We start from the raw sequence: 115,343 nt of genomic DNA, 5'->3' as shown, positions 1-115,343 counted from the left end.
GGTAGCCGACCAGCCCGAGGCCGGCGAAGACCAGCCCCACCGCCTGTGCGAACCGCGGCGGCTGCGGCGCCTCGAACTCGGTCGGCGGTCCGATCCGGGGACGTACGGCCTTGCGGAACAGCCAGCCGTACGGCGAACGGGACACCCCGCCCGCCGCGCCCAGTGCGAAAGCCAGCGTCTGCCAGGCCAGCAGCCACGCACTTCCGGTGACCAGCACGACCGCGAGCACCACGGTCGTCACGGCCGCCCCGAAGCGCGGCCCCCTCACATCGATGTCCATGAATCAAGCATTCCGCAATGGAAAGGCTTCCGGGGAGTCGGGAATCTTTGCAGTCGTGTGAACGCTTGAGGAGGGTGATGACCGGACTGGTGGTGTGCGTGGCGGTGCTCGCGGTGGCGAGCGCCTATGGAGTGCTGCATCGGCGGCGGAGCGGGAGAGTGCGGGTGCGCGGGCGCGACGACGGAAAGCGGCTCGGGGCGGCCGAGTTGGGGGAGGAACTGGGGGAGCGTGCCACCCTCGTGCAGTTCTCCAGCGCGTTCTGCGCGCCCTGCCGGGCCACCCGGCGCGTGCTCGTCGAGGTCGCCGGCATGGTCCCGGGCGTGACCCACGTCGAGATCGATGCCGAGGACAATCTGGACCTCGTGCGCCGGCTCGACATCCTCAAGACGCCGACCGTGCTCGTGCTCGACGCGGGCGGCAACGTCGTACGGCGGGCCACGGGTCAGCCACGCAAGGCCGACGTGATAGCGGCGCTGGGCGAAGCGGTCTGAGAGCCCGTGATGCAGAGGGTGAGTCATCTCCCACATCGCGGGACCTACTTGACTGTGTGCACCACCTATCGTCAGCCTGACTGTATGCCAGAGGAACTCCTTCTCTTCGGACGGGCCCATGTGGACCTGGCCCGCACCGCGAGCGCGCGCTGTCCGGGCTGTTGAGCAGTCACCGGTCCGCACGTCTCCCCTCGCAGAAGGACAACTCCATGACGGCCACGTCCGACCTCGGCACAGCCGAGCTCGCCTCTCCCGATCTGCTCCGCTCCGTCTTCCGCCGCCATGCCGCCGGAGTGGCGGTGATCACGGCCCGCGGTGACGCGGGCCCGGTCGGCTTCACCGCCACCTCCCTCACCTCCGTCTCCGCCGAGCCCCCGATGCTCTCCTTCGGCATCGGCACCGGTGCCTCCAGCTGGCCGGCGATGGCCGGGACCGACCATGTCGGCGTCCACATACTCGGCGAGCACCAGCAGGAGCTGGCCGCCACCTTCGCCCGCAGCGGCGCCGACCGCTTCGGCCCGCCCACAGCATGGCGCGAGGGCCCCGAAGGCGTCCCCCTCCTGGACGACGTCCTCGCCTGGATGGTGTGCCGCATCACGGCGCGCGTACCCGCTGGCGATCACCGCATCGTGCTGGCCGAGGTCCTCCTCGGCTACCCCACCGGCCCCGGTCGCCCCCTCCTGTACCACCAGGGCCGGTTCGGCGGCCTGCGTGACTGACCTCACCGGACCGATGTGACCGATCAGCCCCTCCGCCGTTCTGCGAAGCCGTCCAACTCCGATTACGCTGCGTTGCAAAGGTCACAGTTCAAAGCGCTTGCTTAGCGGGAACGAACTGGGTGTACTGACGAGTAATATTTCGCTCGGAGCGCGGGTCGCCCCGAGCGGGAACGGCCACTTGGGGCGCCTATGCTGCCTGCAAGTAGGCAGCAGAGAAATGTCGACGCAGTAGGAGAGCCGGCGTGAGCTTGAGGATCGTTGTCACTGTGAAGTACGTGCCCGACGCCACTGGCGACCGGCACTTCGCCGATGACCTGACCGTCGACCGGGACGACGTGGACGGTCTGCTCTCCGAGCTCGACGAGTACGCGGTCGAGCAGGCGCTGCAGATCTCCGAGAACTCCGACGACGACGTGGAGATCACCGTCCTGACGGTGGGCCCCGAGGACGCCAAGGACGCCCTGCGCAAGGCGCTGTCCATGGGCGCCGACAAGGCGATCCACGTCGAGGACGACGACCTGCACGGCACCGACGCCCTCGGCACCTCGCTGGTGCTGGCCAAGGCGATCGAGAAGGCCGGCTACGACCTGGTGATCTCCGGCATGGCCTCCACCGACGGCACCATGGGCGTCGTACCGGCCCTGCTGGCCGAGCGCCTGGGCGTCCCGCAGGTGACCCTGCTGTCCGAGGTCTCCGTCGAGGACGGCACGGTCAAGGGCCGCCGGGACGGCGACGCCGCCTCCGAGCAGCTCGAGGCCTCCCTGCCGGCCGTCGTGTCGGTCACCGACCAGTCGGGCGAGGCGCGCTACCCGTCCTTCAAGGGCATCATGGCCGCCAAGAAGAAGCCGGTGGAGTCCTGGGACCTCTCCGACCTCGACATCGAGGCCGAGGAGGTCGGTCTCGAGGGTGCCTACACCGTCGTGGACGCCGCGGCCGAGCGTCCGGCCCGCACCGCCGGCACGATCGTCAAGGACGAGGGCGAGGGCGGCAAGCAGCTCGCCGAGTTCCTCGCGAGCCAGAAGTTCATCTAAGGGTCGCTGGCCCGCTTGAGGCTCAACTCCCCTTCCGCCCCTCAGACTTCGCAATCCGCAGGAGAGCAATCCCATGGCTGAAGTTCTCGTCTACGTCGACCACGTGGACGGCGCCGTCCGCAAGCCCACCCTGGAGCTGCTGACCCTGGCCCGCCGCGTCGGCGAGCCGGTCGCGGTCGCGCTGGGCAACGGCGCCGCCGACACCGCCGCCGCCCTCGCCGAGCACGGCGCGGTCAAGGTCCTCACCCACGAGGCCGCCGAGTACGCCGACTACCTGGTCGTCCCGAAGGTCGACGCCCTCCAGGCCGCCGTCGAGGCCGTCTCCCCGGCCGCCGTGCTGGTGCCGTCCTCCGCCGAGGGCAAGGAGATCGCCGCCCGTCTGGCGCTGCGCATCGGCTCCGGCATCATCACCGACGCCGTCGACCTCGAGGCCGGCGACGAGGGCCCTGTGGCCACCCAGTCGGTGTTCGCCGCGTCCTTCACCACCAAGTCCCGTGTCTCCAAGGGCACCCCGGTCATCACGGTCAAGCCGAACTCGGCCGCCGTGGAGGCCGCCCCGGCCGCCGGTGCGGTCGAGGCCCTGTCCGTCACCTTCTCGGCCCAGGCCACCGGCACCAAGGTGACCGCGCGCACGCCGCGTGAGTCGACCGGGCGTCCGGAGCTGACCGAGGCCGCGATCGTGGTCTCCGGTGGCCGTGGCGTCAACGGCGCGGAGAACTTCGCGATCATCGAGGCCCTCGCCGACTCCCTCGGCGCGGCCGTCGGTGCCTCGCGTGCCGCGGTGGACGCCGGCTGGTACCCGCACACCAACCAGGTCGGCCAGACCGGCAAGAGCGTCTCGCCGCAGCTGTACATCGCCTCCGGCATCTCCGGCGCGATCCAGCACCGCGCCGGTATGCAGACCTCGAAGACGATCGTGGCGATCAACAAGGACGCCGAGGCCCCGATCTTCGAGCTGGTCGACTACGGCGTGGTCGGTGACCTCTTCGACGTCGTCCCGGCCCTGACCGAGGAGATCAAGGCCCGCAAGGGCTGATCCCGAACGGGCACTACGAGGCCCCCGTGACCGTGCCGACGGTCACGGGGGCCTCGGTCTGTCCCAGGGTCAGGGACGCCTGTACGGGCAGATGGTCGCTGGGGAACTGGCCGTCGGAGGAGAACGTGTTGATCGTCGCCCGGTGCGTCGTGACGCCGGGCGTACTCAGGATCCAGTCGATGCGGTCGCCGTTCGGCGTCAGCGGCTTGTAGCCGTGGAAGGTCGCGTACAGCGCGCTGCGCTCGGCCGCGGTGTCCCAGGTGTCGACGAGGCCGGCGGCGAGCAGGGTGTCGTACACCATGTTCTTGTGGGCGGCGACATTGAAGTCCCCGGTCACCAGGACCGGCAGGGAGCGGTCGAAGCCGGCGATGCGCTCGGCGATGAGCTTGGCGCTGCGCTCGCGCGCGTACTGGCCGACATGGTCGAAGTGCGTGTTGAGGACGTAGAACTCCCGTGCCCCGTCGGCCAGATCGCGGAACCGGACCCAGGTGACCATGCGGGGGAAGGCGGCGCCCCAGGTGTTGGAGCCGATCACGTCCGGGGTGTCGGAGAGCCAGAAGTGGTCGTACTCGGTCGGCCGCAGTCGGCGGGAGTCGTAGAAGACGGCCATGGACTCGTCGCGGCTGCCGTGCAGCCGGCCGGTGCCCACCCAGTCGTAGTGCCGGCCGAGGTCGGAGTCGATGTCGAGCAGCTGGGAGAAGATTCCCTCCTGGGTGCCGATGACGTGCGGGGCCTCACGGCGCAGCAGCTCGCGCATCACCGGTCTGCGCACGGTCCAGCTGTGGGGTTCGGTGGTGCTCGCGAAGCGTAGGTTGAAGGACATGACCTGCAGCCGGCGGCGGGCCGTGCGCTCGCCCGCCGAGGCGGCGGACGTGGACAGTGCTGTACTGGAGAGGGGCGCGGTGACCGCCGCGGCCAACGCGGCCTTGAGGCCCAGACGGCGCGTGACTCGGCTGTGGTTCGGCACTGAGGCTCCTTCGGTGGGAACTGCCGGACGAGTCGTGCGGGGCGTGCGTATGGAAGTGTGATACCGCGTCCTGAGTTGGGCGTGAACATGGCGAGATGGGGGAGTGACTTCCCGTGGACATGGTGTTGACCAGCCGGAAGGTCCCCGGATAACTTCGTTCTACGGATTGTTGATTCCGTATCGCGGAAATCAGGAGGATGTGGGATGGGCCAGGGCCAGCAGGAGAAGGTGGCGACGAGCCTCGCGGGCGCCGTCAGCGAGGAGATCAGCGCCTCCCTCGCGCCGGTCGACGCCGAGCTGGAGCGCCGCTACCCCGGAGACCCCGGCACCCGCCAGCCCGTCCACACGGTCTACGTCCCCGGAGACGTCTTCGCCGCCGACACCGTCCGCTCCTGGGGGGACCAGGCACTCGCGCTCCTCGACGAACATGCCCCGGACGCCGCCTCCTTCGCGGCCGTCCTCGGCCTGTCCGACGAGCTCGCCGAGCCCGTCCACGCGCGCGTGCGCGCCAAGCTGGAACGCGAGCCCATCGAGGACCTGCGCGTGGACTTCGAGGACGGCTACGGCCCCCGCCCGGACGCCGAGGAGGACGAGGCGGCCGCCCGCGCGGCACGGCTGATCGCCCGGGCGTACGAGGACGGCACGGCGGCGCCGTACATGGGCATCCGCATGAAGTGCATGGAGGCGCCCGTACGCGACCGCGGCATCCGCACCCTCGACATCTTCCTCACCGGCCTGATGGAGGCCGGCGGCCTGCCCGACGGGCTGGTGCTCACCCTGCCCAAGGTGACCTACCCCGAGCAGGTCACCGCCATGGTGCGGCTCCTGGAGGAGTTCGAGAAGGCGCGCGGGCTGGAGCCCGGCCGGATCGGCTTCGAGATCCAGATCGAGACCAGCCAGTCCATCCTCGCCACCGATGGCACCGCGACCGTGGCCCGCATGATCCAGGCCGCCGAGGGCCGCGCCACGGGCCTGCACTACGGCACCTTCGACTACAGCGCCTGCCTCGGCGTCTCCGCCGCCTACCAGGCCAGCGACCATCCGGCCGCCGACCACGCCAAGGCGATCATGCAGGTCGCGGCCGCCGGCACGGGCGTACGGGTCTCGGACGGCTCGACGAACGTGCTGCCGGTCGGTACGACCGAGAAGGTCCACGACGCCTGGCGGCTGCACTACGGCCTGACGCGGCGGGCGCTGGCCCGCGCCTACTACCAGGGCTGGGACATGCACCCCGGCCACATCCCCACCCGGTATGCGGCGGTCTTCGCCTTCTACCGTGAAGGTTTCGAGCAGGCCGCGGCCCGTCTCGCCCGGTACGCCAACCGGGCCGGCGGTGACGTGATGGACGAGCCCGCCACCGCGAAGGCGCTCAGCGGCTATCTGCTGCGCGGCCTGGACTGCGGCGCCCTCGACATCGCCGAGGTCGCCCGGCTGACCGGACTGACCCGCGCCGATCTGGAGGGCTTCGCGTCGCCCCGGCGCGGCGACCTTACGGTCTCCGCCCAGTAGCGGGCCCTTCACATCCGCCACCACCGGCTGGAGTTGTCACCGCCGCCCCTTACTCTGTACGGACGCATTGACGTGTCACAGGAACGGGGCAGCGGTGTCATCGGGGGAGAACGGACAGCCGGATGCGGCCGGTCGGCTGCTGGCCGGGCGCTACCGCGTCGTGTCGCAGCTCGGGCGCGGCGGCATGGGCGTGGTCTGGAAGGCCGTCGACGAGGTCCTCGGCCGCGAGGTCGCCGTCAAGGAACTGCGCACCTACAGCGACGCCGACGGTCCCGAACTCGCCGATCTGCGGCTGCGGATGCAGCGCGAGGCCCGCGCTGCGGCCAGAGTGCGCCACCCCGGCGTCGTGGCGATCCACGACGTCACCGAGGTCGACGGACGCCCTCTGATCGTCATGGAGCTGGTCGACGGCCCCTCCCTGGAGCGAGTGCTGCGCCAGAGCGGCCCGCTCGACCCGCGCGAGGCGGCCGGGATCGGCGCCAAGGTCATGGACGCGCTGGCGGCCGCCCACCGCGCCGGCGTCCTGCACCGTGACGTCAAGCCCGGCAACATCCTGCTCGACGGCTCGGGCCGCGTCGTGCTCACCGACTTCGGCATCGCGACGATGGACGACCCGGGCGACGGCTCGGCCACCCATCTGACCCGCACCGGCCATCTCGTCGGCTCCCTGGACTACATGGCCCCCGAGCGCGCCCAGGGCGGCGATCCGGGCCCCTCCTCGGACGTCTGGGCGCTGGGCGCCACGCTGTACGCGGCGGTGGAGGGCTCCGCGCCCTTCCGCCGTACGTCGACCTTCTCCACGCTCACCGCGATCGTCACCGAGCCCCTGCCGGAGCCCCGTAACGCCGGGCCCCTCGGCCCCGTCCTGCAGCGGCTCATGGACAAGCGGCCCGAGTCCCGTCCCGAGGCCCACGAGGCGCGGGAGCTCCTCCAGGCAGTCGCGGACACGGGCGGCACGGACTCGCCGACCACGGCGCTGCGGGGGACTGCGGGCATCGGGCCTGTGGAGGAGGAGACGGAGCGCGGAGTTCCCTCGGCGCCACAGGGGCTCGGGCCCACGGCGGCGGACAGGCAGGGACTCGCGTCAGGCGCGCCGGCGTACGGCGGCGAGGGCGTCGGCGCGCCGGGGGCTCAAGGCCTCGGCACGCCGGGGCAGGGCGCTCCACCCTCAGGCGCGCCCGGCGTGCCCGGGGCGCCGCACTTCGGTCATCAGGGACAGGCCGCTCCGGGGCCGCAAGGGCCCGCGGGACAGGGCGCGGCGGGAGTGCAGGGCCCCCCGCCCCCCGGACAGGACACGCCACCGGCCCAGAGCTTCGGCGTCGCCGGCCAGGCCGGCCACGGCCACCCCGGGCCAGCCGCACACGGCCACCCCGCCCCACCCGGAGCCGCACACGGCATCCTCGGACATGCGGCTCCCGCACCGTACGGCGGTGCGCCAGTGCCGTCCGGCCAGCCCCCGCACGGCTTCGCCGGTCCCGCCCCGGCGTCGCACGACTCGGCCCCCACCGGCCCGATGAGCGCGTCCTCCGACACGCCCACCCGGCGCAAGGGCCGCGCCCTGCTCGCCGCCGTGGCCGTCACCGTCGTGCTCGCGGCGGCCGGGACCACGGTGGCGCTGGTGAACAACACGGGCGACAGCAAGGACGAGGCAAAGGCGACCTCGTCGTCCGCCACCTCCCCGGACGCCGACGCCCCGCAGACCGGCAGCCCCGACGCCGAGCGCTCGGGCGAATCGGGTCTCACCGAGAAGGACGACGAGAAGAAACCCGGCGCGACCAGGACACCGAGCCGCTCGACGGAGACCGGGCCGAGCGACCGGCCCACCGCGTCCCCGACCAGTACATCGGGCGGTGGCGGCACCAACGGCGGCACGAGCGGCGGCGGTTCCGGCGACGGGGGCACGACCGGCGGGGGAGGAACCTCCGGCGGCGGCACGACGGGCGGGGGCGGCACCACCACCCAGGCCCCGGTCTGTCACTCCATCGGCGGCGGCAAGTACAACTGCCAGGTCTGGAAACAGGCCAAGTCGTACACCGCCTCCGGCGCCGAGGTCGGCGTCCTCAACGCGGGCACCAACTATTTCTACTGCCAGCAGAACCTGGGCCGCCGCGAGACCTACGGCGAGTGGACCAACGTCTGGTGGGCCAGGACGGATGACGACAGCGGCAACACCGGCGTCTTCGTCAGCGACGTCTACATCGAGGGCGGCAACAACGACGAACCGGTGCCCGGGCTTCCGGTCTGCTGACCTCAGGGGTGCCGGGCCGGGCGCTGAACTCGGCCCCGCCGCACCCGGAGGTGCCTCTCCAGCCCGGAGGCGGTCACCAGTTTCTCGTCCCTGAACAGCCGCGTGCCCGCGGCGCACAGCCCCGCGTCGGCACGCGCCCGCGCGCAGAACTCCTCGGCGGTGACACCGAACAGCTCCCGCAACCGGGCCGAGCCCAGCAGGAGTTCGGTGAGCAGCGGCCGCTGGCCGGGGTGGGTGCGCGGCGCGTCGGAGCCGTTGTGCAGGACGCCATGGCGGTTGACGTACGCGAAGGCGCCCGGGAGGGTGCTGCCGTCCGCCAGCTCGATCCGCACGTCGGATGCCGGCAGCCACGGGCGGCCGTAGTTGCCGTTCGGCGCCGGCACGCCCTCGCTCGCGTCGATCACCGCGAGCTGCTCGGCGTCGAGCCAGAGGACGAACAACTCCCGTAAGCGGCCGGGCGCGTGGAACGGTGACGCGGACACGTACCCCATGCGGCTGACATGCGCGGAGACACCCACCTCGATGCCGGTGACCCGTGCCTTCACCATCGGGACGGGGGAGACGATCCCGAACTCGGCCATCTTGTGCCGCAGCTGGCCCGGACAGGCGTTGGAACCGACCGCGAGAACGGGGACTCGGTCGTCGTACACCAGGCGGTCGAGCGGCAGCAGCCGGTCCCCGTCGAGGAGCCCGGAGCCCTGCGGCCAGGCGCCCGGATAGCGCAACGGATGCTCGCGCGGCGCCTCGGCCAGGCCGAGCGCCTCCAAGGTGCGCCCGCGCCGGGGCAGCCACGACCCGCCTGTGCGGTCCTCCACAGGCCGCTCAGTCCGCCGGCGGCAGCTCGCCCGAGCCGCGGGTGATGAGCCGCGTCGGCAGCTCGATGCGTTCCGGGGTGATCAGGGTGCCGTCCAGCTGGCGGAACAGCCGCTCGGTGGCGGTACGGCCGATCGCCGCCGCGTCCTGCGCGACGACCGTGACGCCCGGCTCCAGCAGGTCGGCCAGTTCGATGTCGTCGAAACCGATGAGGGCGACACGCCGGGTCTGTTCGGCGAGGACACGGATCACGGTGACCGTCACCCGGTTGTTGCCCGCGAAGATCGCGGTGACCGGGGAGGGGCCGGAGAGCATCCCCTCGGCCGCGTCACGCACCCGCTGCGGGTCTGTGACGCCCAGGGACATCCAGGAGTCCTCCACCGGTATGCCCGCGTCCTCCATCGCGGCCCGGTACCCGCGCAGGCGCTCCGCGGCCGTGTGGATACGGGGCATGTCGCCGATGAAGCCGATCCTGCGGTGGCCATGGGCGATGAGGTGGGCGACGCCGTCCCGGGCGCCGCCGTAGTTGTCGGACAGGACGCAGTCGGCGTCGATCTTCCCGGCCGGGCGGTCCACGAACACCGTGGCGACGCCCGCCTTCAGCTCGGGCTCCAGATACCGGTGATCGTCACCGGCCGGAATGATCAGCAGCCCGTCCACCCGCCGTGCGCACAGCGCGAGCGCCAGCTCCTGCTCGCGGTCGGGGTCCTCGGCGCTGGAGCCGTTGATCAGCAGGGCACCGTGCGCCCGGGCGACCTCCTCGACGGCCCGGCTGAGCGGACCGTAGAAAGGGTCCGCGAGATCCTCCAGGACCAGGCCGATGCTCGCCGTACGGCCCTTGCGCAGCACCCGCGCGCTGTCGTTGCGGCGAAAGCCCAGCGCGTCGATGGCCTCCTGGACGCGGCGCTCCGTCTCCGGGGTGACTCCGGGCTCCCCGTTGACCACGCGCGAGACGGTCTTCAGACCGACTCCGGCACGCGCCGCGACGTCCTTCATGGTCGGACGGTTGCCGTAGCGAGTCCCGACGAGGCGGTCGGCGGGGTGGTCGGATCGGCGGATGGCCTCGGGCACGATGCGGTGTCCTGTCCTGTCGTCGTCCACGCGAATGCGTCGGTCCATGGCCTACGGCGATCCGCGAAGATGCGTCCGGCCACGGGCCTACGGCGATTCGCGCAGATGCGTCGGTCCATGGGGATGCGTCGGTCCATGGGTTTGTATGAGGATGTGGCGTCGAGCATAGAGCCTGGACAACGTTGTCAGATCCGGGGGACACTGTCCACCGCAATCTCCGGCCTGCGCCCCCACCGCGAGACCGGCTCGCCCAATTCCCGTGGTTGATGGGGAGTTCCGAATGGTTGACGGGGAGAACTGACACCAATGCACACCGACCTCGTGGCTGCGCTCGACATCGGCGGCACCAAGATCGCCGGAGCGCTGGTGGACGGCCACGGCACGATCGTGGTCCGGGCTCAGCGCGCGACGCCTGCGCGGGAGGACGGCGAGACGGTGATGCGGGCCGTCGAGGAGGTCGTCGGCGAACTCGCCGCGTCGCCCCTGTGGGGGCGCGCCACAGCCCTCGGCATCGGCAGCGCGGGACCGGTGGACGCCTCGGCGGGCACCGTCAGTCCCGTGAACGTGCCCGGCTGGCGTGACTATCCGCTGGTCCGGCGGGTTCGGGAGGCGGCCGGCGGGCTGCCTGTCGAGCTGATCGGCGACGGCGTGGCCATCACGGCGGCCGAGCACTGGCAGGGAGCGGCACGGGGTCATGACAACGCCCTCTGCATGGTCGTCTCCACGGGCGTCGGCGGGGGCCTGGTCCTGAACGGCCGCCTGCACCCCGGGCCCACCGGGAACGCCGGCCACATCGGACACATCAGCGTGGACCTGGACGGCGCCGAGTGCCCGTGTGGTTCGCGCGGTTGCGTGGAGCGCATCGCCAGCGGCCCCAACATCGCCCGGCGCGCGCTGGACAACGGCTGGCAGCCGGGACCGGACGGCGACACGTCCGCGGCCGCGGTGGCCGCCGCCGCACGCGAGGGCGACCCGGTCGCCGTCGCCTCCTTCGAGCGTGCCGCGCAGGCCCTCGCCGCCGGGATCGCGGCCACCGCGACGCTGGTCGAGATCGACATCGCCGTGATCGGCGGAGGCGTCGGCAAGGCGGGCGACGTCCTCTTCACGCCCCTGCGCAAGGCCCTGACCGACTACGCCACCCTGTCCTTCGTCCAGCGACTGTCCATCACGCCGGCCCAGATGGGAACGGACGCGGGGCTGGTGGGAGCCGCGGCGGCGGCGCTGGCGGGGAGAACGGACGCGGCGACGGTCTGAGGGGGCCGGGCAGGAACGTTCCGCTGTTCCGCTGCTCCGCTGTTCCGCTGCTCCGCCGTTCCCCGGTTGCGGGTGAGGGCGGGGCTGCCCGGATCCTTGTCCGCGCACTTCGCGGGAGATGGTCAACAACCCCTGGGCGGGGTGAGGGTGAGACCGTCGTTTTTTCGGGCTGGCGCCGCGGGTGTGCCGAACCGGTTTTCTGCGGGCTGCGCGGGCTGTGCATGCTGTGCATGCTGTGCGGTTGTGAACGTCACCCATCGCTACGTTCCCTCGATCCTGCGCGGGCGAGATGACCGCATGCGCGGGTCATGGCCGCCTCACGCACGGGGTGATGGGTGCCCATGGAGGCCAAGTAGCGGTGCGTGGGGCACTGGTGGCGCCGACGGTCTGCCCGGCAGCCTTTTTGAACATGTTCAAGAGGTGCGGTACGCTCGTGCTCACACGAGATGGGGAAGCCGATGAAGATAGTGATCCCCGGGGGAACCGGGCAGGTGGGCGCCATCCTGAACCGCGCACTGACAGCCGCGGGCCATGATGTCGTGGTGCTGACCAGGCGGCCCGCGCGGGGCCGCGAAGTCCGCTGGGACGGTGAGACCCTGGGGCCGTGGGCCGAGGTGATCGACGGCAGCGACATCGTGATCAATCTGGCCGGGCGCAGCGTCAGCTGCCGCTACACCGCACCCAATTTGCAGGCCATGATGGATTCGCGGGTGCACTCGACCCAGGTCGTGGGCGAGGCGATCGCGCGTGCCGCCCGGCCGCCCCGGGTCTGGCTGCAGATGAGCACGGCGACCGTCTACGCCCACCGCTTCGACGCGCCCAACGACGAGGCGACGGGCGTCATCGGCGGCAGCGAGCCCGGTGTGCCGGACTACTGGGCGTACAGCGTCGAGATCGCCAAGGCCTGGGAGCAGGCCCAGCAGGAGGCCGACACCCCGCGGACCCGCAAGGTCGCCCTGCGCTCCGCCATGGTGATGAGCCACGATCGCGGCGGCGTCTTCGACGTCCTGCTGGGGCTGGCCCGGCTGGGCCTCGGCGGCCCCGTCGCGGGCGGGGCGCAGTACGTCTCCTGGATCCACGAGCGAGACTTCGTCCGTGCGGTCGACTTCCTGGTCGACCGCGACGATCTCACCGGACCGGTGAACCTCGCCGCCCCCGAACCGCTGCCGCAGCGCGCGTTCATGCGGGCGCTGCGCTCCGCGTGGGGCATCCCCATGGGCCTGCCCGCGACCAAGTGGATGGCGGAGATCGGCGCGTTCGCGCTGCGCTCCGACACCGAACTGCTGCTCAAGAGCCGACGGGTCGTCCCCGGCCGGCTGCTCGACGCGGGGTTCACCTTCGAGCACGGCGAATGGCAGGAGGCGGCCCAGGACCTCGCACAGCGGGTGCGGCTGCGCCGGGGCGGCCGGCGGCGGCCCGGCGCCGCGGTTCCGGCGGTGTCCCGATTGTCCTGAGCCGAGGCGTGACTCACGCTCCCGTTTCGCAGTTGAACCGGTCATGAAGAAGCGCAGCATGCTCGCCATCGCCTCCCTGGCCACCGGATTCGTCGTCGCGGCGGTCACTCCGTCCCACGGCGCCGAGGCCCCTGTCACCGGGACCCCTTCCACGGAGACTCCGGGCATCGGCGGGGGCCTGAGGCTCCCCGGCGGAGAGGCCGGAGGGATGAAGCTCGCCGGCGGCGAGACCAAGCTCGCCGGCGTCAACGTGGACCAGGCCCTGAACACCTTCGGCAAGGCCATCAACCGCGAAACGGACCGGGCCGTGAACAACGCCCCGCACGGCAAGAAGCGCTGACGAGCCCACCGCCCCGACCACACGGCGCCGGAGCCCCCGCACCCGCGGGGACTCCGGCGCCGTGGTCATGCGCCCTCTACGGGAGGTGGTTTCCGTGGCACTGTGGAGCGGGCAAGCCACAGGGGGCCAACAGAAGAGGGGGAAACGTGATCGTCTGGATCAACGGTGCGTTCGGTGCGGGGAAGACCACCACCGCACGGGACCTGATCGAGCTGATCCCGAACAGCACGCTCTTCGACCCCGAGGTCATCGGCGGAGCGCTCACCCATCTGCTCCCGCCCAAACACCTCACCGAGGTCGGTGACTTCCAGGACCTGCCGATCTGGCGACGTCTGGTGATCGACACGGCGGCCGCGCTCCACGCCGAGCTGGGCGGGACGCTCGTGGTCCCGATGACGCTGCTGCGCCAGGAGTACCGCGACGAGATCTTCGGCGGCCTCGCCGCCCGCCGCATCACCGTCCAGCACATCCTCCTCGCCCCGGCGGAAACGATCCTGCGGGAGCGGATAGCAGGGCGGGAGATCCCGCCAGAGCTGCCCGACGGCGAGATACGGATCCGGCAGTGGTCGTACGACCACATAGAGCCGTACCGCGCCGCCCTCGCCGCCTGGCTGGCCGCGGACGCCTATCCGGTGGACAACAGCGGCCTCACGCCGTACGAGACCGCCGTCCGGATCGCCGAGGCGGTCGGCGGCGGCGCCGTCCCCGTCTGCGACATCGTGCAGACGCCGGAGCCCACCTCCGAGACCCTCGCCTCGGGGGTCCTCCTCTTCGACGAGCAGGACCGCGTGCTGCTCGTCGACCCGACCTACAAGGCCGGCTGGGAGTTCCCCGGCGGAGTCGTCGAACCCGGCGAGGCGCCCGCGCGCGCGGGCATGCGCGAGGTCGCGGAGGAGACGGGGATACGGCTGGAGGACGTGCCGCGCCTCCTGGTCGTCGACTGGGAGCGGCCCAAGCCTCCCGGCTACGGAGGTCTGCGTCTCCTCTTCGACGGCGGCCGCCTCGACTCCACGGAGGCCGAACGCCTTCTGCTGCCCGGACCCGAGCTGCGCGAGTGGCGCTTCGTGACCGAGGAGGAGGCCGCCGAGCTGCTGCCCCCGGTGCGCTTCGAGCGGCTGCGCTGGGCGCTGCGGGCGCGGGAGCGTGGGGCGGCGCTCTATCTGGAGGCCGGGATTCCGACGTCCTGAAGCGCGGCACGCACTGCCTCGTACAGGTAGGGCGTCAGCCTGCTCTCCTGCTGCAGCCGCTGCACGAACTCGCCCATGAGGACGGCGCCTCGGGCATACCGGGTGATGATCCCGGCGGCGGACTCCGGGATCCCGCCGCCGGGCCGTGCGCCGTCGGCACACGCCCGGACGAAGGCGTGGCGTTCCTGCCCGCGATGCCCGTACAACTCGGTGACCAGCCAGATCACCCGGTACCAGCCGGTGTAGGCGCGGTCGTAGTGACGATGACGGTCGAAGAAGGCGCGCTCCCGCGGGGTGAGCCGGAAGCGTGGGGAGAGCGCCAGGCCGAAGTCGGTGAGGTAGAGCTGCCGGCCGTCGGTGAGGATGTTGTGGAAGTGGTGCGTCGAAGTGCAGGAGTCGGTGCGTGTGCAGGAAGGTGTTGGTGGCTTCGAGTCCCTGTTCCAGCAGGGTGCACGCCGCCTCCGCGAAACCCGTCGAGAGCTGGGAGCCGAGCCAGTCGTGCAGGGTGCGGAACGTACTCGAGGAACAGCGCCAGGGCGGAGGAGGCTGTGCATAGGGCCTCGATCCGTTCGCGCACCTGCGGGCCGCCACCCCAGTGGGCGACGACCGTCTCCACGTCGGCCAGTTCGTCGGGAAGGGGCTGCGGAGGCTCGGGCAGGACCCGCCAGTGTGCCGTAGTGGAAGCCGGGCGGCACACCGAAGAGGTTCGCCGTGCAGCGGACGTTCTCCGGCCGTGATTCGAGGTCGGTGAGCGGTACTCGCTTCACGAACACCCGTGTGCCGTCCACTCGATCAGCGTCGACCGCCCGCCGATCCTGTGGCCGAGCGGTCTGCCCGACTCCACGAGGCTCGCCAGGTCATGGTCGGAGAGAAGCGCGAGCGACGTGGCGATGTCGGTGTGGGCGGTGAGGCGCGAGGCGCGGATCATGGACCCATCCTCACCGCCCGATCCCTCAACTCGCCGCGTAGTTGCGCAGGAACAGCGCCTCGGCGACCGAAAGGCGCTCCAGCTCCTGCGGGGACACGCTCTCGTTCACCGCGTGGATCTGGGCCTCCGGCTCGCTCAGGCCGATGAGGAGGATCTCCGCGTGCGGGTACAGGGCGGCGAGGGTGTTGCACAGCGGGATCGAGCCGCCCTGGCCGGCGTACTGCATCTCCTGGCCGGGGTACGCCACCGCCATCGCGTCCGCCATCGCCTGGTACGCCGGGCTGCTGGTGTCGGCGCGGAACGCCTGGCCCTGGCCCGTCTGCTCGGTGCGTACCCGGGCGCCCCAGGGCGTGTGCGTCTCCAGGTGGGCCTGGAGCAGCTTGGTCGCCTCGGCGGCGTCCACGCCCGGCGGCACCCGGAGGCTGATCAGTGCGCGGGCACTGGCCTGCACGGACGGGGTGGCGCCGACGACCGGCGGGCAGTCGATGCCGAGGACCGTGACGGCCGGACGGGCCCAGATACGGTCGGCGACCGTGCCGGAGCCGATCAGCTCGACGCCGTCGAGGACCCTGGCGTCCTGGCGGAACTGCTCCTCGTCGTACTTCAGCCCCTCCCACGACGAACCGTCGGTCAGCCCGTCGACCGTCGTCGAACCGTCCTCCGCGCGCAGCGAGTCCAGTACGCGGATCAGCGCGCCCAGCGCGTCGGGCGCGGCCCCGCCGAACTGGCCGGAGTGCAGGTTGCCCTCGAGCGTGTCGATCTGCACGCGGACCATGGTCATGCCGCGCAGGGTCGAGGTGACCGTGGGCAGGCCGACGCGGAAGTTGCCCGCGTCGCCGATCACGATGGTGTCGGCCTCCAGCAGGTCCGGGTGCTCCTCGGCGTACCGCTCAAGACCGCCCGTGCCCATCTCCTCCGAGCCCTCGGCGATCACCTTGATATGGACGGGTATGCCGCCGTTCGCCTTCAGAGCGCGCAGTGCGAGCAGGTGCATGATCACGCCGCCCTTGCAGTCGGCGGCGCCGCGTCCGTACCAGCGGCCGTCGCGCTCGGTCAGCTCGAACGGCGGGGTGTGCCAGGCGGCCTCGTCCAGCGGGGGCTGCACGTCGTAGTGGGCGTACAGCAGGACCGTCTTCGCGCCCTCGGGGCCGGGCAGGTAGCCGTACACCGACTGCGTGCCGTCGGGGGTGTCCAGCAGCGCCACGTCCTCGAAGCCCTCGGCGCGCAGCGCGTCGGCGACCCAGCGGGCGGCGCCCTCGCTCTCGCTCTTCGGGAACTGGTCGAAGTCCGCCACCGATGTGAAGGCCACCAGCTCGGTGAGCTCCGCCTTCGCCCTGGGCATGAGCGAGGCGACGGTCTCGGCGACCGGATTCGACGACATGGGCACGCTCCTTGTGGGTGCGACGTTGTACGTATGAGTGCTGTGATCCTCCCACAGCGGCCTGCGACGACGCCCGCCGTAGGATGCGGGGGACAGATGGGGGTGCCCCCGCTCGAGCGAAGTCGAGAGTGGGGGAGGACGGCGGCTTGATCGGGAGCAGTAGACCATCGTGAGCAGCGAGAACTCTTCGGCGGACGACGTGCGGCGGGTGTGGGACGTCGTCGTGGTGGGCGCGGGACCCGCGGGGGCCTCGGCCGCTTACGCGGCCGCGGTCGCGGGACGGCGTGTGCTGTTGCTGGAGAAGGCGGAGCTGCCGCGCTACAAGACCTGCGGCGGCGGCATCATCGGCCCCTCGCGCGACTCGCTCCCGCCCGGCTTCGAACTGCCCTTCCGGGACCGCGTGCACGCGGTCACGTTCTCGAACAACGGCCGCTTCACCCGGACCCGCCGCTCCAAGCAGATGCTGTTCGGGCTGATCAACCGGCCCGAGTTCGACCAGCAGCTCGTCGAGCACGCGCAGAAGGCGGGCGCCGAACTGCGCACGGGCGTCACCGTGCAGCGCGTCGAGCAGCACGGCTCGGCGGTGCCGGACCGCCGCAGCGTCGCCGTCGTCCTGCAGGGCGGCGAGACCCTGCTCGCGCGGGCCGTGGTCGGCGCGGACGGCAGCGCGAGCCGCATAGGAGCACACGTCGGGGTGAAGCTCGACCAGGTGGATCTCGGCCTGGAATCGGAGATCCCGGTGCCGGAGACGGTCGCCGAGGACTGGAAGGGGCGGGTCCTCATCGACTGGGGGCCGATCCCCGGCAGTTACGGCTGGGTGTTCCCCAAGGGCGACACGCTCACGGTCGGGGTGATCTCCGCGCGCGGTGAAGGAGCGGCCACCAAGCGGTACTTGGAGGAGTTCATCGGTCGGCTCGGGCTCGCCGGGTTCGAACCGAGCGTCTCCTCCGGCCACTTGACCCGCTGCCGCGCCGACGACTCGCCGCTGTCGCGCGGACGGGTGCTGGTGTGCGGTGACGCGGCGGGGCTGCTGGAGCCGTGGACGCGCGAGGGGATCTCGTTCGCGCTGCGGTCGGGGCGGCTCGCGGGGGAGTGGGCGGTGCGGATCGCCGAGGCGCACGACGCGGTGGACACCCGGCGCCAGGCCCTGAACTACGCCTTCGCGATCAAGGCGGGCCTCGGCGTGGAGATGAGCGTCGGCAAGCGTCTGCTGACGGTGTTCGAGCGCCGTCCCGGTCTCTTCCACGCGACGCTGACCGGTTTCCGGCCGGCCTGGAAGGCGTTCATGGACATCACCCGTGGCTCCACATCGCTGGCCGAGATCGTCCGCACCCACCCGATGGCCCACCGCGCCCTGACGGCGCTGGACCGCCGTCCGGCGGTGGCGGGCGACGAGGCCGCTTCCTGACGGTGGACAGGTTCGTTTCCGGACGGTGACCCGGGGCGTGCTCTGACGGCGGCCTGGGTCATTTCCTGACGGTGATCCGGAAGACGGGGTGGTCGGGGGCGCAGGCGATGATCTCCTCGTCGGAGGACTTCGCGGTGACACCCTGGAAGTACTGGTTGACCTCCCAGCCCCACTTCTCCAGATAGGTCCGCAGGATCGGGAGCTTCTCCTCGTCGGGAAGCTCCACCGCGGTGAACTCGCGCACCTTGCGCCCGACCCGCAGCTCCCCGCCGCCCGCGGCCCGCATGTTGCGCACCCACTGGGAGTGGCCGCGCGCCGAGACGAGGTACTGCGTGCCGTCGTAGGTGTGCGGATTGACCGGTACGCGCTGCATCTTGCCGCTCTTGCGTCCGCGCACGGACATCTCCGCCGAGCCCGCGAGGCTGAGCCCGTGCCGGGCCAGCCAGCCGACGACGCTGTTGAAGCGGACGTTCAGCGGGCTGCCCTTGAGGTAGTACGGCGACGTCATGGTGACCCCCACAGTTTGAGAGAGCGGTGCTCTCGCTTGAGAGCAGTGTGCACGAGATCGCTGATCCAAAGCAAGAGCACTGCTCTCGAATGTGTGCACTGCTCCGCCTTACGTGGGAGACTGCCTCACATGAGCAGCAGCACCGCACAGGGCGCACGGGCCCGCGCCAGGATGGAAGTCACCGCGGCCATCAAGGACGAGGCGCGCAGACAGCTCGCCGCCGAGGGTGCCGCCAAGCTGTCGCTGCGCGCCGTGGCCCGCGAGCTCGGCATGGTCTCCTCCGCGCTCTACCGGTACTTCCCCAGCCGCGACGACCTGCTGACCGCCCTCATCATCGACGCCTACAACGCCATCGGTGAGAGTGCCGAAGCGGCCCACGCCAAGGCCGCGGGCGCCGGTCCCGTACAGCGCTGGACGGCGGTCGCCGAGGCCGTACGCGACTGGGCGCTGCGGCATCCGCACGAGTACGCGCTGATCTACGGATCGCCCGTGCCGGGCTACACCGCCCCCGACACGACCGTTCCGCCCGCCTCCCGCGTCGGCCTCGTCTTCATCGACATCGTCCGCGACGCCCATCGTGACGCCGTCCTCACCGAGCCCTCACCCCTGCCCGCCCAGCTGCGCCCCGAGGCCGAGCGCATGGCCGCCGACCTGGCCCCCGACCTCCCTCCGGCGGCGGTCGCGGCCCTCGTCGCCGCCTGGGCCGAGCTCTTCGGCCTTGTCGGGTTCGAGCTGTTCGGGCAGTTCAACCGGGTCGTGGAGGACAGGGAGAGGTTCTTCCGGCATGCGGTGGCACGGCTCGCCCAGGGTGTCGGCCTGGCGTGAACCGCTGAGGGGCACGTACTTCGCGGGGAGTACGTGTGATCACCACGCGGGGGTGACGCCGCCCGGCGGCCGTCGCGTCTAGCGTGGCGGACATGGACGAGCAGCAGGCACGCCGGGGTGGCGGTCCGCCGATGTGGTGGCGGCACGGGCCGCCGTGGTGGACCCGGTCGGACGCGGAGGAGCACGTTCCCCATTGGCCCTGGCGCTCCACCCTGCTGATCACCGTCTTCGTGATGGCCGGCTCGAACTTCGCGGCCCAGGGTCAGCAGGACGACCGGGCCGCACTCGACCCCTTCGCGCGCGTGCTTCTGTTCGTGGCGGCGGCGCTGCTGCTGTGGCGCAAGCGGTATCCGGTGGCCGTCGTGTTCGGGACGGCGGTCGCGGCCACGGTCTACCTGGGCGCCGGGTACCCGTACGGGCCGGTCTTCGTGGCCGTCGCCGTGGCCTGCTTCAACGCGATCGTCCTGGGACACCGCAAGGCCGCCTGGGCGGCGATCGGGGTGTTCTGGCTCGGGCACGCGCTTGTGGCCCACTGGCTGTATCGGTGGCTGCCGCCGTCCGGTGACGCGGCCGCCCCCTGGGGAACGGAGGGTGTGATCGCCGCCTGGGTCGCGGCGATCCTGGCCGTGTCCGAGCTGGCCAGGACCCGGCGTGAGCAGTGGGTGAAGGAGCGGGCGGAACGGGCGCAGGCGGCGCGGCGCCGGGCCGACGAGGAGCGGCTGCGGATCGCCCGCGAGCTGCACGACGTTCTCGCGCACAGCATCAGCGTGATCAATGTGCAGGCGGGCGTCGGCCTCGCCCTCCTCGACAGCGACCCCGAGCAGGCGCGCACGGCGCTCACCACCATCAAGGCCAAGAGCAAGGAGGCGCTCGGCGAGGTCCGCCAGGTCCTCGACACCCTGCGCACGCCGGGCGACGTGCCGCGCACCCCGGCACCCGGCCTGGAGCGGCTGCCCGAACTGGTCCGGCAGGCGGCGAGCGCGGGCCTCACCGTCGAGGTCGAGGGCGAACCGCCACGCCTCGCGCCCGGCACCGACCTCGCCGCCTTCCGGATCGTCCAGGAGGCCCTCACCAATGTCGTACGCCACTCGGGGTCCAGGCACGCGCGCGTGCACCTCGATCACGACGACGGCGCGACGCTACGGTTGCGTATCGACGACGACGGTCCGGCGACCGGCGCCGAGGCGGGCGGCAGCGGCAACGGGCTGGCCGGAATGCGGGAGCGGGCGGCGGCGCTGGGTGGCACGATCGAGGCGGGCCCGCGTGCCGACGGAGGGTTCCGGGTGCTCGCCGTACTGCCGTTGAGGGCCACCGCCGACGCGGCGGGCAACGACGTCAAGGAGGACCGGTGATCCGCGTACTGCTCGCCGACGACCAGTCACTGGTGCGGGCCGGCTTCCGGGCGCTGCTCGACGCGCAGCCCGACATCGAGGTGGCGGGGGAGGCGGCCGACGGCGAGGAGGCGCTGCGCAAGGTGCGCGAACTGCGGCCCGACGTCGTCCTGATGGACATCCGCATGCCGGTCCTGGACGGCCTTGCCGCGACCCGCCGGATCACCGGGGACGGCGCGCTGGAGGGCGTCAAGGTGGTCATGCTGACCACCTTCGAACTCGACGAGTACGTCTTCGAGGCCATCCGCTCGGGCGCCTCCGGCTTCCTGGTCAAGGACACCGAGCCGGAGGAACTCCTGCGCGCCGTAAGGGCGGTCGTGGACGGGGACGCCCTGCTGTCACCGGGGGTGACGCGGCGCCTGATCGCCGAGTTCGCCGCCCGCTCCAAGGAGCCCGCCGCCGCCGACGCCCTCGCCGAACTCACCGAGCGCGAGCGGGAGGTGATGGCGCTGGTCGGGATCGGCCTGTCCAACGAGGAGATCGCCCGTCGCCTGGTGGTCAGCCCTCTCACCGCGAAGACCCATGTCAGCCGCACGATGGTGAAGCTCGGTGCCCGGGACCGGGCGCAACTCGTCGTGCTCGCCTACGAGTCGGGGTTGGTACGGCCGGGCTGGCTGGGCTGAGCCGCCTCGTCCCCGGTGTCCCGTCGCTGCCCGAAGCGGATCAGCACGCCGGCGACCCGGGCCACGAACAACACGGCGGCCGCCGTCGCGCCGGCTGCGACGAGCGTGCCGCGCGCCCCGGCCGACAGATCGAACGCGTACGCCGGTCCCGCCACGGCCCCGAACACCACGGCCGCCGCGAACGCCGCGCTGAACAGGGCGTATCCGATCTCGACGGTCATCGCGTCCCGCTCGGCCTGACTGCGCCGTCCCCCATACATGCTCATGGACGGAGTTTCACAGGAGTGCGCCCGGCGGAGCAAGCGAGCGGCTCCGCCGGGCGCACAGGGTCGGAGGCAGCCCCCTAGTCGCGTACGGTGACGCGCTCCGCCTCCTGGGACATGGACTTGGCGACCACGACGGTCCGCCGCGCGCGGCGGGTGCGCAGGCCGGTCAGTGAGATCAGCAGGCCCGCGACCGCGATCGCCGTGATCACGACCAGGCCGGGCAGGTAGCTGTCGAGGACGGCCTGCGGGGACGCGGGCTCGTCGGGCGCGTTCGCGGTCAGTACCGCCGTCACCACGGCCAGGAAGAGCGCGCCGCCCACCTGGACGGAGGTGTTGAGCAGCCCAGAGACCATGCCCTGCTCGTGCTCGTCGACGCCGTTCGTGGCCTGGACGTTGAGCGAGGGGAAGGTGAGGGCGAAGGCCGAGCCGACCAGGAGCATCGTGGGCAGGATCACCGCCGCGTAGACCGGGTCGAGGTCGATGCGCAGGAACAGGATGTAGCCGGCGACCATCAGGGCGAACCCGAGCGCGATCAGCCGGGCCGTACCGAACCGGTCGATGACCGCCCCGACCTTCGTCGCCGACAACGCCACGAGCGCACCCGCCGGCAGGAAGGCAAGCGCCGTGTGCAGCGCCGACCAGCCGAGCAACTGCTGCATGTACAGCGTGACCAGGAACTGGAAGCCGATGTAGCTGCCGACGAACGTCAACGCGCCCAACTGGGCCCGTACCTGGGCACCCGACCGGAGAACGCCCAGCCGGATCAGCGGGCTCGGACTGCGCCGCTCGACGGCGACGAAGGCGGCCAGCAGTACGGCGACGGTGAGGAAGGACAGGACCGTGCGGGCGGAGCCCCAGCCGGCCTCGGGGGCTTCGACGACCGTGAAGACGAGCAGCAGCATCGAGGCGGTGCCGAGGACGGCGCCGGGAACGTCGTAGCCGCCGTCCGTGCGTTCGCGCTCGGTGCGCGGCAGCAGCTTGAGGCCGAAGAACAGGGCGATCAGTGCCACGGGCGCGGGCAGCAGCATGGTGAAGCGCCAACTGGCCTCGGTGAGCAGGCCCGAGAAGACCAGCCCCATCGAGTAACCGGTGGCGCCGCAGGTGGTGTAGATCGAGAGCGCGCGGTTGCGTACCGGTCCCTCGGCGAAGGTCGTGGTGATGATGGACAGTCCGGCGGGGGCGGTGAACGCGGCGGCCAGGCCCTTGATGAAGCGGCTGGCGATCAGCAGCGGGCCGGAGTCGACGAGCCCGCCGAGCAGCGAGGCGAGCGCGAAGACGGCGAGGGCCACCAGGAAGACCTGGCGCCGGCCCAGCAGGTCGGCGGCCCGTCCGCCGAGGAGGAGCAGGCCGCCGTAGCCAAGGATGTAGCCGCTGACGATCCACTGCAGGGTCGAGGTGGACAGGCCCAGGTCGGCACCGATGGACGGCAGGGCGACACCGACCATCGACACATCCAGCGCGTCCAGGAACATCGCGGCGCACAGCACCAGGAGGGTGCCCCACAGGCGGGGCGTCCAACGGCCCTCGGACGTGGGGTGGGTGAGCGGAGAGGTCATGACGAAGACAGTACATGCGCATGCATCGAATGCAAATGCATTTAATGTTGATGCAACGAACTCGGAACTCTGCTACGGTGCGCCCATGGCGGCGAAGAAGGCCGAACAGGCGCTCGTGGACCAGTGGCGGGACATGCTGGCCCTGCACGCGCGCACACAGTGCGAACTGGACCGCGCCCTCGGCCAACACGGGCTGTGCGCCAGCGACTTCGAGGTCCTGGACGTGCTGGCGGACGGTGCCTGCGCCTACCGCGTCCAGGAGATCTCCGAGCGCGTCCACCTGAGCCAGAGCGCGCTGTCGCGGCTGATCGCACGGCTGGAGAAGGACGGGCTCGTCGAGCGCGGGCTGTGCCCCGAGGACCGGCGGGGCGTGAAGGTGGCGCTCACGGGGAAGGGACGCACGCTGCACGGCGAGGTGCTGCCGGTGCAGCGTGCGGTGCTGACGAGGATGCTGGCGAACTGACCGGCGTACGGGCCGGGTTCAGCGCTAGACGACGGCGGAGTTCTCCCGCCACAGCGTGGCGAGCGAGGCGTCCCCGGTCACCTGGGGAAGGGGCAGCCGGTTCCACAGCGACAGATACAGCTGCGAGGCCGGCCCGCTGATCTCGCAGTCGGCCGCTCCCGAGTCGTCCCGCTCGGTCACGGGCGGCTCCTGAGACAGCCGTACGGTCCATACGGCGCCGTCCGTGTCCGTCGCCCGCACCCGCAGCACCCGCGGTTCGGCGCTGCGGACCCGGCTCTTGGGGCGGGCGTGGAAGCCCCTGAGCAACTCGTCGATGCCGTCGGCCGCGAAGCCGGGGTCGAGGTCGCTCGGTGTGCCGCCGCGTGCCGCCTCCGCGTCGAAGCGGTGCACGGTCGTCTCGTGAGCCTGCCTGCGCGCCCAGAAGGCGAGTGGTGACGGGGCGGGCAGGAAGTGCCAGCACTCCACGTCCGCGGGGGCGTCGGTGAGTGTGCCGACCAGGTGACGGTGCCCCTCCCGGAACCAGGCGAGCAACTCGGCGCCGTCGAGGTCGGGCAGGCCGCCGTCGGGGTGGTAGGACATGTGCCCCTCGGTGACGAACGCCGCCGCCCAGCGGTGCACCATCCCGGTGTGCCGCAGCAGATCCCGCACCTGCCAGTCGGGACAGGTCGGCACCTTCGCGTCGGGCCCGGCCTTCTCGGCGGCCGCGGCCAGCAGGACGCCCTCGCGGTCGAGGGTCTGAATGAAGTCGGCTGTCTCCATGGGGCCGAGTGTGCCGGATGGAGTGCGCTCGATGGGCGCTGCCGGTCCGCCCGCGCCTCCTGGGAGGGGAGTCCGGGCAGCGGGACGCAGGGATGTGACGTAAGGATTTCGTCATCACGCTCGAGGTGTTCGACGGCCCCCGCGCGCCGTTGAATGGGGATGCGAACAGGCAACTCTCAGGAAGCGGGACGGATATGGGGCGTGTGCGGAGGGTGCTGGGCCGGCCGCTGGGCATCGGGGTGCTGGTGCTGGTCGTGGTCGCGGGTGGCTTCGGGCTCTACTGGTTCCAGCCGTGGAAGCTGTGGCAGGACCAGACCGTGGAGGAGGCCCTGCCCGGCGCGGTGCGGCAGACCGAGGGCGCGGTGCGGCAGACCGACGAGCCGTCCTCGGCGCCCGCACCGAAGACGGTGGCCGGCGGCGAGCTGATCAGCCACGAGCACACGACGTCCGGCACGGTGAAACTCGTACGGCTGGCCGACGGCTCCCATGTGCTGCGCCTGGAGAAGCTCGACACCAGCAACGGGCCGGACCTGCGCGTGTGGCTGACGGACGCGCCCGTCAAGGAGGGCCGGGACGGGTGGGGGGTCTTCGACGACGGCGAGTACCTCAGCCTGGGCAAGCTCAAGGGCAACAAGGGCAGCCAGAACTACGTCGTGCCGAATGACGTCGACCTCTCCCGCTACAGCAGCGTCAGCATCTGGTGCGACCGCTTCGACGTGTCGTTCGGGGCGGCGGAACTCGCGCGGGTCTGAGGTTGTTCGGACCGACGCGGGCGGCAGGCAGGACCCGTTTCGGGCGGAGGGGCGGAGCCGACGACACGGCGGTGCGGCGGCTCCGGCGGAGCATCGTGCCGGGGCGCCTGGGCGGGCCGTCATGATCCTGTTGGCGGCGCCGGTCGGCCCGGCGTCGCGCGGCGGGTCGCGACGCCGATCAGCGTGGCGATCGCGGCCAGTACGGCGACGCTCGTGAGCGCCACCGGCAGGGAGAACCAGTCGGCCATGAAGCCGATGGCGGGCGGGCCGAGGAGCATGCCGCCGTAGCCGAGCGTGGAGGCGGTGGCGACGCCGCTCGGGCCGGCGAGGGCCCCCGCGCGCTCGACGGCCACCGGGAAGAGGTTGGCGAGTCCGAGCCCCGTGATCGCGAACCCGAGCAACGCCGCCCACAGAGAGGGCGCGAGCGAGCCGAGCAGCATCCCGGCGGCGGCGGTGGCGCCGCCCGCGACGACGGTACGGCCGTGACCGAGCCGTTCCAGGAGGGCCGTACCGCTGAGGCGGCCGACGGTCATGGCGAGCGCGAAGCAGGAGTAACCGGCGGCGGCGACGCCGGGTGAGGCGTCCAGGTCCTGTTCGAGGTGCAGGGCGCCCCAGTCGGCCATGGCGCCCTCGCCGTAGGCCGTGCACAGGGCGATCAGGCCGAAGACGATCACCAGTCCCCGTGTCCTGGCGTCCGGGCGGCGCGGGGTGCCGCTCTCGGTTTGTACTGGGTCCGCGGCCCTCGGCGGTTCGTGGCGCAGCAGGGTACGGCCCGCCACGGCCGTCACCAGCAGCCCGATCCCGGCGAGGCACAGCAGGTGCCGGGTGGGGGAGAGGCCCCCGGCGACCAGCCCACCGAGTGCGGCGCCGACCATGCCGCCCAGGCTGAACGCCGCGTGGAAACTGGGCATGACCGGCCGGCGCAGGGCGGCCACCAGGTCCACGGCGGCGCTGTTGAAGGCCACGTTGATGCTGCCGTACGCCGCGCCGAACAGCAGGAGCACGGCGCCCAGGGCGAGTACGGAGTGGGTCAGCGGGGGCAGGGCGACGCTCAGGGAGAGGAGCACCGCACAGACGACGGTGACCTGGTGGGTGCCGTAGCGACGGCAGAGCCGGCCGGTGAGCGTCATGGTGAGGACGGCACCCGCGGAGACGCCGAGGAGGGCGAGACCGAGGGCGCTGGCGGAGGCGCCGGTCTGCTCCTTGATGGCGGGGATGCGGACGACCCAGCCGGCGAAGAGGAAGCCGTCGAGGGCGAAGAAGGCGGTGAGGGCGATGCGGAGGCGGGTCAGGGTGCTGCGGTTGCCCGGCACGGCGTTGTGCGTTCGGGGTTTGTTTATTAGCGGCACAAAGTCAGGCTAGATGCACGCCGTATCCGGGGCAAGGGAACCGTGGCCGTCGGGCACCGTCGACGCGAACCCCCGCACTCCCGCCAAACGGCGTGAGCGGGACGTCACCCTCCCCCGAAGGTGGCGTCCCGCTCACTTCCCCCGGCGCCGGACAGTGGACTGCGCAGTCCGTGCGCGGCAGCGGATCCGTGCCCTCACCAGCACATGACCGCTGTCTCCCCCGAACCCCAGCTGGAGTACAGACGCACCCGGACGAAATAGCGGCGGCCCTTGACGAGGCGGGCCTTGATCGTGGCGTTGTGCGGGGTGCCGCCGTCGTCCTGGGCGGTGAGGTAGCGGGGTTCGCCGTCCCGCTCCTCGAAGACCACGACGACCGCGTCACCGTCGCCGAAGGTGCCCACGGTGTACTCGCGGGTCTCCGGCGGCTCGACCACGAAGTCGGCCTGCTCGGCAGGCCGGAGCCGCAGGGGCACCGAACGGAACGGCACCAGCTCCCGCTGCCCCGGAGTCTCGGCCGGCGGGTACCAGCGGCGGACGAACTCCTTGTCGGCCTCGCTCAGCGCGCCCGGCGGGTTGAGACCCGCGCGGAACTGCTCGGGCTCCAGGATCAGCCCGGCCGAGAAGGGGTACTCCATGATCGAGTGCGGATCCCAGACGGAACCGTTGACCTCGTTCGGGTCCAGCTTGCGCAGGATGTTGAAGAACGTCTTGTCCCGGCTCCAGAAGTTCGGCGGGCCCGCCAGATCGGCGTACACCGCCTCGTCGTCCCAGTGGATCCCGGCGAACGGGCTCTGGTGCTCGTGCAGCATGCCGAGCGCGTGCCCGATCTCGTGCAGGGCCGTACCGCGCTCCCCGGGCACGGTCAGGTCCCAGCCGAAGTTCATGGTGCGTTCGTTCAGGCCGACCTGCAACGCGTCCTTGCCCACGGTCGACCAGGATCCGTCGCCGAGCTGGAACCCGATGCGCAGTTCGGCCTCCGACCGGTCGGCCACCTCCACGAAGGACAGGCCGATGCCCAGGCCCTGCCACTCCTGGAAGCACTCGCGCACGACGTCCCGCTGCTCCTTGCCGCCGACCCACGACACATGACGGGCCTTGCCGGTCAACGGGTCCGGGATCACGGATCCGTCGGAGTCCCGGTCGAAGAAGTGGTAGTGCAGCACGGTGCCGTTGACCCACATCCGGCTTCCGCCGACGAGCGCACTGAGCCGCTCGGCGGCCAGCCCCGCCGCGAAGGCGGGGGCCGACGCCTGCGCGAGGGAGCAGTAGCGTGCGGTCATGCGAACAGGGTGCCGTCGGCCCGCGGCGGGCGCCTGAGTCGGGGGCTACTCAAGTACGGGTGTATCAAGTGTGAGTCACCGTGCTCCTATTGCCGTGACGACTTGGGAACGTGACGCGAAGACCCTTCAGATGCCCTGGCCGTTCACCGGCCGGGAGGACGAACTCGAACTGGTCCGAGGGGCCCTGACCGCCGGTCGGCACGGCATCGTGATCACCGGACCGGCGGGCTGCGGCAAGACCCGGCTCGTCACCGAGGCCGTCCGCGGCTCCGACTGCGCCAGGGTGGCCGGCACCCCCGAGACCCGCCGTATTCGCTTCGCCGCGTTCGCGCACCTGGTGCCCGAGACCGCCTCCCTGCACGGCGCCTTCCAGCACCTGACCGGCGTACGGCTGCTGTTCGTGGACGACGCGCACCTCCTCGACGACGCCTCGGCCGCCCTCGTCCACCAACTGGCCGTGCACGGCCGCACCCGGCTCCTGGTCGTCACCACCGACGGCACTCCGGCCCCCGGCGCCATCTCCCGCCTGTGGACCGGCGAACTCCTGCCCCGCCTCACGCTGGAGCTGCTGCCCCGCGAGGAGACCGCCCATCTGCTGGCCGGCGGGGCGGCGGGCGCGGCCCTCGAACCGCTCACCGTCAACCGGCTGTACCGCCTGTGCCAGGGGGACCTGCGGCTGCTGCGCGACCTGGTGGACGCGGTGCGCGAGCGCGGGCTGCTGACCCGGGTTCCGGACACGGACTCCGGCTCGGACTCCGACTCGCACGAGTGGGCGTGGCGTGGTCCCGTGCCGGTCACCACGACCGTCCGCGAGCGCACCGCACAGGTCCTCGACCGCACCGGCCTCGGCGAGCGCGAGACCCTCGAACGCCTCGCCTTCGCCGAGCCGTTGCCCGTGGACCTGGAGGAGCTCGACCTCCGTGCCCTGGAGCACCTGGAAGCCGACTGCCTGGTCCGCGTCGACGACCAGGGCGCCGTCCGCCTCGCCCACCCCCTGCACGGCCCGGTGCTGCGGGCCGCGGCCGGCAGGCTGCGGGCGAGGCGGCTGTCCCGCACCGCGGACCTGTGCGGGCCCGCCCTCGACGCCGAGCGCGCCGCGCTGACCCGCCGTATCGAGCGGGCGGACGTACGGGCGACGCCTGCCCCCGTGGGGGAGTGGCTGGTGGCGGAGGGCGTGCCGGTGCCGGCCCGGTACGCGGCCGTACGGGCCCGGTTCGCGCGCCTGCGTGGCGAACTGCGGGAGGCGGCGGCATGGGCGCGCGAGGGGCTGCGGGCCGGCGGCGGCGATCCGTCCTGCCGTCTGGAACTCGCCCTCGCCACGGCGCAGTCGGGCGACACGACGACTGCCCATCAGATCCTGGGTGGCCGCCCCTACGGGGGTGGGGCGGTCACCCGGCCCGCAGCGGCCGGGAGCGACGCCGACGGGGCTGTCGGGGAGCCGGCCGGTGACGGCTGCAGGGCCGTCGAGGCGCTCACCGGCGACGCCTACGACGCCGTCCGCCTCGGCACCCCCGAGCTCGCCGAGGGCCGCCTGACCGGCGTCTTCGCCGCGCACGCCGACGCGCTCGCCCAGGGCGACGGTGCCGCGCTCGACCGGGTGGCCGAACAGTTGGAGAAGCGCGGCTTCCTGCTGTTCGCGGCCGAGGCGCACGCCCAGGCCGTACGGGCCCATCGCGACCCGCGCGCCGCCCGCACCGCACGCACGCGTGCCGTCGCCCTGGCCCGCCGCTGCCAGGGCGCCCGCACCCCGGCGCTGTCCGGGCTGGTCCTGGGCGAACTGACCGCGCGGCAACGGCAGATCGTCACGCTGGCCGCCACCGGACTGAGCAACCGGCAGATCGCCGAGAAGCTCACCCTGTCCGTCCGCACGGTCGGCAACCACCTCTACAGCGCCTACGCCCGCCTCGGCGCCGGCGACCGCAGGGCACTGCCGTGGCTGGTGGAGCTGCCGGACGCGCAGTCGGCGTAGCCACGCCGGGGTGGCCGATGCGAGCTGCGCCGGGGTGGCCGACGTAAGCCGTGCCGAGTGCGCGGTGCGACCCGTGTCGGAATCGCCGACCGGAGCCGCGCCGTAGCGGCCAGAGTGCTCCGCGTGTCGCTCGGCCGTGGTCGGGGCGGCCGCCGAGCCGACGGGCGAGGCAGCTCGCGCGTCTCGCCCGCCAGGGCACCGGAGGCCGGCGCAGTGCCCGCGCGGACTGCGGCCGGGCACACGTCCTGGCTCACCTCCACGAGAGGCCGGTTGCAGCCCAGCGCAGCGTCACGCGGCGCCGAACGCCGAGAACGCCCACCCCGTCGCCTGGTGCAGTGCGTCGCCCGGCAGTGCCGCCCGGGCGTCGCGCAGTGCCTCCGCCAGGGAGAGTCCGTCGCTCAGGCCCTTGTGCAGCGCCAGCATCAGCGGCACCACCGCGGCGTCGTTGACGGGTGCGGTGCACGCCACCACCCCCGCCGTGCCCAGCGGCAGCAGGGCGGTGACCAGGCCCAGCAGCTCGTCGGCGCCGACCGAGGCGAACCGGGCGGTGTCGCAGCAGGACAGGATGATCCGGTACGGGCTGCGGTCCAGGCGCTCGAAGTCGTGCACGATCAGCGGCCCGTCGGCCATCCGCAGCGACGAGAACAGCGGGCTGTCCGCGCGGAACGTGCCGTGGGCCGCGATGTGGGCCAGCGCGGCACCGTCGAGTTCCTCGAGTACGCGGGGCACGCGCGCGTCGGCGTGCTCCAGGACGACCGCACCGTCGTACCGGCAGGCGAGGTGGGGCACCTCCGCGCCGCCGGTCGCCAGACCCGGGCCGCGCACCAGCACCTGGCGCCCGCCGGGCGGCGGCTCGGTCTCCCGCGCACGCAGCCAACTGCTCGCCGACGGCGACACGCTCAGCACCCGTTCCCGCAGCGACGGCAGCAAGGCCCACGGCACCCGGTGCAGCCGGGCCGGCGGTACGACCACCACGGGGCCGTCGCCCAGCTGCGCGGCGGCCGGACCGAGCAGCAGCTCCTCCAGGCGCCGCCCCGCCGCCTCCACCACCGGCAGCCGAGCCTCCGCGCCGGGGTGGGCCAGCCGGCGCAGCCCGGCCTGGACGTGCTCGGCCTCGGTCTCCGCCTCGGCCAGCAGCCCGGCCGCGTACCGGCGTACCCGCCCCTGCCCGCACAGCAGCACCTGAACCCGCCCGTCCAGCACGGCGAGTTCGGCCAGCCGTACGTCGTCGCCGAGCCGCTCCAGGAGACGGCCCGGGTCGAAGCGGTGGCCGTCGCCCGGTGTGTCGCCGCGCAGGTGCAGGGTCCGGGAGCGTATCTCCCGCTCCAGGCGCCGCTGTTCGCGCTCCAGCGCCGGCAGCGGCCGGGCCTCCATGCGGGCTTCCTCCGCGCGGGCCGCGATCACCCGGAACGCGGTCAGGTCGCCCTGCAGCTCCGGGTCGGCCGGCGGCCGGGTCGGCGGTGTGGACAGGGCGGTGGCCCGCCAGCGCTCGCTCCACACCAGCAGCCGCCGCGGGCTGCCGGAGTCGAGGCTGGCCTGCTGGGCCAGTGCGGCGAGTTCGGCGCCCTGCTCGGTGGCGCGGGCCCGCAGTTCCGACGCGCCGAGCGTCATCCGGTGGGCGTCGAGGACGTCCAGGCCGCGCCGGCAGGCCTCCAGGACGCCCCGGCCCGACCCGGCCGCCCGGGCCCGCAGCGCCTGGGCCGCCCAGCCCGTCATCCGGGCCAGCGGCGGACCGCTGCGTCTGCTGCGGGCGGCGACCGCCAGATGCCGCTCGGCGTCGGTCCGCCAGCCCAGCGTGAGGGCGATGCGGCCCGCGAGCAGCGAGGCCTCCGGCGCGGCCGGCGCGCCGAAGGAGGCCAGCCGCTCGGCGACCGCCGCCGTGTCGGCCACCAGCCGCCCCGAACTGCGCCCGGCGGCGACCCTGGACTCGATCAGCACCAGCCGGGCATGCGTCTCCCACCAGCTGCGCCGCTGCCCGGCGAACAGCCGTACGGCCATGTCGGCGCGGGCGATCGCGGTGTGCGCCTCGCCGGCCAGCCGGGCGGCACGCGCGGCGGCCAGCAGCAGTTCGGCCTTGCGGGTGGACTGGCCGCCGATGCCGTCGAGCACGGCGATCGCCGCGTCGGCCTCGGCCAGCGCCTCCGGCGCCAGCCCCGCGGCCATCAGCACCTCGCAGCGGCGGATGTTGAGCATGAAGGTCGGCGTGCCGAGCTTGGCGTACCGCTCCTCGGCCTCGTCGAGCAGCCGCAGCGCCGCCGGGATGTCGCCCGACCGGAACGCCGCGAGACCCCGGCTCTCCACCGCGTCGGCCTTGTCGTGCTCCTGGCCCGTGGTGTCCCACAGCGCCTCGGCCGCGGTGAAGTCGGCGTCCGCCCGGTCCACCGCGCCCAGCGCCAGGTGCACCGTCGCGCGCAGCGTCAGCGCCCGCGCCGTCCAGATGACGTCCTCCGCCTGCCGCAGTACGGGGATCGCCTTGCGCACGTCCTCCAGCGCCTCGCGATGGTGGCCCAGGACCCAGCGGGCGTAGGCGCGGCGGAACAGCACCCGCGCGCGGGTGTGTCCGCTCCCGCGCTCGACTCCGCGCTCCAGCGCGGCCAGCCCTTGCTGAGTGCGCCCCGCGTGCACCAACGCGACCCCGAGCGCCGCCAGGGCGTCCGCCTCCCGGTCGGCCGACTCCGCGCGTGCCGCGAGATCCCGGGCACGCCGCAGGTGATGGAGGGCGATGCGCATGTCGCCCCAGTCCCGCTGCCAGATGCCGATCACCTGGTGGGCGACGGAGGCGTGCAACGGCGACGGATCGGCGTCGAGCACCCCTTCCGCCCTCGCCAGCGCGTCGTTGGGGGCGGCGAACACCATCGGCAGCAATTCGAGAACCGAGTCGCTTCCCGCTGTCACTCAACGGATGGTAGTTGCCACGGAACCGTGCCACACCGGTTTGGCGCTGTATCAATCAGCGACCGCACGGCTCTGACTGACGAACGTCGCCTCAGGGGGAGGACCCGCCATGGCACCACAGCGATTCCACGAGCAGTTCGAGCAGATCCAGCGCTCCATGCCCGACGTCCCCCTCGCGATGGGACCGGACGACTCCGCCGAGTTCATCTACGAGAAGGGCTATGTGCTGGTCCGTGACGGCGAGGACGCCCGCCTCGTCGAGGACACCGTGCGGGCGCACTTCACCGCCGAACCGGACCTGGTGCAGGACAACGTGCGCCGCGCGAGCCCGCGGACCAACCGCTCCGGCATCACCCGTATCCAGGTCGGCGACCCCGGTGAGGGAGACCGCAGCGGCGACCGCACCGTCGCGCACGCCCTGCGCGCCCTGCGCGAGACGGAGGGCCGGGTCGGACGGCGGCTCGTCAGCCGCAACCACCTCGTGGGGATCACGGGGAACGTCAACTCCTGTCCTGGTGACGAGCCCGCGCCCGCCCCCCTCGCCGACGGGACCAACCCCACGGCGGCCGAGGGCGTTCACGACCCGGACAGTGCCGTCGCCGTCCTCGTCGTCGACACCGGCCTCATGCACGACTACCGCTCCTTCGCGCTGCTGGCCCACACCGACGGCGACGCGCAGATCAAGGAGTGCGACGACGAGGGCATCCTCCAGCAGTACGTCGGCCACGGCACGTTCATCGCCGGCCTCGTCGCCGCCGTCGCGCCCAACACGGACATCACGGTCCGCAACACCCTCCACGACGCGGGCGCCATCCTGGAGTCCGAGTTCGGCGAGAAGCTCTTCGAAGCCGTCGACGCGGGCGGCTGGCCCGACATCCTCAGCCTCTCGGCCGGCACCGCCAACGGCCGCACCGACGGCCTGCTCGGCGTCGAGGCCTTCATGCGGGAGCTGCGCGACCAGCGCACCCTGCTCGTCGCGGCGGCGGGCAACAACGGCAGCGCCACGCCGTTCTGGCCCGCCGCCTACGCCGACCTGCCCGACTACCAGGACGCCGTGCTGTCGGTCGGCGCGCTGCGCGCGGACGGCGAGTTCGGGGCCTGCTTCAGCAACCACGGGGGCTGGGTCAAGGCGTACGCGCCCGGCGAGCGGCTCACCAGCGTCCTCACCGGCTTCGACGCGCCCGTGCCGTACATCTACCAGCACTCCACCTACGACGCCTGCCGGTACGGCTTCGGCTACTCCTGCACCTGCGTGTCCCCGCGCCACACCGGCGTGTTGAGCGAGCAGGGCGGCACCGCCAAGAAGCCCGACCAGGTGATGTTCGAGGGGTTCGCGCACTGGAGCGGCACGTCGTTCGCCACGCCCCTCGTCGCCGGCATGATCGCCTCCCACATGACCGCACAGCAGGAGAGCGACCCGCGGGTCGCCCGGTACAAGATGCTCGCGGCGAACTCCGGGTTCGCGGAGGTGCGGGGGGCGCACGTCCCGGCACTTCGCCCCCCGACCTGGCGCCCTGTGCCCGTCGTGCCACCGGCTCCTCGGTCATGAGGGTCGGAACCGTCCCCTCCGCGGCGTACGATGACTTGCCGTACACGAGGGGTGGGGCTGTGGACCGAGCAGATGTCGGTGCGTTGGTCCAGTCCGCCGTCGACGGCGACGCGGCGGCCTGGAAGGCGCTCGTGGAAGGGCTGAGCCCACTGGTGTGGTCGGTGGTGCGCGCCCACAGGCTGGGCGACGCCGACGCCCATGAGGTGTACCAGACCGTCTGGTTCCGCTTCGCCCAGAACCTGGGGCGCATCCGCGAACCCGAGAAGGCCGGGTCGTGGCTCGCGAGCACCGCACGGCACGAGTGCCTGAAGGTCCTCAAGAGCTTAAGGCGGCTGACCGTGACGAGCGATCCGCAGCTGCTCGACCGGGTCAGCGAGGACCGTACGCCCGAACAGTCGCTCCTGGACTCGGAGGAGGCGGCCGCCGAGACCGAACGCATCCGCTGGATGTGGCAGGAGTTCGAGGAACTCGGCGAACGTTGCCGCCAGTTGCTGCGCGTGCTGATCGCCTCGCCGCCGCCCAGCTACCAGGAGGTGTCCGCCGCACTGGGCATCGCCGTGGGCAGCATCGGGCCGCTGCGCCAGCGCTGTCTGCGCCGGCTTCGGGCCCGACTCGACGCGCGGGGGGCGCTGTGAACGACGACATGCATGACGAAGTGACGGGCGAGGGAGCCCCCGGCGACGACGGTGTCGAGGTCGAGCTGCTGGAGGAGGAACTCCGTCAGGCCGCCGCCATCCTCGACCCGGTGCCGGCCCAGCTGCGCCAGCTCGCCGTGGAGGCGTTCGCGCTGCACGATCTGGACGCCCGTATCGCCGAGTTGACGTTCGACTCGGTGGTGGACGCCATTCCGGTCAGGGGAGCCACGGACGTCCCGCGGATGCTGACCTTCCGTGCGGGCGAGGTGACCGTGGACGTGGAGGTGACCGCGCAGGGCTTGATGGGGCAGGTGCTGCCACCCCAACAGGCGCGTATCGAGGTGCTCGGCGGCCCTCAGACGGCGTCGCCGGTCGTCGCCGACGACATGGGTCGCTTCACCAGTGCCGCACCGCCGAGCGGTCCCTTCGCCCTGCGGCTGCGCACCGGCGGGGAGGTCGTGGTCACGGAGTGGCTGCGGGCCTGACCCACCGGGTCAGGGTGCGACGCAGTCCACCAGCGCCGCCAACGCCCGCGCGAGCCGGGTGAGTCCGGGACCGGCCGGACCGCCCGGCTCTGCCATGTAGGTGTCCCGGCGGATCTCGATCATCAGGGCACCGACCCGGGGCTCGCGGCCGTAGAACTCCAGCGGGACGTACGTGCCGCTGAACGGACTGTCCAGTCCCGTCTCACCGCACGGGCCGAACGCCTCCCGGGCCGCGGCGAGCAGGTCGGGCGACGTGTGGAAGGAGTCGGTTCCCAGACAGACCGGCGGGCGCGGACCCTCGCCATGCAGCTCGTAGGGGAGCCGGGCGGTCGGGTACGAGTGGACGTCGATGATCACGGCCCGGCCCGTGGCGGCGAGACGGCCGGCCACGGCGTCCGTCATGGCCTTCGCGTACGGCCTGAAGTACCGCTCGACGAGGGGTCGAGGGTCGGCGTCGGCGGGGCGCAGGTCTTCGAGATGCGTGGTCCGCGTGTAGACGGCGCCCATGCCCACGGCCAGCATCTCCTCCCGCTCGTCCGGGAACCGCTCCGGGTCGACGACCAGCCGGGCGAGCCGGTTGACGAATCGCCAGGGCGTCACTGTGGCCAACGCGGCGGCCGCCTCGGCGAGTTCCGCGGTGTGCGCGTCGACGATGTGGTCCAGCTCCCGCTCCAGCGCGCGGTCGTCCAGCACGATTCCCGCGCGCACCTCGGGCGGTATCTCCCGTGCCGAGTGCGGGACATGCAGGATCACGGACGATCGGTCGGCCCCGGGGAGCAGGTCGAACGACGGCTCGGCGGTGGTCATGACGGCTGCTCCCGCGGCGTTGTCAGTGGTGTGGTGGACCATCACAGCATGAACATCGGCAACCAGCGGGTGACGACGCATCCGTTCCTCGACCGGGGATGTCGGCCCGGACCGGTTCGGCGGTGCCGGCGCGGAGGGCTGCGGGGTGTTTGCGGGCGATCTGGCGGCCGCCGCGGTGGCCGGGAGCCTGGTGTTGACGATCAGGCAATTTCCCGCGATCACGATTCCCCATGGGGACGGCGAATCGGTCGGTGTCACTCGGCAGGCCATGACCGGCCTTTACGACGATCCGATGCCCGGCCGCCGCAGAGCCGTACTGGAACACCAACATCGCTCGTCACCCGGGCACCCTCCCGGCTGTTCCCGAGGGGTGCGGCGATGCCCTGGACGTCGGCTGCGGGGACGGGCTGCTGGCACGGAAGCTTGCCGGGCGGGCGAAACACGTCACCGGGATCGACATGTCGCCGGACATGATCGCCTGCACGCGAGTCCGCTGCCGGACACCCGCAACTCACCTTCATCGAGGGGGACTTCCTCACCGCGGAACTTCCCGACGCACAGTACGACTTCGTCTGCTCGGTGACCACGATCCATCACATGGACTTCGAAGCGGCCCTCGTCCGCATGCGCGAGCTGCTGCGGCCTGGCGGCACGCTGGTGGTGGTCGGTCTGGCCCGCGAGGCGAGCGTGACGGAGTGGGCGGCGTTGATCGCGGCTGCCCCGATCGTGCGGCTCACGAAGGTGCTGCGTCGCGCGCGTGGCCCGCATGGCATGCCGGTCGCCGACCCGCAGATGAGCTATGGGCAGGTGCGGGCTGCTGCCCGGCGGCTGCTTCCTGGCGTGCGCTACCGCCGCCATGTGCTGCGCCGGTACTCGCTGACCTGGGACAAACCCGCCCGCTGATCCGGCATCGAATCGACGTCGACAGGCACGGTGCCGTAGGTGCAGCCCTGGCGGAAGGCGAACTCGTCCCACCCCCAGCGACCGCCTCGGCGAAGCTCCGAGCGAGGGAGAGGGCGTCCCAGCGGCGTACGGCCCAGCCGACCGACAGCGGCGGCAGCGCCGGAATGGGGATGAGACACCGTGGGCTGCCGTCACCAGGAGCGGGGAGACCCGGTGCGGCGGGGACGATGGCGTGGCCCAGGCCGAGCTCGGCACGGAACAGGACTGTGGACCAGTCGGCGACGTTTGTGTCCGAGCCGGTCCGGATCCCAAGTCCGGGTAAGACGGTGTCATGCGTGCTGTGCAGCGCGGCCCTGGTGCTGCCCGGTCTCGCCCGGGACCCGTGGACGCTGGCAGGCGCATGACCTTCGGCTTCTGCAACGGCTGCCTGGACGTGAGCATGAACGCCCACGCCGTGCACCTGGAGAAGGCGTACGGCCGTCCCGTCATGTCGGCCTTCCATGCCACGTTCTCGGCCGGTGGTGTCCTCGCCGCACTGGCCGGAGCGGCCACGGCGAGCGCCGGCCTGAGCCCGGCCGCAGGCATGGCCGCCATGGGAGCCCTGGGCGTCGTGACCGCCCTGGCATCGGCAGGCGCCCTACTGCCGACCGCACCCACCGCCGCCGGCACCGACTTGTCGGAGAAGGCGGAGCAAGCGCCGGCCGCCCAGCACGGCAGCACCAACGGGCGTATCTGGACCCTCGCCGCCCTCGCGCTGATGGTCATGCTGTGCGAGGGAGCCGCCAACGATTGGAGCGCGCTCCACCTGAAGGACGTCCTCGGTGCACCCGCGAGCACTGCCGCTTTCGCGTATGGCACCTTCGCGGCGACGATGACCGTCGGCCGGCTGGTCGCCGACCACCTCGCCGCCCGGTTCGGGCCGATGGCGATCCTGCGCCACGGCGCGGCCATGGCCGCCGTCGGCATCACGATCGTGGGCCTCTCCCCGTGGATGTGGGCCGCGTTCGCAGGCTGGGCACTGTTCGGTCTCGGTCTGTCCGGCTGTGTCCCTCAGTTGTTCAGCGCAGCCGGACACACCGACCCCTCCGCTGCTGGGGCGAACGTCTCCCGTGTCGCCGGACTCGGGTACGTCGGCATGCTCGCCGGCCCCGCTGTCATCGGCTGGCTGACCCACCTCGTCGCCCTCAATCACGCTTTCGTACTGCTCACCCTGCTGTGTGCGATCACCGCTGCGGCCGCCGGCATCCTGCGCACCGGATCCGGTCGCACGCGCGAGATGGCAGCAAGCAGCCACTGACCGCCGCTCGGGATCCGGAGGAACCCCACCATGTCCACCGACCGGAACATCGTGCTGTTCGACCTCTTCGGCGTCATCGCCCGCCATCAACGCCCGGGAGCCCTGGAAAAGATGGCCGCCCGATGTCATGCAGCCACCGATGCCTTCACCGCGGCCTACTGGGCCTGCCGCCCGCCCTACGACGCCGGCCGGCAGTCCGCGCCCGAGTACTGGACCGCCGTACTGCGAAGGCTGTCCCTGTCCGTCGACGCGGACACGATCGAGGAACTGCGTCTCACCGACATCGACAGTTGGTCTCGCGTCGACAACCGGATGGTCGCCTATGTCCAGTCCCTGCGCAGCGTCGCCGAGGTCGCCTTGCTGTCAAACATTCCCTCGGACCACGCAGACGCTTTCCTCACCGCTCAGCCCGGGCTGCACAGTCTCGACCACGTTGCGTTCTCCGGGAAGATCAAAATGGCGAAGCCCGCCCCGGCAGCCTTCCATCACTGCGTCGTCGCCATGCGCGCCGCCCCGGCCGACTTCTTCTTCGTCGACGACCGCGAACGGAACGTACGCGCCGGGCGGGCCACCGGCATGAACGGACACGTGTTCACCGACCGCGACGAGTTGGCAGCCGCCATCGACACCTGGTTGCCGACCCGACGATCCACGAAGACATGACACGACATCAGGGAAGAACACCGTCATCGTGATCTTCCCCGGCGATCCTGAAGTGCCTGATGAAACAGAGTTGGTCACGCGCGGTCGCCCGGTGCGCACTGGCCACTGGGACCGACGATGATGACGAGGTGAACATGAGCATTGCCATTGAGATCGTGAACGAGGCGACCGACGAAGTGGTGGTCGCGCTGGGGCGGTTGATGCCACAGCTGTCGAGCTCGGTCAAGCCGATCGACCGCGAAGCGCTGGCCCGGGTGATCGCGTGCGACGCCAACACCCTGCTGGTGGCCCGCGTCGAGGGTGAAGTGGTGGGCACCTTGACCTTGGTGACATTCCCCCTCGCCTCGGGCCTGCGGGCCCGCATCGAAGATGTGGTGGTGGACGAACGGACCCGTGGCATGGGCATCGGGGCGCTGCTCACCCAGCAGGCACTGCGCCTCGCCGAGAACGCGGGCGCCCGTACCCTCGACTTGACGTCACGACCCACGAGGCCCGCTGCGAACCGCCTCTATGAACGCCTCGGCTTCCAGCCCAGGGAATCCACGATCTACCGGTACGCTCTCGAACGTCCGAGCACGCAGCAGGAGCGCGGCCAGGCCATCTCGTCCGGATCACTCTCACGGTCGCGCGACAGGTCGCCCGCCGTGACCGGACTCGAACCCGTCGCCTGGCCACCGGCCCCGATCAGGACCGAACGGCTCGTACTGCGCGAGTCCGAGCCACGGGACCGTGCGGTGTTCGTCGAGCTGTTCGCATCGCCGGAGGTGGGCACCTACATCGGTGGCCCTCGACCGCGCGATGAGCTCGAACGCACGATGCCGGAGGCGCCCGGGCGGCGCCCTGGCCTGTTCGTGATCGATCTCGACGGAGCGATGATCGGCATGATCACGTTCGATCGGCGCGACGTGGAACGTCCGGGTCATGTCCGTCCGGAGGGCGGGGAGACTGAGCTCGGCTACATGTTGCTGCCGGGGGCGTGGGGCCGCGGCTATGCTGCCGAGGCGTGCGCGGCGGCACTCGGGTGGTTCGCCGACGCGCATCCCGGCGAGCCGGTGGTGCTCTGCACCCAGACCGCCAACGACAGCGCGATGCGCCTCGCGGCGAAACTGGGGTTCACCGAGGTGGAGCGGTTCGAGGAGTACGGTGCCGAGCAGTGGTTCGGCGTGTGGTCCGCGGTCACGCCGTCCAGTTGAGCAGGACAGCCGCCATGCCACAGCCAGGAGAACGGCAAGGTCTGGTGAGCGGAAAGCACGTGCGCCAGGCCGTCTGTCACTGCGTCAAACGCCTCACCGGCGTCCCCGCCGCCCAATGGCACCTCCGGGCCGGTGGCCTGGAGTGGACGTGCCGGGAGACCCTCGAGCACCACGCGGACGACCTGCTCACCTACGCGCTGCGGTTCGGACTCACCCAGCCGATGAATGTGCCGCGCGTGCCGCTGCGCATCTCCCGTGATCGACCCGAAGGGCCGGCCAATGTCATCTTCGGCGACGAGGCGGCCGGACCTGAGGGGCTCCTGACCGTCGTGGAGGCCTGCGGCGGACTACTCGCAACCGTCGTTGACCCCCGCGTCGCAACGCGTGGCAGTGCGCGCGGGCCTGTCCCGGGCAGCGCACCTCGACGGACCCGGATACGACGGCCTCGATTGGATCTAGGCAATAAGGCTGCCGAACTGAGCGGACCCCGAACACAGATCAAGAAGTGGCCGGCCGAGCACCCGCGCTTCCACTTGCCCTTCACACTGACCGGATCCTCCTGGGCCACCCAGGTCACGAAAACCCCAGACCCACGTTTGCTCCTACGTGAGTTGGTGGGCAGCCTTGCTACCGGATCGATCCAGTGGGAAGCTCCAGCTCATGTCGATCTTGGTGCGGCCTGCTGAAAGCAGGGACGTGCCCGTACTTGTCCGTCTGCGCGTGGCGAATGCCGAACGGCACGTCGAGTTCGCCCCCGGCATCTATCGAGTTCCCGATGCCGAGGCCGTGCGGAGGCACTTCGGGGGGTACTCGCTGACGGACGCAAGGTACTGATCTCGGTCGCAGAGGCGGCGGGCGAGGTGGTGGGAATGGCGGAGCTGGTCTTGCTGGCAGAGCCCCCGGATCACCAGATCCTGGTGCCCCGTCGCGCGGCCGAGATCCACACCGTGGTCTTGGACGGACATCGTGGCTGCGGCGTGGGGTCGACCAGAGGACGCCGTCGGCTTCTACTCTGCGTCCGGTTTCGGACCACGAGGGATCTTGCTGAGCAAGGAGCAAGGAGCAAGGAGCAAGGAGCAAGGAGCAAGGAGCAAGGAGCAAGGAGCAAGAGGTTCCCGGTGTCGGTTGACCCCCGAGCTCACGGCATGAGCGCCGACGACCACGCGGCCCTATTTCCTCCTTAGGCTCCCCGACCCATCGGCGACGAACTTGTCTCGTCTACGAAGGTGCGTCACCTGAGACACCCTGAGGCCGAGGCACCCTGGGGCTGAGACACCCGTACAGGTCACATGACGCCGTCGAGACCGTTGCTGATCGCCGCACGGGACTGGTGACGCGGCCGGCCGGCCGGGCCCCGCCCCCGAGCGGCGTTGCCCGTCCCGGCCTGCACATGGCTCCGCCCCGGCCGGCTGGGTGCCGGTCGGGGCGGGGGGCTCATGCGGTGGCCCTGTCAGGGCTCTCGCGTCAGCTCAGGGACGCCAGCGCCTCGTTCCAGGTGGCCGACGGGCGCATGACCGCGGCGGCCTTGGCCGGGTCGGGCTGGTAGTAGCCGCCGATGTCGGCCGGCTTGCCCTGGACCGCGATCAGCTCCTCGACGATCTTCTGCTCGTTCGCGCCGAGCGTCTCGGCGAGCGGGGCGAAGGCCTTCGCCAGGTCCGCGTCGTCGGTCTGCTTGGCCAGCTCCTGCGCCCAGTACAGGGACAGGTAGAAGTGGCTGCCGCGGTTGTCGATGCCGCCGACGCGACGGGTCGGGGACTTGTCCTCGTTGAGGAAGGTCGCCGTGGCGCGGTCGAGGGTGTCGGCCAGGACCTTGGCCTTGGCGTTGCCGGTGGCGGTCGCGTACTGCTCCAGGGACGGCACCAGCGCGAAGAACTCACCGAGCGAGTCCCAGCGCAGGTAGTCCTCCTTGACCAGCTGCTGGACGTGCTTCGGCGCCGAGCCGCCGGCGCCCGTCTCGAACAGGCCGCCGCCCGCCATCAGCGGGACGACCGACAGCATCTTGGCGCTGGTGCCCAGCTCCAGGATGGGGAAGAGGTCCGTCAGGTAGTCGCGCAGGACGTTACCCGTGACCGAGATCGTGTTCTCGCCGCGGCGGATGCGCTCCACCGAGAGCTTGGTGGCCTCGACCGGGGCGAGGATGCGGATGTCCAGGCCCTCGGTGTCGTGCTCCGGCAGGTAGGCGTTGACCTTGGCGATCAGGTTGGCGTCGTGGGCGCGGGTCTCGTCCAGCCAGAAGACCGCCGGGTCGCCGGTGGCGCGGGCGCGGGTGACGGCCAGCTTCACCCAGTCCTTGATCGGCGCGTCCTTGGTCTGGCAGGCGCGGAAGATGTCGCCCTGGGAGACCGGCTGCTCGATGACCACGTTGCCGGCCTGGTCGACCAGCCGGACCGTGCCGGCGGCCTTGATCTCGAAGGTCTTGTCGTGGGAGCCGTACTCCTCGGCCTTCTGCGCCATGAGGCCGACGTTCGGGACCGAGCCCATGGTCGACGGGTCGTAGGCCCCGTTGGCGCGGCAGTCCTCGATCACGGCCTGGTAGACGCCGGAGTAGGAGGAGTCGGGCAGCACCGCGAGGGTGTCGGCCTCCTGGCCGTCCGGACCCCACATGTGGCCGGAGGTGCGGATCATGGCCGGCATCGAGGCGTCGACGATGACGTCGGACGGCACGTGCAGGTTGGTGATGCCCTTGTCGGAGTCGACCATGGCCAGCGCCGGGCCCTCGGCGAGCTCCGCCTCGAAGGACGCCTTGATCTCGGCGCCGTTCGGCAGCGCGTCCAGGCCCTTGAGGATGCCGCCCAGACCGTCGTTCGGGGACAGGCCGGCGGCGGCGAGCGTCTCGCCGTACTTCTCGAAGGTCTTCGGGAAGAAGGCGCGCACCACGTGACCGAAGATGATCGGGTCGGAGACCTTCATCATCGTGGCCTTGAGGTGCACGGAGAACAGCACGCCCTCGGCCTTGGCCCGGGCGACCTGCGCGGTCAGGAACTCGCGCAGCGCGGCGACCCGCATCACGGAGGCGTCGACGACCTCACCCGCGAGGACCGGTACGGACTCGCGCAGCACGGTGGTGGTGCCGTCCTCGGCGACGTGCTCGATGCGCAGCGAACCGGCCTCGGAGATGACGGCGGACTTCTCGGTGGAGCGGAAGTCGTTCTCGCCCATGGTCGCCACGTTCGTCTTGGACTCGGCGGACCAGGCGCCCATGCGGTGCGGGTGGGTCTTGGCGTAGTTCTTGACCGAGGCGGGGGCGCGGCGGTCGGAGTTGCCCTCACGCAGGACCGGGTTCACGGCGGAGCCCTTGACCTTGTCGTAGCGGGCCTGGATCTCCCGCTCCTCGTCGGTCTTCGGGTCGTCCGGGTAGTTCGGCAGCGCGTAGCCCTGGCCCTGCAGCTCGGCGATGGCGGCCTTGAGCTGCGGGATTGACGCCGAGATGTTCGGCAGCTTGATGATGTTGGCGGCGGGCGTCTTCGCGAGCTCACCGAGCTCGGCGAGGGCGTCCGGGATGCGCTGGTCCTCGGTCAGGTACTCCGGGAACACCGCGATGATGCGGCCGGCCAGCGAGATGTCCCGCGTCTCCACGGCGACACCCGCCTGCGAGGCGTACGCCTGGACCACCGGCAGGAAGGAATACGTCGCCAGGGCCGGGGCCTCGTCAGTGTGCGTATAGATGATGGTCGAGTCAGTCACCGGGTGCTCCGCTCCACGTCTGCAACATTGCTCGACATCAAGATATCTCGTGATCGACCTGACCTCGACAGGGGTCCGCACACCGGTACGGGATGTCCCCGCGATCGCGGATCGATCCGCGTAAACGGATGAATCCGCTCCGTACGACCGGACAGCACGGTACGACCGGACAGCACGGTGCGACCGGACAGCACGGTGCCACAGTCACGCAGGGAACACCGATCTCCGGCGGCCGGTCCTGACCACCCGGTCGCCCCGGCGAAAGCGGACATGAGACATCGCACCGGAGTGACGGCCCGAGCGGCCGCCCTGATCGGCACCGCAGCGGCCTGAGCGCCGCCCCCTCCGCCCACGCGGCACCGACGAGCACGCTGGACGTCGGCCGCCGGAACCACCGGCACCCTGGGCCCCGACATTCGTTCCATGCACGTCGGCGGCAGCACCGCGATGTGCGAGCTGGTCGACGAGAAGCCGCGCATAACGCCCGCGCGGACCCTGTCCGCCAAGTGCGCGGCGGTTCGCGGTGGCCTGCCAGGCGGAGTCGGCGCACACCGTCTTCCCCTGCAACGACCGCCCCTCCGGCAAGGCCGACTTCACCTTGCGTCTCACCGTGCCCACCGGCCTGCGCGGCATGGCGAGCGGCCCCTTGGTGTGCACCGAGCGGCTGTCCGGCGGCCGGACCGCGTACACGTACCGCTCACGCGAGCTCATGGTCACGGAGCCGGTGCAGATCACGGTCGGCGACTACGCGGTGAAGGAGCGGCAGGGCCCGCATGGGGCTGCCGCTGCGGGACGTCGTCCCGGTCGCCCGCGCGCAGGCGCTGGAGCCGGCGCTCGCGCCCACGCCGAAGCCGGTGGAGTGGGTCGAGGCGCGACTCGGGGCGTTCCCCTTCGAGACGTACGGACTGCTGCCCTGCAACTCCGACGCCGCGGAGCCCTTCGGCTCGCAACCTCGTCGGGGAGGCGGCCTTCAGCGCCCTCGAGTGCGCCTTCCTCGCCCGGTACCGCAACTCCTCCGCGTCGACGGAGGACTACATCGCCGTCGCCTCGGACATCACCGGCCAGGATTTGTCCGGGTTCCTTCGGAACTGGCTGTACGGCACGAAGACGCCGCGGATGCCGGGGCACCCGGACTGGACGGTCACCCCGGTGAACCCGTCGCTCGTCGCGCCGCACAGCCGGAGGGGCGGCCACCACCACGACAACTCGGCCGCCCTCCGGGGGCGGTACGTCAGTCGAGGCGGGCGGAGGTCACCTCGTCCGCCTCTTCGGGGCCGCGCTGCTGCGGTATCGCCACCGAGCCCTGCTGGATCGCCACCGTCCGCGTGGGCGCCGGGATGCGGATGCCTTCCTTGCGGTAGCGCTTGTGCAGGCGCTTGATGAACTCGTGCTTGATCCGGTACTGGTCGCTGAACTCGCCGACACCCAGGATGACCGTGAAGCCGATCCGGGAGTCGCCGAAGGTGTGGAAGCGGATGATCGGCTCATGATCGGGGAGCGCGCCCTCGACCTCGGTCATCACCTCGGCGATCACCTCGTTCGTCACCCGCTCGACATGGTCGAGGTCGCTGTCGTAGGCGACGCCGACCTGGACCAGGATCGTCAACTCCTGCTCGGGACGCATGAAGTTGGTCATGTTCGTCTTCGCGAGTTCCCCGTTGGGGATGACGATCAGGTTGTTGGAGAGCGCGCGCACGGTCGTCTGACGCCAGTTGATGTCCTCGACATAGCCCTCCTCGCCGCTGCTCAGCCGGATGTAGTCGCCGGGCTGGACGGTCTTGGAGGCGAGGATGTGAATGCCCGCGAAGAGGTTGGCGAGGGTGTCCTGCAGCGCCAGCGCGACGGCCAGACCGCCGACGCCCAGGGCGGTGAGCAGCGGCGCAATGGAGATGCCCAGCGTCTGCAGCACCACCAGGAAGCCGATGGCCAGGACCAGGATGCGGGTGATGTTGACGAAGATCGTGGCCGAGCCCGCGACACCGGGGCGGGACTGGGTGACCGTCCGCATCAGCCCGGCGATCCCGCGGGCCGCCGTCAGCGTCACGACGAAGATGAGCAGGACGGTCAGGGTCTGGTTGACGTTGTGCTGGACCGTCTTCGTCAACGGCAGCGCCGCGCCCGCGGAGGCCGCGCCGCCGAGGAACGCCGCCCACGGCACCACGGTCCGCAGCACGTCCACGATGAGGTCGTCACCGCTCCAGCGGGTGCGGTCCGCGTGCTTGCCCAGCCAGCGCAGCAGCATCCGCAGTAGGAAGGCCGCCAGCAGCCCCGCCGCCAGCGCGATCCCGGCGATGACCAGGTCGTCCACGGTGAGCGCCCGCTTCACCGGTCACCTCCGGAGAGAAAAGCGGCGGCGAACCCCTTCGCCGACGGCCGGATGTGAAGTCTCGTCACGTTGTCACCTGCTCGATTCCGCGATGTGCCGTCGCGCCGGCCACCCCATCCCCCGAGACCGGCACGAGGGCTCATCCTGCCGTATCGGGTACACATGTTCGTGCCGGGATGGTCGGGTGGCCGGCCTCATCGGTCGCTTTCGGGCATTCTCCCCGGAACTCCGTCACCCCCGAGGGGCGAACGACCGCACGCCGGGGCCCGCTTGATGCGTGAGCGCCGCACGAGGGTCGCTCACCTGCGCGCGCCCCGGCGGACGAGGAGGCCGGCCTGGCCGCGTGCGTCCTCAGAGATCCGTGAACGACCCGTGCCGCCCCGCACCCGAGGCGAACCGCGCGGCTCCCTCCAGGCTCTCGGCCAACACGCCCAAGCCGTGGCGGAGTTCACCCCGCATCGCGGCCACCTCGTCCAACCCCTCCTGGTCGAGCACGGACGCCCGGTCGGCCCGCAGGCACGCCTGCGGGAACCGTGCGATCGTGGCGGCCAGTTCCTCCGCCTCGGCGCGGGCGCGTCCGGTCGGCACGACACGGTTGGCGAGCCCCATGTCGCAGGCCTCCCGCGCCGCGACCGGACGCCCGGTGAGGATCATGTCCAGCGCGCGGCTCGTGCCGATCAGCCGGGGCAGCCGTACCGTGCCGCCGTCGATGAGCGGGACGCCCCAGCGGCGGCAGAACACCCCGAAGACGGCGTCCTCCTCGGCGACCCGCAGATCGCACCACAGCGCCAGCTCGAGACCGCCGGCCACGGCGTGCCCGGCGACCGCGGCGATCACCGGCTTCGACAGCCGCAGCCGCGTCGGCCCCATCGGGCCGTCACCGTCCTCGGCGACCCGGTTGCCCCGGTCACCGCCGAGCGCCTTGAGATCGGCGCCCGCGCAGAATGTGCCGCCCTCGCCCCACAGCACCGCCACCCGCGCCTCGTCGTCCGCGTCGAACTCCCGGAACGCCGCGGCGAGTTCGGCGGCGGTCGGACCGTCGACCGCGTTGCGGACCTCGGGACGGGAGAGGACGACGGTGGTGACGTGCCCCTGGCGCTCGACGCGGACCGGCATGGCGGGGCTCCTTTCCGTGGGTCGGACCCCGTACGTTACTGAGCGGTCAGATGACCTTCAGCCGCACCAGCGCCCCCAGCGTCAACGCCCCCGGCAGCAGCGGCAGCCACACCGTGATGATCCGGTACGCCAGTACCACCGCCGTGGCCACCGCCACCGGCCCGCCCGCCGCCACCAGGGCCACTATCAGCGCCGCCTCCACCGACCCGAAGCCACCCGGTGTGGGCACGAGGGCGACGGCGACGGTCGCCGCCAGATACGCGAGCGCCATGTGGGCCGGCGGTACGTCCAGCCCCAACGCGAGCCCGACCAGGACCAGCCCGGCCGCCTGCAGCGCCGGGAAAGCCAGCGAACCGCCCCACAACGCCAGCGCACGGGACGGGCGGGTGTGCACCGAGCGCGCCTCGCCCAGCGCGGTGCGCAGGAACGACGCCACGGCAGCCCGCAGCCGTCGTACGAAGGCGAAGACGGCCACGACCAGGACCGCCGCCGCGCCGATGACCAGCAGCAGCGGGCCCCAGGATCCCTCCGGCAGGAGGGGGCCGAGCCGAAGGGCGTGCGGGAAGGCGATGAGCAGCGCGGCCAGCAGTCCGACCCGGGCCACGCTCTCCGCGAGCAGATACAGCGCCAGCGCGGCCGAGGAGCGGGCCAGCGGCAGCCCGCACACCGTCATGAAGCGGAGGTTGACCGCGCTCGCCCCCAGCCCGGTGGGCAGCAGGTGATTGGCCGAGCCGGCCGCGAACTGGGTGACGAGCAGCCGCAGCGCGGGCAGCCGGTCGGTCACGGCACCCTGCCGGGTCACCGCCGCCGCGACCCAGGTCAGGCAGGTGGCACCGGCCGCCGCGAGCAGCCACGGCCACTTGGCCGTCGCCAGATGGCCGATGCCCTCGGCGAGCACGGCCCGGTGCCGCACCGCGACCACCGCGACCAGGGCGAGCGGAAGCAGGACCAGTATCTGGCGGACAGGGATGCGCCGGAGCAGGCGTCCCGCGTGGAGTCGTACTGCGGTCACATTCGAAGAGGTTTTCCGTGTCACCACAACGGCGGGTTGCGGAAGTGGAGACGGCGGCTTACGGGCGGGCTGCGGGCGGGCACCGATCTTCGCGAAGCCGTCGATAACGACCTCGACACCGGCATCGTCCTTGACCTCAATATTGCTTGAGGTTCTACGTTCCCTCTCATGAGCATGGAAACCACCGCCTGGACACAGCTGCACAGCGTCATGAACGCCGAGCGGGAGCGCCGCCCGCTCGCCCGCTCGACGCTGCGCCGCATCGGCACGTTCGCCCGCCCGCACCGCCGCAGGATCGCGCTCTTCGTCGTGCTCGGGGTGATGACCGCGCTGCTCGCCGTCGCGACCCCCGTGCTGGCCGGACGCGTCGTCGACGCGATCGTGACGCGTGGGGACGAGGGCACCGTCGTCCGTCTGGCCCTGCTGATCGCCCTGATCGCGGTGGCCGAGGCGGCGCTCGGGATCCTCGCCAGGCGGCTGTCGGCGACCCTCGGCGAAGGCCTCATCCTCGATCTGCGGACGGCTGTGTTCGATCATGTGCAGCGCATGCCGGTCGCGTTCTTCACACGCACTCGTACGGGAGCGCTCGTCTCCCGTCTCAACAACGACGTGATCGGCGCCCAGCGCGCCTTCAGCAACACACTGTCCGGAGTGGTCAGCAACCTGGTCACGCTGGTGCTCACGCTCGCGGTGATGCTCGCCATGTCGTGGCAGATCACCCTGCTCGCCCTGGTGCTGCTCCCGGTGTTCGTGATCCCGGCCCGGCGCATGGGTCACCGCATGGCCCGGATGCAGCGGGAGGCGGCCACGCTCAACGCGGCGATGGGCACCCGGATGACCGAGCGTTTCTCGGCACCCGGCGCCACGCTGGTCAAGCTCTTCGGGCGCCCTGAGGAGGAGTCGCAGGAGTTCGCGGCCCGCGCCCGCAGGGTCGCCGACATCGGTGTGCGGACGGCCACCGCCCAGTCGGTGTTCATCACCGCGCTCACCCTGGTGTCAGCGCTGGCCCTCGCCCTGGTCTACGGACTCGGCGGCTGGTTCGCCCTGCGCGGCACCCTGGAGCCGGGCGCGGTCGTCGCCCTGGCGCTGCTCCTGACCCGCATGTACGCCCCCCTCACCGCGCTCGCCGGCGCCCGCGTCGAGGTCATGAGCGCCCTGGTCAGCTTCGAGCGGGTCTTCGAGGTGCTCGACCTCAAGCCGCTCATCGAGGAGAAGCCGGGCGCGAAGAAGGTCCCCGAGGGCCCGGTCCCGGTGGAGTTCGACAACGTACGCTTCGGCTACCCGTCCGCCGACAAGGTCTCCCTGGCCTCCCTGGAGGAGGTCGCCACCCTCGACACGCGCGGCGGCGGCGAGGTGTTGCACGGCATCTCCTTCCGCGCCGAACCCGGCCAGACCGTCGCCCTGGTCGGCTCGTCCGGCGCGGGCAAGTCGACCGTCGCCCAACTCCTCCCGAGGCTCTACGACGTCGACGAGGGCGCCGTACGCGTCGGCGGCGTCGACGTCCGTGACCTGAGTGCCGAGTCCCTGCGCGGCACCCTCGGCATGGTCACCCAGGACGGCCACCTCTTCCACGACACCGTCCGCGCCAACCTGCTGCTGGCCCGCCCCACCGCCACCGACGCCGAACTCTGGGACGCTCTGCGCCGCGCCCGCCTCGACGACCTCGTACGCTCCCTGCCCGACGGCCTCGACACGGTGGTCGGCGAGCGCGGCTACCGGCTCTCCGGCGGCGAACGTCAGCGCATGACCATCGCCCGACTGCTACTGGCCCGCCAGCGCGTCGTCATCCTCGACGAGGCCACCGCGCACCTCGACAACACCTCCGAGGCCGCCGTCCAGGAGGCGCTCGCCGAGGCGCTGGAGGGCAGGACCGCCGTCGTCATCGCCCACCGGCTGTCCACCGTGCGCACGGCGGACCAGATCCTGGTGGTCGAGGCCGGCCGGATCGTCGAGCGCGGCACGCACGAGGAGTTGCTGGCGGCCGGGGGACGCTACGCCGAGCTGTACCGGACACAGTTCGAGGCGGTGCCGGACACGCTCCGAGCGGCTTGATCCGGCCAACGTCGACGGCCGGAGCCATCAGGAACACACAAACCTCGACAACATCGTTGCTTCGACTGTGTTCACAACCTAGTGTGCGTTCGGTTTCCCAACAGCACCGCACATGATCTGACGCTCCCTCAAGCCGTGCAGCGCCGCACAGTCGTCCCGAGGAAGGCCACCGTCGATGCCGCTCTCTTCCGTGTCCCCCGCCGGCCCGTCCCGCTCCGCAGGCGTGCCGGTCAGCCGCCGCCGTCTCCTGGAGGGAGGAGCCGCCCTGCTCGGCGGCCTCGCCGTCGCCGGATCGTCCGCCACAGTGCACGCGGCCGGCGGGGCCGGTGCGGCGGCCGGCACCCCGGAGTGGAACGGCCACATCGACGTCTTCCGGATCGGCACCCAGCCGCCGCACACCACCCTCATGCCGTACGCCGACGTCAGACAGGCACTGGAGGCCGACCGGACGCGCTCGCCGTACCGGCTCGGCCTCGACGGCAAGTGGAAGTTCGCGTACGCCGACCGCCCCGACGACCGCGACCCGGACTTCTACCGCACCGACGTCGACGACCGGGACTGGGACACCATCCCCGTCCCCTCGGTCTGGCAGATGCACGGCTACGACCGCCCCATCTTCGTCAACATCACCTACCCGTGGTGGGGGCCGAACGGCCTCGGCGAGGAGGCCATGCCGCCCGCCGCCCCCGCCCGCTTCAACCCTGTCGGACAGTACCGGCGCACCTTCACCGTGCCGCGCGGCTGGTCGGGGCGGCGCACCTTCCTGCACTTCGAAGGCGTCAAGTCCGCGCACTACGTGTGGATCAACGGCGAGATGGTCGGCTACGCCGAGGACTCCTTCACCCCCGCCGAGTACGACATCACCGAGCACCTCAAGCCCGGCACCAACCAGATCGCCGTCGAGGTGTACCGCTTCTCCGACGGGGACTGGCTGGAGGACCAGGACATGATCCGGCTGAGCGGCATCTTCCGCTCGGTCTACCTCTACTCCACGCCCGACGTCCGCCTGCGCGACTTCAAGCTGGACACCCCGCTCGGCGACGACTACACGGCCGCCGAACTGTCCGTCACGGCGAGCGTGCGCTCCTACGGGGAACGGGGCGAGGGCGGCTACTCCGTCGAGACCCAGCTCTACGACTCCCGCGGCCACGCCGTCTGGCCCAGGCCGCTCCGGCAGGCCGTCGACCTCGCGGCAGCCCCCGCAGGTGAGGACGTGACCGTCCGGGCGAGCAGAGCCGTGCCCGCCCCCAAGCTGTGGTCCGCCGAGCACCCGAACCTCTACACCGCCGTACTGCGACTGCGCGACCCGGCCGGAAAGGTGATCGAGACCCTCTCGCACCGCGTCGGCCTGCGCGAGTTCGCGCTCAAGGACGGCCTGATGCGGATCAACGGCAAGCCCGTCTCCTTCCGCGGCACCAACCGGCACGAGATGCACCCCGACAGCGGCATGACACTCACCCGCGAGCACATGGTCCAGGACATCGAGATCATCAAGCGGATGAACATGAACTCCGTCCGCACCTCGCACTACCCCAACAACCCGCTGTGGTACGAACTCGCGGACGAGTACGGCCTCTACCTCGTCGACGAGACCAACCTCGAGACCCACGGCATCCGCGGCGAGTACCCCGGCAACCACGCCGACTGGACCAAGGCGTGCGTGGCCCGCGCCCAGAGCATGGTCCACCGCGACAAGAACCACGCCTCGGTGGTCATCTGGTCGCTCGGCAACGAGGCGGGCGGCGGCAGCACCTTCGTCGCCATGCACGAGTGGATCAAGTCCTACGACCCGACCCGCGTCATCCAGTACGAGGGCGACGACCGGCCGGCCATCAGCGACATCCGGTCGGAGATGTACGACAGCCCGTCCCGCGTCGAGCAGCGCGCGAAGGACACCGCGGACACCCGGCCGTACGTCATGATCGAGTACGCCCACGCGATGGGGAACTCCAACGGCAACCTCAAGAAGTACTGGGACATCGTCCGTCGCCACGACGTCCTCCAGGGCGGCTGGATCTGGGACTTCGTCGACCAGTCGCTGAACTGGCCCGTGCCCGCCCGCAAGTTCCTCACCGAGACCGGCCCGGGCGCGCTGCGCGGCGAGATCCTCACCGCGAGCGGCACCTTCGACCGTGCCGAGGGCGTCTGCGGCGCCACCGTCTTCCCCCGCGACGAGCGTCTCGACCTCACCGGCTCGCTCACCCTGGAGGCCTGGGTCACCCCGCACTACACCGGCTACCACCAGCCCATCATCGCCAAGGGCGACACCCAGTACTCCCTGAAGCAGAACAGCCGCACGCTGGAGTTCTTCATCCACGGCGGCGGCCAGTGGATCACCGCGAACTGGGCGCTCCCCGAGGACTGGACCGGCCGCGAGCACCACATCGCCGGCGTCTTCGACGCGGAGGCGGGCACGCTGACCCTCTACGTCGACGGCGAGGTGAAGGCCACCCGGACCACCACGCGCAGGCCCGCCTCCAACACGGCACCCCTCGCGCTCGCCACCGACGTCGACAACCCGACCCGGGAGTTCAGCGGCACGATCCGCCGGGCACGCGTCTACGCCCGCGCGCTGAGCGCCGCCGAACTCGGCTCCGACAGCCGCGGCCCCGGTGACGAGGGCGTACGGTTCTGGTTCGACGCCGCCACCGTCGACCTCACCGAGAAGCGGCCCCGCGAGAAGACGTTCTTCCCGTACGGCGGCGACTGGGGTGACAACCCCAACGACGGCACCTCCAACGCCGACGGCATCGTCACGGCCGACCGCCGTCACACCGGCAAGGCGGCCGAGATCAAGCGGATCTACCAGGCGGTCAACGTCGCACCGGCGTCGGGTGACTCGCTGTCCGCGGACGCTGCCATCACCCTCACCAACGAGTACCTGTTCACCAACCTCCGGGAGTTCGACGGCTGTTGGGAGCTGCTCGCCGACGGTGAGGTGGTGCGGCGCGGAAAGCTGAGCCGTGCCCAGCTGGACGTCGAGCCGCTCAGCAGCAAGGACATCACGGTGCCGGTGAAGCTGCCGGACGACCCGGCCCCGGGCACCGAGTACCACCTCCAACTGTCCTTCACCACCAAGGAATCCACCCCGTGGGCGAAGGCCGGCTTCGAGGTGGCCAAGCGGCAACTGCGGCTCGACGCCGACGTACCGGCCGTGACGCCGGTCCCGCTGGCGAGCGTGGCGTCGCTGACGTACGAGGACGACGAGAAGGCCGTGACGGTGAAGGGCAAGGGTTTCTCCGTCACCGTCGACAAGGACAGCGGCGTCATCACGTCGTACGAGGCACAGGGCACCCGGCTCCTCACCTCCGGACCGGTGCCGAACTTCTGGCGGGCGCCCACCGAGAACGACCGCGGCAACGGCCAGCACACCCGCAACCAGACCTGGCGAGACGCGGGCACGAACCGCAAGGTGACGGACGTGAAGGTGCGCGCCCTGCGCGACAAGGCGGTGGAGATCAAGGTCAGCGGCACACTGCCCACCACGGCCGAGTCGACGTACACCACCACGTACACGGTGTTCGGCAACGGCGAGATCAAGGTCGACAACACCCTGCGCCCCGGCGCCGCGTCCCTGCCGTACATCCCTGAGATCGGCACGCTGATGTACCTGCCCGGGCGATTCGAGCGACTGCGCTACCACGGCCGCGGGCCCGAGGAGAACTACGTCGACCGCAACAACGGCACCGACGTCGGCGTGTACTCCGGAACCGTCTCCGGGCAGTGGACCCCGTACATCCGCCCGCAGGAGAACGGCAACAAGACCGACGTCCGCTGGATCGCCCTGACCGACGCCAGGGGCACCGGACTCCTCGTCTCCGGTGAGCCCCTGCTGGAGGTCAACGCCTCGCACTTCACCCCGGAGGACCTGTCGTCCGGCGTCCGCCACGACTACCAGCTCACACCCCGCGAGGAGGTCGTCCTGCGGGTGAACCACCGTCAGATGGGTCTGGGCGGCGACAACAGCTGGGGCGCCCACACCCACGACGAGTACAAGCTCTTCCCGAGCCGCGACTACTCCTACACCTACCGGCTGCGCCCGCTGACCGATGTGCACCAGGCCACGGCCATGTCCCGGAGGCCGACGGCGGTGGAGTAACCCCCGAGCACGGCTCCACGGCTCGTCACAGCACCGCGACCGGGTTGACGGGCGAGCCGGTGCCGCCGGGGACGTTCAGCGGGGCCACGGTCATCAAGAACTCGTAGCGCGTGGCCTGCGCGCACGCCTCGGCGAGTGCTTCCAGGTCGAGGTTGTCCAGCAGCGGTACGCCCATCGCGGTGAGGGCGAGCGCGTGCACGGGGGAGGACACCCCCTCGACCGGCGAGGGCCGCACGTCGCTGTCGCCGTCACCGCCGAGCAGGGCGATTCCCCGCTCGGCCAGCAGCGGCAGGACATCGACATGGCAGCCGGCGGCGGCGTCGTCCGGGTTCCAGGCGCCGACCTCCCGGCGGCGGCGGAAGTGTCCGGAGCGCAGCAGCACCGCGTCGCCCTCGTCGATCGTCACCCCGAGCGTCTCCTCGGCGGCGAGGATCTCGTCGGCGTGCACGGCCCTGCCGGGCTCCAGCCAGTCGACGCCGAGGACGGCAGGCATGTCGATCAGGACGCCCCTGGTCACCAGGGGGCCGAGCGAGGCGACGGAGCCGAAGCGCGCGCCCCTGGCGTCGACGACATCGGCGGCTGTACGACCGTCGTACAGCCGCCCTTGGTAGGCGATGTGGGAGAGCGCGTCGAGATGACTGACGCCCTTGCCGTGGTAGTCCACGGCGATGAAGTCCTTGTGGCAGGTGGGCTCCGGGGCCTCGATGTCGCCCAGCTCGGACATGTAGTGCAGGGCCGGCCTGGCGTTGTCCGGGCCGGGCTCCGTGTTCCACGGCAGAGCCATCGGCACGACGGTCCCGGCGCGCACCAGCGCGGCCGCACGCCGGACGTGCTCGGCTTTCACCCGGTTCCAGGCGCCCCGGTCCGCGGGGGTCCAACGCCCCCAGGTCCTCAGGGTGGCGAAGAGGGAGTCGAACTCCGCGCGGGAGACGCGGGGTCCGTTGTCGGCTGTGGAGGAAGAGGGACGAGGGGGATCGAACGGGCTCCTGGTCATGAGGTGCTCAGCGCTCCAAGGCTCGAATGGGTTGTCGTCGGCCGGCCCGGCGGGCACGGCGACGGGCGGCGGTCGGTCTCGGGGCCCGGCCCCTACTTGCCCCAGATCTCGCGGTACGCCTCCCGGTAGCCCGACGGATCCCAGGTCGACGCGCCGTCGCTGTTGTCGGCCGTGCTGATGTGAACGGGGGCCACATAGCCGCTCGCGGGACGGCCGGCGAAGGCGCGGTTGAACTCGTCGATGATCTGCCAGCCCTGCAGGGACAGCGGCTCGGGCACCGTGGCCGCCTGGTACTGCTCGCTGTTGATGCGCTGGAAGGCGGACGGGTCACCGTCTCCGGCACCGATGTTGAAGGGTGGGCCGGCCCCTTTCCGGCCGGCCGCGCGGAAGGCCGGTGCGGCATCCGCGAAGTACAGGTCGTTGATGGCGACGGAGTGGGTCCAGCGGTCCTGGAAGCGGGAGAGGAGCGAGGAGACCTCGCGGGGCGTGCGGCTGCTCGCGTCCGGGATCGGGATGTTCTCGTACGCGAGGAGCTCCACGCCCGCGCAGGTGGCGAGTTCCTTCCTGATGAGCTCCGACTTGTGCCTGGCGAAGGGGATCGAGGCGTCGGTGAAGATCACGACGCCGGCGTCGCCCCGCGACTGGGAGATCACCCACTGCGCGCTGACCCTGGCCACGTCCTCGACCCTGGTGGTGACGTTGGTGAAGAGAGCGGGACGCCGGCTGGGGCCCGGGGCGGCGACCGCGTGCCAGCCGATGAGCGGGATGCCGGCCGCGTTCGCCCGAGCCACCTGCTGCGAGGTCGAGTTGGGGTCGAAGCCGCCGATGACGATGCCCGACGGCTTGAGGGCGACGGCCTCGCTCATGGCCGCCTGGATGCCCGCGGGTGTGCCGCCACCGTCGATCACCCGGACGTTCCAGCCGATGACCCGCGCGGCATCCCGCACGCCCTCGGCGGCACCCGCGACTCCCGGGTTGGTCATCGTCTGCGCGACATAGACGACGTTCTTCCCGGAAACGGCCGCGGGGCCGTCGGCCGGTCCGTGCCAGGGGACGTCGGACCGCTCCGCCCGGCTGACAGCGGCCTGGGCCCTGGCGTGGACGGCGGGACAACCGTTCGGGCCGGAGGTGGAGTCCCCCTGCCCGTTCGACGAGCCGCGCTCACAGCCGGTCAGGACGACTGCCGCGACCAGCAGGGCAGCGGCGGCGGAAGCGGCCTTGAGCACGCCCGGAGCGGCCTTGCGCTTGCGGTGCACTGAAGCTCCTCGCGGAGGGATGCGCTGGGAAGTCGCGGCCGGGGTGCGGTTGCCCAGGCACGCTGGCGCGGGTCAGGGGGTGTCTTCGGTCGTACCGCCGTCCTGCGGCGGGGAGGACGGCGGCTCCGTCGTACCGGCGGGCGAGTCGCGGGCCGGGGCGGCGCCGGTGCGCAGCCGACGGCGCGAGGCGTAGCCGGCGAGGCCGACGGCGAGCAGCAGGGTGCCGCCGTGGAACAGCGGGACCGTCCAGAATTCGGCGCCCAGCTGGCCGATGCCGGTGAGGCCGACGGCGAGGACGGCGACGGCGACGAGGGTGCCCATGGCGTTGGGGCGACCGGGCTTGATCGCGGTGGAGCCGAGGAGAGCGCCGACGAACGCGGGCAGCAGGTAGTCGAGGCCGACGCTCGGGTTGCCGATCTGCTGCTGGGCCGCCAGCAGCACCCCGGCGAAGCCGACGAGAAGCCCCGACGTGGCGAAGGCGTACACGGTGTACTTCCGGATCGGGATGCCGAGGAGGTGGGCGGCGCGTGGGTTCGAACCGACGACGTACAGGTATCGGCCGAGCGGCAGCCGCTCCAGCACCAGCCAGAGGGCGATCGCGATTCCGAGCACGTAGAAGGCGGGGACCGGAAGGCCGAGGAACGTGGAGTTGTAGATGTCGGTGAAGGCGGCCGGGAGGCCCCGCGGGCCGGGGACGATCCGGCCGCCGTCGGTGATCCAGCCGGTGACGGCGTACATCATGCTGCCGGTCCCGAGCGTGGCGATGAACGAGTCGATCCGGCCGAACTCGACGATGACACCGTTGAGGACGCCGACGACACACCCTCCGACGATCACGGCGAGACAGGCGAGCGGCCAGGGCCACCCGTTGTTGACGACCAGCTGCATCACCATGACGTGCGCGAGGCCGAGGCCGTAGCCGATGGAGAGGTCGAAGGCGCCGGTCACGATGGGCACCATGGCGGCGAGCGCGAGCACTGCCGGGATCGACTGGGTGGCCAGGATCGAGTCGACGGTGTCCAGCGTCGGAAAGGTGCGCGGCAGAGTGAGGGAGAAGACCAGGAAGAGCAGCGCGGTCAGGGCCAGGAGGCCGTAGGCGCCGATGACATGTCCGCCCGAACCGCGCAGCCGGCTCAGGAGACCCGCCCCGCCCCGTCGGCCCAGCCGGCCCGGTCGAGGGGTTCGCGGCCGGGGCGAGGAGGGGGACGGCGAGGCGGTCACCGGTTGGTCGCTGTTTCGGCGGGAGGCAGCGTCGAAGCCGCCCGGGTGAGCCAGGCGACGGTCAGGGAGGGGCCGCTCAGCTCCGCCGTCACGGACCCGCGGACGAAGACCAGGGCGCGCCGGCAGACGTCCGCGACCTCCTCGAAGTCGGAGGAGACGAGGAGCACCGCGAGGCCGGAGGCCAGCGCCTCGTCCAGCAGCCGGTGGATCGCGGCCTTGGCGCCGATGTCCACGCTCGCGGTCGGCTCCTCGAGGACCAGCAGGCGCAGGCCCACGCGGAGCCACCGTCCGATCATGACCTTCTGCTGGTTGCCGCCGGACAGGGTGGCGATGGCGGCCTCGCTGTCGCGCGGGCGCACCGAGAAGCGGTCGATCAGGGCGGCTGCCTCGTGGCGTTCCCGTCGCGGACCGATCCAGCGCAGCGCGGGCAGACCGCCCGCGCGGGGGTTCGCGAGGAGGTTCTCGCGTACCGTCAACTCGGCCAGGCAGCCCTCCAGTTGTCTGTCGCCGGGCACGAGGGCGACTCCGAGTGCGACGGCGTCGGCGACCGTACGCGGCCGGTACGGACGGCCGCCGAGGAGGGCGGTTCCGTCGAGGAGGGGCTGGGCACCCGCGACGGCCCGGCCCAGCTCCGTGTGGCCCGCGCCGGTGAGGCCGACCAGACCCAGGATCTCCCCGGCCCGGAGCTCAAGGGCGACCGGTCCGGCGCCCGCGGTCCGTACCCCGTCGAGCGCCAGGACGGCCGGACCGTCGGTCGGCACCGGGGCGCGGCGGTGCCCGGTCAGTTCTCCGCCGACGATGTCGTGCACGAGGCGGGCCGGGCTGTGGCCCGCGAGCGGGCCGCGGCTGACGAGGCGGCCGTCGCGCAGCACGGCGAAGGTGTCGGCGACCTCGTACACCTCGTCCAGGCGGTGGGTGACGTAGAGAATGCCGTGCCCCCGGTCGCGCAGGGCGTGCAGGACGCGGAACAGCCGGGCGCAGTCCGTGGCGGGGAGGCGCGCCGTCGGCTCGTCGAGGACGATGAGCTTCGCCCGGGCCGCCAGGGCCCGTGCGACGGCGACCAGTGAACGCTCGGCCGGAGCGAGCCCGGCGACCGGAGCGTCGGGATCCAGGTGTCCGGCGACGGTCCGCAGGGCCTCGGCGCAGCTCTGCCCGGTCCGCCGCCAGGAGATCAGTCCGGCGCGGCGCGGGTACCCGGCGCTCAGGGCGATGTTCTCGGCGACCGTCATCCACTCCACGAGACCGAGGTCCTGGTGGATGAAGGACATGCTGCGGGAGGCCGCGTGGCTGCCGAGCGGGTGTCCGTCCACCATGACCTGCCCGGAGTCGGCGTGGTGGACGCCGGCCAGCACCTTGATGAGTGTGGACTTCCCGGCGCCGTTGGGACCGAGCAGGGCGAGGACGCTTCCGGCGTGGACGTCGAGGTCGACTCCGGCCAGCGCGACGGTCCCACCGAACCGCTTGGCGAGCCCACGGACACGGACCAGAGGTTGCACGGCCATCCCCGGTGATCGGCCTGGCGGGTTCTTCCCGACTGTCAGAACCGATAGTAAACGGGACGAATATGTACATGCCGGAGACCCCACCCCCATGTGGCCCCAACGGATCAGCGACCGCCTCACCCGCCGTGGAACCCGCATTCGGCCCAGATGACCTTGCCCTTCGAGGTGTGGCGCGTCCCCCAGCTCTGTGACAGCTGCGCGACGAGGAAGAGGCCGCGGCCGCCCTCGTCGGTGGTGGCCGCCCGGCGCAGGTGGGGCGCGGTGTCGCTGGTGTCGGAGACCTCGCAGATCAGGGTGCGGTCGTGGAGCAGCCGTACCCGGATGAGCCCGGTGCCATGGCGGATGGCGTTGGTGACCAGTTCGCTGAGGATGAGTTCCGCGGCGAACGCGACCTCGTCGAGGTCCCAGTCGGTCAGCTGTCGCATGGCCGAGGCGCGGACATCGCTGACGAGGGCCGGGTCGGCGGGAAGTTCCCAGGTGGCGATCCGGTGGGGGTCGAGGGCGTGGGTCCGGGCGACGAGCAGGGCGATGTCGTCGACGGGCGCGGCGGGTGCGACGGTGTCCAGGACTGCCTGACAGGTCTCCTCCGGTGTGCGTTCCGGGTGGGCCAGGGCCTCGCGCAGCTGGTCGAGGACCACGTCGACGTCCCGGTCGCGGTCCTCGATGAGCCCGTCGGTGTACAGAACCAGCTGGCTGTGCTCGGGGAGGGAGATCTCGGTGGCCTCGAAGGGCAGGCCCCCGAGACCGAGCGGGGGACCGGCGGGGAGGTCCGGGAACGACACCGTGCCGTCGGGGTGGACCAGCGCGGGCGGAGGATGGCCGGCGCGGGCCAGGGTGCACTGCTGCGAGATCGGGTCGTAGACGGCGTACAGACAGGTCGCGCCGATGATGCCGGCACCGTCGGAGGCGGGGTCCTCCCGGTCCAGCCGTCCCACGAGGTTGTCGAGGTGGGTCAGGACGTCGTCGGGAGGGAAGTCGAGCTCGGCGAAGCTCCGGGCGGCCGTTCGCAGCCGGCCCATGGTGGCGGCGGAGAGCATGCCGTGGCCGACGACGTCGCCGACGAAGAGACCGACGCGGCTGCCCGACAGGGGGATGACGTCGTACCAGTCCCCGCCGACGTCGGACTCGGCGGGCAGGTAGCGGTGGGCGACATCGACGGCGTTCTGGTCGGGCAGGCCGTGCGGAAGCAGGCTGCGCTGCAGGGCCAGGGCCATGCTCCGTTCGCGGGTGTAGCGCCGTGCGTTGTCGATCGAGAGTGCGGCGCGGACGGCGAGTTCCTGGGCCAGTGAGCGGTCGTCGTCCTCGAAGGGTGCGGGGTCCTCGGCGCGGTAGAACCCGACGACACCCAGCACGACGCCGCGGGCGACCAGCGGCACCGCGATGAGGGAGTGGACCCGGCTCAGCAGCCGTTCGGAGTGCTCGGGGTCCCGGGCGAGCCAGCCCGATGCGGCCCTCAGGTCCGGTTCCAGGACCGCCTGCCCACTGTTGAGGGATCGCAGCTGCGCAGTCGTCGGTCCGTACTCGACCTGCTTGCCGACCGGGCTGAAGGGGCAGTCGTCACGGATGCCGTGGACCACCGTGCGGCGCAGGTCATGGCGGGGATCGCCGGCCTCCTCGCCGCGCAGTACGGCCTCGGGCAGATCGACGGTGACGAAGTCGGCCAGTCGCGGCACCGCGATCTCCGCGAGTTCCTGGGCGGTGCGGCGGATGTCCAGGGTGGTGCCGATGCGGGTGCCGGCCTCGGACAGCAGCTCCAGGCGGCGCCGCGCGGCCAGGGCGTACGTCCCCACGTGCGGCTCTCCCACCAGGAGGAGCCCTCTCGCGGGGGAGGGGGCGTCGTGCTGGTCGTCCGGCGCGCCGTGGCCGACGACGAGGTCGGCGGTCGGGAGACCGTCGCCGACGACGGTGACTCGGCCGGGTGCCGTCTCGGAAGGATGTCCGAGCGCCGGTGGGGATGATGAGGACCCGGGCGTCGCGAGCGTGGCGACCGCCCCGGACAGCAGGGTGGCGGGTGAGGCGGCGGGCACGGGGGCGAAGTCCGACGGCTCGTCGACCTGGTGCGGTATGGCGTGGGCCGCCGGCGAGGAGGCGGGGAGCACGGCCTCGACGGCGAAGCCCTCCACTCCGGCAGCGCTCCGCACCGGACGGCTCACGAGGGTGATCCGCCGGTCGCCGGGCAGGGCCACATCGACGGCGCCCCGCTGGGCCCGGGAGATCAGCTCGGCGGCCTTCTCCAGGAGGACCGCCCGGTCCTGGGGCCGCAGCATCGAGGCCAGCTGGTCCATCCCGATCATGTGGCGCATGCCTGCCGCGGTCTCCGCCTCCACGTTCAGGTACGCCCGCAGCAGAGCGCGCTCACGCGTGGACCCCAGCCGCAGCAGGCGCCGTTCGATGACCGAGGCCGCTCTGCGTATCACGGTGTCCAGCGACGGGTCCTCCGCGGTGCGCGGATACCCGAAGCACAGGACGCCCTCGATGCGTCCGCTGAGCGGGTCGCGCAGGGGAAGAGCGCGGCAGGCGCTGCCTTGGGAACGCTCGGCGAAGTGCTCGGCACCGTAGACCCGGATGAGCTGCCGCTCCGCCAGCGCGAGCCCGATGCCGTTGGTGCCGGCGACCCGCTCGGTGAACACGAACCCCGGGGCGCTCTGGAACGCGGGAAGCGTCCGGGCCAGTGACGCCTTGCCGAAACGGCGCAGGAGGACCGTTCCGCTCGCATCGGCGACGGAGATGTTCATCTCGCTGCCGTCGAACCTGGACTGCAGCCGGTCGAGCACGGGCGCGGCGGCGCGGACGATCCGCCCGTCGGGTTCGAAGTCGTCCCGGTAGGGAAGGTCGGACTGGTTGGGCGACAGTCCCAGGGCTCGGGAGCGCTGCCAGGAGCTCAGGATCGAGGGTCGAACACCCGTCTCGATCGGCTCACCCTGGAGAAACAGCTCGCGGAAGCGGGCGGGTCCCGTGCCGCCTGTCGCACGCCCCGTCAGCATCGATTCGCCGCCGGACCGGACCACGCTTCGCCTCATTCACGTTCTCGACAATGCGCTCTTCGGAAAAATCTGGCATTGATGAGGATACGGGCATTGGGTACACGAGTCACGACTCGCAAGATCGCTTGCGTACGGTGAGCGCCCGGTGCGGGGCCCGCCATCGGGCGGCAGCGGTCCGATCACCGCCCACAGCCCGCCGGGGTGACCGGAATCTCACTGCGGCCACGAGGCCGAGTCCGTACCCTGGTCACGCTTCTCGACACTGAGAACTGCCCTTGACCTGCATAAAGGCAGGCAGGGAGCGAATCCCGGGAGTTCTGAATGCTGCGTACGCTGTTCAAATCCAAGATCCACCGCGCCACCGTCACCCAGGCCGACCTGCACTACGTGGGATCGGTGACCATCGACGCGGACCTGCTCGACGCCGCCGACCTGCTGCCCGGCGAGCTCGTCCACATCGTCGACATCACCAACGGCGCCCGCCTGGAGACGTATGTCATCGAGGGCGAGCGAGGCTCGGGCGTCGTCGGGATCAACGGTGCCGCCGCCCATCTCGTCCACCCCGGCGACCTGGTGATCATCATCAGCTACGCTCAGATGACCGACGCCGAGGCGCGGGAGTTCGAGCCGCGGGTCGTGCACGTGGACGGCGCCAACCGCATCGTGGCGCTGGGGGCCGACCCGTCCGAGCCGGTGCCGGGCTCCGACCAGGAGCGCAGCCCGCAGGCCGTACCCGTGGCCTGACGGCGCTCGGCCCCGCACGAACGAAAACGGAAGACGGCCCGGGAGGGGTGCTCATGAGCGAGCCGGAGATCCGCGACGACAGGCCGGCGGGCCGCCTGGAGGCACTGCGGGACGGCGAAGTCGTCGGCCACATCGCGTACTTCGTCCTCGACGCCCCGGCTCGCGCCCTCGTCCCCGTCCACACCGTCGTGGAACCGGCCCACGAGGGCCAGGGCATCGCCGGCTCCCTGGCACGCGAGCTGTACGACATGGCGGCGCGCGAGGGAGGCGTCGTCGCGCCGCTGTGCCCGTACGTCGCGAGGTGGGCCGAACGCCACCCCGACGAGGCCCCGGCGGCCGACCCCGAGCTGCTGGAGGCGGCGAAGGACTGGCTGCGCGCGCACCCCGGGCGGTTCTGATACTCGCCCTCCTGCACACCTCGCCCCTGCACATCCCCGTCTTCGACGCCCTGCGCCAGGAGCACCACCAGGACCTGGAGCTACGGCACTTCGTCGACGAGGAACTGCTGACCAGGGCCCGCCGCGAAGGCGCCGAAGCCGTCGCGGACGACGTCCGCAGGGCCCTGCACCAGGCTGTCGCCGACGGTGCGCGGGCCGTGCTGTGCACCTGCTCGACCATCGGCGCCGTCGCGGAGGAGGCCGCCGCCGAGGCCGGGGTGCCGGTGCTGCGCGTCGACCGTCCCATGGCGGCGGCCGCGGTCGCCGAGGGGGCGCGTGTCGTCGTGCTCGCCACGGTGGAGAGCACGCTCGGTCCGACGGCCTCCTTGATCGAGGAAGAGGCCCGGCGCACGGGGCGCCCCGTCGACGTACGGACGCGCATCGTGGACGGCGCCTGGGAGCGCTTCGACGCGGGGGACGTCGACGGTTGCGCACGACTGGTGGCCGCCGCCGCGGACGAGGTCACGGACGCCGACGCGATCGTCCTCGCCCAGGTCTCCATCGCCCCCGCTCAGTGGTTGGCGACGACACCGGTACCCGTACTGTCCAGTCCTCGCCCCGGGCTGGCGGCGGCAGCGCGGGCCGTGCGTCCGACGTAGGCCCACCCGGTCCTGCCCGGTGACTCGGGTGAGTGACTGGCGGCACGGGCGTCGGGTACGCGGGGGAGTAGTCCAGAGCCGACGTGCGCCAATGGGCTGGAGGACGCCATGACGAACCCGCACCCCGACCCCGTCCCACCGGGACCGACGCCGGGCCCGGACCCCGTGCACCCCGAGCCACCGCCGTCCCCGGTCCCCACCCCCGAGCCCCCACCGGCACCGGGTCCCACACCGCCGCCCCCACCCCCGGGCCCCGGCCCCGTCCCCAACCCGGACCCGTCCCCGATCCCCCCGGGCCCGGAACCGGTCCCGAACCCGGAGCCCGGCCCACCACTGAGCTGAGCAGAGGAATGCAAAGCGGCGGGCGGCTTCAAGACGCCGCCCACCGCAACACCCTCAGGGGCGCGGGGCTGTATCAATATGCGGCTACCGCCGCGTGGACGCGATCAACCCCCACACAGCCACACCCGCCTCACCGCCGCGTCCCCCGAGCTCCTAGGCGGAAACCTCCGACCGATCCCCACCCCACAACGTGTGGAACGACCCCTCCTGGTCCACCTTCCGATACGTGTGCGCCCCGAAGAAGTCCCGCTGCCCCTGCGTAAGCGCCGCAGGCAACCGCTCCGCACGCAACGCGTCGTAGTACGCCAGCGCCGCAGCGAACCCGGGCGTCGGCACCCCCTGCCGCGTCGCGGCGATCAGCACCTCACGCCAGTCGTCCTGCGCATCCGCGATCTCCCGCGCGAAGGTCTCGTCCGACAGCAGGCTCGGCAGGTCGGCCCGCGCGTCGTACGCGGCCCGGATGCGGTCCAGGAACGCCGCCCGGATGATGCAGCCGCCGCGCCAGATCGCGGAGACCGCGCCCAGGTCGATGTCCCAGTCGTACTCGGCGCGCGCCGCGTCGATCTCGTGGAAGCCCTGCGTGTACGACACGATCTTCGACGCGTACAGCGCCTGCTCGACCCGGTCGGCGAACGCCCCCGCCTCCGCCTCGCCGAGCGGCGACGCCTTGGGCCCGGCCAGCCCGCGGGACGCGTCCCGCAGCGCCGCGTGCCCGGACAGCGACCGCGCGAAGACCGCTTCCGCGATGCCGGACACCGGCACACCCAGGTCCAGCGCGATCTGCACGGTCCAGCGTCCGGTGCCCTTCTGCTCGGCCTGGTCGACCACCACGTCCACGAACGGCTTGCCCGTCGCCGCGTCCACGTGCGACAGCACCTCGGCGGTGATCTCGATCAGGTAGGAGTCCAGCCGGCCCCGGTTCCAGGTGCGGAAGATCTCAGCGATCTGCGCGGGCTCGTACCCGGCGACGTCGCGCAGCAGCTGGTACGCCTCGCCGATGAGCTGCATGTCGGCGTATTCGATGCCGTTGTGCACCATCTTCACGAAGTGCCCGGCACCGTCCGGACCGACGTGCGTCACACAGGGCGCCCCGTCCGCCGCCTTCGCGGAGATCTTCTCCAGCATCGGGCCCAGTGAGTCGTACGACTCCTTCGGCCCGCCCGGCATGATGCTCGGCCCGTGCAGCGCGCCCTCCTCGCCACCGGAGACGCCCATGCCGACGAAGTGGATGCCCTGCTCGCGCAGGTCGCGCTCGCGGCGCCGGGTGTCGGCGAAGTGCGCGTTGCCGCCGTCGATGATCATGTCGCCGGGCTCGAGGAGCGGAGCGAACTCCTGGATCACCGCGTCGGTCGGCTCGCCGGCCTTCACCATGATCACCAGCCGCCGCGGCCGCTCCAGCGCCGCCACGAACTCCTTGGCGGTCTCGGCCGCGATGAACTCGCCCTCGCTCCCGAACTCCTCGACCAGCGCCCGCGTGCGCGCCGGCGTCCGGTTGTGCACCGCGACCGTGTAGCCGTTGCGGGCGAAGTTACGGGCGAGATTGCGGCCCATGACCGCGAGACCCGTGACGCCGATCTGCGCCGAAGTGCTCATGCGTTGGCTCCTAGTGACCTCGATATATCAGCGGTGCCGGTCCTGCCCGCCAGTATTGCCCCATCGTCCATCCTGACGTGCCGGTTCTCCGGCCGCACACCCGGGGTGGCGCGATGTCGCAGGCAGATACGCACGGAAGGCCCCGCCGCACTCAGCCGTCCCGCGCCTCGTCCCGCACACCGGGCAACGTACGCCGATTCCTCGCCACTTGGCGGGAACGGGAGGCCGAATTTCCGTCTTGTCATGGCCTGTTCGCAGCGCTTACTTTTGCCCCTCCTGACGCATGTCAATGGGGGGCTCCGTCATGGCCGCACGCGGTCGCCACCGCCGGTACCAGCCGAACAGGATCAACCGCGCCTCACTCACCGTCACCGCGGGCGGCGCCGGAATGGCGCTCCCCCTCATCGGCACCGGCACCGCGCAGGCCGCCGATCTGGACACCTGGAACAAGGTCGCCGCCTGCGAGTCGACCAGCCGCTGGCACGTCAACACCGGCAACGGCTACTACGGCGGCCTGCAGTTCGCCCAGGCGACATGGGAGGCGTACGGCGGCACCCGGTACGCGGCCCGGGCGGATCTGGCCACCAAGGACCAGCAGATAGCCGTGGCGGAGAAGGTGCTGGACGGACAGGGGCCCGGCGCCTGGCCGGTGTGCTCGGTGCGGGCCGGGCTGACCCGGGGCGGGGACACGCCCGGCATCCACCCCGCCGGCACCACGAAGAAGACCTCGGTCCAGGACGTCCAGCCGCAGACCACGCCCCAGTCGCGGGCGGGCACCGCCGAGATGTACACGGTCGTCCGCGGCGACACCCTCTCGGGGATCGCCGAGTCGCAGAAGGTCAGGGGCGGTTGGCGGGGGCTGTACGCCGCGAACCGGAAGACCGTCGGAGCGGACCCCGACCTGATCCTGCCGGGCCAGCGGCTCGCGCTGCGCGGCAAGGCCGCCACGACGACCGGTCCGACGTCCGCCCCCAAGTCCTCGCCGCAGAAGACTTCCTCGTCTTCGTCCTCGTCCTCGCCCGAGAAGGCCTCTTCGGACCGGGACGAGCAGGCCGAGGCCGGCAGTCGTTCGCTCGTGGCCCCGGTGAGCTCCCCCACGGGCACCCCGTATCGCAAGGCCGGCTCCTCCTGGTCGAAGGGCTATCACACGGGCGTCGACTTCCCCGTCCCGACCGGTACCTCCGTGAAGTCCGTCGGGGCCGGGCAGGTGGTCAGCGCCGGGTGGGGCGGCTCCTTCGGCTACCAGGTGGTGATCCGGCACACCGACGGCCGCTACACCCAGTACGCCCACCTCTCGGCCATCTCCGTGAAGGACGGGCAGTCGGTGGGCGCCGGGCAGCGCATCGGCCGCTCGGGGTCCACGGGCAACAGCACGGGCCCGCACCTGCACTTCGAGGTGCGGACGGGGCCCGGCTTCGGCGCGGACATCGACCCGGTCGCCTATCTCCGGGCCGGTGGCGTCAGGATTTGACGCGCATACGATGCCGGTCGACGAGTGGCATCGGCACGTACGGGCCGCCGTAGAAGGGGCCGTAGAGGTTCGGCGGCTCGCTGCCCGGGTGCGGCGGTTCCGCGTCCGCGTACGCGCCCTCCGCGGCCTGGGCCGGTACGAGGACGCCATCGATCCGGTCGGGTACGAGGAGTTCCTCGCGCGGCATCGCCGCGCGCTGCTCCGGGAGCCCGGCGAGCAGTTCCTCTGCGCCCGCCTCGGGACCGGCCGCGGCCACCGCCTCGGGCTGGACCTCCGCCGCCTCGCCCTCCGTACGCGCGATCCGCTCCGTCGTCAGCAGGATCAGGCCGCCCGCCGCCACCACACCGCAGCCCAGGGCGAGGACGGTGCCCGTGGTGCCGTAGCGGAAGGTTTCGCCGAACATCGTTATGCCGACCGCGGCCGCCACCACCGGGTTCACCACCGTCAGCGTGGCCAGCGGCGCCGCGAGGCCCGCGCCCCGGTAGGCGGCCTGGGACAGCAGCAGACCGGCCGTGGCGAAGGCGCCGATCGTGGCCAGGGCGGGCAGGTCGGCCGCCGACACCCCGCCGTTCCAGTCGACGGCGACGATCTTCGTGAACACCGAGGACATGCCGAAGGCTATGCCGGAGCCGGTCGCGAGCAGCATGCTGCGCACCGCCGGGTGCCGGTGGGCCGCCCGGCCCGCGACCATCAGCGTCACCACGATGCCGCCGGTCACCAGGGCCACACCGGCCTGTTCGGCCGTGCCCAGCGACTGCGACTCGGAGGAGCCGACCAGGGACAGCAGCCCGGCGAGCCCCACGGTGGCCATGATCGCGCCCCGCCAGGCCGTCGACCCGGCCTTCCGACCGAAGAACAGCGCCGCCATCGGCAGTGCGAACACGATCGTCAGCGCGCCCAGCGGCTGCACCAGGCTGAGCGGACCGAAGGCCAGCGCCACGACGTGCAGCAGACCGCCGAGGCCGTTCAGCGCGACCGCCGCCCACCAGCCCGGCCGGTGCATCGGCGCGAACTGCTGCCCCGGGGAGGACACCGCGACACGCTCCTGCACGATCGCCCCGCCCGCGTACGCGACCGCGGAGACGAGCGACAGGAGCACGGACAACGCGAGGGCGCTCATCAGCTGCTCCTCTGCGTGAGGCGAGGGCGGTGACCCCTGCGCGGCGAACGGTCGGCTGTCATGACCAACACGATGCCGCGAAATGTTCTTCCCGTCGTCGTACCAGAGCACCCACCATGTCGTACTGCCGATGGAGTACTGGAAGGCCCGCCTCATCCTCTGGGCGGGGGACCCCGGGTGGAGACCCCCAGGTGAGAACCCCCGAGGGGCCTTGGTACTACTGCTCTTCGTGGACATCGACCCCGATCTCGCCGCGCTCCGGCCGCTCGGCGGCTTCTTCGTACTGCACGCGCCAGGGGCAGCACTTCGGCCACTTCCGACCCTGGCGCAGGCGTACGGCGAACCCTCGTCGGACACCCAGGGAAGTCCCTTGGCCGTCCGTGTCCGGAAAGTCGCGAACGCCCTGCACGCCCCCGAGTCGCGCATCGCCGCCTCCGTGGCCCACCAGGGACTCGCGGCCCGCCTCTGGTCGGTGACGCTCGGTTGCCACGCCCTGCACGGCCGTGTCCCCGACCTCGACCCGCGCCTGCTGCGCTGGGACCCCGACGGCACCGCCCCCGACGACCTGTGGCTCACCGAGGTCCGCCCGCTGCCCGGGGACCCGCGGACCGTCGCCGAGATCGTCCTGCACGGCCACCTCGAACCGCTGACCGCCGCCCTGCACACCCGGTACCGCGTCGCCACCGGCCTCCTGTGGGGCAACGCCGGATCCGCTCTCGTGGGCGCGGCCCGGCAATTGGACCGGTGGGCGCGCGCGAACGGCCGTACCGATGCCGCCGCCCGGGCCCGCGCCCTGACCGCGGAACTCTTCGCCCACCCCCTCCTCGCCGACACCGGCACCCTCACCGCAACCGCGTTCCGTCGCCGCAGCTGCTGCCTCTACTACCGGGTGCCCGGCGGTGGCGTGTGCGGTGACTGTTGTTTCACACGAGCCCCGCGCTCTTCCCCACGCGCCCCATCTGGGTGACCATGAAAGGGCAACCAGCCGCTGAGAACAGGGGGTTCCGGGTGCGAGTGGGACTGCTGACCCGGGAGTACCCGCCGGACGTGTACGGCGGCGCGGGTGTCCATGTCGAGTTCCTCGCCCGGGAGTTGAGGGACCTCGTCGACCTCGAGGTGCACTGCTGGGGCGAGGGCCGTGCGGTGGGCGTGCTGCGCCACCGCCCCTGGTCCGCGCTGGACACCTCCAACGACGCGCTGCGCACCTTCTCCGTGGACCTCGCCATGGCGGCCGGCCTCGAAGGCCGCGAGCTCGTCCACTCCCACACCTGGTACGCCAACCTCGCCGGCCACCTCGGCAAGCTCCTGTACGGCATCCCGCACGTGATGACCGCGCACTCCCTGGAGCCGCTGCGGCCCTGGAAGGCCGAGCAACTCGGCGGCGGATACGCCCTGTCCAGCTGGGCCGAGCGCACCGCGATCGAGGCCGCCGACGCGGTGATCGCCGTGTCCGGGGCCATGCGCGGGGACATCCTCGGCTGCTATCCGGCGCTGGACCCGGAGCGGGTCCACGTCGTGCACAACGGCATCGACACGACCCTCTACCGGCCCGACCACGGCACGGACGTCCTGCGCCGGTTCGGCCTCGACGCCGACCGCCCGTTCGTGCTGTTCGTCGGCCGTATCACCCGCCAGAAGGGCGTGCCCCATCTGCTGCGCGCCGTACGGCACATCGACCCGGCCGTGCAGGTCGTGCTGTGTGCGGGTGCGCCCGACACCCCGGAGATCGACCAGGAGTTCCGCGACCTCTACCAGGAGCTCAGCCGCGTCCGCGAGGGCGTGCACTGGATCCCGCAGATGCTGCCGCGGCCCGAGGTGATCCAACTCCTCACGCACGCCGCCGTGTTCGTCTGCCCCTCGGTGTACGAACCCCTCGGCATCGTCAACCTGGAGGCGATGGCCTGTGGAACTCCCGTGGTGGCCTCGCAGGTCGGCGGCATCCCCGAGGTCGTCGAGGACGGCAAGACCGGACTGCTCGTCCCGCTGGACGACGACGTCGAGGCGTTCGAGGCGGGACTCGCCCGGGCACTGGACTCGGTGATCGGCGACCCGGAGACCGCCCGCCGGATGGGCGAGGCCGGACGGGAGCGCGCCGTGGGGGAGTTCGGCTGGGACGCGGTGGCCCGGCGGACGGCCCGGCTCTACGGGGAGATCCTCAAACAGGCTTAGCGCGCGCTACTGAGGGGCAGGCTGGGAGCAACCACGGTGAGGGGAGCGGCCATGCGTCGTGGCGGACCTTCGGTGCTCGGAATCGTACTCGCGGGCGGAGAAGGCAAACGCCTGATGCCCCTGACCACGGACCGCGCGAAACCCGCGGTCACCTTCGGCGGCACCTACCGCCTCGTCGACTTCGTCCTCTCCAACCTCGTCAACGCCGACATCCTGCGCATCTGCGTCCTGACGCAGTACAAGTCGCACTCGCTGGACCGGCACATCACCACGACCTGGCGCATGTCCAGCCTGCTCGGCAACTACATCACCCCGGTCCCGGCCCAGCAGCGGCTCGGCCCGCGCTGGTACCTCGGCAGCGCGGACGCGATCCTGCAGTCCCTGAACCTGATCTACGACGAACGCCCCGAGTACGTCGCGGTGTTCGGCGCCGACCACGTGTACCGCATGGATCCGCGCCAGATGCTCGCCCAGCACATCGAGAGCGGCGCGGGCGTCACGGTGGCGGGCATACGCGTGCCGCGCGCCGAGTCGTCGTCCTTCGGCGTGATCAGCCCCGGCTCGGACGGCCTGGCGGTGGAACGCTTCCTGGAGAAGCCCGCCGACCCACCCGGCCTCCCGGACGACCCGGAGACCGTGTTCGCCTCCATGGGCAACTACATCTTCACCACCAAGGCCCTCATCGAGGCCCTCCAGCGGGACGCCGAGGACGAGAACTCGGTGCACGACATGGGCGGTTCGATCCTGCCCCAGCTCACCGACCGGGGTGAGGCCCAGCTGTACGACTTCAGCGCCAACCACGTCCCCGGCGAGACCAACCGTGACCGGGGCTACTGGCGGGACGTGGGAACCCTGGACGCGTACTACGAGGCCCACATGGACCTCATCGCCGAGCGCCCGGCCTTCAACCTCTACAACCGCAGCTGGCCCATCTACACCCACTCCAACCAGCTCTCCCCGGCCCGCTTCAACGCGGGCGGCATGGCCAGTGAGTCCATCATCAGCGCCGGGTGTCTGATCCGGGGACAAGTCACGCGGTCCGTGCTCTCGCCGGGTGTCGTGGTCGACCCGGGCGCCGTCGTGCAGGGTGCGGTACTGCACGACAACGTGCGCATCGGCCGGGGCGCGGTCGTGCGCGGCGCCGTGCTCGACAAGAACGTCGAGGTGCCCCCGGGCGCGACGATCGGCGTCAATCCGGAGCGGGACGCGGAGCTGTACACCGTGTCCAAGGACGGGGTGATCGCGCTGGGGAAGGGGCAGCGCGTGCCCTAGGACCGGTCGTCGGATCATGCCGGCGTCGCGGCCCTGGGCCCGCCCCGTGTGGTCCGGCCCGCCGCCCCGGTCGGGAGCGACGGGCCGCCGCGTCAGGCGCCGCGGGTGAAGACCTCGCCCCGCGTGGAGCCGGTGGAGCAGAGCTTCTTCTCGTCGGCCGTCATCTTGCGGGACTTGACCACGACCGCGCTGTGCTTGCCGTCCGTGCCGTTCGGAGCGGGGCCGGTGATCACGTCGGGTACGAACCAGTAGTAGTGGCCCCACTTGGGGTCGTCGTAGTGGGTCTGCCACGTGCCGGTTATCCGCTGCATCACCTGGGCGCGGGAGATCCAGCCCACTTCTCCCGGCCGGACGCTCACGGTGAAGGAGCTCGTCTCCGTGTGGGAGCTCTGCCATGTGTAGTTGTACGTGGCGGTCACACTGGCTGTGACGATCCCCTCGATGCCGCCGCCGACGGTGACCGATCCGCCCACCGAGTGGGAGGAGCCCACGGTGTCGGCCCACGACATCGACTGGGAGGCGGGCGAGGCGGTGCAGTTGAAGAGAAGCTCGGAGACCTGGCGGGGCTCACCGAGATAAGCCTCGCCGATCTCAGGGGAGTTGAAGCTGCACTTGCCTTCCCCGGAAGCGCAGTCGGCCATGATCTGCTCCGTGGTGGGCTGTTCCTCGGCCACAGCCGGCACGGCCGCCGCGATCATCCCGAACGCCGTCGCAGCCAGCACCAGGGTGCGGCCGCCGTACCGCAGTGCGCGGTCCCTCGTCATGTCTGTTGCCTCTCGCCGTACATGGGGGGACGGCAACCGGCCCGTGTTGTCACTGGGCTTGGAGTCACCGCCTGGTGCCCATGAGGCTCACGTAATCGACGGCCGAGCTACACCAAGAACTCGCAAAGTTGTACTTGATTCCGCAACTGATGAGCCATCAATAGCGCTTGGCTTCAGGTCAATTGGCCGGTGAGGGGCGAACCGAAGCGTCGCCGCGATGGACGATGACGACCGCTGCCAGGCCGACGGCCAGGCCCAGCGCGGTGTTCGGGCCGAACGGTTCGCCGAACATGAGGGCTCCCCAGACAGCGGTGACCGGCGCCATGAGGAACATGAGCGTGTTCACCTTGGTCACCCCGGAGCGTCGCAGTATGAGCCAGTACAGTCCGTAGCCGCCGAAGGTCGACAGGGCCACGAGCCAGGTGATCGCGGTCCAGAACGACAACTCGCCGGGCGGCATCGCCGCCCCGGTACCCACCGCGAGTGCCGTGAAGACGACCGCGCTGGTCGCGCAGTGGACGGTCAGGGACACCGTGGGCGCGACCCGCGCGCGGGAGCGGCTCTCGACGAACGTCGCCGCCACCAGCGCCAGCATGCCGAGGAAGGGGATGAGATAGGCCCACCACGCCGCACCGGTGCCGGCCGCCGCATCGGCCGCGGTGACGATGGCGACGCCGCTCACTCCCAGGAACAGGCCCAGCCACTGCTTGCGCGAGACGCACTGATGCAGCAGGGGTCCGGCGAGTGCCCCGGCGACGAGCGGCTGGACGCCGTCAATCAGGGCCGTGGTGCCGCTGGAGACGCCGAGTTGGATCGCGTAGTAGACGGTGAGCAGATACCCGCTCTGCGACAGCACGCCGACCACGGCCTGCCGTGTCACATCCCGCGCCGTGAGACCCCGCCACGACGTTCCGGACGCGAGGGCCACGCCCATCAGGACGACGGCCAACGGCAGGAACCGCCACATCAGGATGGTGACCGCGGACGCGCTGCCCGCGCCGAGCTTGGCCCCGATGAACCCGGAGCTCCAGCACAGCACGAAGGCGATCGAGAGCAGGAGGTTCATGACTCACCCTCCCTCCACTAAACCGATCGGTATACCGCGCTCTCCACTATACAGGTCGGTATACTCCAGGGGCATGGGTACGACCGAGGGTTTGGGCAGAGTCGAGGGCTCACGACGGATCACGATGACGCCGGGCGCCCGGCGCGTCCTGGACGCCGCCACCAGGCTGTTCTACGAGCGCGGCATCCATGCCGTCGGGGTGGACCTGATCGCCGCAGAGGCCGGGGTGACGAAGAAGACCCTCTACGACCGGTTCGGCTCCAAGGAGCGGATCGTCGTGGAGTACCTCGCGGATCGTGACGAACGCTGGCGGGCCTTCCTCGCCCGGTACCTCGACGCCGCGCAGCCGGCCTCGGTGGCCCGCGCCCTGGCCGTCTTCGACGCCTCGCGCGCCTGGTCGGCGGAGAACAGTCCCAAGGGGTGCAGCATGGTCAACGCCCACGCCGAGATCAGCGATCCGTCACATCCGGCCCACTCGATCATCACGGGGCAGAAGCAGTACATGCTCGCCCTGTTCACCGACCTGGCCCGGGACATCGCCCCGGACGGGGCCGATCGTCTGGGCCGGACGCTCATGCTGCTCCACGAGGGAGCGCTCGTCGCCCACGGCCTGAGCATCTTCCCGGACCCCATCGGCCATGCCCGCGAGCAGGCGCAAGCTCTGCTGACCGCGGGTGAGGGCTCCACGGGGAAGGGGTGAGGGGAAGAGGTGAACCGACTTCCGGCCGTTCTGCTGAGACAGACGGACTTGTCATGTTTCAGATTTCGGACACGGCACACCTCCGGCCGCGCACGAGGCGCTGATCCGTGACGCCTCCCGGGTGACTCCTGTGGGATGCCCGGCGCCGCAACCTGTGTTGGAGTGACCTCATATGCACCATGAGTCCCGCCCCTTTCGCGAGGGGCGGGACTTAATCTGCCGTTAACTGTGCGTAGCTTGATCGTACTTGACTGTAATCGCCCCCGGGCGATTGACTGCTGGTCCACCCTTCGTCGACGCGAGGCAAGCCATTGACTTCTGACCTGCTCGCACCTCTCGACCTGGCGTTCTGGAACATCGAGTCCGCCGAACACCCCATGCACCTGGGCGCGCTCGGCGTGTTCACGGCGCACTCGCCCACCGCGGGAGCCCACGCGGCCGACCTGCTCGCCGCGCGCGCCGCAGCCGTTCCGGGCCTGCGGATGCGCATCCGGGACGCATGGCAGCCGCGCGGACTGCTCCAGCCGTTCTCCTTCGGCGGCGCCGCCCGCGAGCCCGCTCCGGACTTCGACCCACTCGACCACGTCCGGCTGCACGCCCCCACCGCCGACTTCCAGGCGATGGCGGGCCGGCTCATGGAGCGCCCGCTGGAGCGCGGCCGGCCGCCGTGGGAGGCGCATGTGCTGCCGGGCGAGGACGGGGTGTCGTTCGCGGTACTGTTCAAGTTCCACCACGCCCTGGCGGACGGACTGCGGGCGCTGACCCTCGCCGCCGCCGTCCTGGACCCCATGGACCTGCCGGCCCGCAAGCCCCGCCCCGATGAGCCCTCGCGCAGACGCCTGCCCGATGTGCGCAGGCTGCCGGGCCTGATGCGCGGCGCCCTGTCCGACGTGGGTCGGGCCCTCGACATCGGTGCCTCCGTCGCGGTGTCGACGCTCGGCATGCGTTCCTCGGACGCGCTGACCGCCGAGCCGAGCGGCACCCGCCGTACCGCCGGGGTCGTCGTCGACATCGACGACGTGCACGTGGTCCGCAAGGCCGTCGGCGGCACCGTCAACGACGTCCTCATCGCGGTCGTCGCGGGCGCCCTGCGCCGCTGGCTCGACGAACGCGGCGACGGCAGCGAGGGCGTCGCGCCCCGCGCCCTGATCCCCGTCTCCAAGCGCCGCCCGCGCACCGCGCACCCTCAGGGCAACCGGCTGTCGGGCTACTTGATACGGCTCCCGGTCGACGACCCCGACCCGCTGCGTCGCCTCGCCACGGTCCGCACCGCCATGGACCGCAACAAGGACCTCGGCCCCAACCGGGGCGCGGGTGCCGTCGCCCTGCTCGCCGACCACGTCCCGGCGCTCGGCCACCGCCTCGGCGGACCGCTGGTGGGCGGGGCCGCCCGGCTCTGGTTCGACATCCTGGTCACCAGCGTGCCGCTGCCCGGCGTCGCCCTGAAGCTCGGCGGCCACCAGGTCACCGAGGTCTACCCGTTCGCCCCGCTGGCCCGCGGTCAGTCCCTGGCGATCGCGATCTCGACGTACCGGGGACGCGTGCACTACGGCCTCGTCGCCGACGCCAAGGCGGTGCCGGACCTCGACGTGCTCGCCAGGGCCGTGTCCGAGGAGGTGGCGGAGCTGATCACCGCCTGCGGTCCCTGAGCCGCCGGTTCCTGGTCCTCGCCGCGTGGGCTCCTTCCCGGTTTTTGGCGGTGTGGCCCGGCGCTCCGTACAATTCCCCGTTCGAAAGCGGGCGCGACCGGAGCGCCGCGGTGGATCAGGGAACGGCAGCGGCGATGACGGTGACAGAGGACGGCTCGGCGGCGCTCGCGGACGAGGTCGTGCACGAGCCCGGTGACGAGGTCGCGTACGGCCCCGGCATCGACCCCGAGCGGCTCGCCGTCTGCCTCAGCGTGCTCGAGGAACTCGACAAGCTGGAGGTCGACCACCCCGACGCGATCACCGTGCGCCGGGCCACCGCCGGTATCTACCGCACCGTCAAGCAGCGCCGACGCCAGGAGCGCCGGGCCGCCAAGACCGCGCACGACAAGGCGGTCACGGAGGCCACGGCGACCGGCTCCGCCCAGCGCATCGACGACGAGACCGAGGGCATCCTCCCGTCGTCGATCACCGAGGCCGGCAAGATCGCGGGGATACTCCAGCGCCCGCGCTCCTGCTACACCTGCAAGACCCGGTACGTCGAGGTCGACTACTTCTACCACCAGCTCTGTCCGGACTGCGCCCGCCTGAACCGCGACAAGCGCGACGCCCGCGCCGACCTCACCGGCAAGCGCGCCCTGCTCACCGGCGGCCGCGCCAAGATCGGCATGTACATCGCGCTCAGGCTGCTGCGCGACGGCGCCCACACGACGATCACCACGCGCTTCCCCAAGGACGCCATCCGCCGCTTCAAGGCCATGGACGACTCCGCGGACTGGATGCACCGCCTGGAGATCGTCGGCATCGACCTGCGCGACCCCGCGCAGGCCGTGGCCCTCGCCGACCAGGTCGCCGAGGCGGGCCCGCTCGACGTCCTGGTCAACAACGCGACGCAGACCGTGCGGCGCCTGCCCTCCGCCTACGCCGCCCTGGTCGAGGGCGAGACCGCCCCGCTGCCCGCCGGGGAACTCCCCGCCCACCATGTCATCGGCGCCTTCAACTCCGGCGCGGTCGACGGCCTCGCGGCACTCCCGCTCGGCACCAGCGGTCTCGACGCCCAGCAGGTCGCCGACCTCGCCCTGGTGGCGGGCAACGCCAGCGTCGAGCGGCACCTCGACGGCACCGCGATCGACGCGGGCGGCCTCGTCCCCGACGTCGTCGACACCAACACCTGGGTGCAGACCATCGACCAGATCTCCCCGGTGGAACTGCTTGAGACCCAGCTCTGCAACTACACGTCGCCGTTCATCCTGATCAGCAAGCTCCGGCCGGCGATGGCCGAGGCCGCCAAGAAGGCGGCGAGCGGACGCGCGTACGTCGTGAACGTCTCGGCGATGGAGGGCGTCTTCGGGCGCGGCTACAAGGGTGCGGGGCACCCGAACACGAACGCCGCCAAGGCCGCGATGAACATGGTCACGCGGACCAGTGCGCAGGAGATGTTCCAGTCCGACGGCATCCTGATGACGTCGGTCGACACCGGCTGGATCACGGATGAACGGCCCCACTACGACAAGCTGCGGCTTGCCGAGGCGGGGTTCCACGCTCCGCTGGACCTGGTGGACGGGGCGGCTCGGGTGTACGACCCGATCGTGCGGGGCGAGGCCGGGGAGGACGTGTACGGGGTCTTCTTGAAGGACTACGCGCCCGGTAAGTGGTAGTCAGGGCCGGTGTGCGTCCGCCGGGTGGGGGTGGTGGCCGGTCGCGCGGTGCCCCGCGCCCCTGAGGTGGGGATGCGCACCCGCGTTCCGCCGTCGACCAGCAGATCCGCCCCCGTCACCCACTCCGCCGCGTCCGATGCCAGCCACACCACCGCCCGGGCCATATCCTCCGGCTCCCCGATCCGTCCCAGCGGCAACCCGGCGGCCACCTCCTCCTCGCCCGGCTCCCACACGAACCGTGCCATCTCGGTTCGGACCAGGCCGGGGGAGACGGAGTTGACCCGTACCTTCGGGCCCAGCTCGCCCGCGAGCTGCTGGGTCAGATGGAGAAGTGCCGCCTTGCCGGTGCCGTAGGCGCCGATGTTCGGGCCGACATGTCCGGCGCCCTCCGTGCAGACGTTGACCACCGCGCCGCCGTGTTCGCGCATCCAGGCGTGCCAGGCGCACTGCACGAGCCGCAGTGGCGCCTCGACGTTCACGGTGAAGGCGTGGCGCCAGGCCAGGGGATCGACGTCCATGAGGGGCCCGTACGGCAGGTTGGTCGCCGCGTTGTTCACCACCACGTCGAGCCGGCCGAACTCGCGCAGGGTCAGGTCCACGACCGCCCGCAGATGCTCGGGGTCGGCCACACTGCCGGCCGCCCCCACACCGCCCAGTTCGGCAGCCGTCCGCCGGACCTCCCGCGGGTCCCGCGCGGTCACGCACACCAGGGCTCCGGCGGCGGCCAGGTGCCGGGCGACGGCGTGCCCGATGCCGCGTGTGGCGCCGGTGACGATGGCGGTCCTGCCCTGGAGACGGTACGGCGACGTCATCGCCGTACCGTCCCATGACGGGCCGTCAGTTGCTAGCCCCGAGCGGCGAGTTCCTGGCCGCCACCAGTTCCAGCACCGCCCGCCAGTCCTCCAGCACCCCGGCGTCGAACTCCGCGCTGCGGCCCTCCTCGTCGGCCTGGTGCAGGCGCAGCAGGTCGTCGTCGGCGGACTCGCGGGCCCGGCAGTGTTCGCGGACGAGGCGGGAGACCCGTTCGCCGAGGAGGGGGCGTACCGCGTCCGCGGCGCAGTCGGAGTGGCGGTTCGCGTCGCCGGGGCGCAGCAGCGGGCCGATGGCATGGACGAGCCCCGCGACCTGGAGTTCCTTGTCGGCGGGGCGGACTCGGCGCAGCAGTGCGGCTGTCTGCAGCGCGTGTTGGTGAAGGTCGACTCGGGTGCTCGCGAGGCCCGGGGCGGCCCGGGTGCCCCGGCAGGCGTACAGCAGATCCATCAGCTCTTCGACACTGCGCAGCTCCATGCGTCAGTCCTCCCGCCGGACAAGCCGTTGCCGTCCGCCAGCAGATCATGGCCGCCTTGCGAATCGGCCAACGGGACTTGAACTGCGCGGCGTGCTGATGTCTCCGGTCAAGCCGAAAGATGATGTTGAGCCGAACGAGCGACTGATAAGCCGTTCATTTCATAACAAACGCGTGAATAAGGGGTTGGCTGAAAGCTGGTTGACTCCGGATAGTTACAGCTTGTTTGCAGCCCCATCGAGCGGGTACCCGCTCATTTGGTTAATCTGTAGCGGACGGACAGCAACACAGGGTCCCAACCCACACCCATGGTCCGTCCCGGGACAAGCCGGTGCACAACGGCCTGCTTGCACACCAGTTACCGGCGCCACCGCGTCCGAGCCGACGTTGAACAAGACCCGAGCGGGCGTCAAGTGCCGGACCGCAGACTGGCCGGCCCCGCCCCGAGGGTGATCCGACACAGAAGGAGTGCGCGGTGACACCTGAGAAGACGAATCGCGAACAGCGCCCCAAGGAACGCACGGAGCGCGCGGGCCGCCGGTCGAAGGAGATCGGCAGTCTCGATGTGTGGGCCAGGTCCGCCCCCATCCGCCTGGCCGGCTACGAGGAAGACCTCGCCGAGCCCCACATCCTGCCCAGCGTCGACTGACGCGGCGGAACTCTTCGCGATCGCCGACCGCATGGGCGTGCGGGTCTCACGCCCATGCCGATCAAGCAAGCCGCGGCCGACACCGGCCGCGGATTTCGTCTTTCCGGCGCCGGGTCGCCGCCACCGGGGCGCCTGCGCATCGGGTGCCGGGCCGGCTTTGGTCTTGGTTGGCCAGCCTTAAGGACCTTCCCGTTTGCCTAAACACTTTAGGTAAGTGCATAATCGCTTATGGCGAAGGGGAGGACGGTTGTGGCACGCGTGGGACTCACGACGGAACGCCTGGTCAGAGCGGGTGCGGAGCTTGCCGACGAGGTCGGCTTCGAGCAGGTGACCGCATCGGAGCTCGCCCGGCGGTTCGAGGTCAAGGTCGCGAGTCTGTACTCACATGTGAAGAACACCCAGGACCTCAAGACCCGGATCACCCTGTTCGCACTGGAGGAGCTGGCCGACCGCGCCGCCGACGCCATCGCCGGACGGGCCGGCAAGGACGCCCTGGTCGCCTTCGCCAACGTCTACCGCGACTACGAGCGCGAGCACCCCGGCCGCGCCGCCGCCGCGCGGATGAGGCTGGACCCCGAGACGGCGGCCGGCAGCGCGGGCGTCCGGCACGCGCACATGACGCGGGCGATCCTGCGCGGCTACGACATCGCGGAGCCGGACGCGACCCACGCCGTACGGCTGCTGGGCAGCGTCTTCCACGGCTACGCCAGCCTGGAGTCGGCGGGCGGCTTCAGCCACAGCGCTCCCGACTCCGAGGAGACCTGGACCCGGATCCTGGACGCCCTCGACGCTCTGCTGCGCAACTGGCCCGCGGCGCCCACCCCCTGACCGACGAGCTGAGGACATGGACACCGAGCACCACTGGATCACCAGGCCCGTCACCGCCGACCTCCTGCGCGGCGCCCTCGACGTCGAGCGCACCGAGCACGGCGTACTGCCGCACCGGCTGCCCGCCCGCGCCCGCGCACAGAACACCGACGGGCAGCTGGCCATGGCCGAGTCGCAGCCGTCCGGCGTACGGCTGGCCTTCCGCACCAGGGCCACCGCCGTCGAACTGGACACGCTGCCCACCAAGCGCGCTTACGTGGGTGCCCCGCCACGCCCGCACGGTGTATACGACTTGATCGTCGACGGCCGCCCCGCGGGGCAGGGAAGTGTGACCGACGGCAACGTCGTGATCGTCGACATGGCCGCCGGCACCGCCGAGCACCGCCCCGGCCGGCCCGGCACCGTCCGCTTCACCGGGCTGCCCGCCGACGACAAGGACGTCGAGATCTGGCTGCCGCACAACGAGACCACCGAACTGTTCGCCCTGCGCACCGACGCCCCCGTCGAGCCGGCGCGGGACCCGGGCCGCAGGGTGTGGCTGCACCACGGCAGTTCGATCAGCCACGGCTCCGACGCCGCGAGCCCCACCGGCATCTGGCCCGCGCTCGCCGCGTCCCTCGGCGGCGTGGAGCTGATCAACCTGGGTCTGGCCGGCAGCGCCCTGCTCGACCCGTTCACCGCCCGCGCCCTGCGCGACACGCCCGCCGACCTCATCAGCGTCAAGATCGGCATCAACCTCGTCAACCTGGACCTGATGCGGCTGCGCGCCTTCGGCCCCGCCGTGCACGGCTTCCTCGACACCGTCCGCGAAGGACATCCGACCGCGCCCCTGCTGGTCGTGTCGCCGATCCTGTGCCCGATCCACGAGGACACGCCCGGCCCCTGCTTCCCGGACTTCAGCGATCTCGGCAAGGGTCGGCTGCGGTTCGTCGCCATGGGCGATCCGGCGGAACGCGCAAGCGGAAAACTGACGTTGGGCGTCATCCGGGAGGAGCTGTCCCGCATCGTGCGGCAGCGCGCGGCCGACGACCCGAACCTGCACTACCTCGACGGCCGCGACCTGTACGGCGAGACCGACTCCGCCGAACTGCCCCTGCCCGACGGCCTGCACCCCGACGCCGCCACCCACCGCCGCATCGGCGAACGCTTCGCGCGGCTGGCGTTCAGCGCCGACGGGCCCTTCGCTCGACGCGGGCGCTGACGGGGTGGGGGAGCGACCGAGCCGCTGACGGTGTGCCACGCACGCGGCCGAGCCGGCGGCGCCGCCCGCACGCGGTGACCTGTCGGGCCGTCACCCGTAGGAGGTGCCCAGGTCGCCGGAGGCTTGGGGCGCGATTAGCGTCCGGAACGGATCACTCAGCGGCCGTTCCCGTCCAGTGGCGCGTGGCCCGACTCTTCCTGGAGACCCCTATGAGGATCAGATGCCCCGCGCCCCGAGGCGCGAGCCGCCGTACCCGCCTGGTCGCCCTTGCGTCCGGACTGACCGCCCTGGCGGCGACGGTCGTGGCCGGGACCGCGGTCCCCGCAGGCGCCGTCGACCCCGGCCCGACCACCGCGTACAGCACCGCGCAGCTCGCCGCGGTCGAGAAGGCGGTTGCGAGAGCCGATGTGGCCGGCACCGCCTGGAGCGTGGACGACAAGTCCGGCAGGGTGCTGCTCGCCGCCGACAGCACCGTGCCCAGCGCCGCGATCGACACCATCAGGCGGGGAGCGGGCGCCAACGCCGGCGCGCTGCTCGTCGAGCGCCTGCACGGCAAACTCACCGCGTACCTCTCCGGAGGCGACGCCGTCTACGGCACCGGCACCGCCGGCCAGTATCGCTGCTCCCTCGGCTTCAACACCCAGGACGGGGCAGGGAACTACTTCTTCCTGACCGCCGGCCACTGCACCAACGGCATTACCGACTGGTACTCCGACCGGTTCGTCACGCACATCGGCACCACCCGCACCCCCGACGGGTCCAGCTTCCCCGGCAACGACTACGGCATCGTGCGGTACGACAGCGGACAGCCCGTCCCGCCCGGGACGGTCGGCAGCCAGGACATCGCCAGCGCCGGCGAGGCCCAGCTGAATCAGTCGGTCTGCCGCCGCGGCTCCACGACCGGCACCCGCTGCGGCCGTGTCACCGGGCTCAACTGGACCGTCCGCTACCCGCAAGGCACCGTGACCGGCCTGATCCGCACCAACATCTGCGCCAACCCCGGCGACAGCGGCGGCCCCCTCTACGCAGGCAGCCAGGGTCTGGGCCTCACCTCCGGCGGCTCGGGCAGCTGCAGCTTCCCGTTCTTCGCCACGACGTTCTACCAGCCGGTCATCGAGGCCCTCAACGCCTACGGGGTGCGCGTGTACTGAGTACGAGCACACCGCTCGCGCTCCCGACCGTAGGGTTCCGGCAGGTGCTGAAGAAGCGGCCTAGTCCAGCGGCGCCGTCCGCCGCCACGGGCGCAGCTCCTCGATCCGTCGCGCCAATGCCAGCAGGTCCGCTTCCGCTCCGGGGCGCCCCACCAGTTGCACGGCGCAGGGGGCGCCGGACGGCAGCGTGCCGAACGGGATCGCCATCGCCGGCCAGCCGGTGAGGTTCCACGGCGGGGTCAGCGGCGAGTAGTTGGTGTTGGCCATGACATTGCGCAGCCAGCCCCGTTCGTGCCAGGGCTCGGACCTGGGGGAGCGGCGGGCGAGGGCCGGGGTGAGCAGTACGTCGTACTCGGCGAAGAACGGCTCCAGCCGTCGGCGCAGCTCCTCCCGGCTCGTACCGGCCCGCACCCGGTCGACGAAGCGCCTGCCGACAGCGGCATGGACCCGGGTCCGGCGGGTGAGCTGCCGTGGGTCGTAGCCCTGGGCGTCCACGGCCGTGCCCGCGGTCCAGTGGGTCAGCGCGGTCACACCCAGCGACATCGGGTACGGCGGGTCGGCACGCCGCACCTGGTGACCGGCCTTGATCAGCAGCCCCGCCGCCTCGCGGGCGGCGGTCGCGTACGGCTTGCTGATGGTGACCCCGGCGAGTGGGCTGCGCAGGGACACGGCGATCCGGTGCGTGCCGGGCGTGTCCGGGCGTACGACCTCGGTGTCGGCGAGGACCGACAGCATCAGGCGGGCGTCCTCGACGGTCGTGGCCAGCGGGCCGTTCTCCGACATGCCGAACCAGTCCCCGTCGCCGATGCCGGCCGGGACCACACCGTGACCGGGCTTGATGGTGACCAGACCGCAGTTGGCCGCCGGGATGCGCAGCGAGCCCATGCCGTCGTTGCCGAGGGCGATCGGCACCATGCCCGCGGCGACCGCGGCCGCGCTGCCGCCGGACGAGCCGCCCGCCGTGCGCGAGGTGTCCCACGGGTTGCGGGCCGTGCCGTGCACGCCCTCGGTGGTGCCGAAGACACACAGCTCCGGCACGTTCGTCAGCCCCACGACGACCGCTCCGGCGGCCCGCAGCCGGGCCACGGTGACGTGGTCGTGGTCGGCCGGGGTGTCCGGCGTCGCGCCGGAGCCGACGCGGTTGGACTCACCGCGCACCGCGAGGTTGTCCTTGACCGCCACCGGCACCCCGGCCAGCGGCAGTTCGGCCAGGTCGGCGCGCGAGCCCACCTCGTCGGCCTCGGCGAGCGCCGCCTGGGCGCGCACCACCCGGAAGGCACCGACACGGCCGTCGAGCCGCTCGATACGGGACAGGTGCTCGGCCACCACCTCACGGGGCGTGGCCTGCTTCTCGCGTACGGCGGCGGCGATCTCGGCGGCGGTCCGGCCGACCCAGCTGGTCACGGGCGCTCCTCAGGGCTTACTCGCGAGTATGTAGGAGAACTCTGCCGGGCCGAGGGCCCGGAGTCGAGAGGGCGCTCGGCGTGGATGTTCGGGAGGGCTCGGCATGGCCGCCGGCTTGGATATTCGGGTGGGTCTTCTTGGACTTTTCGCGAGGCCTGTCCTCGGCACAGCCCGCTGACCTGCACATCATCCGATCAATGAGTCAACTCCCCCCACTTCGCGATCCATTGACAGCCCCTGGGGCCCGCCCAATGATCAGACATCCGATGAATGGGGTGCCTCATGAGGAGACGCTTGAGAGCGGCAGGTTTCCTGACGGCGCTGACGCTGCTCTGCGCGGCGCCGGTGCCGGCGCTCGCGGAGGAGGAGCAGGGGCCGCCGGTCACGGTGCCCGCGCTGACCGACTGGACACCGGCGTCCGGCAGTTACACCTACGAGCGCTCCGCCCGCCTCGTGGCCGACAGCCCGGCCGAACGGCGGGTCGCCGGCACCCTCGCCGACGACCTTCGCGAGGCGGGCCGTGGCACCGTTCCCGTGGTACGAGGCGGTGCGCGCGACGGTGACATCGTTATCGACGTCCAGCCCTCCCGCACCTCCCTCGGCGCGGAGGGCTACGAACTCCGCGTCGGCGAGCGCCTGTCGGTGACCGCTGCGACCGAGACCGGAGCCTTCTACGGCACCCGCACCCTCCTTCAGCTCCTCGCCCGGGACGACCGCATCCCCGCCGGCCGCACCGTCGACGTACCGCGCTACCAGGAGCGAGGTGTCGGCGTCTGCGCCTGCTACATCCATGTCTCCCTGCCCTGGCTGGAGAACCTGGTCCGCGAGATGGCGTACCACAAGCTCAACCAGCTCCTCCTCGAACTGAAGGTGAGGAGCGACGCCCATCCCGAGGCCAACACCTGGGGCTACTACACCAAGGACGAGATACGCGGCCTCGTTGCCCTCGGCAAGCGATACCACGTCGAGATCATCCCCGAGATCAACTCCCCGGGCCACATGGACCCGTGGATCGAGAACCGCCCGGACCTGCAACTGACCGACTCCGACGGCAACAAGCAGCCGTCCCGGCTCGACATCACCCGGCCCGAGGCCTTCGCGTACTACACGAGCCTGATGGACGAGTACGCGCAGGTGTTCACGTCCCGCTCCTGGCACATGGGCGCCGACGAGTACATGCTCGGCTCCGACTTCGCCAAGTACCCGCAGATCCTGAAGTACGCCCAGGACAGGTACGGCCCCGGCGCCACTCCCCAGGACGCGTTCATCGACTTCGTCAACCGCGTCCACGCCCACGCGGCGGGCATGGGCAAGAAGCTGCGCATCTGGAACGACGGGCTCACCGGCGCCAACACCGTTCCGGTGGCCGCCGGAACGACCGTCGAGCACTGGCTGAACGTGGCGACGAAGCCGAGCCGGCTGCGGGCTCAGGGCTTTCCGTTGATGAACGCCGCCTACGCCCTCTACCTGGTGCGCGGCGGCTTCCACAGCGACACCGAGGGGCTGTACGAGCAGAGCTGGGACCCGCGCAGCTTCGAGGGCGAGAAGCTGGCCTCCTCCGACGGCATCACCGGCGCGAAGATCAGCCTCTGGCCCGACAACGGCCGGGGCGAGACCGAGAACGAGGTCGCCGTCGCCCTGTGGCCCGCGCTGCGGCACCTCGCCCAGGCCACCTGGGGTGATCCACACCCCGACGCCGCATACGCCGAGTTCACCGCGCGCGGCACGGCGGTCGGGCACGCCCCCGGGTGGCGGGAGCCGACCCGCGTACCGGTGGCCGACGGGGCGTACACCTTCCGTACGCAGGGCCGGTCCTTCGACGCCGAGGTCGCGCGCACCGCCGACGGCTATGTGACCGTACGGACCGCGGACGGCTGCCTGGAGGTACGCGGCGGGAAGCTCACGCTCAACGTGCCGCTGCAGCCCGGCGTGGAGGCGGCGCCGCAGACGTGCGATCCCGCGAACACCCTCCAGCGCTGGCAGCTGGAGCCCGTGGCCGGTGGCTTGCTCCTCGTCAACGCCATCACCCGGATGACGGTGAGCGTGACGGACGACGGCCGGCTCGCACAGTACCCGCCGGACCAGCGCACGCCCGCCGTATGGCACCTGAACTGAGGATCCGATCCGAGGACCGACCCGAGGAGCCTTCCCATGGCCGTTTCCCGACGCGTCTTCGTCGCGACAGCCGCCGTCCTCGCCGTGACCGGCGCCACCAGAACCGCCCTCGCGGCCCCTGCCGCTCGCGCGGAAGACCTCGCCTACCGCATCCCCGTCAGCCCCGACGACACCGAGGCCGACCTCGTCCGCAAGGCCTCGCAAGTCCGCCCGACGGCACGCCAGATCGCCTGGCAGCGCCTGGAGCGCACGGCGTTCCTGCACTTCGGCGTGAACACCTTCACGGGCCTCGAATGGGGCACCGGCGACGAGGACCCCGACGTGTTCCAGCCGGCCGGCCTCGACACCGACCAGTGGGCCCGCGCCCTGCGCGACGCAGGATTCGAACTCGCCATCCTCACCGTCAAGCACCACGACGGCTTCGTGCTCCACCAGTCCCGCTACACCGACCACTCGGTGGCGTCCAGCAGTTGGCGCGACGGCCGGGGCGACGTCCTGCGCTCCTTCGCCGACTCCATGCGCCGCCACGGCATCAAGGTCGGGGTCTACATCTCACCCGCCGACGAGAACCAGTACCTCCACGGCGTCTACGCCAACGGCAGCGCCCGAACCGACCGTACGATCCCCACTCTCGTGGAGGGCGACGACCGCACCCCGTCGCGCTCGTACGCCCTCCCGGCCACCGACTACGGCGCCCACATGCTCAACCAGCTCTACGAGGTCCTCACCGAGTACGGGCCGGTCGACGAGGTGTGGTTCGACGGCGCACAGGGCCGCATCCCGCCGGACAAGGTGGAGAAGTACGACTGGGACAGCTGGTACACCCTCGTCCGCTCGCTCGCGCCCGACGCCGTGATCGCCGTGTCCGGCCCGGACGTGCGCTGGGTCGGCAACGAGGGCGGGCTGGCCCGGGACGACGAGTGGAGCGTCGTACCGGTGCGGGAGAAGGACTACGGGCGGACGGACTACGCCCTCGCCTACGACGCCCCCGACATGGGCAGCCGCGACGCGCTGGTCCAGGCCAAGCCTGTCGCCGACCATCTGCAGTGGTGGCCTGCCGAGTGCGACGTATCCCTCCGCGACGGCTGGTTCTACCACGCCGACCAGCAGCCCAAGAGCGTCGAGCAACTGACGGACATCTACTTCCGGTCCGTGGGCCGCAACGCGGTGCTGCTCCTCAACATCCCACCGGACAGGGACGGACTGCTGCCCGCCGCCGACGTGGCACGGCTGAGGGAGTTCCGGGAGCGCGTGGACCGCGAACTGCCGGAGGACCTTGCGCGCGAGGCCCGGACCACCGTCTCGCCCGGCCGTGTCACCGTCGACCTCGGCCGGGAGCGGGAGGTGGACCGGATCCGGCTGGCGGAGGACATCCGGTACGGGCAGCAGGTGGAGAGCTTTGTCGTCGAGGCCGAGCGCGACGGTGCCTGGACGGAGGTGACCCGGGCCGGGACGATCGGCGCGAGCCGGATCCTGCTGCTGGCGGCGCCCGTGCGGGCGCGGCGGTGGCGGGTGCGGGTGACCGGTTCGCGTGCCCTGGTGCGGCTCGTGGAGTTCGGGCTGTACCGGTCGCGGGTCTGACGGGGGGCGGAGGGGGCGTTCGCCGGGCTTTCGGCGGCTCGGTGACCGCCCCCTCGCGTCACTGCCCGGGGGTGCCGTGATAGCGCTGGGCGAGCCGAGCCAGGGCGACCGCGCCGAGCAGCAGGCCGAAGTCGCGCAACGCGATGTCGTAGTAGTCGGGGATCGTCAGCAGGTTGACGATGATCCCCGCGAGCCAGCCGGCCACCAGCCAGCCCCCGAAGCGCGGCGCCACCGCGACGACCAGTCCGGCGACGATCTCGATGACACCGACGGCGTACATGGCGTCCTGCGCGCTGCCGGGGACGACGTCGTCGATCCAGGGGGCTAGGTAGCCCGGCCAGTCGACGAGCAGGTTGGCGAACTTGTCCAGCCCGAACAGCACCGGGGCGACGGCGAACCCGACGCGCAGGATCCAGAAGGCCTGGTAGCCGGGGTCGGTGGTGAGGGCCCGCCGCGCGGCGACGGGTGCGGGGGTTGCGGGTGCGGACGACATGACGCCCTCCTTCTATGAACAACACCTGTTATCGATAGAAGCGCATCCCGTTTCTTTAGTCAACGACACTTGGTTTTACACTGGTGCTCGTGGATCACTCCAAGGACGCACCCCGCGACGACCTCTCCGCCGTCGCCGCACTGGACGAGCCGACCCGTCGCCGGCTGTACGAGCACGTGGCGCGCAGCACCGACCCCGTGGGCCGGGACGAGGCCGCACAGGCCCTGGGTCTGGCCAGACAGACGGCGGCGTTCCATCTGGACCGCCTGGCCGACGAGGGGCTGCTGGACGTCGTCTACGAGCGGCGCAGCGGGCGAACCGGGCCGGGTGCCGGACGGCCGGCCAAGCTCTACCGGCGCTCGGACCGGGAGATCGGCGTGAGCGTGCCCACCCGGCAGTACGAGATGGCCGGGCAGCTGCTGGCCGAGGTCGTGGAGGAGTCCGACGCCACCGGCGAGCCGGTCCGTACGGTGCTGTACCGCAAGTCTGCGGAGCTGGGCGAGCGGCTGGGCGGCGAGGCCGTGGCCGGGGTCGTGGACATGCTGGAGCGGTACGGCTTCGAGCCGCGCCGCGAGGGCGAGACCGTCGTCCTCGGGAACTGCCCCTTCCATGTGCTGGCGAGAAAGCACGCCGAAACGGTGTGCGGGATGAACCTCCACCTGTTGCGTGGGGTGCTCGCCACCTCGGGCGACACCGCGTTCCAGGCGCTTCTGGCGCCGGCTCCGGGCCGGTGCTGCGTGGTGCTGGCGCCGGCCGGCTGACCTCGTCCGGGCGGACCGGGCGAGGCGTTCAGGGAGTGCGGGCCGCTCCCGTGCTCTCCCTCGGGATCAGCCGCGGCACCGGCACCCGCACCGCCCGCGCCGACCCCCCGTCCAGCAGGGCGGTCAGTTCGCGCGCCGCCGTGCGCCCGAACTCCACACTGTCCCGGGACAGCGCCGACAGCCATGGCTTGACCATGCGGCACAGCGCCGAGTCCTCCCAGGACACCACCGAGACGTCCGCCGGCACCGAGAAGCCGAGCTCGGCCGCCGCGGCGGCGCCGGCGACGGCCATCACGTCGTTGTCGTAGATCAGCGCGGTCGGGGGAGCGGGGCCCTCCAGAACCCGGCGCGTGACCGCCGCGCCCTCGGCGTCGGAGTAGTCGGTGGTCACCGACCTCACCTCGGACAGGCCGCGGCGCCCGGCCTCCGCGCGCAGTGTGCGGACGCGGCGTTCGGTGTGGGCGAGCCCCGGCAGACCGGCGATGTGCACGATCCGCCGATGGCCGAGGGCGTACAGGCTGTCCACGACCGAGGCCATCGCGCCCGCGTCGTCCGCCCAGACCGTCGACAGGCCGGGGTGGCGGTCGTCGGGTGCGCCGCCGATCACCACGGCGGGCAGCCCGAGTTCGTCGAGGAGGCCGGGGCGGGGATCGTCGGTGCGCGGGTCGACGACCAGGACGCCGTCCACGCGGTGCTCGGCCCACCAGCGGCGGTAGACCGCGCACTCGTCGGCGAGGTCCTCCACCACCTGGAAGAGCAGCCCGAGATGACGCTCCGCCAGCACCTCCTGGATGCCGGAGACGAGCTGCAGGAAGAAGGAGTCCACGCCGAGGGTGTCCGCGGGCCGGGCCAGTACGAAGCCGACCGTCGCCGCGCCCTCTCCCGACAGTGCGCGCGCCGCCGTGCTGGGCCGCCAGCCCAGTTCCTCGGCGACCCGCCGCACCCGCTCGCGGGTGTCCTCCGACACGCCGGGCCGGCCGTTCAGCGCGAAGGAGACCGCGCTCTGGGAGACCCCGGCGTGCCGGGCGATGTCCTTCATCGTCGGCCGACGGGCCGGTGACCGCTTGCCTGACATGGCGATTCCTCATTCCGGCGACGCATTCCGGGAGCAGTATGCACTAATGCGGTTCAGTGCAGGCACCTAATGCGGTTCAGTGAGGTGATCCTAATGCGCATTAGTCACTAAAGAAATTAGCTCTGCGAGAGCCATTGACGGGCCTGTGGAACGGCATGCAGGGTCTGCCTCGTCCACCAACGCGCCCCCGAAGGAGGCCGGTTCACGGTGCCCGTTTCCCGCAGAGCCCTCGCTGCCGCATTCGCCGTCTGTGTCGTCCTGCCGCTCAGCGCGTGCGGCTCGGGAGGGGGCGACGGCACCGCGGCCGACGCCTCCGGCAAGGTCGAGGGCGACATCACCTTCCAGACCTGGAATCTCCGCGCCAACTTCAAGGACTACTTCGAGGGCCTGATCGCCGACTTCGAGAAGAAGTACCCCGGCACCGACGTGAAATGGATCGACCAGCCCGCCGAGGGGTACGCCGACAAGATCAGCGCGGACGCGGCAGGCGGCACCCTGCCCGACGTCGTCAACGTCTCGCCGGATCTCGTCGCACCGCTCGCCAAGGCGGGCCTCGCTCTCGACCTCGACAAGGCGGCCGGGCAGTACAAGAAGGAGTATCTGGAAGGTGCCTGGGCCAGCCATCGGATACCGGGCATGACGGGCATGTATGCCTTCCCCTGGTACCTCAACACCGGCCCGCTCTTCTACAACAAGTCGCTCTTCAGGGAGGCCGGGCTCGACCCCGAGCAGCCTCCCAGGACGTACGACGAAGTCTTCGACGCCGCCCTGAAGATGGCGAAGGAGACCGACGGCAAGGTCGCCACCCTCGCCAACGTGCCCACCGTCGAGGACTTCGGCCGCTACGGCGTCGAGCTCATGAACAAGGCGGGCACCGCCTTCACCTTCAACGACGCCAAGGGAGTCGAACTCCTCACCAAGTACAAGGAGCTGTACGACGCGAAGGCCCTCGACCCACAGGCGCTCACCGCCACCCCCGAGTCGTCCGGCAAGAAGTTCCTCACCGGTGCCGTCGCCATGAACCCCGGCAGCGCGCTCGACCTCGGCAACTTCAAGAAGCAGGCGCCCAACCTGTACAAGAACATCGGGATCACGGACCAGATCACCAGCACCGGTCACGTCAACATGTACGTGATGGGCGTGATGGTCAACGCGCAGACGAAACGCGCGCCCGCCGCGGTCGCCTTCGCCCACTACGTCACCGACGCCGCGCACCAGATGTCGTTCGCGAAGCAGGTCGCCATCTTCCCCAGCACCGCCGGCTCCCTCGACGACCCGTACTTCACCAAGGAGGACGGCACCGACGAGACGCGCGTACGGGTCGCCGCCGCCAAGTCGCTGAAGAACGCCGTCAACTACACGCCCGTGCTGTTCAGCGAGCAGATGAAGACCGAACTGCGCAACGAGGTCGCCAAGGCGTTGCAGGGCAAGGAGAGCCCGCAGCAAGCTCTTGACAACGCTGTCGAGGCCTGCAACCGGCTCCTTCAGCAGCAGGGCTGAGCCGCATGGCGAGCCCGACCGTCCCACGTGTCTCCCGGGTGCGGCGCCAACTGCCCGCCAGCCCCTGGCTGTTCGCCGCTCCGGGTCTGCTGGTCACCGGCGCCTTCATCCTGTACCCGTTCGTCTCCACCCTGGTCAACGCCTTCACCGACCGCCGCACCCTGATCCCGGGCAGGTTCGTCGGCCTCGCCAACTTCCGCGAGCTGCTGAGCGACGACATGTTCTGGATCGGTCTGCGCAACAGCACGCTGTACGTCCTCGGTGTCGTCCCCGCACTCGTCGTCCTGCCCCTGCTGCTCGCGCTGCTCGTGCAGAAGAACATCCCGGGCATCACCTTCTTCCGGTCCGCCTTCTACACACCGGTCGTCGCCTCCATCGTGGTGGTCGGGCTGATCTGGGTGTGGCTGCTCGACGAGCGCGGCCTGGTGAACTCGCTGCTGGAGACGATCGGCGTCGGCCGCGTCGGCTTCCTCAGCGACCAGTGGCTGCTCCTGCTGAGCGCCATGACCGTGACGGTCTGGAAGGGCCTCGGCTACTACATGATCATTTATCTGGCCGCGCTCGCCAACGTGCCCCGCGAACTGCACGAGGCGGCCGCCGTGGACGGCGCCGGCCCGGTACGCCGCTTCCTCACCGTCACCGTGCCCGCCGTCCGCTCCACCATGGTCCTGGTCGGGGCGCTCTCCTCGGTCGCCGCCTTCAAGGTGTTCTCCGAGGTGTATCTGATGGCCGGCCCGAGCGGCGGCCCGGCCGGCGAGGACACCACCCTCGTCATGCTCGTCCAGCGCACCGGCACGGGCCTCACCGGCCGCGTCGGCTACGCCTCGGCCATCTCGGTCGTCGTCTTCGTCGTCACCGTCGCCCTGATGCTGCTCGTGCTGCGCGCCGACCGGAGGGAGGAGTCATGAGCGTCATGGAGAAGGTACGGCCCGCCGCTTCCAGGCCCTCGGCCGTTGCTCGCGAACCCCGTGTCACCGACGAACACGGCCGTCGGATACGGGTCTGGGAGCTCGCCCTGCGCTATCTGCTCCTGCTCGCCGTACTCGCCCTCACCGTCGGCCCGTTCCTCTGGCAGCTGTCGACCTCGCTCAAGGGTCCCACCGAGGACATCTTCAGCTCCCCGCCGAAGTTCCTGCCGGGCGATCCTACCCTGCACAACTACGAGCGGGTCGCCGACACCATCCCCGTCTGGGACTACGCCCTCAACTCGCTGAAGGTCGCCACCGCCAACGTCGTGACCAACTGCGTCGGCGCGGCACTCGCGGGCTACGCCCTCGCGCGGCTGCGCTACCGGGGCCGCCGCGTGGCCACCCTCGTCTTCATCCTCGCGATGCTCGTGCCCGTGGAGGGCATCATCATCGCCCAGTTCACGACCATGCGGGAGCTCGGCCTCAACAACACCCTCATCGGTGTCGTCCTGCCCGGCTGCGTCAGCGCCCTGAACGTCCTGCTGATGCGCAACGCCTTCCTCAACCTGCCGTACGAGATCGAGGAGGCCGCCTACGTCGACGGCGCCAATGTCTGGCAGCGGTTCCTGCGCATCGCGCTGCCGTCCGTGAAGGGAACCCTCGCCGTCGTCGCGATCTTCGCCTTCATGGGCGCCTGGGACGACTTCCTGTGGCCGCTGATCGTGCTGAGCGACCCGTCCAGGTTCACGCTGACCATCGGCCTCAACTATCTGCACGGCACCTTCGCGGGCGACGAACGCCTCGTCGCCGCGGGCACGATCATCGCCGTGGCGCCGCTGATCGCCCTCTTCGCCTGTCTGCAGCGGTACTTCTTCCGCGGCGTCGGCGAGGGCGCCGTCAAGGGCTGACATTCCACGACTGACCTCAAGGGCTGACTGACCTCCCTGACCTCCCGCACCCCGTCACAAGGACACGCATGCCTTCTGCCGTGCGCTTCGGCGTCAACTACACCCCGAGCGAGGGGTGGTTCCACCACTGGCTCGACTTCGACCTCGACTCCGTACGCGCCGACCTGGACTCCATCGCGGCACTGGGCCTCGATCACATCAGGGTCTTCCCGCTGTGGCCCTACTTCCAGCCGAACCGCACGCTCATTCGCGCACGGGCCGTGGAGCAGCTGGTCCGGCTCGTCGACGCCGCCGCCGAACGTGGTCTCGACGTCAACGTGGACGGCCTGCAAGGCCACTTGAGCAGCTTCGACTTCCTCCCGGCCTGGACCCGGACCTGGCATCGCCGCAACCTCTTCACCGACCCGGACGTCCTCGACGGCCAGGCCGCCTACCTGCGCACCCTGGCCGCCGCCCTCGCCGACCGGCCCAACTTCCTCGGTATGACGCTCGGCAACGAGGTCAACCAGTTCTCGGCGGGGCCGCATCCCGACCCCGACCGGGCGACCGAGGACGAGATCGACCGCTGGCTCACACGCATGCTCGCCGCCTGCGAGGAGGGCGCACCGGGGCGGCTGCACCTGCACGCCGAGTACGACGCCACCTGGTACCAGGACGACCAGCCGTTCACACCGGCCCAGGCGGCCAGGCAGGGCGCCCTCACGGCCGTGCACTCCTGGGTCTTCAACGGCACCGCCCAGCGCCACGGCCGTACCTCCGTGCCGGCCGAGCACCACGCCGCGTACCTCGTCGAACTGAGCAAGGCCTGGGCCGACGACCCGCACCGCCCCGTCTGGCTCCAGGAGGTCGGCGCGCCCGCGCCCCTGATCCCGCCCGAGCACGCCGCCGCCTTCACCGAGGCGACCCTCGCCAACGTCCTGGACTGCCCCGACCTGTGGGGCATCGCCTGGTGGTGCTCCCACGACGTCTCCCGTGCGCTGGCCGACTTTCCGCAACTCGAATACGGACTCGGCCTGTTGACCAACGACCGCAAGCCCAAGGACGCCGCCCGGGTGCTGGAGCGGGCGGCGCAGGAGCCCCCGAGGACGCCTGAGCCGCGTACGACAGCGCTGATCGTCCCGGCCGATCCGTCCACCCGCTCGCGCTGCGCCCCGGGCGGCCCGGTCTTCGACGCCTATTTCCGGCTGGTCGCCGAGGGCGTCCGCCCCACGACCGTCCTCGATGTGCGTGCCGCCGACCAGGAACACCTCCGCGCACGCGGCATCACCGAGGTCGTCGCTCCCGATCAGGTACTCCGCACCCCACAAGGAGGAACCCGCTCGTGAACCCCACCAGACGCACCGTCCTCATCGCCGCCGCCTCGGCCGCGATGCTGCCCTCACTGCCCGCGACGGCAACACCCAGGCCCGAAGCCGGGGCCCTCCAGCCGTACGCCTCCTACTGGTATCCGGACTCCCTGCCCTCCGGCGCCCCGGGCACCGGCATCACCTGGCGCAGCCTGAAGTCCTGGCACCCGGCCGGCGACCCGGACCTCGCCTTCAACGCGTCGACGGTCCCGCTCGCCGCGCGCTTCACCCCGACCCCGGCGAACCCGACCGCCCGCGTGGACCAGGCACGCATCCAGTCCCTGGTGTCGTTCGGACCCACCTCCGGCAACCCTTCCCAGGGCTCGGCCACCGCCGACTACTACGCCCTCACGCACTGGGCGTACATCGACGAGCTGGTGTTCTGGGGCGGCTCGTCGGGGGAGGGGCTGATTCTCGCGCCGAACGCGCCGGTCGTGGACGCCGCCCACCGCCACGGCGTACCCGTCCTCGGCAACGTCTTCCTGCCACCCGTCGCCTACGGCGGGCAGCTGCGGTGGACGCGCGACCTGGTGCAGAGGGACGCGGCCGGGCGGTACCCGCTGGCCGAACGGCTCGTCGCGGTCGCGGAGGCGTACGGGTTCGACGGATGGTTCGTCAACGCGGAGACCAGTGGCGGGGACGCCGCGCTGGGCGCGGACATGCTCGGCTTCCTGCGGGAGTTGAAGACGCTCGCCGAGCGCAAGGGCCGGCGGGTCACCTGGTACGACTCGATGACCGTGAACGGATCCGTGAGCTGGCAGGGGGCGCTCAACTCCCAGAACGAGCCGTTCTTCCAGGCCGCCGACGACATGTTCGTCGACTTCCGGTGGACGGCGGCGAAGCTGGCCTCGTCGGGACAGCGGGCCGAGCAAGCGGGGCGCGGCCGGTACGAGTTGTGGGCGGGCGTCGACGTCGAGGCGAGCGGGTGGAACTCGTCCGTGAACTGGGACGCGATCGTGCCGCGCGACAAGGCACACGTCGTGTCGGTCGGCTTCTACCGGCCCGAGTGGACGCGGAATCACCTTCCGGCGGAGGGCCGGGGGCCCAGGGAGTTCCATGCCGCCGACGACCGGTTCTGGACCGGGCGGTCCCTGGATCCGTCGCGGCCGGACGGTACGGACAGCTGGCGGGCGCCGGCCGTGTCGGTCGCCGATCGGTCGACGGTCGCGTCCGTGCCGTTCGCGAGCGTGTTCAACACCGGGCACGGGCTGCGGTGGTACGAGGACGGCGAGGTGACGTCCGACGCGCCGTGGAACCACCTGGGGCTGCAGGACCGGCTGCCCTCCCGGCGCTGGGTCGTACACACCGAAGGGCAGCGCCCCGCTGTGAACTTCGACTTCGCGGACGCCTGGCGCGGCGGGAGCAGCGTGCTCGTCGGCGGTGAACTGGACGCGTCCACGGTGGTGGATCTGTATGCGACACGGCTGCCGGTCGATGCTGACACGGTTGTCGAACTGACCCACAGGACCGACGCGGGCCGCGTGCACGTCGAGCTCGCGGTGGCCACCGCCGAGCCGAGCGCGCCGGGCGCGACACCGCCGTACACCTGCTTCCCTGTGCACTCGGCCGGCACCTGGCAGACCTCGACCGTGCGGCTCACGGGCCTGACCGGCACTGTCCGTGCGCTCGGTGTGCGGCTCACCGCGGCCGACGGGCCCGTGCACTGGCGGCTGGGCGGCATCGCGGTGCGAAAGGCGACCACCACGCCCGCCGCCCCCTCCGCCCTGCGGATCACCGGCGCGAGCGGCGGCGATCTGCGCTTCACCTGGAATCCCGCCCCCGGGGACGTGCGCCACCACACCCTCCACCGACTCCTCCCCGACGGCACCCGGCGCTTCCTCGGCGGCACCTGTCAGTCCGCCTACTTCGTCGCGGGCCTGCGACCCGAGCAGGGCGAGCGGACGGCACGGTTCGAACTGCGTGCCGTGGGGGAGCTCTACACGTCGTCGGCTCCCGTGACCGTGACCCACACCTGGTAACCGTCCGCCCCTCAGCCCTGGAGCACCCGCATGCATGACGACCGCAGCCTGGTCGAAGCCCGCCTCAAGCGTGTCCTCGACGAACGCGTCCGCCCCGCCGTGTACCCCGAGTCCGTGCCGCTGGAGGTGGCGGTGTGGCACGCGCCCGGCGAGCCGGTGCCGGTCGCCGAGGGGCTCGCGGCCGAAACCGAGCCGATCGAGGTGGGCGCCCGCTGGGGTGCGCCCTGGGGCACCAGCTGGTTCCGCGTCACCGGGACCGTGCCCGAGGCGTGGGCCGGTAAGACCGTCGAGGCGCTCCTCGACCTCGGGTTCGACGAGAACATGCCCGGCTTCCAGTGCGAGGGCCTCGTCTACCGGCCCGACGGCACCCCGGTGAAGGGCCTCAACCCGCGCAACCAGTGGGTGCGCATCGGCGCGCCCGTCGAGGGCGGCGAGGAGGTGCGGCTGCACATCGAGGCCGCCTCCAACCCCGTCATCCTCGACTACCACCCCTTCCTGCCGACGCAGCTGGGCGACAAGGAGACCGCCGGCATTGAACCGCAGTACCGGCTCACCCGCATGGACCTCGCCGTCTTCGACGAGACGGTGTGGCAGCTCGTGCTCGACCTGGAGGTGCTCGGCGAGCTGATGGCCGAGCTGCCGGTGGAGTCGGCGCGCCGCTGGGACATCCTGCGCGCGGTGGAGAAGGCGCTGGACGCGATCGACCTGCAGGACGTCAACGGAACGGCCGCGCAGGCGCGGGCGCGGCTGGAGACGGTCCTGTCCGAACCCGCCGTGCCCTCCGCGCACCGCATCAGCGCCGTGGGCCATGCCCACATCGACTCGGCGTGGCTGTGGCCGCTGCGCGAGACGGTCCGCAAGGTGGCCCGTACGACGTCCAACATGACCGCACTGCTGGACGACGAGCCGGAGTTCGTGTTCGCGATGTCCCAGGCCCAGCAGTGGGCCTGGGTGAAGGAGCACCGGCCCGAGGTGTGGGCGCGGGTGAAGAAGGCGGTGGCGGACGGGCGGTTCGTGCCGGCCGGCGGCATGTGGGTGGAGTCGGACACCAACATGCCGGGCTCGGAGGCGATGGCCCGGCAGTTCGTGCACGGCAAGCGGTTCTTCCTCGACGAGTTCGGCATCGAGAACGACGAGGCCTGGCTGCCCGACACCTTCGGCTTCGCCGCGGGACTGCCCCAGATCATCAGGGCGGCCGGCTCCAAGTGGCTGCTGACACAGAAGATCTCCTGGTCGCAGACCAACAAGTTCCCGCACCACACCTTCCAGTGGGAAGGCATCGACGGCACCCGGATCTTCACCCACTTCCCGCCCGTCGACACCTACAACTGCTCCATGAAGGGCAGCGAGATCGCCCACGCGGCCCGCAACTTCAAGGACAAGGGCGTCGCCCGGCACTCCCTCGCCCCCACCGGCTGGGGCGACGGAGGCGGCGGCACGACCCGCGAGATGATCGGCAGGGCGGCACGGCTGCGCGACCTCGAAGGCTCCGCCACCGTCGTCTGGGAGACCCCGGAGGAGTTCTTCAGGAAGGCCGAAGCCGAATACCCCGACCCGCCCGTCTGGGTCGGCGAGCTCTACCTCGAACTCCACCGCGCCACACTCACCAGTCAGGCGAAGACCAAGCAGGGCAACCGCCGCAGCGAACACCTCCTGCGCGAGGCCGAACTGTGGGCGGCGACAGCCGCCGTGCGTACCGGATTCCCCTACCCGTACGACGAGTTGGACCGCATCTGGAAGACGGTGCTGCTGCACCAGTTCCACGACATCCTGCCCGGCTCGTCCATCGCGTGGGTGCACCGGGAGGCACGCAGGACGTACGAGCGGATCGCCGAGGAGCTGACCGGGATCATCAGCGCGGCACAGCACGCCCTGGCGGGTGAGGGGGAGCGGCAACTGGTGTTCAACGCCGCCCCGCACACCCGTGACGGCATCCCGGCGGGGGGCGCCGGCACCCCCGCCATCCAGGAGCGGACGCGGCTCACGCCACGCCCCGGCGGCGGCCACGTCCTGGACAACGGCCTGCTGAGCGTGGAGATCGACGGACAGGGCCTGGTGGTCTCCGTGTACGACATCGAGGCCGACCGCGAGACGATCGCGCCGGGCAGGGCCGCGAACCTCCTCCAACTCCACGCCGACTTCCCGAACATGTGGGACGCCTGGGACGTCGACGAGTTCTACCGCAACACGGTCACCGATCTGACCGACGCGGAGGAGGTCGTCGAGAGCGAGGACGGCGTCCGGGTCGTACGGTCCTTCGGATCGTCCCGTATCACGCAGCGGCTGAGCCTCGCGCCGGGCGAGCGCCGCCTGCTGGTGGACACGGAGGTCGACTGGCACGAGACGGAGAAGTTCCTGAAGCTGGCCTTCCCGCTCGACGTGCACGCGGAACGGTATGCGTCGGAGACCCAGTACGGGCATTTCCACCGCCCCACCCACACCAACACCAGCTGGGAGGCGGCCAAGTTCGAAGCCTGCAACCACCGCTTCGTCCACCTGGAGGAGCCGGGCTGGGGCGTCGCCGTCGTCAACGACTCGACGTACGGCCACGACGTGACCCGGACGGTCCGCACCGACGGCGACCGCGGTACGACCACCACCGTCCGCGTCTCGCTCCTGCGCGCCCCGCGCTTCCCCGACCCCGAGACCGACCAGGGCGTCCACCGCTTCCGGCATGCCCTGGTGCCGGGCGCGGGCATCGGGGACGCGGTGCGCGAGGGCTGGCGGATCAATCTGCCGGAGCGGCGGATCACCGGTGGCCGGGAGGTGGCGCCGCTGGTGACGGTGGACAAGGACGCGGTCGTGATCACGGCCGTCAAGCTGGCCGACGACGGCAGCGGGGATGTGGTGGTGCGCCTCCACGAGGCCCACGGCGGCCGGGTACGGGCCACGCTGACGGCGGGCTTCGAGGTCGCGGACGTCACGGCGACGGACCTGCTGGAACGTGCCCTGCCCGAGGCCCCGTCGTACGACGGCGATCAAGTAGCCCTGCGTCTGCGGCCCTTCGAGCTCATGACGTTGCGGCTGCGCCGAGCCCGGGACCACTGACGGCGAAGGGCGGCGCGTCGCCGTGAAGTGGCGGGCAACTGGCCCCACACTCAGGGGCGTTGGCGTTACATCAGCGCCTTGGAGGCACTCTTGAAGCTTGTCACGCGAGCCCAGCTCGGCTGGCCCGCATCCGCAGCGAACGCGCTGACTTCGACCAAGGGCGTGAAGGTCCACTACGAAGGCTCGCCGGTCAGTGTCGAACTCCTCGACGACCACGATCTGTGCATCGCCGAGTGGAAGAAGATCAGGGTCAGCCATCTGAACCACCCGACGGAGAACTACTCGGACATCGCCTACAACTACGGTGCCTGCCCGCACGGCTACCTCCTGGAGGGACGCGGTATCGGCAGGCGCACCGGGGCGAACGGCAGCAGCAAGCTCAACGACGACCACTACGCGATCGTGGGCCTGGTCGGCAACAAGGGGCTCACCAAGCCGACGGACGCGATGCTGGGCGCCATCCGCGACGGCATCGAGCTGCTGCGCCGCCACGGTGCCGGCAAGGAGATCAAGGGACACCGGGACGGCCACGCCACGGCCTGCCCGGGCGAGCACCTGTACGCGTGGGTGAAGAAGGGCGCCCCGCGGCCCGGTGGTTCGGCGCCCGTGCCGAGCCCTCGTCCCGTGATCGACGTGTCGAAGGTGGTCGCCGCGGCCAGGCAGGACCCGGCCGAGCCGGGCACACCGGTGTCGTACTCGGGTGTGAAGACCGTGGAGAAGGCGCTCGTCGCGGAGGGCCTTCTCGAATCGAAGCTCGCGGACGGTCACTTCGGCACGTCGACCGTCAAGGCGTACGCCGCCTGGCAGCGGCGCTGCGGCTACACGGGCGATGACGCCAACGGCATCCCCGGCCAGACGTCACTGGAGAAACTCGGCAAGGAGCACGGCTTCGACGTGAAGCCGTAGGGCGGTCATGTGCCACGGGCCGCGCCCCTCGCACGGGAGGTGAGGGGAGCGGCACCGGGCGTCCGGGAGCCGCAAGCCCCAGGCGGGCCCCGCAGGAAGGCGTCAGTCGAACGCGGGCGTGATCGTGTCGTGGATCAGCCGCAGCTGGGTGTTCACATCGGCCACGTTCTCCAGGTCACGGCCGGTGAAGGCCTTGACGAGGGCGCGGTCGGTGAGCGCGCAGATCATGTGGTTGACGCCGCTCGGGGCGATCTCCCGCCGGATCTTGTCCAGGCACTCCTCGGGCGTCCCGGAGACGGAGAGGCGGTCGGCGAGCTCCGGGCTGGTCAGCTCGATGCCGCGGGCGAGGTCACCGGCGGCGATGGCGTCGATGACCGGCTTGAGCTCGCCCGGGTCCACGCCGTTGCGGCGCAGCTGTTCCTCGGGCGTCGAGGAGGCGTAGATGCCGACCATGCTGCGGGCCGCGTCCTTCGCGGCCGCGGAGTCGGGGCCGGTGGCGAAGACGACCCAGGCGCCGATGTCGAGCGTCCGCCAGTCCTTGCCCGCCCGTTCGGCACCGGCACGGATGTGCCGCACCGCGTAGTCGTACGCCTCGCGCGGGTAGCTCAGCGCGTGGTGGCAGCCGTCCGACAACTCCCCTGCGGCCTCGAACGACTTGGGGCCGCGCATCGCCCCCGGTTTCAGCGGGACGCGGTCCTCGACCGGCCGGGCGAAGGTGAACAGCCCCTCGTAGGAGAAGAACTCGCCCTTGTACGAGATCGCACCTTCGCCCAACAGCGTGCGTACGACATGGAGTGCCGGACCCGTCCGCAGAACGGCCCAGGCCCGCTACGGAAGGTGGCCCCGGTGAAGGACATGTGGTTGCTGTTCGCCGCAGCCGCGGGCCAGACCCGGCAGCTCCGCTCAGGCCCGAGCGTCTCCCCCGTCACGCTCCGCGAGCCCACCCTCATCGCCAAGCCCCTCGCCACCCTCGACGAGCTGTCCGGGGGGCGTGCCGAGGGCGTGCCGTCCAGCGGGAACTTCGGGCTCCTGGCGCAGTACGGCATCGACTGGTCCCGCACACGCCCGCTCTCCCGGGTCAAGGAGGGTGGGTAAGCGGCCCCGCATGTGTCCAGTGCGCGTCGGAGCCCCCTACTGCCCCGGCCGCCTCCCGTTCCTGCCCCGTACTGCCCTTACTGCGGCCCGAGTTGGGAGCGCAGCCACTGCTCCACCTCGCCCACGTGCGCGGCCGCCGCCGCCCGGGCCGCCTCCGGGTCGTGGGCGACCAGGGCGCGGTGGATCGCCGCGTGTTCGCGACGGGTGCGGGCGAAGGCGCCCTCCTCCTGGTAGCCACGCCAGACACGGGCGCGGAAGGTGCGGGAGGACAGGCCCTCCAGGATCGCCGCCATGGTGTCGTTGCCGGCAGCGGCCACGATCTCGCGGTGGAAGGCCAGGTCGTGGGCGAGGATCTCCTCGGGGTCGTCCGTGGTGTTCATCGCGGTGAGGTGCTTCTCGACCTGCGCGAGCTGGTCCGGGGTGATCCGCGCCGCCGCGAGCGCGGTCGCCGTCGACTCCAGGATGCGGCGCACCTCCAGCAGTTCCACCAGGCGTGGGCCCCGCGAGAGGTCGGCGACCACGCCGAACGTCTCCAGCAGATCGCCGGCCTCCAGCTGGGTGACGTAGATGCCCGAACCGTGCCGGGCCTCCAGCACCCCCAGCACGGTGAGCGCGCGGATCGCCTCACGCATCGAGCTGCGGGAGATGCCGAGCTGGGCCGCCAGATCGCGCTCGGTGGGCAGCCGCTGGCCGGGCTCCAGCTGCCCCTCCGCGATCATCGCCTTGACCGCCTCGATGGCGCGCTGCGTCACGGTGCCCTTCTGCGGGGCCGTCTCGACGGTGCCCTTCTCCGGGGCTGTCTCGTCCACGCCGTTCCTCCCGTCGCCCGAGGCGCCTCGGAGCACCCGGTGAGGGGCAGTGTAATCACCAGGTTGGTCGGACCACTACGGCTGGAAACCGTGAAAATCTGCCGCCTAAGGCTGTTGTTTCGCCGAAGTGGTCTGATAAATATGCGGGCATCTGCTCGAACCATGTGCCCGAACAAGCTCAATGAGGAGCCGCCAGATGCACGGCACGACAGCGCGGAAGCAGAACAGGTCACGGTTGGTCGGAGCGGTGTGCGCGGTCGCCGGCGCCTCGCTCGTGCTCGCCGCGTGCGGCAGCACCAAGGACACCGGCGCCTCCAGTGCCGGAGGTGGCGGCGGCAGCGGCAAGGTCGGGGTGATCCTGCCCCTGCTGACCTCGCCGTTCTGGCAGTCGTACAACGACTACGTGCCGAAGATGGCCGACTCCGAAGGCGTCGACGCGCTCAAGACGGTCAACTCCAACAGCGACCCCTCCCAGCAGATCACCGACATCAACAACCAGCTCAACCAGGGAGTCAAGGGCCTGGTCGTCGCCCCGCTGGACAGCGCCGCCATCGAGGCCGGCCTCGACCAGGCCGAGCGCAAGGGCGTGCCGGTCGTCGCGGTCGACGTGGCGCCGGACAAGGGCAAGGTCGCGATGGTGGTGCGCGCCAACAACGTGGCGTACGGCGAGAAGGCGTGTCAGTACCTCGGCGAGCAGATCCCCTCCGGCAAGGTCGTGCAGATCATGGGTGACCTCGCCTCCGTCAACGGCCGTGACCGCTCCGAGGCGTTCCGCGCCTGCGTGAAGAAGAACTTCCCCAAGCTGAAGGTCCTGGAGATACCGGCCAAGTGGGAGTCCGACACCGCGGCCTCCAAGCTGGACACGCTCCTGAACGCCAACCCCGACATCAAGGGCATCTACCTGCAGGCCGGCGGCGTCTACCTCGCACCCACCCTCCAGACCCTGAAGTCCAAGGGCATGCTGAAGAAGACCGGGCAGGCCGGGCACATCACCATCGTCTCCAACGACGGCATCCCGCAGGAGTACGACGCCATCCGCAAGGGCGAGATCGACGCGACCGTCTCCCAGCCCGCCGATCTGTACGCCAAGTACGGCATGTACTACATCAAGGCGGCGATGGAGGGGAAGACGTTCAAGCCCGGTCCCACCGACCACGACTCGACCATCGTCAAGCTCCCCAGCGGCATCCTGGAGGACCAACTGCCCGCCCCGCTGGTCACCAAGGACAACGTCGACGACCCCGACCTCTGGGGCAACACGGTCAAATGACGACGCCACTCGTAGAGGCACGGGACATCGTCAAGCGCTACGGCCCCACCACCGCCCTCGCCGACGGACGCCTCACCGTTCTGGCCGGCGAGTCCCACGCCCTCGTCGGCCGCAACGGCGCCGGCAAGTCGACCCTGGTCAACATCCTCACCGGACTCCAGGCCGCCGATGAGGGCGAGGTCCGCTTCGACGGCGAACCCGCGCCCCCGCTGGCCGACCGCGACGCCTGGCGCCGCAAGGTGGCCTGCGTCTACCAGAAGCCCACGGTCGTCCCCGAGCTGACGGTCGCCGAGAACCTGTTCATCAACCGGCAGCCTCTCCAGCGCGGTTTCATCAGCTGGCGCAGGCTGCGGTCGCAGGCCGCCGAACTCCTCGCCACCTGGGACGTCTACGTCGACCCCGAGGCCCGCACCGCCGACCTCAAGGTCGAGGACCGCCAAATGGTGGAGATCGCCCGGGCGCTCAGCTTCGGCGCCCGGTTCATCATCCTCGACGAACCGACCGCCCAGCTCGACAAGCGCGAGATCGAGCGGCTCTTCGCGCGCATGCGGGCGCTGCAGGACTCCGGCGTCACCTTCCTGTTCATCTCGCACCACCTCCAGGAGGTGTACGAGGTCTGCCAGACCGTCACGGTCCTGCGCGACGCCCGCTGGATCACCACCGCCCCGGTCGCCGAACTCCCGCGCCGGGCCCTGGTGGAGGCCATGGCGGGGGAGTCCCTGGAAGTCATCGCCGAGCAGGCGGTGGACCCCGGGGACGTCGACCACGACGCCCCCGTCCTGCTCGAAACCCGCGGGCTCACCTCACCGGCGTACGAGAACATCGACCTCACCGTCCGCCGCGGCGAGGTCGTCGGACTCGCCGGCATCAGCGGCAGCGGGAAGGTGGAGCTCGCCGAGTCCTTCGCGGGGCTGCACACCCCGACGGACGGGACCGCTCGACTCGGCGGTGAGCGGCTGCCGTTCGGCGATGTGCAGGCCGCCCTCAAGGCCGGTGTCGCCTGTGTGCCCCGCGACCGGCACGACCAGGGCCTCGTCGCCGGCATGACCATCGGCGACAACGCCACCATGAGCGTCCTGGACCGGCTCGGCCGCTTCGGTTTCGTCGGCACCGACCGCAAGCGCGGCTTCGCCACCGCCCTCATCGAACGCCTCGACATCCACACCGAGGGCCCCGACCAGCCCGTCTCCGACCTGTCCGGCGGCAACGCGCAGAAGGTCGTCATGGCCCGCGCCCTCGCCTCCGAGCCCCGGCTGCTGGTGCTGATCAATCCCACGGCGGGCGTCGACGTGAAGTCCAAGGAGTCCCTGCTGGCCCGCGTGGACAGCGCCCGTGAGGACGGCATCGCCGTGCTCGTCGTCTCCGACGAACTCGACGACCTGCGCCGCTGCGACCGCGTTCTCGTCCTGTTCCACGGCCGTGTCGTCGCCGAGCACCCGGCGGGCTGGCGCGACCACGAGCTGATCGCCTCCATCGAAGGAGTGGACAACCATGGCTGACACCAAGGCCCCTCCGGCCCTGCCGGTGAAGGTGCCGGACGCCCGTGCCGCCAGGACGGTCCTGCTCCGCCGCGCCCGCGAACTCGCCCTCGTCCCCGCCTTGTTGCTGCTCATGGTGCTCGGCGCGGTGGTCAACGACTCGTTCCTCACCGAGCGCAACCTGATCTCCATCCTCGGCGCCTCCGCCGCGCTGGCGATGGTCGTGCTGGCCGAGTCGCTGGTCCTGATCACCGGCAAGTTCGACCTGTCCCTGGAATCGGTCGTCGGTATCGCGCCCGCCGTCGGGGCGCTGCTCGTCCTGCCGGTCGCCCAGTCCGGCTGGGGCACCGAACTCCCCTCCGCCGTCGCCCTGTTGGCGGTCCTCGTCGTCGGTGCGGCCGTCGGTGCCTTCAACGGCGTCCTGGTCGTGAAGTTCAAGCTGAACGCGTTCATCGTGACGCTCGCGATGCTGATCGTCCTGCGCGGACTCCTCGTCGGCGCGACCAAGGGCAAGACGCTGTTCGGGATGCCCGACAGCTTCTATTCCCTCGCCACCACGACGTTCATCGGCATCCCGATGTCGGTGTGGCTCGCGGCGGCGGCCTTCGCGATCGCCGGGTTCGTGCTGAGATACCACCGCATCGGACGCGCGCTGTACGCCATCGGCGGCAACGCGGACGCCGCCCGCGCGGCCGGTATCCGGGTCGAGCGCGTCATGCTCGGCGTGTTCGTCGTCGCGGGCACCCTCGCGGCCGTCGGCGGGATCATCCAGACCGGCTATGTCGGCGCCATCAGCGCCAACCAGGGCAACAACATGATCTTCACCGTGTTCGCGGCCGCGGTGATCGGCGGCATCAGCCTGGACGGCGGCAGGGGCACCATGTTCGGCGCCCTGACCGGCGTACTCCTCCTGGGCGTCGTGCAGAACCTGCTCACCCTCGCCCAGGTCCCGTCCTTCTGGATCCAGGCCATCTACGGCGCAATCATCCTGGTCGCCCTCATGATCGCCCGCGTGACGACCGGCCGGGCCCAGGACTGACCCCGAGCTCCCAGCCACCGACCGAAAGGCCCTCAGTGTCCCCGACCTCCGACACCCCCGCCCGCGTCACCGCGCTCGAAACCCACGACATCCGCTTCCCGACCTCGCGCGAGCTCGACGGCTCCGACGCGATGAACCCCGACCCCGACTACTCGGCCGCGTACGTCGTGCTGCGCACCGACGCCGGGGACGGTCTGGAGGGGCACGGGTTCACCTTCACCATCGGGCGGGGCAACGAGGTCCAGGTCGCCGCGATCGAGGCGCTGCGCGGCCATGTCGTCGGCCGCTCCGTCGAGGAGCTGTGCGCCGACCCGGGGACCCTCAACCGCGACCTGATCGGCGACAGCCAGCTGCGCTGGCTCGGCCCCGAGAAGGGCGTGATGCACATGGCGATCGGAGCGGTCATGAACGCCGTGTGGGACCTGGCCGCCAAACGGGCGGACAAGCCCCTGTGGCGGCTGCTCGCCGACGCCGACCCGGAGTGGATCGTCCGCCAGATCGACTTCCGCTACCTCACCGACGCGCTCACGCCCGAGGAGGCGCTGGCCATCCTGCGCGGGGGCCGGGAGGGGGCGCAGGAGCGAACGGCACGGCTCCTGGAGCACGGCTACCCGGCCTACACCACCTCCGCGGGCTGGCTCGGCTACGACGACGAGAAGCTGACCCGGCTCGCCGCCGAGGCCGTCGCCGACGGCTTCCGGCAGATCAAACTCAAGGTCGGCGCCGACTTGGAGGACGACGTACGGCGCTGCCGCGTCGCCCGCTCGGTCGTCGGGCCGGACATCCGCATGGCGATCGACGCCAACCAGCGCTGGGACGTCGCCGAGGCGATCCGCTGGACCAAGGCCCTCGCGGAGTTCGACCCGTACTGGATCGAGGAGCCCACCAGCCCCGACGAAGTCCTCGGCCACGCGGCGATCCGCGAGGCCGTCGCCCCGGTGAAGGTGGCCACCGGCGAGCACGTGCAGAACAGGGTCGTCTTCAAGCAGCTCCTCCAGGCCGGGGCGATCGACGTCCTCCAGATCGACGCGGCCCGCGTCGGCGGCGTCAACGAGAACCTCGCCGTCCTGCTGCTCGCCGCCAAGTTCGGCGTGCCGGTGTGCCCGCACGCGGGCGGTGTCGGACTGTGCGAACTCGTCCAGCACCTTTCGATGTACGACTACGTGGCCGTCACCGGCACCACGGAGGACCGTGTCATCGAGTACGTCGACCATCTGCACGACCACTTCCTCGACCCGGTGGTGATCAGGGAAGGTCACTACACGGCACCCACCGCGCCCGGCTTCTCGGCCGCCATGCGACCCGAGTCGATCGCGCGGTACACGTTCCCCGGCGGCGCCTTCTGGGCCGCCGACCTCGAGACTTCCGGAAAGAAAGGGCAGGCGGCATGAGCGACTTCGACGGTCTCAAGGCACTGGTGACGGGAGGCGCCTCCGGCATCGGCCGGGCCACGGCCGAACTCCTCGCCGCGCGCGGTGCCCAGGTCGCCGTACTCGACCTGGACCCCTCGTCCGTCGAGAAACCGCTGCTCGCCTTCCGCGCCGATGTCACCGACGACGCCTCCGTACGCGCGGCCGTCGCGGCCGCCGTGGCCGAGCTCGGCGGGCTGGACGTGGTGGTCAACAACGCGGGCATCGGCGCCCAGGGCACCGTCGAGGACAACGACGACGCCGAATGGCACCGGGTCATGGACGTGAATGTCGTCGGCATGGTCCGGGTGGCCCGCGCCGCCCTGCCGCAGCTGCGGGAGTCGTCCCACGCGGCGATCGTCAACACTTGCTCCATCGCGGCCACGGCAGGACTGCCGCAGAGGGCGCTGTACAGCGCGACCAAGGGTGCCGTGTACTCGCTCACCCTCGCCATGGCCGCCGACCACGTCCGCGAAGGCATCCGCGTCAACTGCGTCAACCCCGGCACGGCCGACACGCCCTGGGTCGGCCGCCTGCTCGACGCCGCCCCCGACCCGGCCGTCGAGCGCGCCGCGCTGGAGGCCCGCCAGCCCACCGGCCGCCTAGTCTCGGCCGCCGAGGTCGCCGGGGCCATCGCCTACCTGGCGAGCCCCCTCTCCGGCGCCACGACCGGAACCGCCCTCGCCGTCGACGGCGGCATGCAGGGCCTGCGGCTGCGGCCGGTGGGCCAGTGAGACCCCCGAGCGGGCTCGGCTTCGGGGCCGCCGTCATCGGCAACCTCTTCACCGAGGTCACCGAGGAGCAGGCGTACGAAGCGGTGGCCGCCGCCTGGCGGTGCGGCATCCGCTACTACGACACCGCACCCCACTACGGCCTCGGCCTGTCCGAACGCCGCCTCGGCGCGGCCCTGCGCGAGCACCCTCGCGAGGAGTACACGCTCTCCACGAAGGTGGGCCGCCGCCTGGAACCGTCCACCGACGGGGGTGACGACCTGGCGAACGGCTTCGCCGTGCCCGCCACCCACCGCCGCGTCTGGGACTTCACCGCGGACGGCATACGGCGCACCCTGGACGCGAGCCTGGAACGCCTCGGCCTCGACCGCGTCGACATCGTCTACCTGCACGACCCCGACGACCACGCGGAACAGGCCTTCCGGGAGGGATACCCGGCCCTGGAGAAGCTCCGCTCGGAAGGTGTCGTCGGCGCGATCGGCGCCGGCATGAACCAGGCGGAGATGCTCACCCGCTTCGTCCGCGACACCGACGTCGACGTGGTGCTGTGCGCCGGCCGTTACACACTCCTCGACCAGAGCGCGCTCGACGAACTGCTGCCCGCGGCCGTATCGAGGGGCACGTCCGTCGTCATCGGCGGGGCCTTCAACTCCGGCCTGCTCGCGGACCCCAAGCCCGGAGCGACGTACAACTACACGCAGGCACCCGGGGAGTTGCTGGACCGGGCCCTGCGCCTGAAGGAGATCGCCGAGCGGCACGGCATCGGCCTGCGCGCCGCCGCGCTGGCCTTCTGCGCGGCCCATCCCGCTGTCAGCAGCGTCCTGGTGGGGGCCCGCTCGGCCCACGAGGTCCAGGACGCCGCCCACCAGTTCGCCACGCCGGTTCCCGACTCCTTCTGGCAGGAGCTGCGGGACACCGGACTCGTGGTCATCGAGGAGCCGTGATGAGAGTCGCCCTGCACACCAAGGTCCGCGCCGACCGGATCGCCGAGTACGAGGCCGCCCACCGGGAGGTTCCGAAGGAGCTGACGGACGCGATCCGCGCCGCCGGTGCCACCTCCTGGACGATCTGGCGGTGGGGGTCCCCCCGCGCGAGCGCATTCGAGCGTGGGGGAGGCACCGACCTCTTCCACGTCCTGGAGTGCGAGGACTACGGCCGCCTCATCGCCGAGCTGGAGAAACTGCCCGTCAACGTGGCCTGGCAGGCCCGGATGGCCGAACTGCTCGACGTGGTGCACGACTACTCCGGCGCGGGCGCGGGCGCGGGCGCGGACGCCGGCCTGCCGGTCGTATGGGAGCTGCCGTGACGGTCGTCGACGCGCACCACCATGTGTGGGACCTGTCGGTCCGCGACCAGGACTGGATCACGGGACCCGAACTCTCACCGCTGCGGCGGAACTTCACGGTCGCCGACCTCCTCCCGCAGGCGCGGGCCGCCGGAGTCGGCCGTACCGTCCTCGTCCAGACGATCACCGTGCCCGAGGAGACCCCCGAGTTCCTGGCCCTCGCCGCCGAGCACGAACCGATCGCGGGCGTCGTCGGCTGGACCGACCTCACCCGGCCGGACGTCGCCGACGAACTGGCCCGACTGCGGGAGTTGCCCGGCGGGCGGTACCTCAAGGGCATCCGCCACCAGGTGCAGGGCGAGCCCGACCCGGAGTGGCTGCTGCGCCCGGACGTACGGCGCGGACTGACCGCCGTGGCCGCGGCGGGGCTGGTCTACGACCTGGTCGTGCTGCCGCACCAGCTGCCGGCCTGCGTCAAGGCCGCCGCGGACCACGCCGACCTGACCTTCGTCCTGGACCACCTGGGCAAACCGCCCATCGCCTCCGGCGAACGCGAGCCGTGGGAGACCGCCGTGCGCTCCCTGGCCGCCCTCTCCAACACCGTCTGCAAGCTCTCCGGCCTGGTCACCGAGGCCGACCACGCCTCCTGGACGGTCGACGACCTGCGTCCGTACGCCGACGTCGTCCTCGACGCCTTCGGGCCGGAGCGGCTGATGTTCGGCTCGGACTGGCCCGTGTGCACGCTGGCGGCGACGTACGGCCAGGTGCTGGACTCGGCGCGGGAACTGACCGGCGAGTCCGACCGCGAGCACATCTTCCGGACGACCGCCACCCGCGTCTACGACCTCTGAGCCACCTCGGCCAGCCTGGTCGGCGGCAGATACTCCCGCACATACGTCCGCTCCCAGCACGCGCCTGTCTCCCGCAGCTCACGCCACGTCGTGTACCGGTAGCGGAAGAGGCGGGCGCGGACGTAGCGGGGCGGTGCGTCGGGCGGGAAGGGCGAGCGGCGCAGCAGTCTCAGCGTGTCGCGGTCGTTCTCCAGGAGCCGCTCCACCAGGGCACCGAACCACGACCCGGCGTACGCGGGCGACAGCGCGGCGAACCACATCAGCCAGTCCAGCCGCAGATGGTACGGCGCGAACTGCCGTGGCCAGTGCCGGGGATCGCCCGGCTTGCCCTTGAACTCGTACTCCCGCCAGTCCGAGTCCTCACGCGGTACGTCGTCGGTCGTGCCCTCGATCACCACCTCGTAGCGGAGTCTGCTGACGCTGCCGAAGGCGCCGTAGGTGTTCACCAGGTGGAGCGGGTCGAAGGAGCGGTTCATGATCTGGCGGCGGGAGATCATGTTGGCCACCGGGTGGTAGCTGAGGAACAGCAGCAGCGCGGCGACCGCCAGGACCACGACCTCGTACCACAGCGGTGTGTCCGGCACGGCGGGCGGATCGCTCGGGAACCGCACCGCCGACAGGGCCACCACGATGGTGATCCAGTTCAGCCAGGAGAAGTTGCCCGACAGCACCAGCCACAGCTGGGTGACGATCATCAGGGAGGCGGCGGCCGTGGCGATCGGCTGCGGGGTGAAGAGCAGGACCGGCACGGCAAGTTGGGTGACGTGGTTCGCGGCCACCTCGACGCGGTGCAGCGGCTTCGGCAGATGGTGGAAGAACCAGCTCAGCGGGCCCGGCATCGGCTGGGTCTCGTGGTGGAAGTCCAGGCAGGTCAGCTTCCGCCAGCAGGCGTCGCCGCGCATCTTGATCAGGCCCGCGCCGAACTCGACCCGGAACAGGATCCAGCGCAGCAGGAACAGCACCACGACCGGCGGCGCCACCTCGTCGTTGCCCAGGAACACGGCGAGGAAGCCGACCTCCAGCAACAGGGACTCCCAGCCGAACGAGTACCAGGTCTGCCCGACGTTGACGATCGACAGGTACAGCACCCACGGGACCAGCCACAACAGCATCGCCGCCCACAGCGGGACCACGGAGTCCAGCCCCGCCAGCAGTGCCGCCGACACCGCGCAACCCGACCAGGCGCAGACCGCGAAGAACCGGTCCGAATAGTGGAGTTGGAACAGGCTGGGGGCGGCCCTGAAGGGCACCCGAGCGACGAACTGCGGCACGGGCAGCATGCCGCGCTCGCCCATCAGCGCCCTGAACTGCAGAGCCGCCGTCAGGAACGCGACGAGGTACACGCCGGCCAGAGCCCGCTGGAAGACCAGCCGGCTCGTCCAGTAGTCCGGTGCGATGAACCACTCCACGGCCGCACACTCCCTTCACCATTGTCGCGCCCGATGCCCATGTGACTCTCCGTATACCACTTCTCCGTTTGCGTAACCCGAGCGGGTGAAGCAGACAATGGTGTCGAACTGCCCGAAAACACTCGGGAGGACGCGGTGCGGACAACCACCGGAGCCCACGTCACGGCCTGCGCGCTCTCCGCGGCGCTCCTCGTCACCGGCTGCGGCGGCGGGAGCAAGGGCACCGAACCGAGCGGGGAGATCTTCCTCGAGCGCGCGGCGGCCAAGGGGCCCGATCCCTTCACGGATTCCACCGTGACCGCCACGGCCGCCCCGGCCCCGGTACCCCGGACGCCGAAGCCGACGCCCTCCGGCCGGACCGGACCACGGCAGCTGTCCGGCGGCACGCCCGGCCTCTACGCCGGCACCCGAGGGTCCGGCAGCTGCGATGTGCGGCGGCAGATCGACCACCTCACCTCCGACGCGTCCAGGGGCCGCGCCTTCGCGCAGGCCGCGGGCATCAACCCGGACTCGATCCCCGGCTATCTGCGCGGCCTGACCTCGGTCGTGCTGCGCGCGGACACCCGGGTCACCAACCACGGCTTCCGGGACGGCCGCGAGACCGGCTACCAGTCCGTCCTGCAGGCGGGCACCGCAGTCCTGGTCGACGGCCACGGCGCGCCCCGGGTCCGCTGCGCCTGCGGCAATCCGCTCACCCCGCCCGCCGGCCTGCGGGGCGAGCCGGCCACCAGCGGCCGGACCTGGTCCGGATACCGGCCCGACCGGGTGGTCGTAGTGGCCCCGACGACCCAGGTGATCACCGACCTCACGATCATCGACAACGTCGACAACACCTGGATCGAGCGGCCGACCGGCCATCGGGGGCACGACCGCGACCATGTCCTGCCGCGACCGGAGCCGGTGACACCGACCCCGGTCCCGCATCCGCACCCGCACGACAGCGGCTCACCCGGTGAGCACGGCAGGTTCCCCACGGACGGCGGCACGTCCCCGTCCGGCGGGCCCACCTCCCCGGAAGGCACACCGACGCACTGCGCGCCCCACGGCACCACCGACTGCACCACTGCCACCCCGACACCGTCGCACCCCGCCGGCGACCCGGGCCGCACGCCCACCTCGCCCGAGGAACCCGACGCCCCCGACTCCGGCACCGAACCGAAGCCGTCCCCCAAGTCCCCCAAGTCCCCGAACTCCCCGAAGGCGCCGGACTCCCCGGCAGCCTCGCGATTCCCGGAGGAAACCGGTCCCGAAACCGTCCCGGAGTCCCCCGACCTCCCCGACGGCGGCGGGCTGATCCCCGGCGACCCGCACACCACCGACAGCGTCTTCGGCAGCCCCACCGACGTGTTCGCAGGCTGACCGACGCGGGCCGAGGGATCCCGGGCGCCGAGCGGAAACAGTTCCGTCGCCCCAGTCGAAGATTCCGGCGAATCCTGGCAAGGTGGCCCCATGGTTGATCGGGGAGCGAGCGCCCTGTCACTCCCGGACGACTGGCCCGCCCACCCGGACCCGATCCTGGCGCTCAACCACATGGGCACCTTCGACTGGGACCTGGACGCCGGTGTCTTCCACATGGACGCCCAGGCCCACGAGGTCTTCGACCTGCGCCCTGACGAATACGACGGAAACCCGCTGTCCCTGGCGGTCCGGGTGCCGCCGCCCGAGGGCTATCGCCTGGACGGCCTGGTCTCCAAGGCCCTGAAGGACGGCAGCGAGAACTACGGCGCCTACTTCCGTATCCGCTGTCGCGACGGCACCCTGCGCTGGACCCACACCCAGGGCTACATCCGCCGCGATGAGACGGGCCGCCCGCGCCGCATCATCGGCATCGTCCGCGACGCCACCGACGAACTCGCCGAGAGCGAGGAGCGGCGCGAGCAGGCCGCCGAGGACGAGGCCCGCCGCCGGCAGACCAACGTCGTCCAGCTCACCACCGCCGCCCTCGCCCACGCCCGCACCGTCCGGGACGTCATAGACGTCCTCAAAGACACCCACGGCCTGACCCACCTCGGCGCCACCAGCCTGGTCATGGGCCTGGTGGAGGCCGGCCGCATCCGGCTGGTCGCCGAGGGCCCGGCGGGCAGCTTCGTGCCCGGGACCCTGGTCACCCGAATAGACGAGCAGTACCCGATGAGCGAGGTCGTACGGACCCTCACCCCGCGCTTCATCGAGTCGCCGCAGGAGTTCGCGGACAGCTATCCCATCCTGTGGCCGCACATCACCGGCCTCAACATCACGGCCGCCGCCTATCTGCCGCTGATCGCCCAGGCCCGGCCGATCGGCGCCATCGGACTGCTCTACAGCGACCGGGACGGCTTCTCCACCGAGGACCGCAACGTGCTCGTCGCCCTCGGCAGCAGCATCGCGCAGAGCCTGCAGCGGGCCATGTTCTACGAGCAGGAGAAGGACCTCGCCACCGGCCTCCAGCAGGCCATGCTGCCGCGCACCATCCCCAGTGTCCCCGGCGCCGACGTCGCCGTCCGCTACCGGTCCGCCTCCCTCGGCCGGGACATCGGCGGCGACTGGTACGACCTGATCCCGCTGCCGGGCGGCCGGGTCGGTGCCGTCATCGGCGACGTCCAGGGCCACGACACACACGCCGCCGCCGTGATGGGCCAGCTGCGCATCGTGCTGCGCGCCTACGCCGCCGAAGGGCACACCCCGGCCACCGTGATGGCCCGCGCCTCCGTGTTCCTGCACGAGCTGGACACCGACCG

The 115,343-nt window shown here is 71.4% G+C and carries 95 protein-coding genes and 5 pseudogenes (2 of these 100 only partly in view); 64 read left to right on the top strand and 36 right to left on the bottom strand.

What is annotated here, in order from left to right:
• A protein-coding gene (locus ACIBAG_RS02580) for a DUF4395 domain-containing protein (RefSeq protein WP_399100090.1) crosses the window boundary here: on the bottom strand, positions 1 to 280 show its 5' portion. The gene continues 137 nt to the left of window position 1, outside the view; only the first 280 of its 417 coding nucleotides appear in the window; its start codon is at positions 278 to 280; its stop codon lies beyond the left edge, outside the window.
• 77 nt (positions 281 to 357) lie between these two features.
• Between ACIBAG_RS02580 and ACIBAG_RS02575 the strand changes: the two genes are divergently transcribed.
• The 4 genes from ACIBAG_RS02575 to ACIBAG_RS02560 all read left to right on the top strand — a co-directional run bounded on the left by ACIBAG_RS02575 (position 358) and on the right by ACIBAG_RS02560 (position 3,557).
• Positions 358 to 771 carry a TlpA family protein disulfide reductase gene (locus ACIBAG_RS02575; protein WP_399100087.1) on the top strand — a complete coding sequence of 138 codons (414 nt, stop codon included), beginning with the start codon at positions 358 to 360 and terminating at the stop codon, positions 769 to 771.
• Between the two features lie 209 nt (positions 772 to 980).
• Positions 981 to 1,490, top strand: a complete 510-nt coding sequence (locus ACIBAG_RS02570; RefSeq protein ID WP_399100085.1) for a flavin reductase family protein — start codon at positions 981 to 983, stop codon at positions 1,488 to 1,490.
• A 242-nt stretch (positions 1,491 to 1,732) separates the two neighbouring features.
• Positions 1,733 to 2,521 carry an electron transfer flavoprotein subunit beta/FixA family protein gene (locus ACIBAG_RS02565; RefSeq protein ID WP_399100082.1) on the top strand — a complete coding sequence of 263 codons (789 nt, stop codon included), beginning with the start codon at positions 1,733 to 1,735 and terminating at the stop codon, positions 2,519 to 2,521.
• 73 nt (positions 2,522 to 2,594) lie between these two features.
• Positions 2,595 to 3,557 (top strand): electron transfer flavoprotein subunit alpha/FixB family protein, encoded by a 963-nt coding sequence (locus tag ACIBAG_RS02560; protein WP_399100080.1) that lies wholly within the window; start codon positions 2,595 to 2,597, stop codon positions 3,555 to 3,557.
• A gap of 13 nt (positions 3,558 to 3,570) precedes the next feature.
• Here ACIBAG_RS02560 and ACIBAG_RS02555 read toward each other — a convergent pair whose 3' ends face one another.
• Entirely contained in the window at positions 3,571 to 4,524 is a 954-nt protein-coding gene (locus tag ACIBAG_RS02555) for an endonuclease/exonuclease/phosphatase family protein (RefSeq protein ID WP_399100078.1), read from the bottom strand.
• A 204-nt stretch (positions 4,525 to 4,728) separates the two neighbouring features.
• On the opposite strand from ACIBAG_RS02555, the gene ACIBAG_RS02550 reads away from it, so the two are divergent.
• Together ACIBAG_RS02550 and ACIBAG_RS02545 are read left to right on the top strand one after the other, a co-directional pair.
• Positions 4,729 to 6,033, top strand: a complete 1,305-nt coding sequence (locus ACIBAG_RS02550; protein WP_399100076.1) for a DUF6986 family protein — start codon at positions 4,729 to 4,731, stop codon at positions 6,031 to 6,033.
• A 94-nt stretch (positions 6,034 to 6,127) separates the two neighbouring features.
• On the top strand, positions 6,128 to 8,281 hold the full coding sequence (locus ACIBAG_RS02545; protein ID WP_399100073.1) for a protein kinase: 2,154 nt from the start codon (positions 6,128 to 6,130) through the stop codon (positions 8,279 to 8,281).
• Between the two features lie 2 nt (positions 8,282 to 8,283).
• Here the strand turns inward: ACIBAG_RS02545 and ACIBAG_RS02540 are convergent, their stop codons facing one another.
• Positions 8,284 to 9,096, bottom strand: a complete 813-nt coding sequence (locus ACIBAG_RS02540; protein WP_399100071.1) for a hypothetical protein — start codon at positions 9,094 to 9,096, stop codon at positions 8,284 to 8,286.
• A 7-nt stretch (positions 9,097 to 9,103) separates the two neighbouring features.
• Complete coding sequence (locus ACIBAG_RS02535; RefSeq protein WP_399100069.1) at positions 9,104 to 10,213, bottom strand: LacI family DNA-binding transcriptional regulator; 1,110 nt, start codon at positions 10,211 to 10,213, stop codon at positions 9,104 to 9,106.
• 258 nt (positions 10,214 to 10,471) lie between these two features.
• Here ACIBAG_RS02535 and ACIBAG_RS02530 point away from each other — a divergent pair, with 258 nt between their 5' ends.
• The 4 genes from ACIBAG_RS02530 to ACIBAG_RS02515 all read left to right on the top strand — a co-directional run bounded on the left by ACIBAG_RS02530 (position 10,472) and on the right by ACIBAG_RS02515 (position 14,400).
• Positions 10,472 to 11,419, top strand: coding sequence for an ROK family protein (locus tag ACIBAG_RS02530; protein ID WP_399100067.1), 948 nt, complete (start codon positions 10,472 to 10,474; stop codon positions 11,417 to 11,419).
• A gap of 458 nt (positions 11,420 to 11,877) precedes the next feature.
• Positions 11,878 to 12,873 carry a TIGR01777 family oxidoreductase gene (locus ACIBAG_RS02525; protein WP_399100065.1) on the top strand — a complete coding sequence of 332 codons (996 nt, stop codon included), beginning with the start codon at positions 11,878 to 11,880 and terminating at the stop codon, positions 12,871 to 12,873.
• A gap of 43 nt (positions 12,874 to 12,916) precedes the next feature.
• A complete protein-coding gene (locus ACIBAG_RS02520) occupies positions 12,917 to 13,213 on the top strand; it encodes a hypothetical protein (RefSeq protein WP_399100583.1) in 297 nt (98 codons plus the stop codon).
• Positions 13,214 to 13,359: 146 nt separating this feature from the next.
• Positions 13,360 to 14,400, top strand: coding sequence for an NUDIX domain-containing protein (locus ACIBAG_RS02515; protein ID WP_399100064.1), 1,041 nt, complete (start codon positions 13,360 to 13,362; stop codon positions 14,398 to 14,400).
• On the opposite strand, the gene ACIBAG_RS02510 is transcribed toward ACIBAG_RS02515, so the two are convergent.
• From ACIBAG_RS02510 to ACIBAG_RS02500, 3 genes are all read right to left on the bottom strand, one after another.
• Positions 14,370 to 14,627, bottom strand: a complete 258-nt coding sequence (locus ACIBAG_RS02510) for a hypothetical protein (protein WP_399100061.1) — start codon at positions 14,625 to 14,627, stop codon at positions 14,370 to 14,372. The two genes, ACIBAG_RS02515 and ACIBAG_RS02510, sit on opposite strands and share 31 nt — an antisense overlap.
• Positions 14,628 to 15,163: 536 nt before the next feature.
• Positions 15,164 to 15,328 carry a hypothetical protein gene (locus tag ACIBAG_RS02505; protein ID WP_399100059.1) on the bottom strand — a complete coding sequence of 55 codons (165 nt, stop codon included), beginning with the start codon at positions 15,326 to 15,328 and terminating at the stop codon, positions 15,164 to 15,166.
• A gap of 25 nt (positions 15,329 to 15,353) precedes the next feature.
• Entirely contained in the window at positions 15,354 to 16,709 is a 1,356-nt protein-coding gene (locus ACIBAG_RS02500; protein WP_399100057.1) for a dipeptidase, read from the bottom strand.
• Positions 16,710 to 16,878: 169 nt separating this feature from the next.
• Here ACIBAG_RS02500 and ACIBAG_RS02495 point away from each other — a divergent pair, with 169 nt between their 5' ends.
• Positions 16,879 to 18,117 carry a geranylgeranyl reductase family protein gene (locus tag ACIBAG_RS02495; protein ID WP_399100054.1) on the top strand — a complete coding sequence of 413 codons (1,239 nt, stop codon included), beginning with the start codon at positions 16,879 to 16,881 and terminating at the stop codon, positions 18,115 to 18,117.
• A gap of 58 nt (positions 18,118 to 18,175) precedes the next feature.
• On the opposite strand, the gene ACIBAG_RS02490 is transcribed toward ACIBAG_RS02495, so the two are convergent.
• Complete coding sequence (locus tag ACIBAG_RS02490) at positions 18,176 to 18,625, bottom strand: nitroreductase family deazaflavin-dependent oxidoreductase (RefSeq protein ID WP_399100051.1); 450 nt, start codon at positions 18,623 to 18,625, stop codon at positions 18,176 to 18,178.
• A 129-nt stretch (positions 18,626 to 18,754) separates the two neighbouring features.
• Between ACIBAG_RS02490 and ACIBAG_RS02485 the strand changes: the two genes are divergently transcribed.
• From ACIBAG_RS02485 to ACIBAG_RS02475, 3 genes are all read left to right on the top strand, one after another.
• On the top strand, positions 18,755 to 19,450 hold the full coding sequence (locus ACIBAG_RS02485) for a TetR/AcrR family transcriptional regulator (RefSeq protein WP_399100049.1): 696 nt from the start codon (positions 18,755 to 18,757) through the stop codon (positions 19,448 to 19,450).
• A gap of 92 nt (positions 19,451 to 19,542) precedes the next feature.
• A complete protein-coding gene (locus ACIBAG_RS02480; protein WP_399100047.1) occupies positions 19,543 to 20,802 on the top strand; it encodes a sensor histidine kinase in 1,260 nt (419 codons plus the stop codon).
• A complete protein-coding gene (locus ACIBAG_RS02475) occupies positions 20,799 to 21,464 on the top strand; it encodes a response regulator (RefSeq protein ID WP_399100044.1) in 666 nt (221 codons plus the stop codon). Before ACIBAG_RS02480 ends, ACIBAG_RS02475 begins: the two co-directional genes overlap by 4 nt.
• On the opposite strand, the gene ACIBAG_RS02470 is transcribed toward ACIBAG_RS02475, so the two are convergent.
• Together ACIBAG_RS02470 and ACIBAG_RS02465 are read right to left on the bottom strand one after the other, a co-directional pair.
• Positions 21,425 to 21,730 carry a DUF6332 family protein gene (locus ACIBAG_RS02470; protein ID WP_399100042.1) on the bottom strand — a complete coding sequence of 102 codons (306 nt, stop codon included), beginning with the start codon at positions 21,728 to 21,730 and terminating at the stop codon, positions 21,425 to 21,427. The two genes, ACIBAG_RS02475 and ACIBAG_RS02470, sit on opposite strands and share 40 nt — an antisense overlap.
• Before the next feature lie 77 nt (positions 21,731 to 21,807).
• The gene (locus ACIBAG_RS02465; RefSeq protein WP_399100040.1) at positions 21,808 to 23,286 is read right to left on the bottom strand and encodes an MFS transporter; all 1,479 of its coding nucleotides are present in this window, start codon (positions 23,284 to 23,286) and stop codon (positions 21,808 to 21,810) included.
• 85 nt (positions 23,287 to 23,371) lie between these two features.
• Here ACIBAG_RS02465 and ACIBAG_RS02460 point away from each other — a divergent pair, with 85 nt between their 5' ends.
• On the top strand, positions 23,372 to 23,749 hold the full coding sequence (locus ACIBAG_RS02460) for a MarR family winged helix-turn-helix transcriptional regulator (RefSeq protein ID WP_399100038.1): 378 nt from the start codon (positions 23,372 to 23,374) through the stop codon (positions 23,747 to 23,749).
• Positions 23,750 to 23,773: 24 nt separating this feature from the next.
• Here the strand turns inward: ACIBAG_RS02460 and ACIBAG_RS02455 are convergent, their stop codons facing one another.
• Positions 23,774 to 24,508 (bottom strand): maleylpyruvate isomerase family mycothiol-dependent enzyme, encoded by a 735-nt coding sequence (locus ACIBAG_RS02455; RefSeq protein WP_399100036.1) that lies wholly within the window; start codon positions 24,506 to 24,508, stop codon positions 23,774 to 23,776.
• A gap of 194 nt (positions 24,509 to 24,702) precedes the next feature.
• Here ACIBAG_RS02455 and ACIBAG_RS02450 point away from each other — a divergent pair, with 194 nt between their 5' ends.
• Positions 24,703 to 25,260 (top strand): DM13 domain-containing protein, encoded by a 558-nt coding sequence (locus ACIBAG_RS02450; protein ID WP_399100034.1) that lies wholly within the window; start codon positions 24,703 to 24,705, stop codon positions 25,258 to 25,260.
• 119 nt (positions 25,261 to 25,379) lie between these two features.
• Here ACIBAG_RS02450 and ACIBAG_RS02445 read toward each other — a convergent pair whose 3' ends face one another.
• Entirely contained in the window at positions 25,380 to 26,573 is a 1,194-nt protein-coding gene (locus ACIBAG_RS02445) for an MFS transporter (protein WP_399100032.1), read from the bottom strand.
• 230 nt (positions 26,574 to 26,803) lie between these two features.
• A complete protein-coding gene (locus ACIBAG_RS02440) occupies positions 26,804 to 27,889 on the bottom strand; it encodes a M12 family metallopeptidase (RefSeq protein WP_399100030.1) in 1,086 nt (361 codons plus the stop codon).
• A gap of 94 nt (positions 27,890 to 27,983) precedes the next feature.
• Here ACIBAG_RS02440 and ACIBAG_RS02435 point away from each other — a divergent pair, with 94 nt between their 5' ends.
• The gene (locus tag ACIBAG_RS02435; protein ID WP_399100028.1) at positions 27,984 to 29,858 is read left to right on the top strand and encodes a LuxR C-terminal-related transcriptional regulator; all 1,875 of its coding nucleotides are present in this window, start codon (positions 27,984 to 27,986) and stop codon (positions 29,856 to 29,858) included.
• Between the two features lie 288 nt (positions 29,859 to 30,146).
• Here ACIBAG_RS02435 and ACIBAG_RS02430 read toward each other — a convergent pair whose 3' ends face one another.
• Positions 30,147 to 32,714 carry a CHAT domain-containing protein gene (locus ACIBAG_RS02430; RefSeq protein ID WP_399100561.1) on the bottom strand — a complete coding sequence of 856 codons (2,568 nt, stop codon included), beginning with the start codon at positions 32,712 to 32,714 and terminating at the stop codon, positions 30,147 to 30,149.
• Between the two features lie 148 nt (positions 32,715 to 32,862).
• On the opposite strand from ACIBAG_RS02430, the gene ACIBAG_RS02425 reads away from it, so the two are divergent.
• From ACIBAG_RS02425 to ACIBAG_RS02415, 3 genes are read left to right on the top strand one after another with little or no spacing between them, the layout of a single operon-like run.
• Positions 32,863 to 34,302 (top strand): S8/S53 family peptidase, encoded by a 1,440-nt coding sequence (locus ACIBAG_RS02425; protein WP_399100026.1) that lies wholly within the window; start codon positions 32,863 to 32,865, stop codon positions 34,300 to 34,302.
• A 59-nt stretch (positions 34,303 to 34,361) separates the two neighbouring features.
• Positions 34,362 to 34,937, top strand: coding sequence for an RNA polymerase sigma factor (locus tag ACIBAG_RS02420; RefSeq protein ID WP_399100024.1), 576 nt, complete (start codon positions 34,362 to 34,364; stop codon positions 34,935 to 34,937).
• Positions 34,938 to 34,945: 8 nt separating this feature from the next.
• On the top strand, positions 34,946 to 35,422 hold the full coding sequence (locus ACIBAG_RS02415) for a hypothetical protein (protein WP_399100022.1): 477 nt from the start codon (positions 34,946 to 34,948) through the stop codon (positions 35,420 to 35,422).
• 9 nt (positions 35,423 to 35,431) lie between these two features.
• On the opposite strand, the gene ACIBAG_RS02410 is transcribed toward ACIBAG_RS02415, so the two are convergent.
• Positions 35,432 to 36,229 (bottom strand): N-formylglutamate amidohydrolase, encoded by a 798-nt coding sequence (locus ACIBAG_RS02410; protein ID WP_399100020.1) that lies wholly within the window; start codon positions 36,227 to 36,229, stop codon positions 35,432 to 35,434.
• A 287-nt stretch (positions 36,230 to 36,516) separates the two neighbouring features.
• Here ACIBAG_RS02410 and ACIBAG_RS02405 point away from each other — a divergent pair.
• The 6 genes and pseudogenes from ACIBAG_RS02405 to ACIBAG_RS02380 all read left to right on the top strand — a co-directional run bounded on the left by ACIBAG_RS02405 (position 36,517) and on the right by ACIBAG_RS02380 (position 40,971).
• Positions 36,517 to 37,132 (top strand): annotated as a pseudogene (locus tag ACIBAG_RS02405) (class I SAM-dependent methyltransferase).
• A 329-nt stretch (positions 37,133 to 37,461) separates the two neighbouring features.
• Positions 37,462 to 38,429 (top strand): annotated as a pseudogene (locus ACIBAG_RS02400) (MFS transporter); the annotation flags it as partial.
• Positions 38,430 to 38,459: 30 nt separating this feature from the next.
• Complete coding sequence (locus ACIBAG_RS02395) at positions 38,460 to 39,092, top strand: HAD-IA family hydrolase (RefSeq protein WP_399100018.1); 633 nt, start codon at positions 38,460 to 38,462, stop codon at positions 39,090 to 39,092.
• A 59-nt stretch (positions 39,093 to 39,151) separates the two neighbouring features.
• Positions 39,152 to 39,625: pseudogene (locus tag ACIBAG_RS02390) on the top strand (GNAT family N-acetyltransferase); the annotation flags it as partial.
• A gap of 111 nt (positions 39,626 to 39,736) precedes the next feature.
• Positions 39,737 to 40,285, top strand: coding sequence for a GNAT family N-acetyltransferase (locus tag ACIBAG_RS02385; RefSeq protein WP_399100559.1), 549 nt, complete (start codon positions 39,737 to 39,739; stop codon positions 40,283 to 40,285).
• Positions 40,286 to 40,329: 44 nt separating this feature from the next.
• A complete protein-coding gene (locus ACIBAG_RS02380) occupies positions 40,330 to 40,971 on the top strand; it encodes a hypothetical protein (RefSeq protein WP_399100017.1) in 642 nt (213 codons plus the stop codon).
• Between the two features lie 778 nt (positions 40,972 to 41,749).
• Here ACIBAG_RS02380 and ACIBAG_RS02375 read toward each other — a convergent pair.
• Positions 41,750 to 43,969: an NADP-dependent isocitrate dehydrogenase gene (locus tag ACIBAG_RS02375; protein WP_399100015.1), complete on the bottom strand. Its 2,220-nt coding sequence runs from the start codon at positions 43,967 to 43,969 to the stop codon at positions 41,750 to 41,752.
• A 523-nt stretch (positions 43,970 to 44,492) separates the two neighbouring features.
• Between ACIBAG_RS02375 and ACIBAG_RS02370 the strand changes: the two genes are divergently transcribed.
• Positions 44,493 to 45,122, top strand: a complete 630-nt coding sequence (locus tag ACIBAG_RS02370; protein WP_399100013.1) for a hypothetical protein — start codon at positions 44,493 to 44,495, stop codon at positions 45,120 to 45,122.
• Between the two features lie 78 nt (positions 45,123 to 45,200).
• Here ACIBAG_RS02370 and ACIBAG_RS02365 read toward each other — a convergent pair whose 3' ends face one another.
• The 3 genes from ACIBAG_RS02365 to ACIBAG_RS02355 all read right to left on the bottom strand — a co-directional run bounded on the left by ACIBAG_RS02365 (position 45,201) and on the right by ACIBAG_RS02355 (position 48,423).
• Complete coding sequence (locus ACIBAG_RS02365) at positions 45,201 to 46,295, bottom strand: mechanosensitive ion channel family protein (RefSeq protein WP_399100011.1); 1,095 nt, start codon at positions 46,293 to 46,295, stop codon at positions 45,201 to 45,203.
• 351 nt (positions 46,296 to 46,646) lie between these two features.
• Positions 46,647 to 47,411 (bottom strand): crotonase/enoyl-CoA hydratase family protein, encoded by a 765-nt coding sequence (locus ACIBAG_RS02360; RefSeq protein WP_399100009.1) that lies wholly within the window; start codon positions 47,409 to 47,411, stop codon positions 46,647 to 46,649.
• Positions 47,412 to 47,457: 46 nt separating this feature from the next.
• Complete coding sequence (locus tag ACIBAG_RS02355) at positions 47,458 to 48,423, bottom strand: YbhN family protein (protein ID WP_399100007.1); 966 nt, start codon at positions 48,421 to 48,423, stop codon at positions 47,458 to 47,460.
• 174 nt (positions 48,424 to 48,597) lie between these two features.
• Here ACIBAG_RS02355 and ACIBAG_RS02350 point away from each other — a divergent pair, with 174 nt between their 5' ends.
• Both ACIBAG_RS02350 and ACIBAG_RS02345 read left to right on the top strand, forming a co-directional pair.
• Positions 48,598 to 50,475 carry an ABC transporter ATP-binding protein gene (locus ACIBAG_RS02350; protein ID WP_399100556.1) on the top strand — a complete coding sequence of 626 codons (1,878 nt, stop codon included), beginning with the start codon at positions 48,598 to 48,600 and terminating at the stop codon, positions 50,473 to 50,475.
• A 175-nt stretch (positions 50,476 to 50,650) separates the two neighbouring features.
• Positions 50,651 to 54,574 carry a glycoside hydrolase family 2 TIM barrel-domain containing protein gene (locus ACIBAG_RS02345; RefSeq protein ID WP_399100005.1) on the top strand — a complete coding sequence of 1,308 codons (3,924 nt, stop codon included), beginning with the start codon at positions 50,651 to 50,653 and terminating at the stop codon, positions 54,572 to 54,574.
• A 25-nt stretch (positions 54,575 to 54,599) separates the two neighbouring features.
• Here ACIBAG_RS02345 and ACIBAG_RS02340 read toward each other — a convergent pair whose 3' ends face one another.
• The 5 genes from ACIBAG_RS02340 to ACIBAG_RS02320 form a co-directional block, all read right to left on the bottom strand.
• Positions 54,600 to 55,568 (bottom strand): cyclase family protein, encoded by a 969-nt coding sequence (locus tag ACIBAG_RS02340; protein WP_399100003.1) that lies wholly within the window; start codon positions 55,566 to 55,568, stop codon positions 54,600 to 54,602.
• Positions 55,569 to 55,660: 92 nt separating this feature from the next.
• Positions 55,661 to 56,824: a substrate-binding domain-containing protein gene (locus tag ACIBAG_RS02335; RefSeq protein ID WP_399100001.1), complete on the bottom strand. Its 1,164-nt coding sequence runs from the start codon at positions 56,822 to 56,824 to the stop codon at positions 55,661 to 55,663.
• A 72-nt stretch (positions 56,825 to 56,896) separates the two neighbouring features.
• Complete coding sequence (locus ACIBAG_RS02330) at positions 56,897 to 58,045, bottom strand: ABC transporter permease (protein WP_399099999.1); 1,149 nt, start codon at positions 58,043 to 58,045, stop codon at positions 56,897 to 56,899.
• Positions 58,042 to 59,547 carry a sugar ABC transporter ATP-binding protein gene (locus ACIBAG_RS02325; protein ID WP_399099997.1) on the bottom strand — a complete coding sequence of 502 codons (1,506 nt, stop codon included), beginning with the start codon at positions 59,545 to 59,547 and terminating at the stop codon, positions 58,042 to 58,044. Before ACIBAG_RS02325 ends, ACIBAG_RS02330 begins: the two co-directional genes overlap by 4 nt.
• Positions 59,548 to 59,663: 116 nt before the next feature.
• Positions 59,664 to 62,555, bottom strand: a complete 2,892-nt coding sequence (locus tag ACIBAG_RS02320; protein WP_399099995.1) for a SpoIIE family protein phosphatase — start codon at positions 62,553 to 62,555, stop codon at positions 59,664 to 59,666.
• Between the two features lie 297 nt (positions 62,556 to 62,852).
• Here ACIBAG_RS02320 and panD point away from each other — a divergent pair, with 297 nt between their 5' ends.
• The 3 genes from panD to ACIBAG_RS02305 are packed head-to-tail and all read left to right on the top strand — an operon-like array spanning position 62,853 to position 64,311.
• Entirely contained in the window at positions 62,853 to 63,275 is a 423-nt protein-coding gene (gene panD, locus ACIBAG_RS02315; RefSeq protein WP_147998616.1) for an aspartate 1-decarboxylase, read from the top strand.
• Positions 63,276 to 63,328: 53 nt separating this feature from the next.
• A complete protein-coding gene (locus tag ACIBAG_RS02310) occupies positions 63,329 to 63,673 on the top strand; it encodes a GNAT family N-acetyltransferase (RefSeq protein ID WP_399099992.1) in 345 nt (114 codons plus the stop codon).
• Positions 63,673 to 64,311, top strand: coding sequence for an aspartate/glutamate racemase family protein (locus ACIBAG_RS02305; RefSeq protein ID WP_399100553.1), 639 nt, complete (start codon positions 63,673 to 63,675; stop codon positions 64,309 to 64,311). The genes ACIBAG_RS02310 and ACIBAG_RS02305 overlap by 1 nt, the downstream gene beginning before the upstream one ends.
• A 495-nt stretch (positions 64,312 to 64,806) precedes the next feature.
• On the opposite strand, the gene gndA is transcribed toward ACIBAG_RS02305, so the two are convergent.
• On the bottom strand, positions 64,807 to 66,246 hold the full coding sequence (gndA, locus tag ACIBAG_RS02300) for an NADP-dependent phosphogluconate dehydrogenase (RefSeq protein ID WP_399099990.1): 1,440 nt from the start codon (positions 66,244 to 66,246) through the stop codon (positions 64,807 to 64,809).
• Positions 66,247 to 66,550: 304 nt separating this feature from the next.
• Between gndA and ACIBAG_RS02295 the strand changes: the two genes are divergently transcribed.
• Positions 66,551 to 67,717: a transglycosylase family protein gene (locus ACIBAG_RS02295; RefSeq protein WP_399099988.1), complete on the top strand. Its 1,167-nt coding sequence runs from the start codon at positions 66,551 to 66,553 to the stop codon at positions 67,715 to 67,717.
• Here the strand turns inward: ACIBAG_RS02295 and ACIBAG_RS02290 are convergent.
• Entirely contained in the window at positions 67,707 to 68,837 is a 1,131-nt protein-coding gene (locus ACIBAG_RS02290) for a DMT family transporter (RefSeq protein WP_399099986.1), read from the bottom strand. The two genes, ACIBAG_RS02295 and ACIBAG_RS02290, sit on opposite strands and share 11 nt — an antisense overlap.
• A gap of 211 nt (positions 68,838 to 69,048) precedes the next feature.
• On the opposite strand from ACIBAG_RS02290, the gene ACIBAG_RS02285 reads away from it, so the two are divergent.
• The 3 genes from ACIBAG_RS02285 to glgC are packed head-to-tail and all read left to right on the top strand — an operon-like array spanning position 69,049 to position 72,278.
• Positions 69,049 to 69,804 carry a (2Fe-2S)-binding protein gene (locus ACIBAG_RS02285; protein WP_399100551.1) on the top strand — a complete coding sequence of 252 codons (756 nt, stop codon included), beginning with the start codon at positions 69,049 to 69,051 and terminating at the stop codon, positions 69,802 to 69,804.
• 41 nt (positions 69,805 to 69,845) lie between these two features.
• Positions 69,846 to 71,006 (top strand): glycogen synthase, encoded by a 1,161-nt coding sequence (gene glgA, locus ACIBAG_RS02280; protein WP_399099984.1) that lies wholly within the window; start codon positions 69,846 to 69,848, stop codon positions 71,004 to 71,006.
• A gap of 51 nt (positions 71,007 to 71,057) precedes the next feature.
• Positions 71,058 to 72,278, top strand: a complete 1,221-nt coding sequence (gene glgC / locus ACIBAG_RS02275; RefSeq protein WP_399099982.1) for a glucose-1-phosphate adenylyltransferase — start codon at positions 71,058 to 71,060, stop codon at positions 72,276 to 72,278.
• A 92-nt stretch (positions 72,279 to 72,370) separates the two neighbouring features.
• Here the strand turns inward: glgC and ACIBAG_RS02270 are convergent, their stop codons facing one another.
• Both ACIBAG_RS02270 and ACIBAG_RS02265 read right to left on the bottom strand, forming a co-directional pair.
• Positions 72,371 to 73,042, bottom strand: a complete 672-nt coding sequence (locus ACIBAG_RS02270) for a hypothetical protein (RefSeq protein WP_399099980.1) — start codon at positions 73,040 to 73,042, stop codon at positions 72,371 to 72,373.
• A gap of 178 nt (positions 73,043 to 73,220) precedes the next feature.
• Complete coding sequence (locus ACIBAG_RS02265; RefSeq protein ID WP_399099978.1) at positions 73,221 to 74,108, bottom strand: DMT family transporter; 888 nt, start codon at positions 74,106 to 74,108, stop codon at positions 73,221 to 73,223.
• A 73-nt stretch (positions 74,109 to 74,181) separates the two neighbouring features.
• On the opposite strand from ACIBAG_RS02265, the gene ACIBAG_RS02260 reads away from it, so the two are divergent.
• From ACIBAG_RS02260 to ACIBAG_RS02250, 3 genes are all read left to right on the top strand, one after another.
• The gene (locus ACIBAG_RS02260; RefSeq protein ID WP_399099975.1) at positions 74,182 to 74,808 is read left to right on the top strand and encodes a TetR/AcrR family transcriptional regulator; all 627 of its coding nucleotides are present in this window, start codon (positions 74,182 to 74,184) and stop codon (positions 74,806 to 74,808) included.
• A 311-nt stretch (positions 74,809 to 75,119) separates the two neighbouring features.
• Positions 75,120 to 76,457 (top strand): wax ester/triacylglycerol synthase family O-acyltransferase, encoded by a 1,338-nt coding sequence (locus ACIBAG_RS02255; RefSeq protein ID WP_399099973.1) that lies wholly within the window; start codon positions 75,120 to 75,122, stop codon positions 76,455 to 76,457.
• A 134-nt stretch (positions 76,458 to 76,591) separates the two neighbouring features.
• A complete protein-coding gene (locus ACIBAG_RS02250; protein ID WP_399099971.1) occupies positions 76,592 to 78,112 on the top strand; it encodes an SDR family NAD(P)-dependent oxidoreductase in 1,521 nt (506 codons plus the stop codon).
• On the opposite strand, the gene ACIBAG_RS02245 is transcribed toward ACIBAG_RS02250, so the two are convergent.
• Together ACIBAG_RS02245 and ACIBAG_RS02240 are read right to left on the bottom strand one after the other, a co-directional pair.
• On the bottom strand, positions 78,091 to 78,924 hold the full coding sequence (locus tag ACIBAG_RS02245) for an SDR family oxidoreductase (RefSeq protein ID WP_399099969.1): 834 nt from the start codon (positions 78,922 to 78,924) through the stop codon (positions 78,091 to 78,093). The two genes, ACIBAG_RS02250 and ACIBAG_RS02245, sit on opposite strands and share 22 nt — an antisense overlap.
• 25 nt (positions 78,925 to 78,949) lie before the next feature.
• Positions 78,950 to 79,399 carry a hypothetical protein gene (locus ACIBAG_RS02240; protein ID WP_399099967.1) on the bottom strand — a complete coding sequence of 150 codons (450 nt, stop codon included), beginning with the start codon at positions 79,397 to 79,399 and terminating at the stop codon, positions 78,950 to 78,952.
• A gap of 473 nt (positions 79,400 to 79,872) precedes the next feature.
• Between ACIBAG_RS02240 and ACIBAG_RS02235 the strand changes: the two genes are divergently transcribed.
• The 4 genes from ACIBAG_RS02235 to ACIBAG_RS02220 all read left to right on the top strand — a co-directional run bounded on the left by ACIBAG_RS02235 (position 79,873) and on the right by ACIBAG_RS02220 (position 83,226).
• A complete protein-coding gene (locus ACIBAG_RS02235) occupies positions 79,873 to 80,046 on the top strand; it encodes a hypothetical protein (RefSeq protein WP_107049960.1) in 174 nt (57 codons plus the stop codon).
• A gap of 249 nt (positions 80,047 to 80,295) precedes the next feature.
• Positions 80,296 to 80,874: a TetR/AcrR family transcriptional regulator gene (locus ACIBAG_RS02230; protein WP_399099964.1), complete on the top strand. Its 579-nt coding sequence runs from the start codon at positions 80,296 to 80,298 to the stop codon at positions 80,872 to 80,874.
• A 16-nt stretch (positions 80,875 to 80,890) separates the two neighbouring features.
• Entirely contained in the window at positions 80,891 to 82,075 is a 1,185-nt protein-coding gene (locus ACIBAG_RS02225) for a GDSL-type esterase/lipase family protein (RefSeq protein WP_399099962.1), read from the top strand.
• A gap of 209 nt (positions 82,076 to 82,284) precedes the next feature.
• On the top strand, positions 82,285 to 83,226 hold the full coding sequence (locus tag ACIBAG_RS02220; protein ID WP_399099960.1) for a S1 family peptidase: 942 nt from the start codon (positions 82,285 to 82,287) through the stop codon (positions 83,224 to 83,226).
• Positions 83,227 to 83,286: 60 nt separating this feature from the next.
• Here the strand turns inward: ACIBAG_RS02220 and ACIBAG_RS02215 are convergent, their stop codons facing one another.
• The gene (locus ACIBAG_RS02215) at positions 83,287 to 84,630 is read right to left on the bottom strand and encodes an amidase (protein WP_399099958.1); all 1,344 of its coding nucleotides are present in this window, start codon (positions 84,628 to 84,630) and stop codon (positions 83,287 to 83,289) included.
• Between the two features lie 270 nt (positions 84,631 to 84,900).
• Here ACIBAG_RS02215 and ACIBAG_RS02210 point away from each other — a divergent pair, with 270 nt between their 5' ends.
• The gene (locus tag ACIBAG_RS02210) at positions 84,901 to 86,745 is read left to right on the top strand and encodes a family 20 glycosylhydrolase (RefSeq protein WP_399099956.1); all 1,845 of its coding nucleotides are present in this window, start codon (positions 84,901 to 84,903) and stop codon (positions 86,743 to 86,745) included.
• A gap of 36 nt (positions 86,746 to 86,781) precedes the next feature.
• Positions 86,782 to 88,326: an alpha-L-fucosidase gene (locus ACIBAG_RS02205; protein ID WP_399099953.1), complete on the top strand. Its 1,545-nt coding sequence runs from the start codon at positions 86,782 to 86,784 to the stop codon at positions 88,324 to 88,326.
• Positions 88,327 to 88,384: 58 nt separating this feature from the next.
• Here ACIBAG_RS02205 and ACIBAG_RS02200 read toward each other — a convergent pair whose 3' ends face one another.
• A complete protein-coding gene (locus ACIBAG_RS02200) occupies positions 88,385 to 88,819 on the bottom strand; it encodes a hypothetical protein (protein ID WP_399099951.1) in 435 nt (144 codons plus the stop codon).
• Between the two features lie 83 nt (positions 88,820 to 88,902).
• Here ACIBAG_RS02200 and ACIBAG_RS02195 point away from each other — a divergent pair, with 83 nt between their 5' ends.
• Complete coding sequence (locus tag ACIBAG_RS02195; protein ID WP_399099949.1) at positions 88,903 to 89,580, top strand: helix-turn-helix transcriptional regulator; 678 nt, start codon at positions 88,903 to 88,905, stop codon at positions 89,578 to 89,580.
• A 28-nt stretch (positions 89,581 to 89,608) separates the two neighbouring features.
• Here ACIBAG_RS02195 and ACIBAG_RS02190 read toward each other — a convergent pair whose 3' ends face one another.
• On the bottom strand, positions 89,609 to 90,655 hold the full coding sequence (locus tag ACIBAG_RS02190; protein ID WP_399099947.1) for a LacI family DNA-binding transcriptional regulator: 1,047 nt from the start codon (positions 90,653 to 90,655) through the stop codon (positions 89,609 to 89,611).
• A 207-nt stretch (positions 90,656 to 90,862) separates the two neighbouring features.
• Between ACIBAG_RS02190 and ACIBAG_RS02185 the strand changes: the two genes are divergently transcribed.
• The 7 genes from ACIBAG_RS02185 to ACIBAG_RS02155 all read left to right on the top strand — a co-directional run bounded on the left by ACIBAG_RS02185 (position 90,863) and on the right by ACIBAG_RS02155 (position 101,250).
• On the top strand, positions 90,863 to 92,155 hold the full coding sequence (locus ACIBAG_RS02185) for an ABC transporter substrate-binding protein (protein WP_399099945.1): 1,293 nt from the start codon (positions 90,863 to 90,865) through the stop codon (positions 92,153 to 92,155).
• Positions 92,156 to 92,160: 5 nt separating this feature from the next.
• Positions 92,161 to 93,063 (top strand): carbohydrate ABC transporter permease, encoded by a 903-nt coding sequence (locus ACIBAG_RS02180; RefSeq protein ID WP_399099943.1) that lies wholly within the window; start codon positions 92,161 to 92,163, stop codon positions 93,061 to 93,063.
• Positions 93,060 to 93,971 carry a carbohydrate ABC transporter permease gene (locus ACIBAG_RS02175; protein ID WP_399099940.1) on the top strand — a complete coding sequence of 304 codons (912 nt, stop codon included), beginning with the start codon at positions 93,060 to 93,062 and terminating at the stop codon, positions 93,969 to 93,971. Before ACIBAG_RS02180 ends, ACIBAG_RS02175 begins: the two co-directional genes overlap by 4 nt.
• 68 nt (positions 93,972 to 94,039) lie before the next feature.
• Positions 94,040 to 95,296 carry a glycosyl hydrolase gene (locus tag ACIBAG_RS02170; protein WP_399099938.1) on the top strand — a complete coding sequence of 419 codons (1,257 nt, stop codon included), beginning with the start codon at positions 94,040 to 94,042 and terminating at the stop codon, positions 95,294 to 95,296.
• Positions 95,293 to 97,296: an endo-beta-N-acetylglucosaminidase gene (locus tag ACIBAG_RS02165; RefSeq protein WP_399099936.1), complete on the top strand. Its 2,004-nt coding sequence runs from the start codon at positions 95,293 to 95,295 to the stop codon at positions 97,294 to 97,296. The genes ACIBAG_RS02170 and ACIBAG_RS02165 overlap by 4 nt, the downstream gene beginning before the upstream one ends.
• Positions 97,297 to 97,326: 30 nt before the next feature.
• Positions 97,327 to 100,344, top strand: a complete 3,018-nt coding sequence (locus ACIBAG_RS02160; protein WP_399099934.1) for an alpha-mannosidase — start codon at positions 97,327 to 97,329, stop codon at positions 100,342 to 100,344.
• Between the two features lie 90 nt (positions 100,345 to 100,434).
• Positions 100,435 to 101,250, top strand: coding sequence for an N-acetylmuramoyl-L-alanine amidase (locus tag ACIBAG_RS02155; protein ID WP_399099932.1), 816 nt, complete (start codon positions 100,435 to 100,437; stop codon positions 101,248 to 101,250).
• 102 nt (positions 101,251 to 101,352) lie between these two features.
• Here the strand turns inward: ACIBAG_RS02155 and ACIBAG_RS02150 are convergent.
• Positions 101,353 to 102,060, bottom strand: a pseudogene (locus tag ACIBAG_RS02150) (LLM class flavin-dependent oxidoreductase); the annotation flags it as partial.
• Positions 102,061 to 102,099: 39 nt separating this feature from the next.
• Between ACIBAG_RS02150 and ACIBAG_RS02145 the strand changes: the two are divergent.
• Positions 102,100 to 102,336, top strand: a pseudogene (locus ACIBAG_RS02145) (LLM class flavin-dependent oxidoreductase); the annotation flags it as partial.
• An 86-nt stretch (positions 102,337 to 102,422) separates the two neighbouring features.
• Here ACIBAG_RS02145 and ACIBAG_RS02140 read toward each other — a convergent pair.
• Positions 102,423 to 103,154 (bottom strand): FadR/GntR family transcriptional regulator, encoded by a 732-nt coding sequence (locus ACIBAG_RS02140; protein WP_399099930.1) that lies wholly within the window; start codon positions 103,152 to 103,154, stop codon positions 102,423 to 102,425.
• A 196-nt stretch (positions 103,155 to 103,350) separates the two neighbouring features.
• On the opposite strand from ACIBAG_RS02140, the gene ACIBAG_RS02135 reads away from it, so the two are divergent.
• The 8 genes from ACIBAG_RS02135 to ACIBAG_RS02100 are packed head-to-tail and all read left to right on the top strand — an operon-like array spanning position 103,351 to position 111,217.
• Positions 103,351 to 104,424, top strand: a complete 1,074-nt coding sequence (locus ACIBAG_RS02135; RefSeq protein ID WP_399099928.1) for a sugar ABC transporter substrate-binding protein — start codon at positions 103,351 to 103,353, stop codon at positions 104,422 to 104,424.
• Entirely contained in the window at positions 104,421 to 105,923 is a 1,503-nt protein-coding gene (locus tag ACIBAG_RS02130) for a sugar ABC transporter ATP-binding protein (protein ID WP_399099926.1), read from the top strand. The genes ACIBAG_RS02135 and ACIBAG_RS02130 overlap by 4 nt, the downstream gene beginning before the upstream one ends.
• Positions 105,916 to 106,941 (top strand): ABC transporter permease, encoded by a 1,026-nt coding sequence (locus ACIBAG_RS02125; protein ID WP_399099924.1) that lies wholly within the window; start codon positions 105,916 to 105,918, stop codon positions 106,939 to 106,941. Before ACIBAG_RS02130 ends, ACIBAG_RS02125 begins: the two co-directional genes overlap by 8 nt.
• A gap of 35 nt (positions 106,942 to 106,976) precedes the next feature.
• Positions 106,977 to 108,332 (top strand): L-fuconate dehydratase, encoded by a 1,356-nt coding sequence (locus tag ACIBAG_RS02120; protein WP_399099922.1) that lies wholly within the window; start codon positions 106,977 to 106,979, stop codon positions 108,330 to 108,332.
• Positions 108,329 to 109,084, top strand: coding sequence for an SDR family NAD(P)-dependent oxidoreductase (locus ACIBAG_RS02115; protein ID WP_399099920.1), 756 nt, complete (start codon positions 108,329 to 108,331; stop codon positions 109,082 to 109,084). Before ACIBAG_RS02120 ends, ACIBAG_RS02115 begins: the two co-directional genes overlap by 4 nt.
• Entirely contained in the window at positions 109,081 to 110,025 is a 945-nt protein-coding gene (locus tag ACIBAG_RS02110; RefSeq protein WP_399099918.1) for an aldo/keto reductase, read from the top strand. Before ACIBAG_RS02115 ends, ACIBAG_RS02110 begins: the two co-directional genes overlap by 4 nt.
• Positions 110,025 to 110,387, top strand: coding sequence for an L-rhamnose mutarotase (locus ACIBAG_RS02105; RefSeq protein ID WP_399099916.1), 363 nt, complete (start codon positions 110,025 to 110,027; stop codon positions 110,385 to 110,387). Before ACIBAG_RS02110 ends, ACIBAG_RS02105 begins: the two co-directional genes overlap by 1 nt.
• The gene (locus ACIBAG_RS02100) at positions 110,372 to 111,217 is read left to right on the top strand and encodes an amidohydrolase family protein (RefSeq protein WP_399099914.1); all 846 of its coding nucleotides are present in this window, start codon (positions 110,372 to 110,374) and stop codon (positions 111,215 to 111,217) included. Before ACIBAG_RS02105 ends, ACIBAG_RS02100 begins: the two co-directional genes overlap by 16 nt.
• Here ACIBAG_RS02100 and ACIBAG_RS02095 read toward each other — a convergent pair.
• Positions 111,205 to 112,626, bottom strand: coding sequence for a lipase maturation factor family protein (locus tag ACIBAG_RS02095; protein ID WP_399099912.1), 1,422 nt, complete (start codon positions 112,624 to 112,626; stop codon positions 111,205 to 111,207). The two genes, ACIBAG_RS02100 and ACIBAG_RS02095, sit on opposite strands and share 13 nt — an antisense overlap.
• 135 nt (positions 112,627 to 112,761) lie before the next feature.
• Here ACIBAG_RS02095 and ACIBAG_RS02090 point away from each other — a divergent pair, with 135 nt between their 5' ends.
• Both ACIBAG_RS02090 and ACIBAG_RS02085 read left to right on the top strand, forming a co-directional pair.
• A complete protein-coding gene (locus tag ACIBAG_RS02090) occupies positions 112,762 to 113,985 on the top strand; it encodes a DUF6777 domain-containing protein (protein ID WP_399099910.1) in 1,224 nt (407 codons plus the stop codon).
• 90 nt (positions 113,986 to 114,075) lie between these two features.
• Positions 114,076 to 115,343 carry the 5' portion of a SpoIIE family protein phosphatase gene (locus tag ACIBAG_RS02085; RefSeq protein WP_399099908.1) on the top strand. Its footprint extends 814 nt past the window's final position, so only the first 1,268 of its 2,082 coding nucleotides appear in the window; the start codon lies at positions 114,076 to 114,078; its stop codon lies beyond the right edge, outside the window.

This window comes from Streptomyces sp. NPDC051243, assembly GCF_044455405.1.
Classification (GTDB): Bacteria; Actinomycetota; Actinomycetes; order Streptomycetales; family Streptomycetaceae; genus Streptomyces.
This window is presented reverse-complemented; position numbering and strand designations above follow the sequence as displayed.

Coding starts and splice junctions, on each gene's coding strand:
- ACIBAG_RS02575 (WP_399100087.1), top strand. CDS start 358: ATGACCGGACTGGTGGTGTGCGTGGCGGTGCTCGCGGTGGCGAGCGCC.
- ACIBAG_RS02570 (WP_399100085.1), top strand. CDS start 981: ATGACGGCCACGTCCGACCTCGGCACAGCCGAGCTCGCCTCTCCCGAT.
- ACIBAG_RS02560 (WP_399100080.1), top strand. CDS start 2,595: ATGGCTGAAGTTCTCGTCTACGTCGACCACGTGGACGGCGCCGTCCGC.
- ACIBAG_RS02550 (WP_399100076.1), top strand. CDS start 4,729: ATGGGCCAGGGCCAGCAGGAGAAGGTGGCGACGAGCCTCGCGGGCGCC.
- ACIBAG_RS02535 (WP_399100069.1), bottom strand. CDS start 10,213: ATGGACCGACGCATTCGCGTGGACGACGACAGGACAGGACACCGCATC.
- ACIBAG_RS02530 (WP_399100067.1), top strand. CDS start 10,472: ATGCACACCGACCTCGTGGCTGCGCTCGACATCGGCGGCACCAAGATC.
- ACIBAG_RS02525 (WP_399100065.1), top strand. CDS start 11,878: ATGAAGATAGTGATCCCCGGGGGAACCGGGCAGGTGGGCGCCATCCTG.
- ACIBAG_RS02520 (WP_399100583.1), top strand. CDS start 12,917: ATGAAGAAGCGCAGCATGCTCGCCATCGCCTCCCTGGCCACCGGATTC.
- ACIBAG_RS02505 (WP_399100059.1), bottom strand. CDS start 15,328: ATGATCCGCGCCTCGCGCCTCACCGCCCACACCGACATCGCCACGTCG.
- ACIBAG_RS02500 (WP_399100057.1), bottom strand. CDS start 16,709: ATGTCGTCGAATCCGGTCGCCGAGACCGTCGCCTCGCTCATGCCCAGG.
- ACIBAG_RS02490 (WP_399100051.1), bottom strand. CDS start 18,625: ATGACGTCGCCGTACTACCTCAAGGGCAGCCCGCTGAACGTCCGCTTC.
- ACIBAG_RS02485 (WP_399100049.1), top strand. CDS start 18,755: ATGAGCAGCAGCACCGCACAGGGCGCACGGGCCCGCGCCAGGATGGAA.
- ACIBAG_RS02480 (WP_399100047.1), top strand. CDS start 19,543: ATGGACGAGCAGCAGGCACGCCGGGGTGGCGGTCCGCCGATGTGGTGG.
- ACIBAG_RS02470 (WP_399100042.1), bottom strand. CDS start 21,730: ATGAGCATGTATGGGGGACGGCGCAGTCAGGCCGAGCGGGACGCGATG.
- ACIBAG_RS02465 (WP_399100040.1), bottom strand. CDS start 23,286: ATGACCTCTCCGCTCACCCACCCCACGTCCGAGGGCCGTTGGACGCCC.
- ACIBAG_RS02460 (WP_399100038.1), top strand. CDS start 23,372: ATGGCGGCGAAGAAGGCCGAACAGGCGCTCGTGGACCAGTGGCGGGAC.
- ACIBAG_RS02455 (WP_399100036.1), bottom strand. CDS start 24,508: ATGGAGACAGCCGACTTCATTCAGACCCTCGACCGCGAGGGCGTCCTG.
- ACIBAG_RS02450 (WP_399100034.1), top strand. CDS start 24,703: ATGGGGCGTGTGCGGAGGGTGCTGGGCCGGCCGCTGGGCATCGGGGTG.
- ACIBAG_RS02440 (WP_399100030.1), bottom strand. CDS start 27,889: ATGACCGCACGCTACTGCTCCCTCGCGCAGGCGTCGGCCCCCGCCTTC.
- ACIBAG_RS02430 (WP_399100561.1), bottom strand. CDS start 32,714: ATGGTGTTCGCCGCCCCCAACGACGCGCTGGCGAGGGCGGAAGGGGTG.
- ACIBAG_RS02425 (WP_399100026.1), top strand. CDS start 32,863: ATGGCACCACAGCGATTCCACGAGCAGTTCGAGCAGATCCAGCGCTCC.
- ACIBAG_RS02415 (WP_399100022.1), top strand. CDS start 34,946: ATGCATGACGAAGTGACGGGCGAGGGAGCCCCCGGCGACGACGGTGTC.
- ACIBAG_RS02410 (WP_399100020.1), bottom strand. CDS start 36,229: ATGACCACCGCCGAGCCGTCGTTCGACCTGCTCCCCGGGGCCGACCGA.
- ACIBAG_RS02395 (WP_399100018.1), top strand. CDS start 38,460: ATGTCCACCGACCGGAACATCGTGCTGTTCGACCTCTTCGGCGTCATC.
- ACIBAG_RS02360 (WP_399100009.1), bottom strand. CDS start 47,411: ATGCCGGTCCGCGTCGAGCGCCAGGGGCACGTCACCACCGTCGTCCTC.
- ACIBAG_RS02350 (WP_399100556.1), top strand. CDS start 48,598: ATGGAAACCACCGCCTGGACACAGCTGCACAGCGTCATGAACGCCGAG.
- ACIBAG_RS02345 (WP_399100005.1), top strand. CDS start 50,651: ATGCCGCTCTCTTCCGTGTCCCCCGCCGGCCCGTCCCGCTCCGCAGGC.
- ACIBAG_RS02340 (WP_399100003.1), bottom strand. CDS start 55,568: ATGACCAGGAGCCCGTTCGATCCCCCTCGTCCCTCTTCCTCCACAGCC.
- ACIBAG_RS02325 (WP_399099997.1), bottom strand. CDS start 59,547: ATGGCCGTGCAACCTCTGGTCCGTGTCCGTGGGCTCGCCAAGCGGTTC.
- panD (WP_147998616.1), top strand. CDS start 62,853: ATGCTGCGTACGCTGTTCAAATCCAAGATCCACCGCGCCACCGTCACC.
- ACIBAG_RS02310 (WP_399099992.1), top strand. CDS start 63,329: ATGAGCGAGCCGGAGATCCGCGACGACAGGCCGGCGGGCCGCCTGGAG.
- gndA (WP_399099990.1), bottom strand. CDS start 66,246: ATGAGCACTTCGGCGCAGATCGGCGTCACGGGTCTCGCGGTCATGGGC.
- ACIBAG_RS02295 (WP_399099988.1), top strand. CDS start 66,551: ATGGCCGCACGCGGTCGCCACCGCCGGTACCAGCCGAACAGGATCAAC.
- ACIBAG_RS02290 (WP_399099986.1), bottom strand. CDS start 68,837: ATGAGCGCCCTCGCGTTGTCCGTGCTCCTGTCGCTCGTCTCCGCGGTC.
- glgC (WP_399099982.1), top strand. CDS start 71,058: ATGCGTCGTGGCGGACCTTCGGTGCTCGGAATCGTACTCGCGGGCGGA.
- ACIBAG_RS02270 (WP_399099980.1), bottom strand. CDS start 73,042: ATGACGAGGGACCGCGCACTGCGGTACGGCGGCCGCACCCTGGTGCTG.
- ACIBAG_RS02265 (WP_399099978.1), bottom strand. CDS start 74,108: ATGAACCTCCTGCTCTCGATCGCCTTCGTGCTGTGCTGGAGCTCCGGG.
- ACIBAG_RS02260 (WP_399099975.1), top strand. CDS start 74,182: ATGGGTACGACCGAGGGTTTGGGCAGAGTCGAGGGCTCACGACGGATC.
- ACIBAG_RS02250 (WP_399099971.1), top strand. CDS start 76,592: ATGACGGTGACAGAGGACGGCTCGGCGGCGCTCGCGGACGAGGTCGTG.
- ACIBAG_RS02245 (WP_399099969.1), bottom strand. CDS start 78,924: ATGACGTCGCCGTACCGTCTCCAGGGCAGGACCGCCATCGTCACCGGC.
- ACIBAG_RS02240 (WP_399099967.1), bottom strand. CDS start 79,399: ATGGAGCTGCGCAGTGTCGAAGAGCTGATGGATCTGCTGTACGCCTGC.
- ACIBAG_RS02225 (WP_399099962.1), top strand. CDS start 80,891: ATGGACACCGAGCACCACTGGATCACCAGGCCCGTCACCGCCGACCTC.
- ACIBAG_RS02220 (WP_399099960.1), top strand. CDS start 82,285: ATGAGGATCAGATGCCCCGCGCCCCGAGGCGCGAGCCGCCGTACCCGC.
- ACIBAG_RS02210 (WP_399099956.1), top strand. CDS start 84,901: ATGGGGTGCCTCATGAGGAGACGCTTGAGAGCGGCAGGTTTCCTGACG.
- ACIBAG_RS02205 (WP_399099953.1), top strand. CDS start 86,782: ATGGCCGTTTCCCGACGCGTCTTCGTCGCGACAGCCGCCGTCCTCGCC.
- ACIBAG_RS02200 (WP_399099951.1), bottom strand. CDS start 88,819: ATGTCGTCCGCACCCGCAACCCCCGCACCCGTCGCCGCGCGGCGGGCC.
- ACIBAG_RS02190 (WP_399099947.1), bottom strand. CDS start 90,655: ATGTCAGGCAAGCGGTCACCGGCCCGTCGGCCGACGATGAAGGACATC.
- ACIBAG_RS02180 (WP_399099943.1), top strand. CDS start 92,161: ATGGCGAGCCCGACCGTCCCACGTGTCTCCCGGGTGCGGCGCCAACTG.
- ACIBAG_RS02175 (WP_399099940.1), top strand. CDS start 93,060: ATGAGCGTCATGGAGAAGGTACGGCCCGCCGCTTCCAGGCCCTCGGCC.
- ACIBAG_RS02170 (WP_399099938.1), top strand. CDS start 94,040: ATGCCTTCTGCCGTGCGCTTCGGCGTCAACTACACCCCGAGCGAGGGG.
- ACIBAG_RS02160 (WP_399099934.1), top strand. CDS start 97,327: ATGCATGACGACCGCAGCCTGGTCGAAGCCCGCCTCAAGCGTGTCCTC.
- ACIBAG_RS02135 (WP_399099928.1), top strand. CDS start 103,351: ATGCACGGCACGACAGCGCGGAAGCAGAACAGGTCACGGTTGGTCGGA.
- ACIBAG_RS02130 (WP_399099926.1), top strand. CDS start 104,421: ATGACGACGCCACTCGTAGAGGCACGGGACATCGTCAAGCGCTACGGC.
- ACIBAG_RS02125 (WP_399099924.1), top strand. CDS start 105,916: ATGGCTGACACCAAGGCCCCTCCGGCCCTGCCGGTGAAGGTGCCGGAC.
- ACIBAG_RS02115 (WP_399099920.1), top strand. CDS start 108,329: ATGAGCGACTTCGACGGTCTCAAGGCACTGGTGACGGGAGGCGCCTCC.
- ACIBAG_RS02105 (WP_399099916.1), top strand. CDS start 110,025: ATGAGAGTCGCCCTGCACACCAAGGTCCGCGCCGACCGGATCGCCGAG.
- ACIBAG_RS02100 (WP_399099914.1), top strand. CDS start 110,372: ATGGGAGCTGCCGTGACGGTCGTCGACGCGCACCACCATGTGTGGGAC.